At 41.2% G+C, this 115,343-nt stretch carries 65 protein-coding genes and 2 tRNA genes (2 of these 67 cut by a window edge); 34 read left to right on the top strand and 33 right to left on the bottom strand.

All coding sequences use genetic code 11. The features are described from left to right. The 5 genes from ACHFIY_RS01950 to ACHFIY_RS01930 form a co-directional block, all read right to left on the bottom strand. Positions 1–2,217: the beginning of a hybrid sensor histidine kinase/response regulator transcription factor gene (locus ACHFIY_RS01950; protein ID WP_410844361.1), read on the bottom strand. 2,223 nt of this gene lie to the left of the window's left edge; only the first 2,217 of its 4,440 coding nucleotides appear in the window; the start codon lies at positions 2,215–2,217; its stop codon lies off the left edge, out of view. Positions 2,218–3,433: 1,216 nt separating this feature from the next. Then, complete coding sequence (locus ACHFIY_RS01945) at positions 3,434–4,144, bottom strand: HesA/MoeB/ThiF family protein (protein WP_410844360.1); 711 nt, start codon at positions 4,142–4,144, stop codon at positions 3,434–3,436. Next, the gene (locus ACHFIY_RS01940; RefSeq protein WP_410844359.1) at positions 4,141–6,735 is read right to left on the bottom strand and encodes a DUF4132 domain-containing protein; all 2,595 of its coding nucleotides are present in this window, start codon (positions 6,733–6,735) and stop codon (positions 4,141–4,143) included. The genes ACHFIY_RS01945 and ACHFIY_RS01940 overlap by 4 nt, the downstream gene beginning before the upstream one ends. Before the next feature lie 12 nt (positions 6,736–6,747). After that, positions 6,748–7,146, bottom strand: coding sequence for a hypothetical protein (locus ACHFIY_RS01935; protein WP_410844358.1), 399 nt, complete (start codon positions 7,144–7,146; stop codon positions 6,748–6,750). A gap of 361 nt (positions 7,147–7,507) precedes the next feature. Continuing rightward, on the bottom strand, positions 7,508–8,293 hold the full coding sequence (locus ACHFIY_RS01930) for a Fic family protein (RefSeq protein WP_410844357.1): 786 nt from the start codon (positions 8,291–8,293) through the stop codon (positions 7,508–7,510). Between the two features lie 245 nt (positions 8,294–8,538). Here ACHFIY_RS01930 and ACHFIY_RS01925 point away from each other — a divergent pair, with 245 nt between their 5' ends. The 10 genes from ACHFIY_RS01925 (at position 8,539) to ACHFIY_RS01880 (ending at position 15,889) form a co-directional block, all read left to right on the top strand. After that, positions 8,539–9,645, top strand: coding sequence for a Nif3-like dinuclear metal center hexameric protein (locus ACHFIY_RS01925; protein ID WP_410844356.1), 1,107 nt, complete (start codon positions 8,539–8,541; stop codon positions 9,643–9,645). A gap of 115 nt (positions 9,646–9,760) precedes the next feature. Beyond that, positions 9,761–10,516: a zinc ribbon domain-containing protein gene (locus ACHFIY_RS01920; protein WP_410844355.1), complete on the top strand. Its 756-nt coding sequence runs from the start codon at positions 9,761–9,763 to the stop codon at positions 10,514–10,516. A 155-nt stretch (positions 10,517–10,671) separates the two neighbouring features. Beyond that, the gene (locus tag ACHFIY_RS01915; protein WP_410844354.1) at positions 10,672–12,165 is read left to right on the top strand and encodes a tetratricopeptide repeat protein; all 1,494 of its coding nucleotides are present in this window, start codon (positions 10,672–10,674) and stop codon (positions 12,163–12,165) included. Positions 12,166–12,280: 115 nt separating this feature from the next. Next, the gene (locus ACHFIY_RS01910; protein WP_410844353.1) at positions 12,281–12,859 is read left to right on the top strand and encodes a MarC family protein; all 579 of its coding nucleotides are present in this window, start codon (positions 12,281–12,283) and stop codon (positions 12,857–12,859) included. A gap of 23 nt (positions 12,860–12,882) precedes the next feature. Beyond that, positions 12,883–13,185: a DUF2752 domain-containing protein gene (locus ACHFIY_RS01905; protein ID WP_410844352.1), complete on the top strand. Its 303-nt coding sequence runs from the start codon at positions 12,883–12,885 to the stop codon at positions 13,183–13,185. Next, entirely contained in the window at positions 13,166–13,519 is a 354-nt protein-coding gene (locus ACHFIY_RS01900; protein WP_410844351.1) for a TM2 domain-containing protein, read from the top strand. Before ACHFIY_RS01905 ends, ACHFIY_RS01900 begins: the two co-directional genes overlap by 20 nt. A gap of 61 nt (positions 13,520–13,580) precedes the next feature. Next, entirely contained in the window at positions 13,581–13,733 is a 153-nt protein-coding gene (locus ACHFIY_RS01895; protein WP_410844350.1) for a hypothetical protein, read from the top strand. A gap of 116 nt (positions 13,734–13,849) precedes the next feature. After that, entirely contained in the window at positions 13,850–14,272 is a 423-nt protein-coding gene (locus ACHFIY_RS01890) for an OB-fold protein (RefSeq protein WP_410844349.1), read from the top strand. Between the two features lie 12 nt (positions 14,273–14,284). Next, positions 14,285–14,830, top strand: a complete 546-nt coding sequence (locus ACHFIY_RS01885) for a YceI family protein (RefSeq protein ID WP_410844348.1) — start codon at positions 14,285–14,287, stop codon at positions 14,828–14,830. A gap of 240 nt (positions 14,831–15,070) precedes the next feature. Next, the gene (locus ACHFIY_RS01880; RefSeq protein WP_410844347.1) at positions 15,071–15,889 is read left to right on the top strand and encodes an enoyl-ACP reductase FabI; all 819 of its coding nucleotides are present in this window, start codon (positions 15,071–15,073) and stop codon (positions 15,887–15,889) included. Positions 15,890–16,327: 438 nt separating this feature from the next. On the opposite strand, the gene ACHFIY_RS01875 is transcribed toward ACHFIY_RS01880, so the two are convergent. The 4 genes from ACHFIY_RS01875 to ACHFIY_RS01860 all read right to left on the bottom strand — a co-directional run bounded on the left by ACHFIY_RS01875 (position 16,328) and on the right by ACHFIY_RS01860 (position 19,492). Further along, entirely contained in the window at positions 16,328–17,206 is an 879-nt protein-coding gene (locus ACHFIY_RS01875; protein ID WP_410844346.1) for an outer membrane beta-barrel protein, read from the bottom strand. Positions 17,207–17,214: 8 nt separating this feature from the next. Beyond that, complete coding sequence (locus ACHFIY_RS01870) at positions 17,215–18,330, bottom strand: anti-sigma factor family protein (protein ID WP_410844345.1); 1,116 nt, start codon at positions 18,328–18,330, stop codon at positions 17,215–17,217. A gap of 109 nt (positions 18,331–18,439) precedes the next feature. Next, the gene (locus ACHFIY_RS01865; RefSeq protein WP_410844344.1) at positions 18,440–18,949 is read right to left on the bottom strand and encodes an RNA polymerase sigma factor; all 510 of its coding nucleotides are present in this window, start codon (positions 18,947–18,949) and stop codon (positions 18,440–18,442) included. A 195-nt stretch (positions 18,950–19,144) separates the two neighbouring features. Then, positions 19,145–19,492, bottom strand: a complete 348-nt coding sequence (locus ACHFIY_RS01860) for a phage holin family protein (protein WP_410844343.1) — start codon at positions 19,490–19,492, stop codon at positions 19,145–19,147. 73 nt (positions 19,493–19,565) lie between these two features. Between ACHFIY_RS01860 and ACHFIY_RS01855 the strand changes: the two genes are divergently transcribed. Next, a complete protein-coding gene (locus tag ACHFIY_RS01855; RefSeq protein WP_410844342.1) occupies positions 19,566–19,808 on the top strand; it encodes a hypothetical protein in 243 nt (80 codons plus the stop codon). Between the two features lie 494 nt (positions 19,809–20,302). On the opposite strand, the gene ACHFIY_RS01850 is transcribed toward ACHFIY_RS01855, so the two are convergent. From ACHFIY_RS01850 to ACHFIY_RS01830, 5 genes are all read right to left on the bottom strand, one after another. Then, a complete protein-coding gene (locus ACHFIY_RS01850; RefSeq protein WP_410844341.1) occupies positions 20,303–20,746 on the bottom strand; it encodes a DUF2721 domain-containing protein in 444 nt (147 codons plus the stop codon). A 44-nt stretch (positions 20,747–20,790) separates the two neighbouring features. Beyond that, entirely contained in the window at positions 20,791–22,173 is a 1,383-nt protein-coding gene (locus ACHFIY_RS01845) for a UDP-N-acetylmuramate--L-alanine ligase (protein ID WP_410844340.1), read from the bottom strand. A gap of 15 nt (positions 22,174–22,188) precedes the next feature. Then, positions 22,189–23,334: a PAS domain S-box protein gene (locus tag ACHFIY_RS01840; protein WP_410844339.1), complete on the bottom strand. Its 1,146-nt coding sequence runs from the start codon at positions 23,332–23,334 to the stop codon at positions 22,189–22,191. Between the two features lie 207 nt (positions 23,335–23,541). Then, positions 23,542–24,591 (bottom strand): flavin reductase family protein, encoded by a 1,050-nt coding sequence (locus tag ACHFIY_RS01835; RefSeq protein ID WP_410844338.1) that lies wholly within the window; start codon positions 24,589–24,591, stop codon positions 23,542–23,544. Positions 24,592–24,690: 99 nt separating this feature from the next. Then, entirely contained in the window at positions 24,691–25,464 is a 774-nt protein-coding gene (locus tag ACHFIY_RS01830; protein WP_410844337.1) for a lysophospholipid acyltransferase family protein, read from the bottom strand. A 284-nt stretch (positions 25,465–25,748) separates the two neighbouring features. Between ACHFIY_RS01830 and lpdA the strand changes: the two genes are divergently transcribed. The 4 genes from lpdA to ACHFIY_RS01810 all read left to right on the top strand — a co-directional run bounded on the left by lpdA (position 25,749) and on the right by ACHFIY_RS01810 (position 28,909). Continuing rightward, positions 25,749–27,158 carry a dihydrolipoyl dehydrogenase gene (gene lpdA / locus ACHFIY_RS01825; RefSeq protein ID WP_410844336.1) on the top strand — a complete coding sequence of 470 codons (1,410 nt, stop codon included), beginning with the start codon at positions 25,749–25,751 and terminating at the stop codon, positions 27,156–27,158. A 201-nt stretch (positions 27,159–27,359) separates the two neighbouring features. Next, complete coding sequence (locus ACHFIY_RS01820; protein ID WP_410844335.1) at positions 27,360–27,776, top strand: DUF3997 domain-containing protein; 417 nt, start codon at positions 27,360–27,362, stop codon at positions 27,774–27,776. 218 nt (positions 27,777–27,994) lie between these two features. Then, complete coding sequence (locus tag ACHFIY_RS01815; RefSeq protein WP_410844334.1) at positions 27,995–28,528, top strand: gamma carbonic anhydrase family protein; 534 nt, start codon at positions 27,995–27,997, stop codon at positions 28,526–28,528. 24 nt (positions 28,529–28,552) lie between these two features. Next, positions 28,553–28,909 (top strand): hypothetical protein, encoded by a 357-nt coding sequence (locus ACHFIY_RS01810; protein ID WP_410844333.1) that lies wholly within the window; start codon positions 28,553–28,555, stop codon positions 28,907–28,909. Positions 28,910–29,026: 117 nt separating this feature from the next. Here the strand turns inward: ACHFIY_RS01810 and ACHFIY_RS01805 are convergent, their stop codons facing one another. From ACHFIY_RS01805 to asnS, 10 genes are all read right to left on the bottom strand, one after another. Further along, a complete protein-coding gene (locus ACHFIY_RS01805; RefSeq protein ID WP_410844332.1) occupies positions 29,027–29,785 on the bottom strand; it encodes an SDR family NAD(P)-dependent oxidoreductase in 759 nt (252 codons plus the stop codon). Between the two features lie 630 nt (positions 29,786–30,415). Next, positions 30,416–33,181 (bottom strand): PKD domain-containing protein, encoded by a 2,766-nt coding sequence (locus ACHFIY_RS01800; RefSeq protein WP_410844331.1) that lies wholly within the window; start codon positions 33,179–33,181, stop codon positions 30,416–30,418. A gap of 492 nt (positions 33,182–33,673) precedes the next feature. Continuing rightward, positions 33,674–34,504, bottom strand: a complete 831-nt coding sequence (locus tag ACHFIY_RS01795) for an alpha/beta fold hydrolase (protein ID WP_410844330.1) — start codon at positions 34,502–34,504, stop codon at positions 33,674–33,676. Between the two features lie 348 nt (positions 34,505–34,852). Then, positions 34,853–36,448 carry an apolipoprotein N-acyltransferase gene (gene lnt, locus ACHFIY_RS01790; RefSeq protein ID WP_410844329.1) on the bottom strand — a complete coding sequence of 532 codons (1,596 nt, stop codon included), beginning with the start codon at positions 36,446–36,448 and terminating at the stop codon, positions 34,853–34,855. Positions 36,449–36,622: 174 nt separating this feature from the next. Further along, entirely contained in the window at positions 36,623–39,250 is a 2,628-nt protein-coding gene (gene cphA, locus ACHFIY_RS01785; protein ID WP_410844328.1) for a cyanophycin synthetase, read from the bottom strand. Positions 39,251–39,719: 469 nt separating this feature from the next. Beyond that, positions 39,720–40,262 carry a thioredoxin family protein gene (locus ACHFIY_RS01780; RefSeq protein WP_410844327.1) on the bottom strand — a complete coding sequence of 181 codons (543 nt, stop codon included), beginning with the start codon at positions 40,260–40,262 and terminating at the stop codon, positions 39,720–39,722. Continuing rightward, positions 40,259–41,059, bottom strand: a complete 801-nt coding sequence (locus tag ACHFIY_RS01775) for a MerR family transcriptional regulator (RefSeq protein WP_410844326.1) — start codon at positions 41,057–41,059, stop codon at positions 40,259–40,261. The genes ACHFIY_RS01780 and ACHFIY_RS01775 overlap by 4 nt, the downstream gene beginning before the upstream one ends. A 213-nt stretch (positions 41,060–41,272) precedes the next feature. Next, positions 41,273–42,784, bottom strand: coding sequence for a 1-hydroxycarotenoid 3,4-desaturase CrtD (crtD, locus tag ACHFIY_RS01770; protein ID WP_410844325.1), 1,512 nt, complete (start codon positions 42,782–42,784; stop codon positions 41,273–41,275). 62 nt (positions 42,785–42,846) lie between these two features. Then, positions 42,847–43,374, bottom strand: a complete 528-nt coding sequence (gene idi / locus ACHFIY_RS01765; protein WP_410844324.1) for an isopentenyl-diphosphate Delta-isomerase — start codon at positions 43,372–43,374, stop codon at positions 42,847–42,849. Positions 43,375–44,608: 1,234 nt separating this feature from the next. Continuing rightward, the gene (asnS, locus tag ACHFIY_RS01760) at positions 44,609–46,057 is read right to left on the bottom strand and encodes an asparagine--tRNA ligase (RefSeq protein ID WP_410844323.1); all 1,449 of its coding nucleotides are present in this window, start codon (positions 46,055–46,057) and stop codon (positions 44,609–44,611) included. Between the two features lie 571 nt (positions 46,058–46,628). Between asnS and ACHFIY_RS01755 the strand changes: the two genes are divergently transcribed. The 16 genes from ACHFIY_RS01755 (at position 46,629) to ACHFIY_RS01680 (ending at position 102,721) form a co-directional block, all read left to right on the top strand. Beyond that, on the top strand, positions 46,629–47,231 hold the full coding sequence (locus ACHFIY_RS01755; RefSeq protein WP_410844322.1) for an RNA polymerase sigma factor: 603 nt from the start codon (positions 46,629–46,631) through the stop codon (positions 47,229–47,231). Between the two features lie 141 nt (positions 47,232–47,372). Beyond that, positions 47,373–48,434: a FecR family protein gene (locus tag ACHFIY_RS01750; RefSeq protein WP_410844321.1), complete on the top strand. Its 1,062-nt coding sequence runs from the start codon at positions 47,373–47,375 to the stop codon at positions 48,432–48,434. A gap of 124 nt (positions 48,435–48,558) precedes the next feature. Further along, positions 48,559–52,047, top strand: a complete 3,489-nt coding sequence (locus tag ACHFIY_RS01745) for a SusC/RagA family TonB-linked outer membrane protein (RefSeq protein ID WP_410844320.1) — start codon at positions 48,559–48,561, stop codon at positions 52,045–52,047. 11 nt (positions 52,048–52,058) lie between these two features. Further along, entirely contained in the window at positions 52,059–53,615 is a 1,557-nt protein-coding gene (locus ACHFIY_RS01740; RefSeq protein WP_410844319.1) for a RagB/SusD family nutrient uptake outer membrane protein, read from the top strand. A 12-nt stretch (positions 53,616–53,627) separates the two neighbouring features. After that, entirely contained in the window at positions 53,628–54,509 is an 882-nt protein-coding gene (locus tag ACHFIY_RS01735; RefSeq protein ID WP_410844318.1) for a DUF5017 domain-containing protein, read from the top strand. Between the two features lie 66 nt (positions 54,510–54,575). After that, a complete protein-coding gene (locus ACHFIY_RS01730; RefSeq protein ID WP_410844317.1) occupies positions 54,576–55,799 on the top strand; it encodes a glycoside hydrolase family 88 protein in 1,224 nt (407 codons plus the stop codon). Between the two features lie 2 nt (positions 55,800–55,801). Further along, the gene (locus tag ACHFIY_RS01725) at positions 55,802–58,342 is read left to right on the top strand and encodes a glycoside hydrolase family 95 protein (protein ID WP_410844316.1); all 2,541 of its coding nucleotides are present in this window, start codon (positions 55,802–55,804) and stop codon (positions 58,340–58,342) included. A gap of 55 nt (positions 58,343–58,397) precedes the next feature. Further along, on the top strand, positions 58,398–59,762 hold the full coding sequence (locus tag ACHFIY_RS01720; protein ID WP_410844315.1) for an SGNH/GDSL hydrolase family protein: 1,365 nt from the start codon (positions 58,398–58,400) through the stop codon (positions 59,760–59,762). A gap of 14 nt (positions 59,763–59,776) precedes the next feature. Continuing rightward, the gene (locus ACHFIY_RS01715; RefSeq protein WP_410844314.1) at positions 59,777–60,811 is read left to right on the top strand and encodes a hypothetical protein; all 1,035 of its coding nucleotides are present in this window, start codon (positions 59,777–59,779) and stop codon (positions 60,809–60,811) included. A 984-nt stretch (positions 60,812–61,795) separates the two neighbouring features. Further along, positions 61,796–69,961, top strand: coding sequence for a fibronectin type III domain-containing protein (locus tag ACHFIY_RS01710; protein WP_410844313.1), 8,166 nt, complete (start codon positions 61,796–61,798; stop codon positions 69,959–69,961). A 425-nt stretch (positions 69,962–70,386) separates the two neighbouring features. Further along, entirely contained in the window at positions 70,387–80,403 is a 10,017-nt protein-coding gene (locus tag ACHFIY_RS01705) for a fibronectin type III domain-containing protein (RefSeq protein WP_410844312.1), read from the top strand. A gap of 95 nt (positions 80,404–80,498) precedes the next feature. Beyond that, positions 80,499–90,473 (top strand): heparinase II/III family protein, encoded by a 9,975-nt coding sequence (locus ACHFIY_RS01700; protein WP_410844311.1) that lies wholly within the window; start codon positions 80,499–80,501, stop codon positions 90,471–90,473. A gap of 1,362 nt (positions 90,474–91,835) precedes the next feature. Then, a complete protein-coding gene (locus tag ACHFIY_RS01695; RefSeq protein ID WP_410844310.1) occupies positions 91,836–93,557 on the top strand; it encodes a T9SS type A sorting domain-containing protein in 1,722 nt (573 codons plus the stop codon). 159 nt (positions 93,558–93,716) lie between these two features. Beyond that, the gene (locus tag ACHFIY_RS01690; protein ID WP_410844309.1) at positions 93,717–99,227 is read left to right on the top strand and encodes a heparinase II/III family protein; all 5,511 of its coding nucleotides are present in this window, start codon (positions 93,717–93,719) and stop codon (positions 99,225–99,227) included. 229 nt (positions 99,228–99,456) lie between these two features. Continuing rightward, the gene (locus ACHFIY_RS01685; RefSeq protein ID WP_410844308.1) at positions 99,457–100,383 is read left to right on the top strand and encodes a ThuA domain-containing protein; all 927 of its coding nucleotides are present in this window, start codon (positions 99,457–99,459) and stop codon (positions 100,381–100,383) included. 103 nt (positions 100,384–100,486) lie between these two features. Beyond that, complete coding sequence (locus tag ACHFIY_RS01680; protein WP_410844307.1) at positions 100,487–102,721, top strand: Ig-like domain-containing protein; 2,235 nt, start codon at positions 100,487–100,489, stop codon at positions 102,719–102,721. A gap of 224 nt (positions 102,722–102,945) precedes the next feature. Here the strand turns inward: ACHFIY_RS01680 and ACHFIY_RS01675 are convergent. From ACHFIY_RS01675 to ACHFIY_RS01655, 5 genes are all read right to left on the bottom strand, one after another. Beyond that, positions 102,946–103,035, bottom strand: a tRNA-Ser gene (locus tag ACHFIY_RS01675). Between the two features lie 44 nt (positions 103,036–103,079). After that, a complete protein-coding gene (tig, locus tag ACHFIY_RS01670) occupies positions 103,080–104,450 on the bottom strand; it encodes a trigger factor (RefSeq protein WP_410844306.1) in 1,371 nt (456 codons plus the stop codon). Between the two features lie 85 nt (positions 104,451–104,535). Further along, a tRNA-Leu gene (locus tag ACHFIY_RS01665) sits at positions 104,536–104,617 on the bottom strand. Between the two features lie 60 nt (positions 104,618–104,677). Further along, positions 104,678–106,174, bottom strand: a complete 1,497-nt coding sequence (locus ACHFIY_RS01660) for an oligosaccharide flippase family protein (RefSeq protein WP_410844305.1) — start codon at positions 106,172–106,174, stop codon at positions 104,678–104,680. 142 nt (positions 106,175–106,316) lie between these two features. Then, positions 106,317–107,384 (bottom strand): cytochrome-c peroxidase, encoded by a 1,068-nt coding sequence (locus ACHFIY_RS01655; protein WP_410844304.1) that lies wholly within the window; start codon positions 107,382–107,384, stop codon positions 106,317–106,319. 1,317 nt (positions 107,385–108,701) lie between these two features. Between ACHFIY_RS01655 and ACHFIY_RS01650 the strand changes: the two genes are divergently transcribed. Both ACHFIY_RS01650 and ACHFIY_RS01645 read left to right on the top strand, forming a co-directional pair. Next, positions 108,702–109,799 carry an MBL fold metallo-hydrolase gene (locus ACHFIY_RS01650; protein WP_410844303.1) on the top strand — a complete coding sequence of 366 codons (1,098 nt, stop codon included), beginning with the start codon at positions 108,702–108,704 and terminating at the stop codon, positions 109,797–109,799. 156 nt (positions 109,800–109,955) lie between these two features. Beyond that, entirely contained in the window at positions 109,956–110,369 is a 414-nt protein-coding gene (locus ACHFIY_RS01645) for a Fur family transcriptional regulator (RefSeq protein ID WP_410844302.1), read from the top strand. Positions 110,370–110,394: 25 nt separating this feature from the next. On the opposite strand, the gene ACHFIY_RS01640 is transcribed toward ACHFIY_RS01645, so the two are convergent. From ACHFIY_RS01640 to ACHFIY_RS01625, 4 genes are all read right to left on the bottom strand, one after another. Continuing rightward, positions 110,395–110,760 (bottom strand): helix-turn-helix domain-containing protein, encoded by a 366-nt coding sequence (locus ACHFIY_RS01640; protein WP_410844301.1) that lies wholly within the window; start codon positions 110,758–110,760, stop codon positions 110,395–110,397. A 20-nt stretch (positions 110,761–110,780) separates the two neighbouring features. After that, complete coding sequence (locus ACHFIY_RS01635) at positions 110,781–111,086, bottom strand: type II toxin-antitoxin system HigB family toxin (RefSeq protein ID WP_410844300.1); 306 nt, start codon at positions 111,084–111,086, stop codon at positions 110,781–110,783. Between the two features lie 200 nt (positions 111,087–111,286). Then, positions 111,287–111,703: a helix-turn-helix domain-containing protein gene (locus ACHFIY_RS01630; protein WP_410844299.1), complete on the bottom strand. Its 417-nt coding sequence runs from the start codon at positions 111,701–111,703 to the stop codon at positions 111,287–111,289. Then, entirely contained in the window at positions 111,703–112,002 is a 300-nt protein-coding gene (locus ACHFIY_RS01625) for a type II toxin-antitoxin system HigB family toxin (RefSeq protein ID WP_410844298.1), read from the bottom strand. Before ACHFIY_RS01625 ends, ACHFIY_RS01630 begins: the two co-directional genes overlap by 1 nt. Before the next feature lie 1,256 nt (positions 112,003–113,258). Here ACHFIY_RS01625 and ACHFIY_RS01620 point away from each other — a divergent pair. Next, positions 113,259–115,343: the 5' portion of an MGH1-like glycoside hydrolase domain-containing protein gene (locus ACHFIY_RS01620; RefSeq protein WP_410844297.1), read on the top strand. The gene runs 579 nt beyond the window's last position; the window shows 2,085 of its 2,664 coding nt (coding positions 1–2,085); it begins with the start codon at positions 113,259–113,261; its stop codon lies off the right edge, out of view.

Below are 115,343 nucleotides of genomic sequence, written 5' to 3'. Positions count from 1 at the left end.
CGTAGCAAGGTTAAAACGTGCAAGCCCATTTAAAGTAGCAATCCAAAGGAACCCTTTGCTATCCTCTATGCAGCTTAATAAATAATCGCTGGGCAAGCCATCTTTTACGGAATAGTTTATAAAACTAAGCGATTGCATAGGGTTGTTTATGACGGCCTTGTTCAAGCCACCAGAGGAAGTAAGCACCCACATGGTATTTTTGTGGTCTTTGTAAATAAATTGAATATCGTTGCCCCCTAGGCTTTCTTTTTTACCCGGTATTTTATTGTAACGCACAAAGGGCGAATTAAAAAAATTTGGCTGCATAGGGTCGAATAAAAGCAAGCCTTCGGTAGTGCCTATCCAAATACGGCCAACATTGTCACAAGCCAAGCGCCTTACCCTGCCACAGGCATTTACTGGGTATTTTTTAAATACATTCTCTCTGTTATAAAATTTAACCCCTGCCCCTTCCTCATCAATCAAATTTACCCCACCCCCATAAGTACCTACCCAAATCCTGCCTAGTTTATCTTCCAGCAAGGAATAAATCAAATTGCTACTGATAGCATAAGGGTTCTTGGCATCGGCCACAAAATGCGTAATTTGATAATTTGTTTTTTTTGCATCTAAAGGTGTAGCTTTAAAAAGGCCTGCCCCTTTTGTGCCAAACCAAATATTACCTTTTCTGTCTTCTAAAATAGCATATACACCCCCTACTGTGTACACCCCACCTATTGCATATACCCCTCCATCACCCACCTTTGGAAGCAGGTTCTCTAAAAGCGGCCACCGCTTGATGCTGCCATTCTCTAACAAATAAATTTCCTTCGACTTTACTGTAATCCATACCCGGCCTTCTTTATCGGAATAAAGCCCCCTCACTTCATTTTCTGCTTTGCGGGTAGCTTTTGCTGTTAGTTTTGCATGGTTAAAGTGGTTGGAAGGGAACACAATTTTTTCGAGCCCACCCTCGTCGCTCGCAAGCCACAATATGCCATCAGGGTCGAAATAATCTCCAACCACCATATTAGAAAACTTCTTTTCAGAAGAATCTTGCTCGTTGAAGAATGATTTGAATGTAGCATTTGCTACATCATAATACCCAAACCCGCAGCCTTTCATATTTACCCATACCATTCCTTTGGAATCTTCAAAAACATGGTATTTCTCGTCCTCTTGCAGGTAGTAAGAATAATTGTGCTGTATGAAATGTTTAACCGTTTTCTGTTGTGGATTAAATAAAACCACGCCTTCCTTTTTAGGTTCAACCCAAAGCATCCCACGATGATCTTCGTAAATAGACAGCAATTCTATACCTGGCAAAACCCCAATTGTAAAGAGTTTTGAGGTAGCATAAGTATAGGTTATCACTTCACCCGCAGCGGTAGAAAGGTATAAATCCTTATTGTTTGCAGAGCCTTTTAGTGCATTTATTTGTGAATTGCTAGCATTGTATGAGGCAATTTTTCCAGAAGCTTTATCAAGGCTTATCAATTTGCCATCCTTTGTGCCAAACCATATAATACCTGCACTTTCATTGATGCAAGTTACACCTGCATTTTGCAGCGTGTTTAAAATGCTTACTTTTTCATATTCGCCATTTTCACCTCGTTTAAAACAACTAAGCCCAAGGTTGGTAGCCAACCACAACCTAGCGTAGCTGTCCTGAAAAAAACATGTAATACTATCCGACGGCAGTTTCCGCTCACCTCTTTCCGCTTTTGAGAAACGCTTGCAAACCAAGCTATCTGATTGGAGGGCAGCAACCAAATAAAACCCTTGCTTTTTAGTGGTTATGGCCATTTCATTGTTTTGAAGCGGCATTATCTTTTCCACGCTGCCATCCCCACCATTTTCGGTTTGCATCCGCTTGGAAACAGAGAGGAAAACCCCTGTTTTCTTATCAAACCGATAAACTTGCTTGTCATATGCTTTTAACCAAAGAAACCCTAGCTTATCTTCCACAATGAAATCTATTCGGTTGCTTTTTAATTCAGATTGGTCGCCGGGATAAGATTTGAAAGTTGTAAAGTTTTGCCCATCAAACCTGTTAATGCCCGCCCAAGTACCCATCCACATAAACCCTTCATGGTCTTTAATGATGTACATGACCCTATTGTCTGAAAGGCCATTAGCTGTAGAAAAATGCTTGATATTGCATTGAGGCTGCGCAATTGTATGTACAGGCTGTACAAAAAAGAAGATAATAAAAGCAATCGTTAACCATTTGTGCATTGTGCCCAAGATAAATTTCTTATATAAAAATCGGGCGTGTATTTACCGCTTGGCACTTCCCGTTTCATTTATTGCATATAGCGCTTATCCTTCACAAAGCTAACCCTTAATTTAACATTTTATAAAATTTAAAATACCTTTTCCTAGTGGTTAATGGAACACTAACCACTAGGAAAATTGATGGTATGGAAACAGATGCACTTTCATGAAACTAGCATTATATCCTTTTTTATGAACCATGTTTTTAGGGTGCGGTGTGAAAGTAGGCTGCTTTTTTTGAGCCCGCCCTATTAGAAATAAAGTGGACAACTTTTTTCACCCTTTTTGGGGCATTGCCCCCTTTATTTGGCATGGCATTTTTACCCGGATTTTAATTTTTAGGCCTTCCTGGCATATAACTCATTGAAAATCAGTGTTTTTGTGTTTTTAAGTATGCGTATTTGGTGCGTATTTTATGCTTACTTTTTGCGTATTTTGTGCTTACTTTATGCATAAAAGGTGCATACTTTCTGCTTACTTTTTGCGTAAAAATAACATATTATAACTTTTTAATTTCGATGTTAAAAATAACCACACTTGGCTAAGCAACGGGGTTAGACCTGCACCCCCAACCCCGACCTCACCCCAGCCCTCTCCAAGGGGAGAGGGAGCAGGAAAAGGCGAGGGGGAGCTACCCCCCGACAAAAAACAAGTTGCTTTATAATAAATGCCTCGTTTGACCAATCTATTAGAAACTATTTAATGGTCAATTCCTACACTAGGGCAAGGCTGGTTTATTGTAAAATTAGGCGTAATGGACAAAATAGTTGATACTTTCCGAGTTCCAATGCCTTAAAAAAACTCATAAAACCCTTGCCTACATTGCATTTCACATGGAGTTTTAGTACTCAATATTTTACCTGAAAGGCTTTAATTGCCTATAACACAGTTATAGCTTCAATTACAGGGAATTTTACCAACTATTTTGTCCATTAACCCTAAAATTAGCATTGATGGAGCGATAATAAAAAAGCAAAATCCTATATGGGGGCATATTTCCCCCATGAGTAGCCCAAAATGCCCCCATGATGGGAGACAGGAGGGACAGCGAGACTTTGTAAAGCCTTTGATTTTTAGCCCTCCTGCAATTTGTAAATGACCTAAGCGAACCCTTACGTTAAAGACGTGCGGTAGCATCATTTTTTTGTAACGTGCGCTAGCTGAGGCAATTCTTAACTTAATGTTTAATCTTCCATTTACGCATCACTAGCGTTTGCAAGTCAATAGATAATACAAAGCCATTAAGCGTATTATTACTTCCTAATATTATTTTAATGGTTTCATTTACTTGTAAGCAGCCTACAATACCTGTAGTATACCCCATGATTCCAGCAATAGCACAATTATCTTGTTTAGCAAAAACGCTTTCATCCGCAAATACATGGCTGTATCTTAGACCGTTTTGGTAGTTAAATACGGCGACTTGCCCTTCTTGTTGTAATACAGCCGCATATACCCAAGGCTTCTGTAAATTGTACGTAACCTCATCTATTATATACCGAGTGGGAGTGTTATCAGTGCAGTCAATTATTATGTCAAATGGCTCAATCAAGGCTGCGGCATTTTCTTGGGTGAGCCGCGTATTAAAAGGTAAAATGTTCACAGTTGCATTTTGTGCATTTAATTTTTCTTTTGCTGCAAATACCTTTAATTGCCCTACTTGCACTTCCGAATATAAAACCTGTCGATGTAGATTCCCTATTCTTACAATATCGTCATCTACAATGCCAATTATGCCAATGCCCATAGCTGTAAGATAAGTAATTACCGGACAGCCCAAACCTCCTGCACCTACAACTAATATTTTCGCTTGCTGTATTGCCTGCTGTCCTTTGCTACCTACATTAGGCACTACTATTTGCGACAAATATCTAGCTGTATCAATCATTTCCGTTTTATCTGTGAAGTTATGGATGTGTCTGTAATTGCGTCATCTGCAGCTAATAATAATGCTTTACTAATAATGAGTGAAATGCCGTTATCCCCCTCAAATGGAAGAAAAACATTATTAGGTGTTGCGGTACCAGCAGATGAACGATCTGGAACAATGCACAAGTATTGATCATTGGGCTCCATTAATATATTGGTACTACCAATATGTATTTTATAAGTTCTTAATTTCCCTTTAACAACTAAAAATTTATCCTGTATACTACACACAGAAGCAATCTTTAGTCGAGGTACCAACCTCTCAAGGATAGTCTTTCTCGTTTTTGCGACTTCGGTTAGTTCGCCAAAAGAATATGATTGCCAATAATCCCTATATGCAGGCAAACCTCCATTGTCTCGCCATGCTGGGTCGTTACCTACACTTGCTACCCCTACAAAAAGATCTACGTCACGCATCACTTCACTCAGTACAAGTGGAGGCACATCAATAAGTGCAACCACTTCATTTGTGCTTGTATTTACAAACCTAACTTGGTCTGTAGATATATATAGCCATATACCTGTTTCATTAAAAGCATCGTCTGCATTTATTTCGTTTATCCAATATTCTGCACGTAAGCTAACTTCTGGCAGGATTAAACTGGCAGATTCATTACTCCTGCCATCGTCATAAGCGCCCATTAAGCTATACTTCCAACCTCTCAACTTGGCTAAGGAATTAAACTGATGTTGTTTTAAAATATGTGCCGCCATCCTATTGCTATAGGTGCGGGTATTGATTTCTGCATCAGTTAGTAAATATACTTCCCTAAACGCCTGTTTTATAGGCTGTATTATTTGTTGTTCTATCAAAAAGGTTCGCCATGCTTGTATATTAGCAATAGGTTCAAATACAGGATGCCATAATTTGACAATAGTACTATCATTGGGCGCAAACATTAATTCTCCTTGTGGATGAACCCATTTCTCATTTAAAAAAATAATAGCTTGCTTTTGCCCATCTTGTTCAAAAGACCAAATAAGCTTATTGGTTAAATAGCGCATTAGCCCATGATTAAAATATAAGGTTGTAAACTGTTGCCAAGTAAATGTCCTGTCTATTTTTAACATGCGATCTATGCGATCTCTCTGTGCGGAAACAGTAAGTTCTACCTGCTTAATAAGTTCTTTTACTTTTTTTAGTTTAGTGGCATGTTTTTCTTTTACAAAGCTTGGTACTGCTTTCTGCAAGCTACCATCGGGCTTATACCAACTAAATGTAGTTTTGTTAGAACCGGTTATGCGTAATGTGGCAGTATAACCATCAAAATCCCAACTTCGCTCCGCATTTGTTAGGCCGTAGTCATCTACTGCCAAATCTTCTATTTCGTGAATACTTACTCCTTGTTCTGCTGCTGCTTTGTTGAGGTATTTCTCTATCAGGGCTTGGGTTGTATTTTGTTTTATTCGTAATCTTAACCTTGATAGATGACCAACACCATCTAGCCCTTTTACATTGGCGAGCACATAAATACATGCATTCCCTATTGCAGCGGCTGCCGGTCCTTTTCCTGGTATTTTCCTAAAACATCGCTCTGCTAATTGAGCAATATGCAGTAAAGTAGTTTTATTGTGGAAAGGGGTGCACATCCATACAAAACCCTTGATCATATCAATATTAGGGGATGCTAAAAAATGGGAAGAATGATGGCGATATTCCCTGCCATTATATACATTTACATGTTCAGTAATTTCTTCTTTCAAGGCAGTAATAAAATGAAACCACTCATTCATTTGTAGCTTAAACGCTTCGTCACCCAAATCCTTTACTGCTTGTCGGGTTTCATTCAAAAATTTTGCAGATGGGCTACTGCCCGAGCCACGTTGACTATGCAACATTAATGTAAACCATAATTGTTGTTTGGCTTCAGGCATTTGTTTAATGTACTCATTTGCATAAGTAGCAAATGGGTCATCACCCATAAACCAAGTTGGTTTCACCGTGGTTTCATTGTTAGAAGCAATGAAAATAATATTGTCAATTTTTTCAATTACCTTAATGGTATCTTTTAGGTTGTAATTGTTGCCACTTTTCCTTACTACTTCTTTAAAATTGTTCAATATTTTAATAAGTATCGGTGATGCGGGTTCTTGCTTGCACTGCCTCTCAATCTGTGTGATTAAAAGTGTAACTGGCCAATGTAATACGTTTTTAGAGCTGTATAGGCTGTAATTATCAAATGCTTCTAATATTGTAGTAATGTCATCGTCATCCATCAATATTTTGGTTCGGAGCAAATGCTGCATATAAGCATTCCAAATATTATATATGACCCAATTTTTATCCTGAGAACTCCAACTAGTTCTATTGCTATTAAGCTTGTGACACTGCTTTACTGCTTCTAAAATAAACGCTACTTTTTGTTTATCGTTTAGTTTTAATAAACCTTCTGTAAATGCAGTAGATGTATGTGGTTTAATGTCCCAATAATTAATATTTTGGTCCTTATAATCACGATAAGCCTGCTCAATAATTTCTTCAGCCACTGTACTAGAAAAAATAGGTGGTATTGTTTGTGCTGCCTTCTTTAAAAAATCAAAAAAGCCCATAAAATAAAAAGGTTATCCTCCTACCAAAGGAGTTAGTTTAATAAAACTGATGTTGGTTTGTGGGTTAATTACCACCATTTGATCTAATGCTTCAGCCTGAATATTATCAACAAGTATAAAATAAGCATTTTTATAGAATGCTTCAAAAGCAATATAGCATTGTTTTTCAGTATCTACTTTGCGTTTATCCTTTAGTTTATACCCATTCAGGGTTGTTTCTGCATCACTAGGTTGAACAAGACCTTTGAAATAAAGAGGTAATTGCTGATTGTACAAATCAACTTCTGCTTTTACTCTTGCCGCTATAATATCTTTAATTGTAGTTAATTCACTTGCAAAAGAAACATCTATTTTATTTATGATGTTGCCTCCTACAGTTTCATCTTTTATAGTTAGTGTTATACCTGTCATAGGATAAAGATAATTATTAAATGCGAATATGCAAAAGTGCGTTTAGTAAAAAATCTAATTTGGCAAAGTTGTAAATAAAGAGTAAAAATATTGCTAAGAAACTTAAAAACATAAGCTATTTAAATAATGGGGAATGGCACATAATAACTGATTTTACAAAGTGGTTTTTTGTTTGCAAAGAGAAACATAGTTTAGGATAAACGATATGACTTTAATTATAATATATCCAATGTACTATTTACAATATCTTGGCCTTCCCCGCTACCCCACAAGCCCCAACAATTAATGTTCGCTGCCGCATCTACCGTATTCGCCCTTTTTTTTCAGTATGCGATGCCTCACAGACCAATAGGATAAATCGTTATTCAAAAATTAATGATTGTGGAAGCATTAGCAAAAAAGGTATTGCTTTTTCATAATCTAAATTTTCATACTCCAAGCCCAACAAGCGTATATTCCTGTAATAAGTTTGGTGGTTTGCATAATAGTTTTTTTCAGATTGGATAAGCCAAGCTTTTTCGCCCAATTTTTCTGCTAAAAACCATTTTTCTATCAATCGCGATGCCCTTCCATTTCCATCATCAAACGGATGGATTTTTACAAACACCAAATGCAATAAGGCTGCATAGTAAAAAACGGCTGCAACACTTAGCTTGGCCGAAAGGAGGTATGCTAAATCAGTATAAAATTTGTCCATTTCCTTAACAACGATAACGGGCGGTGCTGCCACATATTCAATCCTTCCATCGCTGGTAGTTACATACATATTACTTGTTCGTACTTTTCCTTGTTTAGTTTTGGGTAAAATATGAAGGGTTAAAATTTTGTGTACCTTTTCTATATTCTTTTTATTACAAGGATTTGCTTTTGCAAATTGATACGCATCGTATAAGTCATCTATTTTTCTAGTGTAGTCTGGCAAAAATTCTATTCCAAATCTTTTATGCTTTACATAGCTGTCTAATTCTATCGGCTCGCCTTCTATTTTTGATGAAAATACAGCCGATACCGAAGTGTAAAAACTGAACGTATCTATGCTTAGCTCGCTATCTTCCAATTGTTTGTATCTATTCAACAATTCTGCACCTACTGCTTCGCTATATGCTTGAAGCAGTACATCCGTTACTATTTCAAATTTTTTTTCCATCTGCCTGTACTTGGATTTATGAAATTAGGGGATTGTTGAAATGTTTACCCGGGATGGTGCTTGGCATTTTCAATTTATTAAGACTGCAACATACTCAAAAAAACTGGCCTTGTGTCCTTTACGCACCCTGCCTCTTTTTAGCTTTGTACTTTCGTGGCAAATTGCTTAAAATTGCACTGGGTTAGTACGCTTTATATAGTTCCGTTTTGGCAAAATCATATCAGTACTAAACCTTTTCATCAATCATGCAGCACCTACCCATTGCCTCCATTATACAAGCATTAGAAAATTTTGCCCCGCCTTCTTACCAGGAAAGCTACGACAATTGTGGCCTTATCACGGGCAGTGCTGGCTGGGCCTGCACAGGCGTATTGTGCACCTTGGATGCTACCGAGGCCGTGGTGCTGGAAGCGGTTGCCAATGGCTGCAACATGGTGGTGGCGCACCACCCTATTGTTTTTGGTGGGCTGAAAAAAATAAATGGCAAAAACTATGTGGAGCAAGCCATTATTACGGCCATAAAAAACGACATTGCCATTTATGCCATCCATACCAATGCCGACAATGTGCTGCTGGGCGTGAACAATGCCATTGCCAATGCGCTGGGATTGGTGAATACACAAATACTATCGCCAAAAACAAACCTGCTGGCCAAGCTTATTACATACATACCAATAGCCCATGTGGAACAAGTAAGGAAGGCGCTGTTTGATGCGGGCATTGGCATCATGGGCAATTATAGCGAAGTGAGTTTTTCAGCGGAAGGCACAGGCACTTACAAGGCCAACGAAGCTGCTAACCCATTTATAGGTGATAAAGGGCAGCGGCATGAGGAGCAGGAAAGAAAGCTGGAAATGATTTTTCCTGCTTACATGCAAAAACAAGTTGTTAAAGTTTTAATAGCTGCGCACCCTTATGAGGAAGTGGCTTACGATATTATACCCCTTGCCAATGAACACAAGCAGGTAGGCAGCGGCATGGTTGGCCATCTGCCAGAAGAAATGCCGGAACTTGATTTTCTTGCCCATATTAAAAAAGCATTTGGCCTGCAAGCCATACGGCACACGCCATTATTGGGCAAAAATGTTTCAAAAGTGGCTATTTGCGGAGGGGCTGGCAGTTTTTTAATTGGCAAGGCAATAGCCGTTGATGCAGACTTTTACATAACGGCCGATGTGAAATACCACGAGTTTTTTGATGCAGAAAACAAGCTGGTAATTGCCGATATTGGGCACTGGGAAAGCGAGCAATATACGGTAGATTTATTAATTGGCATTTTACAACCTAAATTTCCTACTTTTGCCGTCCTAAAATCTGGTGTGGTTACCAATCCTGTGCATTATTTTTTATAATGCTTTGTGGGTGTAGAAATTTTAAATTTTGAATTTTGAATTTTAAATTAGGTTAAACTAGTTACGCATTAGGTATTAAGGAGGTTAATAATAGACTAAAAAAGCATAAAATATAATGGCCGCAGTAAAAGATTATTCAGTTGAAGAAAAATTAGTAGGCTTAATTAAGCTTCAGAAAGTAGATACTAAACTAGACCAAATAAAAGTACTGAGGGGCGAATTGCCCATTGAAGTAAGCGATTTGGAAGATGAAATACAGGGTTTGCACGCGCGCCGTACCCGTATTGAAGAAGAAATAAACGGCATAACCGAGTTTATCGACAGCAAAAAAGAAGCGATAAAAGAAGGCGAATCCACCCTTTCTAAATACGAGAAGCAAAGCGAAAACGTAAAGAACAGCCGTGAGTTCGAGGCCCTGAACAAGGAAATAGAAATGATGCAGCTAGAAAACAAACTGGCAGAAAAGCACATTAAAGACGCTAACGAAGAACTAGGCGAAAAAGCCAAGGCATTAGAAGCATCAAAAAAACAGATTGCTACCAAGGAAGGCGTACTAGGCCATAAAAAAAGCGAGCTAGAAAAAATTATTGCCGAGACAGAAAAAGAAGAATTGGCATTGGTAAAACTATCTGAGGCTGCAAGGGCTGGCGTGGAAGACAGGCTGCTGTATAGCTACGACCGCATCCGCAAAAACTACCGCAATGGTTTGTCTGTTGTGCCTGTGGAAAGGGATGCCTGTGGCGGTTGCTACAATGCTATACCCCCACAACGCCAAAGCGAAATACGCCTGCACAAGAAAATTGTGGTTTGCGAAAACTGTGGCCGTATATTGATTGACGCCGATTTGAACGATAGCGTAGAAGTAAAATAAATTTTAAGCGTTAAGGTATTTGAAAAGTTGGCTAAGAATTTGCAAACCCAATAAACCTATCGCTTTTAATATTATTAATTCTTTGAAAAGAATAACCACATAGAATTTAATTAATAAAAGAGCTGCAATTTGTGGCTCTTTTTTATTTTCAAGGCATGATTAACAAAATAACCAGCACCTTTTGTTTTTTGCTTATCAGCTTGTTTGCTCATGCACAAGCCGAAAAAGTATATGAGTTTAACAGCACCTGCCAGCAGGCTTACCAAGAAATTATTAAGCTAAAAGTAGCTTCTGGCGTAGCCTTGATAGAAAAAGCCAAGCAGCAAAACCCTGACAACATTATCCCCTATTATTTAGATAGTTATGTTGACCTAATCTCACTTTTTTTTAGTGAGGATGCGGCCGACTATGCCATCAAGAAACCAAAAATTGAAGAACGCATAAAACTGCTGGAGCAAGGGCAGCAAAACTCCCCTTTTTATAGGTATTGCCTCAGCATGGCCTATCTTCAAAAAGCATTTATCGAAATTAAGTTTGTAGAAACCTGGCGGGCAAGTTGGGACGTGCGCAAAGCCTTCCTGTTGATAAAAGAAAACAAAAAGATATTCCCCACGTTTGCCCCAAACGATTTGATATATGGTGGGCTGCAAAGCGTTATTGCCACCATACCAAGCGGCTATTCTTTTTTTGCAAGTTTTGTGGGGCTTAGCGGGTCCATAGACGAAGGGATGAAATTGCTAAAAGGCTTTGCCAATAGCAGCGACCCTTATGCAAAGCTAATGAGCAGCGAAAGTGCTTTTATCTATTGCTATTTGTTGTACAATATAGAAAACAAAAAGCCGGAAGTATTTACATTTATACAAAACAAGAAACTAGACCTTGTTAATAATTATCTGCTGGCATACATGACCGCCAATTTGGCCATCACAGACAAGCAGCTAGCGATGGCAGAAAAAATAATCAACAACAGGAACAAGTCGCCGGAATATTACAACCTGCCTATCTGGGATTATGAAATGGGTTATATCAAACTCTACCACCTAGACGTGCAGGAAGCAGCTAAATACCTGGAAAGTTATTTGGCAAGTTTTAAAGGCAAGTTTTATATAAAAGATACTTACCTAAAACTAAGTTGGTGCTATTATTTGGCTGGCAACACAAGAGCCGCCGAAAACGCTAGGGCAAACATCCTAAAAAAAGGGGCAACTGATACCGATGCCGACAAACAGGCTTTGAAAGATGCCAAAAGCGGCATTTGGCCCAATATGCTTTTGTTGAAATCGAGGATGCTGTCAGACGGTGGCTATTATGCAGAAGCATTGGCAATACTGAACGGCAAAAGCATTAATAGCTTTGCAACGGATGAAGAGAAATTGGAGTATGTATATAGGCTAGGCAGGATTTATGACGACATGCACAAAAACGAGGAAGCCATACAATATTATAACACTGCCATAAGCATAGGCGTAAACAGGCGTGAATACTATGCAGCCAGAGCTGCACTGCAAATAGGCGAGATTTATGAACGCCAAGGAAAGAAAAAAGAAGCCCTAGCATTTTTCCAAAAATGCTTGGATATGAAAGACCATGAATATAAAAACTCGTTGGATCAAAAGGCAAAAACAGGCATTGAAAGATGCGGGGATTAAATGTTGTTTTAAATTTTGTGTTTTAAGTTTTAAATTAATAGCCATATCATCCAAAGGCTACATAAAATGCTTGGATAAACACAAAACCTAAAACACAAAACTTAAAACAATAACAATGACCAGTCCTTATAACGAAATACTTACCGTAACCTTCACCCTTTTTGCGGTGATAGATATTGTTGGCTCCATACCCACCTTAATTTCCATAAAGCAAAAATCAGGAGGCATCAAAGCGTGGCTAGCCACGCTGGTATCGGGGGCTTTGATGGTATTGTTTTTATTTTTTGGGGCTGGCTTCCTTAAAATACTTGGGCTAGACGTGAGGTTTTTTGCCGTTGGTGGTTCCATTGTTATTTTTTTGGTAGGGCTGGAAATGGTACTAGGGCACGAAATATTCAAGGCCGAAAAAAATGCCCAGGCCAGTAATATGGTACCCATTGCTTTCCCGTTAATAGCAGGGAGCGGAACGCTCACCACTATCATTAGCCTGAAAGCCAACTATGACGACTGGATTATAACCATGGGCATACTAATCAACCTTGTTGTCATTTACATAGGGCTGCTTTTGCTAGACCCCATCGAGCGTGCATTGGGCGAAGCCGGGTTACTGGCCGTCCGCAAGTTTTTTGGGGTGATACTACTGGCAATCGCCGTGAAAATATTCAGTACCAACTTGGGTGCTTTTGGAAAGTAGCCATTAAGTATTATTTTTATAACATGAAACAAGCCATTAAATGGTTCTCCCGTCATTTGGAGCTGCTGTTTTTTATATTGGCATTAGTGGTGCTTTATTTCATGAAAGTAGATGCCAATGCACCTTCCCTATGTTTTTTCAAATGGCTTGGGTTAAGCCATTGCCCGGGTTGCGGCATTGGCCACTCTATGCGCTATGCACTGCACGGGGAGTTTAAAAAATCTTTTTTGCATCATCCCTTTGGAATTTTGGCAATAATTATTATCTTGTATAGGATTATTCAATTACTTACCCAAAAAAAATTGTATGAGGCCAAAAATCATTAACCTTATCCCATCTATCGAGGCAGAGGAACTTGCTTATTTACACGCTGTTACCAAAGATTTAACTGACGACAAGCTACAAACCTTCTTAGCTGTTTATAATGGCAAGAGAAAGAAATCGGAGGTGATTTTAATAGGTTGCGTGCTTGGTTTTGTAGCTGCCGGGGGCATTCAACGCTTTATGGTAGGGCAAATAGGCATGGGCGTTTTGTACTTGTTTACGGGCGGCTTGTGCCTTATTGGCACCATAGTGGATTTGATAAACTACAAGCAAATAGCATTTGACTACAATGCTAAAATGGCTGTGGAGTCGATGGGCATGGTGAATGCTTTTTAGCATTAACTACGAAAAATTTTTGTAAACCTAAACTCCAATTATTATTACAAAAAATTTCTATATGCCAACAAAACAACAAAAAGAAGTAGTTGCAACCACTGCCTCTGTAAAAAAGAAAACAACATCAAAAAAACCAAGGCCAGAACCTGGCACAATTGAAGCGGTACAACGTTCGGAGGCAATAGCTAAAAGACATAACTATAGATGGGGATAAAAGCAACCTTCTTTAACTGTAATTCGTAATAATATGGGTGAGTTCGATAATGTTAATGCCCCATTTCCCACACTAATAGTTATTTTTGCACTCTAAACAAGAAAAGAATAAATAAAATGGACAAGAAGAAGATTGTTATTGGCGTATTGCTAGCTGGTGTTATAGGCTTAATTGGCGTATGGTATTTTATATTCTACAAGCCAACCCATTTTAAAAGGGACGTTGCCGACGAGCAGGCCATAGTAGTAACAGCAAAAGATATAGTAAAAGAATTTCAGGCAAACGAAGCCGCTGCTAATAAAAAATATTTGAACAAGGCCGTAGAAGTAACAGGTGAAGTAACGGAAGCAAAAAAAGACCAGGATGGCAAACCAACTGTAACTTTAAAAAGTGATGATAGCTTTTCCAATGTGTTTTGTACTTTAAAAGGCGATAAATTGCTAGAGGCAAAAGGTGGCACGACTATTTCTGTGAAAGGAATTGTTACAGGATTTTTAAGCGATGTGGTGATTATAGATGCCATTGTTACAAAACAATAAACCAGTTGTGGAATGATAAAAAAATTAATATTAATAGCCAGTTTTTTCCTTGCATTTACTATTGCCTTGCAGGCACAAAAACTATATTCGACTAAGTCGGCACAGGTAAAATTTGCTTCCAGCACAGCAGCCGAAGACATTGAAGCTACAAACAACCAGGCCGAAAGCAAACTGACAGACAAAGGTCAAATTATGTTCAGCCTGCTGATAAAAGGCTTTAAGTTTGAAAATGAATTGATGCAGGAGCATTTCAATGGTAAGGAATACATGCAGAGCGATGTGTACCCCAAAGCAGAATTTAAAGGCACAATTGTGAATATTGCCACAGTAAACTTTGCAAAAGACGGTGCCTACCCTGTGATGGTAGATGGCAACCTCACTATAAGGGGCGTTACCCAAAAAACAAAAGCCGCTGGCTTAGTGGTTATAGAAAAAGGAAAAGTGAATACCAAAAGTACTTTTAAAATAAAGCTAAATGACTATGGCATAAAAGGAAAAGATATTGGTTCTGTAATAGCTGCTGCCGTGGAAATAACGGTGGCTGCGAAATATGAGTAGGCAAAGGGGCAAAGAGGTAAGAGTAAGGAGTTATCAATTATGAGTTTTTTACCGTAGCGATTTTGGCTTCTCGTTTCTAACTTTTTGCCTCAGGCTAATAGCGTTTAAAAAAATTTGACATAAAATACAATATTGGAAATGCTTATGAAAATTTAAAAGCGATTAGCCTAAAATGCAACTGCACGCTTTATAGAATTAAGTATTATGTTTGATGCTTCAAATAATTATTAATCTTAGGCTATGCCATACAATTTACTAAAAGGGAAAAGGGGGATTATAACAGGCGCACTAGACGAAAACTCTATTGCTTGGAAAGTTGCTGAAAAAGCGTATGAGGAAGGTGCAACCTTTGTGTTGACCAATGCCCCAATTGCCATGCGGATGGGAGAAATAAACAAATTGGCTGAAAAAACAAACTCGAAAATCATCCCTGCCGATGCTACGAGCGTAGAAGACCTGACTAAGTTGTTCACTGAGTCGCAGGAAGTATTGGGTGGCAAGCTAGATTTTGTGCTGCATTCTATTGGAATGAGCGTGAATATCCGCAAAAAAATACCTTATACCGAGTCTAATTATGAGTTTTTTCAAAAAGGCATTGATGTGTCTGCATTGTCGTTCCACAAAATGCTGGCAGTAGCCAAGAAGTTAGATGCCATCAACGAATGGGGCAGCGTAGTAGCCCTTACTTATATGGCGGCACAGCGTACCTACCCTTTTTATACAGATATGGCAGATATTAAAGCCATGCTGGAGTCTATTGCCCGCAGCTTTGGCTACCATTATGGCTTGGATAAGAAGGTACGCATAAACACGGTATCCCAATCGCCTACAAAAACAACCGCTGGCACAGGTATCAAAGGCTTTGGCGACTTTTTTGATTATGCCAATGCCATTGCGCCCTTGGGCAATGCTACTGCAGAAGATTGTGCCAACTATTGCATTACCCTTTTCTCCGACCTTACCCGCATGGTTACCATGCAAAATCTGTTTCACGATGGTGGGTATTCTTCTACTGGCGTAAGCGGTATTGTTTTGGAAAAAATGGGCTTGGAAGGATAAGGGACATCCAATAAACCTATAAGGCTTCAAAAACCTTATAGGTAGGCTGTTCAGAATCAGCGGTTCTTCTTCGTTCAGTATTCAGCTACTTACGCAAAAGTAAATTTACTGCTTAGTAGTCTAACCGCACCAATCTTTGTGTCCTTTAAGTGAAACGTCTTACCTAAAAAGAAACTTTCTTTGTGCTTCTTTGCGAAAAACTTTGTGTTCTTTGTGGTTAAACCTTCGCTTAAAACTGTACGAAGTCTTTAAAGCCTATTCTGTGCAGCCTACCTTATAGGTTTTAATTACTGTATATATCCTAAAAAAATAAACGCCTCTTGGAAAAGAGGCGTTTCTAAAACAACATGAGAAAACCAAAAGAGTTATGAATGATGTATTATAAGTTATGAATTATGAGTATGTAGATTCTTTTATGTTCTTAATTCCTAATTAAACTTACCATTTACTAAACCTTACGCCTATCGCAAAAGGATATTGCTCCAAGCCAGTGCTTTCTTTGTGCAATGTATTTAGGCTGTAGCTGCCATACAAACGTACCGACCCTACACCAATTTCACCAATAGCTGCTAACCGGAAAGGGTTTAGCTGAAAAGGACCATTGAATTTTTGCTTGCCTCGCTCGTTGCTTATTTGCTTGTTGCGGCTGCCTATTAAATACCCTGCGCTAACGCCTGCACTAAAACTAAATGCTTTGTTGCTGCACGGCTTTGTATTTATATTCACCATCAATGGAATGGTAAGGTAGCTTGCATATAATTTATCTTTTGAAAAATTAACAGAATCGGTAAATATGGTTGGCACAGGCCCATTGCGGTAGCTAACATTGTTTGCAAACCGAAAGTTGTACATTTCTAAGCCCAGCCCATATTTCAGGTTAATTACTTTTTTGGCAACATCTAGCTTTTGCATAAAAAACCAAATGTTCACGTTGGACGATTTGCCACCATTCAATTCCAACGAATTGGAGCCAACAGGCCTCTTGCTATCAATATACCCTTTTGCTAAGGCTGCGGTATAGTTGGTCTTGTCTTGATAATTAGCAAAGCCAAGGTCAAATATCAACCAGTTGGTGCTTATCCTACTTGGCTTTTTGTTTTTATCGCCATTAGAAAAATTAATATTTACGGTAACATGCTTATTATCATGCTTCTCATTGTCATTAGAAGAGCCGCTACCCGGCTTATTCTTTTTTATAATAATAAAATTGCCCACTTTTATGGTATCTATATTCCCCTCTTTTTGTGTGGTATCCGTTTGCGAAAATCCCGATATAGCTATCAATAGCAGCACCACTGCCATATATATTCTTTTCATGCTAAATGTTATTTATGATTGCCTCCCAAAACCTTTGATGCTTTTCTTAGAAAGCCCCTTAGCTTGTCTTTGTCTATTTGTATATTGCCTACATTAATGTTCCTGTCGTCATCATCGGTATTCAATTCTTTATACACAGTGGCTTGCGATAAGCTATTGTTGATTATTGCTGGGTTATTTTTATTATTTCCATCATTGCCGCTGGCATACGAGGCATTTTGATTCGCTGCTGTCATCGTATTATTGCCAGCTTTCATCGGCGTCCTGTCCGACACAAAAGCATCTGTATCTTTTATGGGCAATTTGTCGTAAACAACAGGCGCAGTTTTGTTATGCTGATTTGAGGCAGATGAACGTGCATTATTATCAACATACTTCCGTTTCAACTTCACATCTTCCCAAAAATTTGCATTTTCTATACCCGTTTCTGTAACGTCATCAGCTAATGGCTGCTTGCGGGTAGTATTAACTGCGCTTACGCCATATCCGCCAATATCCTTTTTAATAATAATAGGTGCTGCTTCTGTATTTTCAGGTGAAAGTGTTGGCTTGCTGCCATTATCTACTTTTTCGGATGATACCACATGCAAAGGTGGAAGATTATTTTTGTTGTTGTTTGTCAAATCTGAAAATAAAACAAAGCCTAGCCCAACCAATACTGCTGCCACAGCTACACGCATCCACTGCATATAAACCACCTTTCTTTCTTTTTTATACAATTCCTTTTTATTGGGATGTGGGATTGCTATTGGTTCAAGCTTGGTTTGTTTCAGCAAGGCAAAGGAGTCCTGGGCGGCAGGGTGCTGCAATAAAAATTTTTCTACTTCCTTTTTGTCTTTTTCGTTTAATTCATTGTCAATATATAGCAAAAATTGTTCTTCACTATTTTGGCTATTGATATTGTTAGATGTATTAATGTTTTTAAAAAGAAGGCTTTTGTCAAAAGATAGCGCTTCTTCGTTAGGCATCAAAACAGCCCCTTGAAGCAATTCAAGTTCTTTGCGCAACGCTGGGTGATTTGCTATAAATGCCTCTACCATGGCTTTTTGGCTAGCAGGCAGCTCACCGTCTATATACAGCAGGAAATATTCCTCGTAATTATCACTATTGATGTTTATGTTCATTGTATTACCAAGATACTTTTAAACTAAACCGGTTAAAGTTTATATTCCTTATGTTTCCAATTACCATGCCTGTTCCTTTCTTCCACCCCTTTAGGGGCTGGGGTGTGGATTAAACCCCTACGCCACCTTCCATCAAAACATGATCGGGGCTTACCAAATAATTCCGCAGGGTCAACCTCGCCCTGTGCAGGTAAACCTTTACCTGTGTTTCGTTCAGCCCCATTATTTTGCTTATCTCTTCGTAGCTATACCCTTCATAGTCTTTCAGCATTACTAAGCTTCTTTGTGTTTCATTCAGCCTATTCAATGCTTCCATTAGCACTTTTTTTGTTTCCTTGCCCGACGATTGGTGCACCGCCCTTGATTCGTCTTCAAAATCTTCTTTTAAGCTTATACGCTTGTTCTTGCGGATATGGTCTATCATTTGGTTGTAGGCCACTGTAAACAAATAACTCTTGCATTTTTCATTTTCTACCTGCTCCCTGTTCCGCCACAGCTTTTCAAAGGCTGTTTGCACTACATCCCTTGCGTCCTCCTCATGCCGCAAGTTTTTCACGATGAACCTGTACACATTGTCTGCATACTCGTTCACACATTGGTTGTATTGTCTCTCGGTCATAAACAGGTAAAAAATGTTGCTTTATATGTATTGGTACGCAGGAAAGGAGTAAAAGTTACAGTAGTGGGGAAAAATATTTTATTCGTTAGCCGAGGTATAAACTATATAGCGTTCAAAACCCTATGTAGTTTAACATTACGAAAACCTGAGTTTAAGTTTTTTATTCTCCCCTTTGCATCCTTGCCATTTTGCCTACTACTCCGCATTATCCCTAATAGCACCTTCTATAAGCGAGGTAACAAAAGAAACAATCAAGCTGAAAAGCAATGCTGAAAACCAGCCACTTACTTTAAATCCGGGTACTATGTCTGAAGCCCATTTTACAATCAACACATTAATAACCAGTAGGAATAGCCCAAAGGTTAAAATGGTAATGGGGATGGTAAGCACTATCAATATAGGCTTGATAAAATTGTTGAGCAGACCTAGCACGGCAGCTACAAATACGGCGGTAAGCGTGCTGTCTATACTTATGCCGTCTAACAAATAAGACGCAATAAGTACGCCGATAGATGAAACCAAGGTTTTTAAAATAAATTTCATGATGGGAGGCGGTTTGTGTGCGGAAGATAAGGGATTTTGGTTTTGGTGGCTAAGGAATTGATAAATTTATTTTATGAAAGACGTAGTGGGTGCATTTCAGAATTTCGCTTTTATTGTTTTCAATTTGGCAGAAGTACGAAATATTTATTCCTGCAATAGTCAATCCCTTTTGTTTGCTGCTAAGCAAGCATCCTATATGGGGGAATTTTGGGATGCTAATGGGGGCATATTCCCCCCATATAGGATTTTTATTTTGGGCTATATGCCTATCTATGCGAATTTTACAGTAAACTTGGAGTTACTACTCACCACATAGGTAAGAAAAAAAGAAAAGAGACTAAACATAGTATTTTGCTTGCCTTTTTAGTTTTTATAGTCATATAATGAAATTTAAAATAGGTTAAAAACTATGTTTTTTTCTTTTACTCGCTTAAATCTGTGTGTACTATGTGTCTATGTGGTGAAAAAATACTTGAGTAGTAGCAACTAGTGGCATCTTGGCCTTGCCTCTTGCATCGGATGTTAATTGGCTTAGGAAAATGATAATTCACCATCAAAATCTTATCTGTTTCTTATCAATAAATTATCAGTTTCTTATCATAAAACTATCAATCCAGTATCAATAAACTATCATAAAATTCACTTAAATTATAATAAAAAATGAGGCTTTAAAAATATAAAAAACTGAATATCAATGAGTTAAAGGGGGAAAAGGGAAATAGCAAAAAAAATAAACCACCGAAAAACAAAAAATCAACCAGTTGAAATCGTCGTTTAATTCTTCGCATAAAGTCTATGTAGTGAAAACGATTACTCCCTATCGAATTTCTTTTTGATGTATTGTAATACAGACGGGTCTTCAAGGCCTTCCATGTCGCTAAGCTCTAGCTCTATGGCTTTGTTGCTAAGGTTTATTTCCATTAAAGACACGCAAAGCGATGCCGCAAAAGAAAGCATCCCACCAGCAAAAATCCAATTGGCAATCAGCATGTAACCAGCGTAAATCATGTACATGCAAAGTATACTGCACAAAAAAGCCAGCACGCCTAGCATCTGCATATTCCTGATTAACTTCAAGCGGTAGCGCAGGTTTTTTATCTGCCCATGGATAATGTGTTTATTATCGTGCTTTATATACAATTCATGCAACGACCTTACCCTGCTTGACAAGGCTAGGAAACGGTTGGTATAGGCCAGCATCACCAAGCTGATGGCTGGGAACAATAGTGCCGGTGTGTTGATACTAATATCCATGAGGGAAAGGTATTAAAAAAGGGTTATTTAAGATATTTACAAAATTATCCCAACCCCGCAAACACTCCCTTTGCAAAAATATCCAAGCTTGGGTCTCTTGCACCCATAAGCAGTAATACGCAATTGTCTGTAAAATGAGTTTCTAGGTCAGCTAGCAAATCATCCCTATTATCAACAAAAAAAGCTTGCTTGCCAAGTGCTCTTATGTCTTGTATCAAGTCGTTGGCACTGATGTCTTTCACGGCAGTGCCGCCAGCGTAGAATATCTCGCTCATCCAAATCTCGTCTTGCGGTCTTAGGGCTGCGGCAATGGCTTCTACAAAATCTGTCCGTAAAAAGCGGGTAGGGCCATACCCATGTGGCTGGAACCAGGCAATTACTTTTTCTGCCAATGGTTGAACGCCCAATATAGCAGCCGCTACCTTAGCTGGGTTGTGGGCATAATCGTCTATCACCCAAATGCCCCCCTTCTTGCCTAACACCTGATTGCGGCGATAAATTCCCTTGTATGCAGTAATGGCTTCGCTGCAAGTAGCTAGGCTTACCCCCAGTTGGTTGGCAACGCAAACTGCTGCCAGCACATTTTCCATATTGTGTTTGCCAATGGCGTGCAATGTAAATGGTACATCGTTAATAGTAAACTGTATTTCTAAACCCTGCTGCTGAAAATTATCTGCTATGTAGCCAGCCTCTATCGTTGCATCACTAGAAAAATCCTGTTTTTTATCTTGGGAAAAAGTGGCAGCCAATTCATGCGAAGCATTCACAATAAATACTTGGCTATTGGCTTTAAATGTTTGAAACAAGGGTAGCAATTCGCTTATTTCCTTATGGTCTTTGTCGATGTTTAGCAATATCCCAATTTCTGGGTGGTAGTTGATGATAGAGCCATCGCTTTCATCAGCTTCTATTACCAAAAAATCGCCTTTGCCCACTTGGGCATTGCCTATTTTGCCTTGCTCCTGCAAGCGTACCAACCCTGCACCGCTGATGATGCCTGGCTGCAAACCAGCATATTCTAAAATATCAAACAGCATGGCGGTGGTGGTGCTTTTGCCACTAGTGCCGCCAATGGCTATGCCTCTTTTTTCTTGCAGTATCAAGCTGAGCAGTTCGGCCCTTTTAATGATTGGGATGTTCAAACTCTTGGCTTTTTGTATCTCCGCATTGCTTTCCTCAATGGCAGTGGAAATAACAACGAGTTGGGTTTCTTTATCAATGCCGCTACTGTCTTGCACAAAACAGGCTATGCCTTCGGCTTCTAGTTTTTCCTGTGTTTCGTTTTTTTCTGAAAGGTGGAAATAGCGGTCGCTGCCAGTGATGATTTTATAGCTGCCTGCAAGGTATTGCGCAATGGCGCTCATGCCTGTGCCCGCAACGCCTATTAAATGTATTTTTTGTATTCCTTGTAATGAGGTGAGTGTCATAAAAATAAAAAAATTTTACAATGGCTTGTTTGCAAAAGTTTGATTGCTCAAATCGTTCTTGAGAAACACGATAGAGTCATTGGCATTTTTTAAGGCTGTCAAATCCCTGGTAATTTTTGTGAAGCCAATTACTTCGCCATCATAACCTTTTATTGCTGTTATTGTTACCCTTGCCCAAAAAGTAGACCCATCCTTGCGTACACGCCAGCCTTCATCCTGGGCATTCCCTGTTGTTTTAGCTTTCTCAATCAAAAAAGATGATTTTCCATTTTCCCTGTCTTCTCTGGTATAAAATATGCTAAAATTCTTGCCAATTATTTCTTTAGCTTTATACCCTTTCATCTTTTCCGAACCTTTGTTCCAATTTTCAATATAGCCGCTTTCGTCTAGCATTAAAATGGCGTAATCTTCAATTTCTTCAACTATCCTGCTGAAATGGATGGCTTTTAAGTCTTTCACCCCAATACTTTCCGACACGATAGATTTTATCGTGTTGTCAAAACTATTTGTAGCTTCTATGAACATTTTTACCCAGGCATCATCTACCTGAAACTGCTTATATTTAATTAAATTAACCAGCCCCATGATATTGGTTAAGGGCTGCCTGATTTGATGAGACTGGAGCTGGGCAATTTTACTCAATGATTCATTTTTTGCGTCAGTCTCGTCCAGTTGCTGGAGCAGTTTCTTTTCGCTCATCTCAAGTTCCATCAACGTTGTTACTTGGCGGGAAAGCACTGTTAACGATTTCTGTTGCAATGGTGTAAGGTTGCTTGGCTTTAAGTCGAAAAGGCATAAGGTACCCAGCCTTAGCCCATTAGAAAGAATGAGTGGGGCCCCGGCATAAAACCTTAAATGCGGGTTGGATTTTACTAAAGGGTTATTGGCAAACCTTGCATCTTTAGTAGCGTCTGGTACTATAGACAAATCATTCTGCTGTATCCCATATTGGCAAAAGGAGGTTTCCCTTGGCATCGCTTCTACATCTACTCCTGTCCTTACCTTTAGCCAGTTGATGCTTTCACCCAGCAGTGTAATTAAAGCAATAGGTTTTTCACATAATTCAGACGCTAAATCTACAATATCCTGGAATCCAGCATGTTTAGTAAAATCTATTTTTAAATATTCCTGAACAGCAAGCAGCCTTTCTTTTTCAAGCATGGTATTTATTCAATTATTATAATGTTAAGAAAGGAAAATGGAAAAATAACCAAGCATTACAGCAGGTAAAATTAAGCATTCAACACCAAGCTATAGTGAATTCACATTATAAATAAAAAAATAAATCTGTGCAAGGGATATCTGATGGTAAATGATAAGGGCAATTTTTAGTGTTGTTAATAATATTAATTTCAGGACCATTTTAATTTATAACTCATAACTCAATAAAGCGTTTCCCCCCACAGCATATCCTGTGCAGGTAAGTACCCTGCCTTGGGCTATCTCATTGTCCATTAATACTTCATTGTGCCACATCCATACTTTTCCACTAATGCAGGTAGCGGCGCAAGTGCCGCACTGCCCGCTCTCGCAGCTATAAGGCAAATTGATGCCCAGTATTTTTGCTGTTTGAAGGATAGTAGAGGGGTATTGTGTTTCAAAATTGTATTGTTTCCCAGCTAGTTGGATAGTAACCCTGTGCGCATCTGTATCTGGTGGAAGTGGTTTTGTTTTGGGCTTTACAATTTCAAAAACTTCTTTTTTTATGTTTTCATGCGGCACGCCCTGCCTTTGCAGCTCGATGGTAGCCATTTGCATAAACCTATATGGACCGCATAAATAAAATAAGATATGGGGCATTGAAATGCTTGCGTGCTGCCTTACCAATTGCTCCAACAATGCAATGCCAAGCCTTGCCCTGCTTAAATTCTTGGCATTGCTAAATAAAAATTCAATCTTTAACCTTCCATCAAATATTTTCCTTAATTCTATTAGTTCATGGTAAAAAATGGTCGTTTCTATGCTTGAATTGCTATAAATCAACACAATAGAAATATGCGGATATAGCTGCAATGCTGTTTTGATAAGGCTAAAAACAGGCACTATGCCACTGCCAGCCGCAATAAAAAAGAGTTGTTGAAAAGAAGCAATATGCGTTGGCAATACAAAAAAGCCTGATGCCCCGATAGATTGCAAAGTGTCCCCAACCTGCATTTTATCTACCATCATCCGCGAATAAGTGCCATTGTCAACACGCTTTATGGTAATAGTTATTGGTTCATCAATTACAGGGCTGGAAGCTATGGAATAGTTCCGCCTTTCTTCCTCACCAGCATTGTTATGGAAAACAAATGTGAGGAATTGGCCTGCATTGTAGCTTACAGGCACATCTGGTTTTAATACAAACGACTTTACCAAAGGTGCTTCTTCCCTAATCTGCGTAATTGTAAAATGTACCAGTTTGTTTACCGGAAGCATCCGTTTACTCGTTTATCAAAGTAAATTATTTTGTGTACTTTTCCTATTACATATCATAGTCGACTGACCACTGACCACTGACCACTGACCACTGACTTCTTACGACTGATTACATACGACTGATGTCTGATGATGCTTGCCTTTCAGCATGAATTTTTTGCTTTGCTCTATTGCATCCATTACTTGGTTCAGTATTTCATCTACGGGTTGGGAATAGTCAATAACCATTGGCTCTTTAAAGCGTACGCTGAGCAAGGATCCTTTTTTCTTGAATGACAAGCCTTTTTTGGTAAATGCCCGCCAAAAACCATTGATAACTACTGGCACTACTATTGGCTGGTTGTTCTTAATAATATAAGCGGTGCCTTTCCTGCCGGGTGCAAAAGGTTTTGTGGTGCCTTGCGGAAAAGTAATGACCCAGCTAGTTTCCAAGGCTTGCTTTATTTTGCGTGTGTCCGATGGGTCTAGCCCGCGCCTTACTTCCTGCCCTTCTGCTCGCCAAGTTCTTTTTACGGTTAATGCGCCTGCCAAAATAAACAAGCGGCTTATCCAGCTGCCTTTCATCGTTTCCTCTGCAGCTACAAAATACAAGTTAGTAATAGGGAACAGCAAATAATAAGGCAGCCCAAGCCTGTTTTCTTTCCGCCACTTTACTGCGCAAAATATATGTATAAACATAATCACGTCGGCAAAATAAGTTTGGTGGTTGCTTACAAACAATACATTTTTTTTAGGCAGGTTTTTGATATGTTCAGTACCAGAAATAGATATTTTATTGATAATGGCAAGGCCAGGATAGGTAACTACACCCACTACCGTGTAGATGACGGAACGAACCAGCTTTAAATGCTTTAGTTTTTCAACCAAACTCATATATGGTAAGTTTTCTGTGAAACAAATGACTGCAATATAGTTATATGTGGCTAAACAAAACCTTCAAAAAGGGGAAACACATCTAAATATAATTTCACTTACGATTTGGGCTTGGCTACTTTTCTGGCATTAAACTAATTAGAACGTACTTACGACTACATATTCAGAAACAACCTTTTGTTGTTTGGACTTTAGCAACTAATTTCGCAAACGCAAAAAGTTAGCTTGGGGGCATACATGGTGTAGCCACCATATTTTCAAAAAAAAATCAAACAGGTTATTTTATGGCATACGATGTAATTGTTTTAGGTAGCGGCCCGGGTGGCTATCCTGCTGCTATACGTGCTTCCCAATTGGGCTTCAAGGTAGCAATCATTGAAAAAGAAAGCCTAGGTGGTGTTTGCTTAAACTGGGGCTGTATCCCTACCAAAGCATTACTGAAAAGCGCGCAGGTATATGAGTACTTGAAGCATTCTGCCGATTATGGCATTACCTCAACTGGCGTTAGCCATGATTTTGGCGGCGTTATTAAGCGTAGCCGTGGCGTTGCCGACAAAATGAGCAAAGGCGTTCAATTCCTGATGCGCAAGAACAAGATTGACGTAATTATGGGTTACGGCAAAATAAAAGCAAAGGGGCAAATAGAAGTTACTGCTGCTGATGGGGCAAAACAAATAGTGGAAGGAAAATACATAGTAATAGCAACAGGTGGCCGTGGCCGCCAATTGCCAAACCTGCCTATTGATGGCCAAAAAGTAATTGGCTATAGGGAAGCCATGGTGTTGCCAGCACAACCCAAAAGCATGATTATTGTGGGCAGTGGCGCCATAGGGGTAGAATTTGCTTATTTCTACAACAGCATGGGTACTAAGGTAACCATCGTGGAGTTTTTGCCACGCATTGTTCCTGTTGAGGATGAGGACATTAGCAAAGAATTGGAAAAGAACTACAAGAAGCAAGGCATAGACATTATGACCAACGCCTCTGTTGAAAGCGTTGACACTTCTGGCGAAGGCGTTAAAGCCAAAGTAAAGCTACAAGATGGCAGCTATGTTACTTTAGAAGCAGACATAGTACTTAGTGCAGTAGGTGTAGTAGCCAACATAGAAAATATTGGCTTGGAAGAACTAGGCATCAAAACCGAGAAAGGCAAAATAGTTGTGGACAAATATTACCAAACCAGCGTTGCAGGCATATTAGCCATTGGGGATGCCACGCCAGGACAGGCATTGGCGCACGTTGCCAGCAAAGAGGGCATTAATGCTGCCGAATTTATTGGTTACAACGAAAAGAAATTAAACCATTTGCCCGAGCCTATGGACTACAACAATATCCCAGGTTGTACCTATTGTACGCCTGAAATTGCTAGTGTTGGCCTTACCGAAAAAGCCGCCAAAGATGCTGGCTTAGATATTAAAGTGGGTAAATTCCCGTTCATTGCTAGCGGTAAAGCAAGTGCATCTGGTAATACCGATGGTTTTGTAAAAGTAATTTACGATGCAAAATATGGCGAACTCCTAGGCGTTCACATGATTGGCACAAACGTTACCGAAATGATTGCCGAAGTAGTTACTGCCAGGAAACTGGAAACTACTGGCCACGAAATATTAAACGCCGTTCACCCTCACCCTACCATGAGCGAGGCATTTAAAGAAGCAACTGCTGTTGCCTATGGCGAAGCAACTGATATTTAGTCCTACGTCATCAGTGTGAGCGAAAAAATCATTTAATTATTAAAAAGCCTGTTGCAGAGATGCAATGGGCTTTTTAAGTTTTGTTACTGCTTTGAGGCTTTGTGACAAAATAAGTGGTGAGCAGTAACAAATATTGGTATTTCTCTAAACAATGGCTTAGTTTAGCAGAAACTTTATAATGTATATAAAAAAATAGCTTCTATGAACAAAACAGTACCATTTGTTTTGGGTTGCTTATGGCTGCTTGTTGTTTTTGCAGGTTGCAAAACTGAAAAAAGGTATAACCTAGGCAATTATTATTATTTAGAAATAGATAAGGAAAATCCTGCCAATACCAAATTGGTACATTCAAAAGAAGACGGCTTTGAAGATGTAATATTGGGCGAGATTATCGATTATAATTCTGACCCTTCATATATTATTATTCATAGAAAGGTAACAGAAAAAGCCAGGGCAATTTTTGAAGACAACCCTTTGTGGCAACAGCAATTGAAAGGCTCAGACCAGTATTGGATTATTGATAAAAAGGAAGGTGGTCTTACCGGGCCACTAGATATGGCAGCTTACCTTGCCAAAAGGAAAGAACTGCAAATATCAAATGGGGTAATGGTTAGGTAATAATGCAGCTTTGTTGCTCAATAAAAAACAACTACTCACCACATAGGCCCATAGAACCAAGCGATTTAAAAACAGGAAATATAATTATTTGCATTATTTCTATCTTTTCTTATTAAGCCTGAGCAGCTAAAAACAAAGCAAAAATACTATATTTTCTCTGCTTTTTCTTCCCTATGTGTTCTATGTGCCTATGTGGTGAGCAGAAAAATGTATAGTTTATGGCATATATATTAACCGTGCTAGGAAAAACGCCCCAATTTGGTAACAACTGTTTTGTAGCACCCAACGCAACTATTGTGGGCGATGTGCAAATGGGCGATGAGGGCAGCGTATGGTTTAATGCAGTAATCCGTGGGGATGTAAACAATATTACTATAGGCAATAAAGTAAATGTGCAGGATGGAGCCATTATACATTGCACTTATCAGAAAAACGCCACTATTATTGGCAACAATGTTTCTATTGGCCACAATGCCCTAGTACATGGATGCACCATAAAAGACAACGTTCTTATTGGGATGGGTGCTATAGTAATGGACAAGTGCATTGTAAACAGCAATGCCATTGTTGCCGCAGGCGCAGTGGTGCTGGAAGGCACGATAGTAGAAGCAGGAAGCATTTATGCAGGTGTGCCAGCAAAAAAGGTAAAAGATATATCGCAAGATAAAATACATGGCGAGATAGACAGGATAGCCAACAACTATGTAAAATATGCAAGTTGGTTCGAAGCTTACAACGAAGTGAAAAAGTAAATTATTGGCAGTAAAATATTGTGCATGAAAAATATTGTTTGTTTTATAATAATCGTGCTGACATTGTGTAGTTGTGGGCTATTTAGGCCTGGGGGTGCCCCTATGGGATGCCCTACTGGAGCCATAGGGGCAGAAAAGTTAAATACCTATATAAATCAGAAAGAAGCTTCTAAGGTTGCCACAAAAAAAACTGACCCCGTATCTGGAAAAACCACTACCAAAAAGAAGGGCATCAGGACTGGCGAGCTAAGCAGGCCTCCCAAGCCAACAAAAGAGGAAAAAGAGGCGGCTAGGAAGAAAAGAGAAGAACAAAAAGCAATAGAAAGGCAGTTAAAGCAAGATGCCAAGGATGCTAAAAGAAATTCAAAGATGCCTTATTAGGATATTACAATTCCTTGGTAAAGTTCTTACACTTTAGTTAGTTTAAAAGATAATGTTTTTACACCTTAGGTCGTAAAAAATTGTCAGCTATCCAAATTATAGCATTTTGTAAAATAATTACACCTGATAAAATACAGTTGCATTAGCTTGTGCAGTGCATGTAACCACCAATTCGTTAATGCACACATGCGGAGGCAACTCAGAACAATAAAAAGCAATACCTGCAATATCCTCGGCATGTAAAGGCGTGTAGCCATTATAAGTTTGCTTTGCTTTTTCCGCATCCCCTTTAAAGCGGACCATAGAAAATTCTGTATCCGCAGCACCGGGGTGAATGGCAGTTACTTTTATGTGAAAAGGCAGCAGGTCTATCCGCATGGTTTTGCTTAGCATATCTACAGCGGCTTTGGTAGCACAATACATATTCCCGTTTTTATAGGCTTCCTTGCCTGCAATAGAGCCAAGGTTGATGATATGCCCTTGCTTGCGGGCTGTCATCAATGGCACTACCGCCTTGCTTACATACATCAGCCCTTTCACATTGGTGTCAATCATTGTTTCCCAATCATCTAGGCTGGCATCTTGGAAGCTGTCCCTCCCCAAGGCTAGCCCAGCGTTATTGATCAATACATCAATGGCTTTCCATTCCTCGGGCAGACTTTCTATTGCTTCAAAAACAGCTTTCTTGTCTTGCACGTCAAACACAAGTTGCAGTATTGCTACGCCAAATCGCTGGTTTAGCTCGTTGGCCACTTCCAGTAATTTTTCTTTCCGCCTGCCGGTAATAATACAGTTGTAGTGGGCGGCAGCAAATTTTTGGGCAATGGCTTTCCCAAAGCCAGACGTTGCCCCCGTTATTAGAACAATTTTATTCATTTTTTACTTATTTGCCACGAAGGCACGAAAACACAAAGATGCACAAAGTTTTATAGGAAGTAGAAAAAGAAAGAAAATAAAGGCCTGGGCAATTTAACTAAAGGAAAAGGTAAAAGGAACAGGGCAAGAAGAAAATATTTGCATATTTTTAATAATATATTTTTTATCTTACTTTTTATTAAAATAGTTTCAGTTGTGGCATTTTTACGCTGTTTGTTTTTTCAAAAATCGTTACTAACCTAGCAAGTCATTGATTATCAACAACATCATTAAATTTTTTTGCGTGATTTTTGCGTATTTTATGCTCATTTTTTGATTATTTTATGCTTATTTTGTGCTTATTTTCTGCTTGATTTGTGCATATTTCACAGCCATAAATACAAGACCAAATTTTGAGACTACAACTATCTTAATATTAGTAAAAAAAGAACTACGATTGGGATGCTAAGACACTAGTTTGGTAATTAGTTTGTATCAAGTGCATTTCTAGCACAAAGATAAGATTTTTATAGATTGGGGGGTATCAGGATAAAGCTAAGGGTGCATAAAAGTTTTTCGCATTTTGTAGTTAAACCTCACCTCAACCCGTCTCCGAAGGCGAAGGGCAAAGCGAAAAAGTTTTATGTAACCTTATCGTATCAACACTACTGTCCCTTTCCTATAAAAAACTTTGTGGTGATAATCTTCCCCTACCGTTACATACACATAAGTGCCAGGTGGCTGCGGCTCGCCTTTAAAGTTGCCGTCCCAACCTTGGTTTAGTTGGTTGGTAGTGTATAGCAACTGCCCCCACCTATTGTAAATGCTAAAATAAACCAATTTTATCAACCCAACGGGTATTGGTATTTCCACATCGTTCCTGCCATCGCCATTGGGCGTGAAGGCAGATGGCACAAATATTTCTGGCCCGGTATTAAAAACTAGCACTTTTACGCTATCTGCTCCAAAACACCCTTTGTCCGTTGATACCCTTAGTATATAAGTAACGGAGTCTGTACTTGGAGGCAAAATAGCAATGGGGTTGTAAATGTTGGGGTTATCCATATACGTGGGCAGGCCGCTTAGTGTAACCCATGAATAATTGGTAGTTAGTGTGTCCACATTGCCTGTGGCAGCAAACTGCAAAGGCTGGTTTGCTACCACGGAGGTATCGCTGCCTGCATCTATCCTCACTTTTTGGTAAACAACTACTTTTATGGTGTCCCTAGAGGGCTTGGGGCAAGCTAATTTGGCTGTATCTATCACGGTTAATACATATCCAGTTGTGGAATCTGGAACGGCAACAGGGTTCAAAATCGTGCTATCTGAATGCAGGAGCTTTGTACCCGGCGACCATGAAAACACCGAGCCCACTATTGTGCCATGTAGTGGTACTGTTTTGCCAAAACACACGGCAGCGTCCACCCCAGCATTCACGCCGGGATAGGGGAATACCTGCACCTGCAAAGTGTCTTTTGCCTTGCAGCCATTACCCAAGCGGGCTACTACATAGTAGTAAGTAGGGTTGACTACTGGCTGTACCAATGGTTTCTGTACTGGGGCAATAATGTCGCCCGTGTTGCTGGTCCAAATAAAAGACAAGCCATTACTAACAGCATTCAGGTGGAATGTATCTGCCTTGCAGGCAATGGTATCTGGCCCAAGGTTTACCGTGATGGACTTTAATACATTTACCCTTACCGAGTCATTGCCAAAACAGCCTTGATCCGCCACATGCACATAGTACCATGCTGTATCAGTTGGATAAACATAAGGGTTTGCCGTACTGTCGTTTATAATAAATTGCTTGGGTGTCCAGGCAAATTTTTCCTTCCCGCTTGCGTTTACCTCATTTACGTGTAGCTGTATGGTATCGAGGTAGCAGATAAGCGTGTCTTTAAAAGGCAAATGCAGTGTAGGGTTTGCCTCCACGTCAATTACCTCGGTTTTGGTATCCACGCAGCCAGTGGTGTTAACCACGGAAAGCGTTACCGTTTTTTTGCCCGTGGTGGGGTATAGGTAACTGACATTTGGCTTGGAAGAGGTATCCGTGGTTACGGTTGGCTCGCCCAAATCCCATTGCCAGTTATCTACTTTCCCATATTTGGTATAGGAAGAATCTATAAAAAGGTAGGGATTGTTGATGCAACTGGCTTTTACAATAAAGTTGGCTTTGAACCCGGGATATATTTTTACAATTGCAGTTGTAGAATCTTTGCAGGTGCCGTTGGTTGAATTATTTACTGGCAATTCCACATTTAGCTTTACTGTAAAAGTACCAGTGTCTGAATATATATGCGTTGGTTTTGCCAAGGATGAAGTATCTATCGGGCTATTTACATCCCCAAAGAACCATTTGTATTTGTAGTTAGGGTTGTCGCCATTTAAGTTATGAAAAGGCACAGTAGAATCGCTGCAATTCGGATAAGTTGGGCTAAGCGCTGCTGCTGACAACAAGCAGCCCGTTACTTCCAATGTAAAATCTTTCCTGTGCGAGCTGATTGGCCGCCCTTTACGCCATTCGGTGATGCACACATTTACCACATAAGCACCTGTTGTTTCCGGCGCAATGCCAGATATAATCCCCGTGGTGTCGTTGATAAAAGCCAATGGCCCCAGTGGCTGGCTGCCTGAATAAGGCAAGTTATAAGTAACTGGCTGGTAAGGTGGGTTTGAGTAATCTATGGAATAGGCATTGTCTGTATTGCCCCTGTTGTAAGCCGAGCAAAATTGATAAGAAAGCGAATCGCCAAAATCACGGCTATCTGGATCAGTAGCACTAAAGTCTAGTTTGAATTTTGAGCCTGCACACACCAACGTAGTGTCTTTTACAGCAAACACAGGGCTGGAATTGGTTTGCTTGCCCAGAACATTGGTACCCGGTATTTCACAGGCATAAGTGGCACCCTCAGCAGCACTATTCTGGTTAGCAATAAATTGGGGCTGCACGTTCTCAATAAAGTTGGTCCGACAGCAGGTTTGGTAGCCTACTGTATATCCTTCTGGAATATCTGCAAGCAAAACATCAAATTCATATAAGCCAATTTCATAACAAACCTCTGGGGGGTTTTTAATACAAGGGTTGTAGGTATTAAGGTTAATCTGGATTTTAGAGCTTCTTTTTACATAAAACAAATCTGTACCCCTTAGGCCGCTGCTTACTATGTCTGAAGAGTCAGTGTTTTTATAGATGCCCATGTATAAGTCGTCGGGTAGCTCGGCAGGCGCTTGGCCGTTGTTTGACAAAGGGTGGCATTTCCTGAATAAGCGTAGCGTAATATGGTACTTGGAAGAATCGTTTGTGGCATTTTTGCCCATGAATGTATAAAAAACCTCACCACCAGCTATATGCCCGGCAATGGCCTGGCTGGCAATAGAATACAAACAAATGATGAGTAAAATGGCTTTATACTTCATGGTTGTACATCCAATTTTTAGGGTTGCTCACCACATAGATACATAGGCACATAGCCGATGAAGGAAAAAAGAGAAAACATAGGACGCTTATTATCACTTAGCTGCCTTAGTTTAATTAATAACCCTTGAAGTACTGCAAAAGATGCAACACAAGGTTATTGAATAATATACAAAAAGATATGCCAACCCTGCCGAATGATGCTTAAAGCTATGTTAATGGGTGCATAAAAAATTTCGCTGGTTATAATTAAACCTCACCCCAACCCCGACCTCACCCCCCAACCCCCTCTCCGAAGGCGAGGGGGAGCCATCCACCGACAAAATGCAAGAGATTTTATGATAGAATTCCCTTGCATCTATCTATCTATTTGCTTACACTAAAAAGACCTAAAAAAGATGTGCATATTCTCTAGCTCCAAAAGGAGAGGGAGCAATAACAATGGCGAGGGGCAGAGCGAAAAACCTTTATCGGGTTGTGAACCCGATAAAGGTTCATAATTTAATCTCCTCAACAAAATTGCCAATAGCCTTGTTTAATTCCTCTCTTGCCTCCCACATGCCCATGTGGGCAGCATTTTCCAGTATATGAAAATAAGTGGTATTGGCTATGTGCGATTGCTGCAACAAGTCGTCCAAAGGCACTACAATATCTTCTTGCCCTGCCACTATCAGCACAGGCACTTTGCTTTCTTTTAAAACGAGCACCCTATCTGGCCTATCCCGCATTGCACGGTAGTAGCATTGCAAAGCCTCTGTGTCAAAGCCTTTTGCCCTTTCTATTAATGCAAAAACCCGTTCAGGGTATTTTTGTTTAAACAAGGTTGTAAATAAATTGGGGGTGCTGGCTTTTAAAAACGCGTAACCGCCATGTTCTTCCATCATGGCTATGCCCTTGTCCCGTTTTTCTTTACGCTCGGCATTGTCTGCATAAGCAGTGGAGTGTATTAACCCAAAACCTTTTACCAGCGTTGGGTATTTCTCCGCAAAAGCAAGTGTAATATACCCGCCCATGCTATGCCCTAGCAATATACAAGTTTCAATTTTCAGATGCTGCAACAAGCCGTTTACTACATCTGCATAAAATTCAATTTTATTTAACAGGCCTTTATTTTCTTCCGTAAAATTTTCTTTCTTCAATATCGATGCCCCAGAGCCAGGCAAGTCTGGCACAATCACCATGGCTTTGCCTGCCAAGTAGGCTACTTGCTCATCCCATACAGTGCCATCTTCCCCAAAACCATGCAGCAACACTAAGGGTACACCCCTGCCAGTTACCCGGTAATGGATAGTGAAAGATAGATATTGAAAATTATTTGATTGCATGATTATCTAATTTTTTTCTTGCCACATATCTTGCCACAAAGACACGAAGACTCAAAGCAGCACAAAGGAAAGAAACAAGAAAAGAAGACCCTTTTAAGATTTGGCAACTTTTGGAAAGTTACCAAATCAAGTTGTCAAATCTAACAAAGCAATTGAGCAAACAAACTTTTATGAACCCTTCTTATTTCCTTAACATCTTCGTGCTTCTTCGTGTTTTTGTGGCTTCGTGGCTATATCTTCATTCGATGGGCTATACCCATCGCTAGTATATGACACCCCTTCGGGGCTTTGCACTTTTTTATCTCCCTTTAACCCTTCGTGCTTCTTTGTGTTTTTGTGCCTTCGTGGCTATATCTGCTTTTCTTTGCGGCTAACAATAAAACCTTTCACCAATACATAACCATGCCAAGCTATCAATAATGCCGCAATAAACCCCGCTATTTTATACAGCCAATCGCCATGTTGTACATAAAAGGTAAGCACGGTGGTGGTGGGTACAAAATATTTTATCACCGCCACTTTGTTCCAAGGCTGCGTAGCCATTATGTTACCATAATCATCTATCACTGCACTTATGCCTGTGTTGGCACTTCGGGCTACCCATCTCCTTGTTTCTATTGCCCGCAGACGGGCATATTGCAGGTGCTGCTTGTGGCCGGGCGTATTGCCCCACCACCCATCGTTGGTAATAATTGCTATTAAGTTTGCCCCTCGTTTTACATAGCTACCAACATACTCGCCATAAATACTTTCGTAGCAAATAACGGGTGCAGCATGGTATGGGTTGCCTTCCACAGCAAAAACCTTGCTGCTGTCGCTGCTGCCATAGCCACCTGTGGTGCCGCCAAATTTTTCAAATACAGGGGCTAAAAAATAAAGGAAAGTGGGCATGCTCTCCACCCCTGGTACCAGCTTGCTTTTATTGTACAACTGGAATGACTGGTTGGTATTTTTGAAAATGGCACTGTTGAACGCATCGTAATAACTGCCATCGTCTGCCTTGCGGGCGGTGGCAGTTGCCTTGTCTGTGCCGTAATTTTTAAAGGTTTCTATGCCGGACAATAAGGTGGCATTGGGGTGGCGTTGCAAAAAAGCAAACACGGGTTTATAGTTAGCGTTGCTGTCTATCTTGTCTTGCCAAGAAGGCACGCTCAGGGCGGTTTCTGGCCAAAGTATCAGTTTGGTAGCACTGTCTATATTGCTTTCGCTCAAAGCTATCATTTGCTGTATTTCATTTGCAGCATTGCCTGCTTCAAATTTTTGGTATGGGTTTATGTTCGGCTGCACCATCAATACATTGCCCGCTACTGGCTGGGTATTGTTTTTCTTGTTAGCCAAAATTAGGTATGATGTTACCAACGGGGCAACAACCAACAACAACAAAATCACAGCCATTGGCATTATTGCCCTTTTTAGATTTACCCAACTGCCCAAAGCCAGTTTAATAAAAATATTTACCAGCAATACCCATAAAGTGCCGCCAGCCACGCCAGTATATTCATACCATTGTACCCAGTTGGGGTTGGCTGCAAACACATTGCCAAGGGTAAGCCATGGCCAGCTTAGCTGCCAGTTGAGGTGTATGTATTCAAACAACATCAAAAAGCAAACAAGGGAAACATAACCCATGTTTCGCCCATATTTTTTCAGCATTAAATGAAAGCCCCACCAAGGGATGCACATCAGCAGGCTATTGGCCACGATGGCTGCCACGCTGCCTATATCGGTACTGTTCCATATCCACCAAGTGGTAGCAGCATTAAAAATTAATAAACCAACAAAAGTAAAAATGAAAAAAGACAGTCGCTTGGTAGTTTTGTCAGCCAAAATCAGTAATGGCACCAGTGCTATGAAAACAAGAAAACAGGATGGCCCTACTGGCCATGCCTCAAATAACAATACGCCAGCCAATATGCCCAAAGACAGGAACTGTTGCTTTTTCATGTTTCAAATGTAAACGATAGGTGGATTGGTTTTGTAATGCTGGGATAAGTGGGCATAAAACAATCTGCCACGAAGGCACAAAAGCACAAAGAAAAACGAAGGAAAATTATATGCTTTGCCTTTCCCTTAACCCTTTGTGCCTTTTTGTGCCTTCGTATCTTTGTGGCTATCTATTTAAAGCGTGCCTTGTTCCTCATTCTCTTTCAAATTCTTTATCTGGTCTAGTGCTTCTGAAATAACATCGCACATAATTGTAATTAGGCTGCCTTTTTTTGCATTGTTATACGCATATAAGATAGCTTCTTTTTCATTGTAGATAATCTTGAGGGGCAATTCATGGGGCTGTGTTTCTTTAATGCCTTCAATCAATAGGTTTACAATGTTCTCGGCGGTACGGCCACGCAAATGGTTGTCTTGCCTGATGATGATTTCGTCAAAATAGCGGCCACTGATGCGGCCTAGTTCGCGTATGTCGTCATCCCGCCTATCGCCCGTGCCACTAATGATGCCTACTTTTGGCGTGCCGTCAAGCTTGCTTATAAAATCGCATAGCAAAGCCAGCCCAGCAGGGTTGTGTGCAAAGTCGGCCAGGAATTTAAAATGCTTGAATTCAAAGAAGTTTAGCCTGCCCGGTGTTTGCGTAGGCGATGGCGTAAAGGTGCTTAAAGCCGTTTTAATATCTTCAATAGTAATATTCTTGAAAAGGTAGGTTGCCAGCACCGCAGGCAGGGTATTCATGATATTGTGCGTAGCTTTGCCGCCAAAAGTGATAGGGATTTCGTTTACTTTAATGACCCTTATTTTCCAAGTGCCTTTTAAGATACTTACATACCCATTTTCATATACTGCCGAGTAACCGCCTGTTTTACTATGTTTTTTAATGCGCGGATTATTTTCATCCATGCTGAAATAAGCCACATTGCAATCAAGCCCTTCGTGCATGTTGTAAACAAGGTCATCATCTGCATTTAAAATGGCGAAGCCATGCTTAAATGTAGTCTCGGCCACTATTGCCTTTACTTTAGCCATCTGCTCTACCGATTCTATGCCGCCTAGCCCCAAATGGTCGGCAGTTACATTGGTAATAATGCTTACATCGCAATTGTCAAAAGCCAACCCAGATTTTAAGATTCCACCCCTTGCGCATTCCAGCACGGCAAAGTCAACCGTTGGGTCTCTCAATACAAATTTTGTGCTTAATGGGCCGGTGCAGTCGCCCTTCATCATCAATTGGTTTTGTATGTAAACGCCATCGCTAGTAGTGTAGCCTACTTTGCGGCCAGCCGTTTTGCAAATATGGGCAGTAAGGCGAGTGGTGGTGGTTTTACCATTGGTGCCTGTAATGGCAATAATAGGTATGCGGCCATTTGTACCCTGCGGGAAAAGCATATTGATAACCGGTTCTGCCACATTGCGGGCAATCCCTTCGGAAGGTTCTATGTGCATCCTGAAACCGGGAGCAGCATTAACTTCCAGCACGGCGCCATCATTTTCATAAATAGAACTGCGGAGGTCTTTGGCCATGATATCTATGCCGCAAATATCAAGGCCAATAATACGGGCAATGCGTTCTGCCAGGAATATGTTTTCAGGGTGCACTTCATCCGTAACATCTGTAGAAGTGCCGCCAGTACTAAGGTTGGCAGTAGGCTTTAGCAAAACCAGCTCGCCAGCAGGGGGGATGGTAGCGAGGGTATAATTTTTCTCGTCCAGCATTTTTTGTGTAAACTGGTCGATGGTTATTTGTGTCAATACTTTTTCATGCCCATAGCCACGGCGAGGGTCTTTGTTGGTTTCGTCTATCAACCATTGTATGGTGTTGATGCCATCCCCAATTACAGAGGCTGGCGTGCGCAGGGCTGCACAAACAAACTTGTAATTGATAACCAAAACCCTGAAATCGAACCCGGTTATGAATTTTTCTATAATGGCACTCCTGCCATATTGCTGTGCGGCGGCTAAGGCTTTTACGGCTTGTTCCCAGGTGGTTATGTTGGTGGTATTGCCCTTGCCATGGTTGCCATCAATGGGTTTTATTACCAATGGATAGCCAAACCTGCTTATAGCAGCTTTCAAGGCTTCTTCTGTCCGCACTACTGTTCCTTGCGGAACGGGTATCTCGGCAGTACTCAGTAGGTTTTTGGTTTCCTCCTTGTCGCCTGCAATGTCCACGGCAATATCGCTGGTATTGCTAGTAATAGTAGCCCTGATGCGTTTTTGGTGCACGCCATATCCAAGCTGCACTAGGCTTTGTTTATTCAGCCTAATATATGGGATGCCTCTTTTTGCAGCTTCTTCCACAATGCTGCCCGTGCTTGGGCCCAGGCGAGTGTCTTCCCTTATTTCCCTCAGGGCTTGTATATCTGTTTCCAAGGCATAATCAGCACCATTAATCAATGCTTCGGCAATACGGAAAGCAGACTTGGCTGCAAATACGCCTGCATCTTCCTCCATATAATCAAACACCACATAATACTCCCCTTCGTTGCCCGTGCCACGGGTACGGCCAAAGCCACAATCCATCCCGGCAAGCGTTTGTATCTCCAAGGCTATATGCTCTATCACATGCCCCATCCATGTGCCTTCTGCCACGCGTTGAAAAAAACCTCCCTCTACACCCACGCTGCACCTGTGCGTGTACATTGTAGGGAAAAGCTTGGTGAGCCTTTCTAAAAAGCCATCTATCACATTGGTAGGGCGTTGTTCCATTTCTTCCAGATCCAATTTCATCTGGATTAGTTTTTTCCGCCTGATGCTCCAGTAATTAGGGCCCTTCAATACTTTTATTTCTGCTATTTTCATGTTTACTGTTGATTGAATTGGGGAAAGGCTTTTTTAGGCTATGGCTAAAAATAAGGATAAACCAGCAAACAGGCAAAAATTAGTTATTAATTAGTAATGGGGCTTCCGATGGGCTTAGCTGTGGAAACAAAAAATGTTTGTCGTCATAATCCTTTATAAAAACTATCAACACTCCAACTATTCTTCCTCGGCATACCCTTGATGGCGTGGAAAATTTCCATTAGCTGTTGGTGGCAATGGTATCGTTTTATGGTTTTAACCCGGATTTTGCAGATGAAATCTATTGCAAGCCCCAAATACTTCAAACACAAGCATTTGCTTGATTTTTTGGCCTTGCCATAGTACACTATGTTTTCGACCAAAAATTCGGCTCAAATACTTGTCTTTATTGCATTTGAGCCTTTCATAACGAAGTCAACTGCAAAATCCGGGTTTAATATTTTCTAGTTCATCATCAATCTATTTCAGTTTATTTTTCTAACCTTGCCACCATCATCCCCAATTCTTTTGTTATATCCCCCATAGTTCCATATTCCACCACGCGACCTGCTTCTTTGCCATCTTTCAATACAATGAAAGTGGGCACATTGTTAATATGGTAAGTTGTATGCAGGTTGTGGATGGTTTCTTTTTTCCTGTCAACCGCTATTAGTGTTATTTGGCTTTCGGGGTAGCCGCTGGCATCGAGTAATTGGTAAAACTTAGGCAGTAGGTTTTGGGTATCTTCACACCAAGTTCCGCCAAAAACAACCATGCTGAATTTTGCTTTTTGTAACCGGAATGTTTTTACCGCCGTGGCGTCTGGCAGCCCATACTGGCTGTTTTCTTTAAACCAGCCAAAGGCAGTATCATTTTGCAGCATGGCACGGTTTATAATGCCTACAAGCATTTTGTGGCCGTCTTTCTTTTCGTCTTTAGCTACTTTAAAGTCTATTTTCATTGCTTTTTTAGATGATAAACAGGCCGTAGCCAGCAAAAGGGAGGTAAAAAGTATTGTATTTATCCATTTCATGTGCCTAGGTTTGCTTTTAGCTCCAGCAAAAAGGAGCGGAATTTGGTTAATGACTGCGTTAATTCAAAATGAATGTCGGCGTGTTGCTTGTTTGCCTTCAAATAATCCTTGGCTCCTTCTATACTGAACTTCCTGTTTCGCAGCAAGTGGTGGATGAGTTGCAGGTTTTTAATGTCTTCATACCTAAACAGCCTATCGCCTTTTTTTGTTTTCCGGGGCTGCAAAATATCAAACTCATTTTCCCAGAAACGTATTTGCGAGGTGTTTACCCCAAACCATTCTGCCACTTCGCCAATGCCGTGGTACAGTTTTTTTTGGAGGGTTTCATCATCAGGGATATTAATCAAGTCGGATGATACTTCCAGTTCCTTGTAGCTCTTTCTGCCCCTTTTTACGATTACAACAGGTGTGGCCACAGCTATATCTTCTATTTTTTCTGCAATTTCTATTTCTGGGGCGGGGGTAGCTTTGGGTTTTATTTTCACCCTTATTTGCTGGTCGCTATAAACAACTTCGTCTACGGGGGCTTTGGCATCAACGGAGGGAAAAACTTCAGTGGCAATTGGTTTTTCTGCCTCTTTTGGCACAGGCCTGTTGTACAATGCTTCAATGGCAGATGCGGTAGGTTCAGTTGCTTTTTGCAATTCCTCTACCACCACAGCTTCTGTATCTTCCGCCGCAGAGGGCTTTATGCCCTTTGTAGCAGCCGCAAAATCCGCCTTAGCCATCTCTGCCTTTTCCTTTTCTGTATAGATGGTTACAGCGTTGCCAAATAAATCTAATTGTTCAATAGCCATGGTGTAAAAATAGCAAACCTATTTGTGCAAAGGAAATACTAGCGGACAAGTATTTTTAATTGTGAAGTACTTGTGATTAAAAGGCTTGTATTTCTTGCCACGAAGACACGAAGACTCCAAGCAGCACCAAGAAAAAAAGAGAAGAAAGATTATAGCTTAGTAACGTTAGTAATACTTTATATTAACGAGGCAAAATAATTTAAAACTTAAAATTCAAAATAATTCACTGACTATTTCACTCATTATTTTGGCACTTTGCAGGCATAAGGGTATGCCGCCGCCGGGGTGTACGCTGCCACCTACAAAATACAAGCCCTTTATTTGGTTTGAAAAATTGGGATGCCGGAAAAAAGCAGCCATTTTACCGTTGGAACTGGTACCGTATAGCGAACCCATATAGCTTGCTGTTTTGGTTTCAATATCAATAGGGCTTAATGTTTCTTCCACTTCTATCAATGATTCAATATCGGTTTTCAGTAGCCTGTTTAGCTTGTTGATGATGGCTTTTCTGTATGATTGTTGGTAAGCTGACCAGTCTTGCCCAATATTTGCCGGGGCATTTACCATTACAAACCAGTTTTCCTTCCCGGATGGGGCTTGCAGGCCTGGCTCGCACTTGCTGGTGATGTTGATGTAAACGGTAGGGTCTTCGTGCAAGGTTTTGGTAGTAAACAATGCCTCAAATTCTGCTTTGTAGTCTGTGGCAAAAAAGATATTGTGCAGTTCCAACTGTGGGAATGTTGTATTGACGCCCCAGTAAAATATAAATGCACTGCTGCTCCTTTCCTGCTTTAAAAGCTGGGTGGCTTTTTTATCATCTTTTAGCAGGTGCTTAAAGGTGAAATAAACGTCCATGTTGCTCACTACTAAATCGGCATTATGTTGCGCTCCATTTACAACCACACCCTTTACCATACTATCGTCATTAGTTATACTTTCCACAGGTGTATTAAAATGGAATTGCACCCCTTTTTTCACCGCCAGTTTATGCAAAGCATTTGTAATAGAAATCATTCCCCCTTTTGGGTAGAATGTTCCAATGTTATGATCCAAGTGCGGTATTAGGCTCAACATGCCCGGTGCTTTGTAGGGGTTGCTGCCATTGTAGGTGGCGTATCGGTTGAACAATTGCACGGTTTGTGGCTTGGTAAATGCGGCTTCGTTTACTTGGTCCAATGTCTTGAATAAAAAAGCAGCTTTTACTGCCCTAACTGCCTTGCCTATCGGGGCTTTTAAAAGGGTAGAAAACTTATGCAGCGAATAGTTTAAGAATATGCTGCCAATATCGTTATAGGTTTTTGCAGCTTGTAGCAGGTAGGCTTTTAGCTTAGTGCCATCTTCCCCCAGCTTTTGTTCTAATTCTTTAGCAAAAGCATCTGTATTGGTGTAGGCATTTATAACCGTGCCATCTTCATAAAAATATTTACAGGCAATGGGCTGTGGTTGGTAGCTAAAAAAATCTTCAATTGGTTCTTTTGCCAATGCAAATAGTTCCTCAATATTTTCTGGCTGGGTAAACAAGCTGGGCCCTGCATCAAAGTGGTAGCCATCTTTTTCAAAATTAGATAGCTTGCCACCCGGGTAACTGTTTTTTTCAAACACCACTACCTCAAAGCCCATTACTGCTAGCCTTATGGCACTTGCCAGCCCAGCAATGCCCGCACCGATGATGATGGCTTTTTTTTGTTTTGAGTTTTGAGTTTTAGGTTTTAAGTTATTAAGCACTAGAAAAGTTTTATTGAGCGGTGTGCAGATTTTAAGAAATATTTTCTTGATGCCCCCTTTGCCTATTGGCTTTTTGCCTGTTCCTCCATCCACTCCTTTAATTTGGGGTAGGCAATTAAAAACCATTCTGTATAAAATTCCGGGGTTGCTTCAATGGATGCATCTAGCCTTTCTATGGAGCGGTAGGCGTGGTTTTCTACCTCTTCAAAATTAGGGGCGATGATGCCATCGTAATAACCAATGAATACATGGTCAAATTCATTTTCGGTAAGCCCGTTTTGAAACTGGGCAGTATAGCTAAAGTCGAATGCTTTTTTCAAAGGGGTGGCAAAGCCCATTTCTTCCCTTAGCCTTCTGTTGGCGGCTGCCAAGGTTTCCTCGCCCGGCATTGGGTGGCTGCAGCAGGTGTTGGTCCACAAACCACCGCTATGGTATTTCTTTAAAGCACGTTGCTGTAGCAGCATCTCGCCTTTGTTATTGAAAATAAAAACACTGAACGCACGGTGCAGCAGCCCTTTTTCATGGGCTTCCATTTTTTCCATTTCCCCAATTGCTATGTCATTTTCATCTACCAAAATCACTTTTTCCATGCGTTGTATCAATTAATCTGGCTTAGGCAATTTATATACCCTTTTCTATTATTGGTAAAATTACTTGAACCAAACTGCCTGTAATTTATAAAATGTTAAAAGAAATGGAATATTTATTAGCATAACAGCAATACAAACGAATGGTTGAGCATAGAAAATAATAGGCCAATTCTTTTTTGAGGTGCTGGTGAGTGCCAACCTAGTATTTAATGTAACCTTGATGGAGCAGAGCTAAAACTTTTAGTACCCATTTTCAGGGGCATTGCCCGCTTGGTTTTGCTGGCTTTTGACACCCTGAATTTAATTTTTAGGCATTCCTGCATCATAACTCATCGAAATACAGGGATTTTATGTTTTGAAAGGTGAGTGTTTTGTGCGTGAAAAGTGAGTGATTTTTCGTGTTTTTTTGAGTACGCTAGAGTTCATAAAAATGGGTTATTTTTTGTTTTTAGGTGGTTTATTTTTTTGCTATCTCCCCTTTTTTGCCTGTAATTCATTGATATTCAGCTTTTTATGTTTTTTTAGCTTCATTTTTTATTATAATTTATGTGAATTTTGTGATAATTTATTGATAATGGAATGATAGTTTTATGCTAATAGAATAATAATTTATTGATAAGAAACGGATAAGATTTTGATAGTGGATTATCATTTTACTAAGCCAACTAACATCATGTGCGGGGGCAAGGCCAAGATGCCAAGTTCTTCTTTTAACCCAGATTTTGCAGTTGAAATCTATTACAAACCCCAACTACTTCAAAGACCACGGCAAACGCATCAAAATTTATTCTATGCCTAATTGCCTTTTTATCCTAAAATACCTCTTTTCAGCCCTTTTGCCTCATAGCCGGCGGGCTTCGTGTAGGCACTTGTTTTGATTGAATTTGAACCTTTCATATCGAAGTCAACTGCAAAATATGGGTTGAACCAACGAAAACAAGGGGGCATATATTACAAAGTTGGGATTAATTTGGGAGCTGTGCAAAAGGACAATCCTATATGGGGGAAATATGCCCCCATGAGCAACCAAAAATGCCCCCATAGTGGGGGAAAATTGAATTACAATAGCAGTTGTAAACCCACAAGCAACTCAAAAAAAGAAGTAGCAAATGATATTTGATAAATGGTGCATTTGGGTTAATGTATTTCTAAGAAATAGAAAATATTGGCTTTAGCACAAAAAAAACCCGCCTGCTTTCGCAAAACGGGATTAGTAATATAAAAAAACAGTATTTTAAAACTCGCAATTCTTCGGTGTCCTTGCAAAGGCTATCACGTCTCGGATATTGCCCATGCCGGTTACAAACTGCACCATACGCTCAAAGCCAAGGCCAAAGCCAGCATGCGGCACGCTGCCAAAGCGGCGGGTATCTAGGTACCAGCTCATTTCTTCCAAGGGTATGTGCATTTCGCCCATGCGCTTTTCTAGTTTGTCCAAACGTTCTTCCCGTTGGCTACCGCCTACTATTTCGCCAATGCCAGGGGCAAGAATGTCCATGGCGGCCACTGTTTGGAGGCCTTCCTCACAGTTGTCGTTCAGGCGCATGTAGAATGCCTTGATAGCTGCCGGGTAGCCTGTTACAATCACTGGTCTTTTAAAATGCTTTTCTACAAGGTAGCGCTCGTGTTCGCTCTGCATGTCTATGCCCCAGCCCACTTCGTATTTGAATTTCTTCTTTTTGTAAGCGGGGCTGTCTAGCAATATCTTTATAGCTTCGGTATAAGTGATGCGTTCAAATTTATTGTCCACCACCATTTTCAGCTTTTCTATCAAGCCAAACTCTGCCCTTTCATTCACGGGCTTTTGCTTTTCTTCTTCAGCTAGGCGTTGATCTAGGAATTCAAGGTCTTCCAAGTTATGCTCCATGGCATAGCGGATAAGGTATTGGATAAATTCCTCTGCCAAATCCATATTGTCTTCAATATCGTGGAAAGCCATTTCGGGTTCAATCATCCAAAACTCCGCTAGGTGGCGTGTAGTGTTGGAGTTTTCTGCCCTGAAAGTGGGGCCGAACGTATATATCTCGCTAAAAGCCATTGCCCCCAACTCACCCTCTAACTGACCGCTTACGGTAAGGTTGGTGCTTTTGCCAAAGAAATCTTCCGAATAATCTATTTCACCTGCTTCTGTTTTAGGTGGATTGTCCATGGGCAGTGTAGTAACCCTGAACATTTCGCCCGCACCCTCAGCATCGCTGGATGTGATGATGGGCGTATGCAAATACACAAAACCCTTTTGGTTAAAAAATTGGTGTACAGCAAATGCTAAAGCGTGCCGCAAACGGAAAACCGAACCAAATGTATTAGTCCGGAAACGTAGGTGTGCCTTTTCCCTTAAAAACTCTAGGCTATGCTTTTTGGGTTGTAAGGGGTATTTTTCTGCATCGCAGTCGCCCAATATTTCCAGTGTGGTGGCTTTTACTTCTACTTTTTGCCCCTTGCCCACGCTGGCCACAACTGTACCCGTTGCTTTTATGGAAGCCCCTGTTGTAAGGCGTTTAAGGGTTGCATCGTCAAGAAAGCCTAATTCAACCACTACTTGTAGATTATTGTTAGTGCTGCCATCGTTTAAAGCTATAAACTGGTTGTTGCGGAAAGTGCGTACCCAACCCATTACTGTAACTTGCTGCCCTGTTTCATCGCTGGCGAGCAGTTCTTTTATTTTTACCCTTTTGTTAAACATTACTTACTTTTTTAGCCACTTTTTGCACATAGCTGAGCTTTTAGTGGGTTGCAAATATAGGCATGTTCTTTTACTAGAATGCCATTCGGTGTGAGGGGATAAAAGACACAAGAGACATAAAAGCAATGTTCTTTCTGCCTACGTCAGTCGTACTTAAAATTAAAATGCCTTGCAAGTTCAATTACTCGCAAGGCATTTTAAAAGTATATTGGCGGAGCGTAAGAGATTAGAACCTTTTTTGTTTTAGAGAATTGCCAAAGCCATATCTCTGTATACACTTTTGAAGCCATCATATTGATAGCTATAAACATAAAAAAGCATTGCAACTGATTGCATTGCAAGACATTTTAAGTTTATAAAGCGGATAGTAAGAGATTGACATCTAATACTCAAGTTGTAATAGCTAACCATTTCACTTCTAGACAAATGCAATTGTAAAAATGTCTTTTTAAGAATGATTTTAATAAAAGTGTTATTTTTACACTTATTTAATATCAAAACCATATTTTTACAATCCCAAAGAAGTTAATTGCGTTTATTTAATGAATGTATAATTAAAGTACAATAATTTGTGAGTGATTTTCTACATTTTGAAGAAGAAAAGAGAATTTTAAGATTGCTTCACGAAGGCAGCGAGTATGCTTTCCAAATTATATTTGATAAGTATAAGAACAGGATTTATAAGTTGTCTTTAAAATATCTCGTTTCACCAATATTAGCTCAAGAAGCAGTTCAGGATGTTTTTTTGAAACTGTGGTTTGCAAAAGATGAAATGAACGATTGGCAGCATCTTGAAAAATGGCTAGCATTGGTTTCTAAAAATCATTGCATAGATCAGCTTCGTAAAATATCAAGGGAATGGCAAACTGTAAGCCTTAGCGAAAACACCCTTACAGAGTTTTCCGAAAATAATTCCTTGAATAAGGTGATAGATAAGCAATACGAAGATTTGTTGACTTTTATCATAAACAAACTCCCTTTAAAGCAAAAAGAAGTCTATTCCTTAGTACGTGAATCAAAATTAACCTATTTGCAAGTTGGCGAGCGGTTAGGTATATCTCCCCTGACAGTAAAAACACACATGTCAAGGGCTTTACAGTCAATAAAAGGCGAATTGCTAAAGCAAGGATTGCTTTTTTCAGTACTTTTCATTTTAAAAGATTGGCACTTATAAATTCAAAAAAAATATTCCTTTTTTGTACTCCTTGTAGTTATTCCTAGCGTTTAGTAAAAATAGACAATATTAAATCTGCTCGCAATAATGATTGATAACAATAAATTTTATTCCCTATTACAAAAATATCTCTCCAGGGAATTGAAGAACGAGGAACACAACGAGTTCTTCGAGATGTTGTCGTCGGGCAATTATGACCAAATAGTTGCCAATAATTATGAAAAAGATTTTTTTTCATTTCAAGAATTGCCTGATGAGGGCTTTATTTTGTCTCCTCTTGTTGCACATGAAATACTTGGTGAGATAAGGCAATCGAAAAAAGCGGTAGTAAAAAATATTCATCAAAAAAGCAAGCGAATATCAATGTTTAGGTGGATAGCTGCCGCCAGTGTCTTTATTATTGCCTCAGGAGCATATTATTTTTATGAAGCTAGCAATGCTTCGCTTGAGGCTAAGTTTGCTTCGCTAATCCCAAAGCAAGACTATGTTTATGAAAACAAAGAAAACCAAGATAAGGTAATAGCACTAGAAGATGGCTCCTTGGTTACCCTAAAAAGTAATTCCAAGTTGTTTTATCCGTCATCCTTTAAAACAGACAAGCGGGAAGTTTATTTAGAAGGGGCTGCTTTTTTTGAAATAGCTAAGGATTCAAGAAAGCCATTTTATGTTTATTACAAGCAATTAGTTACCAAAGTATTGGGAACAAGTTTTTACATGGGAGCCAACGACTCGGCACGGCAGTTATTTGTGAAAGTACGTACAGGCCGCGTGGAGGTTTCTGAAAATGACAGATTGATAAAAAGTAATGAAAACAGGACAGCCCCTGTAGTTGTTTCCCCAAACCAGCAGGCTAGGTATCAGCAATCAAATAGGCATTTAGATGCAGAGATAGTAGACAATCCAATGCCACTCATCAAGCTAAAAGAAGGGCTAGTGATACACCCAATAGACAAAAAAGATGTAAACCCTGCTTTTGTTTATGACCAAGCTAGCCTTAGCAAAGTTTTTAAAGATATACAAGATGCTTATGGTGTAGAAATAATATTATCTAATCCAGATATTAATAATTGCACTTATACAGGATATTTAGGAGACCAAGATTTATTTACTAAATTTTCGATTATTTGTTTAAGTACAAAATCAAACTATGAAATAATTGGTACTAAAATATTAATTAATGGAAAAGGGTGCAAGGTTCCTTAATTGCTAATTTTAATACAATTAAAAATTTTGTTCACGATAACTGGTACTTACATAAAAGTAAATAGCCAAATGTAAAGCTTGGAGCTTTTTGTAAAATTGAAGATTGCTAGAAAATAAGTCATATATGAAAAAAAAGCAGCGAAAGTTTGCTATGCCATTGTTTGCAATGAAAACGACTTTCTTACAAATAAGCCTATTTATTTTTTTTTGTAGTGTTTTGTATGCCTACGATGGAAATGGACAATCGATAGTAGACAAAAAATTGACTTTAAAGGTTAATAATGCACCTTTGAAAAGGGTTATTAAATTGATTGAAAGCCAATTATTCATCAAATTTGGATTTAGTGGCAATGCTATTAATGCTTCGCAGAAGCTAACATTTGCTGTAAAAGACAAACTATTAAAAGATTTTTTGGATATTGAATTTGTATCTCTTCATATTGGGTACAAAGTAGTTAACAACCAGCTTATCCTTTACCCCATTGAAGACGAAAAAAAAAAATTGGCGGTCTCGGTATCAGTCGATAGTGTCAAAAGTCAACCATTAAAAAAAATAACAGGGCAAGTACTTAATGAAAAAGGTGAACCCTTAGAACTAGCTAGCGTAAAACTAAAGGGTAGCAATAAAACGGTAACAACTAAAAAAGATGGCACTTTTGCGATTGAAGTTGCGCCTTCTGAAAACCCGGTTTTAATTTTTTCATTCGTTGGGTATGCTTCTGCCGAGGTTGCCATTGGGCAGCGGTCTTATATTGCAGTTTCATTGAAACTTTTAGAAAAAAATTTGGATGACGTAATTGTTGTTGGGTATGGGCAAGTAAAAAGGCGTGATGTTACTGGTTCAGTTTCCAAGGTTAATATGTCTGATTTGCAGAAAGCTCCAGTAAAGTCTTTTGACGAAGCATTGGCAGGGCGTATTGCAGGCGTGCAGGTTGCATCCCAAGATGGACAACCCGGCTCGCCAATAAGCATCATTATTAGGGGTAATAACTCTATTACGCAGGACAATTCACCATTGTATGTTATAGATGGATTTCCGGTAGAAGATCCAAATAACAACCTCATAAACCCTGCCGAAATAGAATCTATTGAAGTTTTGAAAGACGCATCCTCTACTGCAATTTATGGTGCAAGGGGTGCAAATGGCGTTATTATTATTACTACAAAGAAAGGAAAAGAGGGAGCGCCTATAATAAATTATACCACCACTTATGGTAGCCAGCGGATCCTCAAAAAAATGCAGATGATGAGTCCTTACGAATTTGTGAAGCTACAAACACAAATTGATACAATAGCCAACCCCCTACGGTATTTTCAAAACGGGCTTACTTTAGAGTCATATAAAAATGTAGCTGGGTTAAAAATGCAAGACTTAGTTTTTAGGCCAGCTTCAATGATCAACAATACAGTATCTATTGCAGGCGGCACACTAAAAACCAAATACTTTTTATCTGGCTCTGTTTTAAGCCAAGATGGGATTGTAATCAATAGTTCATACAAGCGTTACCAAAGTAGGTTCTCCTTAGATCAAACTATTAATGACAAATTGAAAATAGGAATCAATACAAACATCAGCTCGGTAAAATATATTGGCACAACGCCATCCCAAACAGACTTTAATGGCTCTTTAAACTTAATGTATGGCGTATTAGGATACAGACCGGTAACTGGTTCTATAAGCAATTATTTGGTTGACAACCTTTTTGATACGGCCATAGTGCTTTTAAACGACTACAGGTATAACCCATCTATAGAGTTAAGAAACGAAATGAGAAATAATATGGATAATAATATTATTTCCAACTTATACCTTGACTATGCCATATTGCCAACGCTTAAGTTACGAATAACCGCCGGTATTAATTATGATATTCAACGTGCCGATGCTTTCAATAATTCAAATACGGTATATGGCAATACACAAAGCCCGGTTGGTTCCAGTGGACCTAATGGTTCCATTAATTATGCAGAAAGTTTTCAATGGTTGAATGAAAACACACTTACTTACAACAAAAAAATAAGCGAAAATCAAACCATTAATGTATTGGCAGGCATTACATTCCAGAAACACACCAATGCTGCTTATGGGTTTTCTGCCATACACGTTCCAGATGATGCACTAGGAGTTAGTGGTTTAAACCAGGGTACACCCACTTTTGTAGCATCCTACAATTCGCTTTGGACATTAAATTCCTTCCTCTCAAGGGTTAATTATGCCTATAAATCAAGGTATTTGCTTACTGCATCTTTACGGGATGATGGCTCTTCTAAATTTGGTGCTTCTAACAAATGGGGTTTGTTCCCTTCAGGTGCTGTTGCTTGGAGGTTTACCAGCGAGCCTTTTATGCCAAAGAATGATTGGCTGAACGAAGGAAAGCTACGGTTTAGTTATGGGATAACTGGTAATAACAGGGTAGGCGATTTTGCCCCATTGTCTCAAGAAAACTTAGGCATCGCCGCAGGTTATCCATTCAATAACCTGCTTACAAACGGTGTGAACAATGGTGCATATCCCTCTGTTTTGGGGAATCCGAACCTAAAATGGGAGTCAACACGGCAGGCTGATTTAGGTATTGATTTAACTGGGTTTAAACAAAAGGTAAACCTGACTATAGATTATTATTCTAAAACTACCTATAACCTATTGCTTAATGCAAACCTGCCTTTTACTGAAGGATATGGCAATGTTTTTGAGAATATAGGAAAGGTAAGAAACAGTGGATTGGAGATAACCATATCCACAACCAATATCTCTACGCCAACCTTTACATGGAATAGCTCTTTTAATATTTCTTTCAATAGAAGCAAGGTTTTGCAATTGACACAAAATCAAGAGAGCCTTTCTTCTTTTGTTAGCTGGGATGGAAACTATAATGGTTTATCTCCTTATATAGCAAAAACCAATCTTCCAATATCCCAGCTTTATGGATATGTATGGGATGGCGTTTATCAAAAGAGTGATTTTACGATTACCCCCTCTGGAAAATACATTTTAAAAGACAACGTTACCGACAATGGTAATGCAAGAAACCAAATACAACCGGGAGATATTAAATACAAAGACTTGTCTGGCGATAGAACCATTAATGCCAATGACCTAGCTGTAATTGGCAGGGGCGAACCTATCCATGTTGGTGGGTTTACTAATAATTTTACCTATAAAGGTTTTGATTTAAATATTTTCTTTCAATGGTCTTACGGCAATGATATCATCAATGCCAATAGGCTAAAATTTGATGGCAGCAATATTATTAACCTTAATCAGTTTACTACCTACCAAAATAGGTGGACACCTCAAAACACCAACACCAATATTTTTAGGGTAGGCGGGCAGGGTCCTTATGCCTATTCTAGCAGGATAGTTGAAGATGGTTCCTATATAAGGCTGAAAACAGTTTCCATTGGGTATAACTTGCCTGTTAATGTAATAAAAAAGGCTAAGCTAAAAACGGCTAGAATATTTTTATCTGCTCAAAATGTTTTTACTATTTCAAAATATTCTGGGTTTGACCCAGAGGTTTCCGTAAGAAACTCTGCATTGACACCAGGATTTGATTACTCTTCTTATCCAAGGGCAAGGACAATCTCGGCTGGTGCGAGTATTTCATTTTAAAAATATTAGACATGCGAAACAGTAAGTACACATTAATTATATTATCAATCAGCCTAGTTTTTTTATTGGGCTCCTGCACTAAATTTTTAGAAACAACGCCTTCTTCCTTTGTTACACCGCAAAGTTATTATAACACATCTGCAGAATTAAACGCTGCCCTTACGGGAGTTTACAACGTTTTGTCCAATAATGCCACCTATCAAAATGGGTTGTTTGCCACGCATCCATACGGTAATGACGAGGGATATTTTTCGCGTAACTTTCAGGTAACAGGCGTTCAAGTTTATAACTATACAGCTTCTAATGCTGATATTACAGCCCTTTGGGATATATTATACCAGGGAATAGAGCGTGCCAATGTGCTTTTGGCAAATATCAACAAGCCCCCAATGGATTCAGCTTCAAGAAATGAAATTAAGGGCGAAGCATTGTTTCTAAGGGCTTATTTCTATTTTCTACTAGTATCAAAGTGGGGTGATGTCCCTTTGAAGCTAACGCCAACTACTTCTTTGGATTCTATTGCCATTGCCCGTGCACCCTCGGTAATTGTTTACAACCAGATAATTGCCGATATGAAAACGGCGGACTCGCTTGTGTACCCCATCACCGCTGTTTCCACGCCTGGCAGGGTAAATAAATCTTGCGTGGAAGGTATCTTGGCTAGGGTTTGTTTAACAATGGCGGGTTATCCTGTAAGGGATGTGTCTAAGTATACTGATGCGCAATATTGGGCAAGCAAAGTGGTGCAATCTGGGTATCATGGCCTCAATGTAAGCTATAGCCAGGTTTTTATCAATCAAATCCAAAAAATATACGACACCAAAGAATCTCTTTGGGAAGCGGAGATGTATTATAACCCTGCTACTGCCAATGTAAACAATTCAGGCGGTAGTTTAGGCGTTACTGTCGGCATAATATGTAGTAACCAAAATATTGGCTATTCTTATGGACAGATTTATGCTACAGGCTTGATGTATAAAATGTATGATGACACCAATGATGTGCGAAGGGATTGGAACATTGCCAACTTTGTTTATTCTGGAACCAACAAGCTTTATTTTACTCCAAAAGCTATTTATAGCAGGTGTGTGGGTAAATGGCGCAGGGAGTATGAATTAATTGTCCCAAAGACTAAAAATGTTAATGCCACCAATTTTCCATTGCTGCGTTATGCTGATGTTTTATTAATGCTGGCCGAGGCCGAGAATGAGCTAAATGGGCCAACGGTGCTTGCACATCAATACCTAAACACGGTAAGGAGCCGTGCCAAAGCCTATGCTTTTACTGGTTCTAAAACAATTACCGATAAAGATGCTTTTAGGCAAATAATACAAAATGAACGTGCTCGAGAACTTTGTTTTGAGGGGTTGAGGAAAGCCGATTTAATCCGCTGGGGAATTTTGTACACCACCATGAAAGCAGTAGCAAATGATTTTTCTGTAAACGGAGGTTCTAATAATTGGGGCGCTATTGCCGGGAATAATTTTGCACAACGATACCTGCTTTACCCCATCCCACAATACGAAATTTCTCTTAACAAGCTTTTGGTGCAAAATCCAGGGTTTTAAAATAAAATAATCATGAAATTTTTATATTTTTCAATCGTCTTGCTTCTGTTTTGTGTTGCATGCAATAAAAAAATTGATGTAAAAGCAGTAGATTTTGATGTATCAACAGATTCTGCTGCTTATCAGGCTGGTGATACAGTTTATTTTCATTTTTCGGGCAACCCGGGCATTATCTCCTTTTTTTCTGGCGAACCGGGCAGTAAATATACAAACAGAAATAGGGATTCGGCTTCGGGTAATATCTCCGCCAACTTTTATACTTCCCGTCTTTATGGCAATTCTACCAAGGCATTATCTTTTTTAGTATCTAATGATTTTAATGGCATTTACGATTCCACTAATTTGTCCAATGCCACATGGACAGACATTTCTTACCGTGCCATATTTGGCACTACTTCTACCAATACTTTTTCTGGCAATGTTAGCCTTAACGATTTTGTGAACCCTAGCCAACCCCTTTTTCTTGCGTTTAGGTATATAGGATTGGTTGGCCCAACAATTGTGCAAAGCAGGTGGAATGTAGCTAGCTTTAAGGTAACCAATACATTGCCAGATAGCACATCCTACAATATTGCCGATATATTAAGTGCTTCTTGGACAGCCGTGAGCATTACCTCGGATCCCTTAGATCAAAAATGGAATATTGGCTCATCCAGTTTAGTTATCTTGTCTAGCACGGTTGCTAATGAACAGTGGGTGGTAACGGCTCCTTTGCAGTGTAATTCAGTTATTCCGGATAATGGGGTAACAATCAAGGGGATAGATAGCAAAGTATCTACATTTCCCTATGTATTCTCTAAACCAGGCACTTATAATATCGCTTTTGTGGGTATCAATGCAAATGTTTACGGGCAAAATTCTGTTGTAAAACAATTGACCCTTACCATTTATTGATAGGGGCATTTCAAAGCATCGCTTTTTATCCATCCATAGCGTGTCCTAAATTACATTATGGTTTTTATGAATAAATGGATACTTATTTCGTTGTTGTTATTTTCTTGGATACCTAGCCGGAAGAATGATCTGGTACAGGACAATGCAAAATTTGCAGATAAGCAAATGAGGGCCATGCTGCAACAACTTGATGGCAGCATAGACAGTTTTCCTCATGCCATTTATCCTGATGGCAAATTGAAATTGGTAGATATTTACGGATGGACAAGTGGTTTCTTTCCAGGTAGCCTTTGGTTGGCTTATCAGTTGAATAATAAGGATACATTCTTACTTAACCATGCAATAGAGTGGACTAACAAACTAGAGCCAGTTAAAAATTTAACCTCAAATCATGATATTGGGTTTATGATGTATTGCAGCTATGGCAATGCCTATCGCATTACTAAAAAAGAGGCCTATAAAGACATATTGATACAATCTGCCAACTCATTGTGTACAAGGTTCAATCCAAAAGTGGGTTGTATAAAATCATGGGATGATGCCTACACGATAGGGGAAAAGGTTTATTACCAATATCCCGTTATCATGGATAATATGATGAATTTGGAGCTGCTTTGTTTTGCCTCAAATGTTACCCACAATCCTAAATACAGGGAAATAGCCATTAGCCATGCAGATAAGACGCTCGAAAACAATATACGGGGCGATTACAGTTCTTTTCATGTGGTAAATTATGACAGCATCACTGGCAAGCCACTATTTAAAGTTACCCATCAGGGATATGCCAACAATTCTACTTGGGCAAGGGGGCAGGCATGGGGTATTTATGGTTTCACGATGATGTACCGGGAAACAAGGCAGGAACGCTATTTGAATGCTGCCTGCAAAATGGCAGATTATTTCCTAGATAATAAAAACCTGCCAACAGACAAGATACCCTATTGGGATTTTAATATTGGCCAGCTGGGGTATAACCCACCCATACAGTACGACACTTTAAAACGGAGCCTTTTCCAGCGGGATGTTTCTTCGGCTGCCATTGTTTGCTCGGCACTTTTTGAGTTGTATGGGTTTACTAAACATCAGCAGTATTACAAAGATGCAGTTGCCATTCTTCAAGCACTTTCTTCTCCAGCGTATCGGAATAACGAAAGCAAAAATGGGTTCTTATTAAAACATAGCGTAGGCAATTTCCCCGGTGGGTATGATATTGATGTGCCTATCTGCTATGCCGATTATTATTTCTTGGAAGCATTGCAGCGGTATCAGCAATACAATAAAAAAGGTTAGCCATGAAAAAGAAAGTATTATTAAGCACGATGGTTGCATTGACATCGTTTACAAGTTCTTTTGGGCAACAAAATAAACTGTGGTACAAGCAGCCTGCCAACGTTTGGACAGAGGCTTTGCCAATTGGCAATGGCCGTTTGGGTGCGATGGTATTTGGAAAAACCGATAAAGAGATTATCCATCTCAATGAGATGACTTTATGGTCGGGCGGGCCTGCCAAAGAAAACCCTAACCCAAAAGCGAAAGCGGTTTTGCCACTTGTAAGAAAAGCATTGTTTGCCAACGATTTTGTGGAGGCCACTAGGCTAATGCACCAAATGCAGGGACCTTACACAGAGTCTTATGCCCCTTTGGGCGACTTGGTTATAGATTATGGATTCAAGGAAAAACCTACTGATTATCACAGAAGTTTGAGTTTAGATAATGCCATTGCCACTACTAATTTTACCATCAAGGGTATAAAGTATTCGCAGGAAGTCTTTGTTTCTGCGCCTGCCCAAGTAATAGTTTTGAGAATAAAGGCAGACAAGGTTGGTGCAATCAATGGTACAATATCCCTTCAATCGCTGTTGAAAAACGAAGGGGTTAAAAGTCTTGCACCAAATGAGATTGAGCTACACGGAAGGGCGCCATCTCATGCTATGCCTAGCTATGACGACCCCTCTATCACCGACCCAAAAGAAGATACCATCCGTTATGACAACGATAATTGCAGGGGGATGCGTTTCGATTGCAGGGTAAAGGCACATAATACAGATGGACAGGTTAAGGCAACTAATGCTGGACTAAAAATAAATAACGCTTCAGAAGTGGTGGTTTTTATTTCTGCTGCAACAAGTTTCAACGGGTTTGATAAATGCCCCGACAAGGAAGGCAAGGATGAAAAGGCTTTGTGCAATGGTTATTTGGTAAAGGCTTACAATCAATCCTACCAAAACCTAAAGGATAGTCATCTGAAAGACTTTCAATATTATTTTAACCGGGTAAGATTGTCGTTAGGCAATGAATCAAAGGATAAACTGCCTACCGATGAACGTTTGAAATTATATGCAAAAGGAGAACCAGATGCAGCTTTAGAGGCTTTGTATTACAAATTTGGGCGTTACCTGCTCATTTCCTGCTCACGCCCGGGTAGCCCACCTGCCAATTTACAGGGGATTTGGAACCCCATATTGCGCCCACCTTGGAGCAGCAACTTCACGGCTAACATCAATGTGGAAATGAATTATTGGGCTGCCGAGGCAGCCAACCTTTCAGAAATGCACTTGCCTTTAATCAATTTGATAAAGGACGTTGCCATTACTGGGCAAAAAACGGCTGCCAATTACTACGGGGCAAACGGGTGGTGCTCGCACCATAACATAGATATTTGGGCAAGCTCAAACCCTGTTGGCAGCTATGGATTGGGCGACCCTAAATGGGCTAACTTCCCTTTGTCGGGGGCTTGGCTGTGCCAGCATGTTTGGAACCATTACCGCTTTACAGGCGATAAGCAATATTTACAAAATACGGCTTATCCATTAATGAAAGGGGCGGTTGATTTTTGTAACAGTTGGCTGGTTACCGACCCCAATACTGGCTACTTGGTTACAGCCCCTGCCACATCTGCCGAGAACGATTTTTATACCGATCAGCATCAAAAAGCACAAGTATCCATTGCTACAACCATGGATATGTCGCTTATATATGACTTGTTTACCAATACCATCCAAGCATTGGATATATTGGGCATAAATGCTGATTTCAAAGACAGCTTAATTTTAAAACGCAGTAAGTTATACCCTATGCAAGTGGGTAAGAAGGGCAACCTGCAAGAATGGTTCAAGGATTGGGAAGACGTAGACCCCCACCACAGGCATACATCGCATTTGGTTGGCTTGCACCCAGGAAGGCAGTTGTCACCGCTTTACACCCCCAGTTTTGCAAAAGCTGCCTCAGTAACCCTCAATACCCGAGGCGATGAAGGAACAGGCTGGAGCAAGGCCTGGAAAATAAATTTTTGGGCGAGGCTCTACGACGGCAACAGGGCACACAAGCTTCTGCAGGAATTGCTGCATTTTACAGAACAAGCAGATACAAAATACGATGCGGGTGGCGGCACTTATGCCAACCTTTTCTGTGCGCACCCCCCTTTTCAGATCGATGGCAATTTCGGTGCCCTTTCTGGCATCACGGAGATGTTGTTGCAAAGCCATTTAACTGACATTCATTTGCTTCCCGCCTTGCCCTCTGAATGGAAAGAGGGTTCAATAAGTGGTTTGAAGGCTTCGGGTGGGTTTGAAGTTTCTATAAAATGGAAAGATGGGCAGTTGACTGAAGCCAAGATTATTTCTAATTTGGGCGGTAATTGCAGGCTCCGCACCACCCTTCCTATTGAAGTGCAAGGGGCTAAGTACAAGATAGTGGATGCCAATATGGCCAACCCAAACCCTTTTTATGAAAAAGTGGATAGCAATCAAAAAGAAGTGATAGGCGAAAACAAATATGTATTGACTGATTTTGAAACAGAGAAAGGGAAAACATATATAATAAAGGCAAAGTAGCGAGTATAAAAAAACCACCACTCACCATAGTAGTAATAAAACAATGAATAAAGCAATGAAAGCATTTTTGGCAGGTATACTGGTAGCCTTTTCAATTGTTACAACACTGGCACAGTCACCTATTTTTAAAGCTGGTGACAGGGTTTGTTTTGTAGGAAATAGCATCACCAACAATGGTGATTTTTACCATAATATCCTGACTTATTATGTAACCAGATTCCCCGACCAGCCTGTTACTTTTTTCAATTGCGGCATTTCGGGGGATGTGTGCAGCGGCGTGCTGAAAAGAATGGATGACGATATATTGATCCACAAACCCACCTATGCAGTTATCAAGTTGGGAATGAATGATGTGAATCGTGGGTTATATACCATCTATCCTACTACCAATGCAGATACGCTTGCCAAGCGGGAGGAGGCTATTGCTATCTATAAAATTAGGCTGGATAGCATTGTAAATATCTTTTTGAAAAAAGGGATAAAGGTTATTTTGCAAAAGCCTACCATCTACGACCAGACTGCTGCCATAAAACGGGAAAATAACTTTGGCGTAAACGATGCCTTGAAAAGTTGTGCAGATTACATCCAATCTTTGGCTGATAAATACAACCTTCCAGTGGTTGACTATTGGTCTATACTGAACAATATCAACAACGAGTTGCAAAAGAAAAATGATACCGCTACTATTATTGGGCCAGACAGGGTGCATCCTGGCCCAGCAGGGCATTTAATCATGGCCTACCAATTCTTAAAAACTACAAATGCCCCCCAGTATGTTTCAGAAATTGTTATTGATAAGGATGCAAAGACGAGCAATATGGAAAGCAAGAACTGCACCATTACTAAGTATATAATTGAAAAGAATGGGGTGAATTTAAAGATTAAAGAAAATGCCTTGCCATTCCCTGCTTCTGAGCGGCAAAAGCAAGGGCTGGAGTTGGTGCCATTTATCAATGATTTGGCAGTAGAGAAATTGGTGATAAAAAATGCAGCAAAACGCAACCAGTTGCTTATAGACAATGCCTTGATTGGTGTTTTTTCGGCAGATGAACTGGCAAGTGGCATTAACCTATCGCTTTATACCACCACGCCCCAATACCTGCAAGCACAAAAAGTGAGGGAGGCTTTGGACAAGATGTGGAAGGCAGTTGCTGATTTGCGAACCATTGAATTTGTTGAGTTTAAAGTGGTAAATGATTATAAAGGCAATAAAGATATAGCAGCGCTAAAAGAATATTTTGATGTATTGATGAAGACGAAATTTGCAACCAACACTTATTACAAACCGCAACTCGAAAAATATCTTGTTGTGAAACCTAACCAAGCCAAATTGTGGCAGGACTTTGATAATTACCGTGAAGACGCGTATAAAGCTGCGCAGCCTATTGAGCACAGTTTTGCAATAGAAGCAATTAATTAAGCAATTATATCATAATGAATTTCATCAAAACATATATTTCCGCTAGAAATAAAAAAGCAAATACGGTTGTTGTAGTTTTCCTGCTAGGATTAATTCTAAATACAGCATTTGCCCAAAAAGTTAAATATCAAGATGGTTTCCCATATATAAACATTGGTAATGGAAAACTGAAAGCCACAATCCTGCTTCCCGATACTGCCAACGGTTATTACCGTGCAGTACGTTTCGATTGGTCGGGCTTTATGGCACAGGTTACCTATAAAAAGCACACGTTTTTTCAGGAATGGAAGGGGTATATTGGTAAAACAGATACGTTTGGCATCCACGACCCTTACAACACTGGCACAGGTACGGGCATTTCGGAAGAATTTAGGAAACCACTGAATTACCAAGAAGCAAAAGCAGGGGAACCCTTTGTAAAAGTGGGGGTAGGCACCTTATTGAAAGACAAGGACACGGCTTATTATTTCGCCAAAAGATATACGATAATCAATCATGGCAAGTGGGAAACAACTTACGGCAAAGATTGGGTGCTGTTTACGCATACCCTATCTACCGATGATGGTTATGGGTATATTTATACAAAAAAGATTACGCTTTTGCCAAATAGCACCGTTATAAAAGTGTTCCACAGCCTAAAAAACACGGGCATAAAACCAATTGAAACAACTACCTATTCGCACAATTTCTTTAGGTTCGACGATAATCCTTCCAGCGATAATTATGTGTTAACTTACCCCAGCCCTATAAACCCTAAGAATACATTTAGTGCCAAAGCCCATTTTGGTGCTACTACTTTTCAGTTGGCTGATGAGCTGGTTGGCGCTGCGCCAGTAGAAGGTGCTTATAATACAAACGGGGTAAATGAATTTGAATTAGCGAATACAAAAACCAAAACCGCAGTTCATGTAAAAGGCGATAAGCCTGTGATAGCCCCGTATTTGTATATATGGCGGAATGCCTTTTGCCCCGAACACATGATAGCCGTTTTAGTGTCTGTAGGTGAGGCAACCAGTTGGGAAACAGTATATAGTTTCAAGGCCAACTAGCGGTTATTGCTTGTTTTTTACATCCCTACAAACCCTTCAACCTCACCCCAGCCCTCTTCAAAAAGAGAGGGAAAAGGAAAGAGGGGAAAGCAAAGATTTGTAATGGATTTTTTCCGGAATTTTTTTTTCGAGTCTCTCTTTTTGTTTGTAACTCATTGTTATACAGCTATTTATTTGTTTTTCCTCCTTATTTTTTATGATAATAAAAGTGAATTTTATGATACTTAATTGATAACAGAATGATAGTTTTATGATAGGAAAATGATAGTTTATTGATAAGAAACTGATAAGATTTTGATAGTGAATTATCATTTTCTTAAGACAACTAACATCCGATGCGGGAGGCAATGCCAAGATGCCCCTAGTTCTCCCTTTAATGCAAAATTGGCACGGATAAGTATATAGACCAAAATAAAAATCCTATATGGGGGAAATATTCCCCCATGAGTATCCGAAATTTCCCCCATATAGGATGTTTGCTGAACTGCAAACACAAAGGGGGCATAAGGCTTTAGCCATGAATAAGACATCGATTACATTGGGGAAAATTATTTTGAAACCATTACTAATACGGTTTTATCATTTAATTAGTGGAACTGCACCGTTCATTACCTTCTCTAAGTGAAACGTTTTACCTTAAAGGAGATAACTCTTTGCGTAAAATCTTTGCATCCCTGCGGTTAAATGGCTTTTTTGAAATGAACGAGATTAGGGGGAGTTATTTTGATAATCTTACAAATCTTAAAATATTACCATCAAATTAAAAAATATTTTTAGCTTATGTACTCTTAGTGCTTAATGCAATCGTTTTCATATAAGATGCCCATTTAAGCTTGGGTACGATAACGATTGTTGCATGTTGTGAATGCCCACAAAAAAGGAAAAACAGAATGCCATTGTTTTTCTAAATTGAAAATTTATGTCTTAATTATACAATAAAAACAACCAAGCCTACTTTTTAAACGATTGTAAAACGCGTGATATATGAAAAAATGCATACTCTCAAGTTTGTTTGTGCTGCTATCTACTCTTTTTGTCAATGGGCAGACTTTCTATTATCAATCTGGTAATATTGATGTCTTGGGTAGTTGGAACAGTGCTGCAAATGGTTCTGGTTCTACACCTGCAAGTTTTGCCACAGCAGGTCAAACCTTTAATATTCAAGGGGTTAAAAATGCAACGATGACTGCAAGTACTACATTGACCCTTGGTACAGGTTCAACAATTGTAGTTGGGGATGGCACAAGCATTGCCACGCTTGATATACCAACAGGAAGCTCAATAGCAGTTGGTACAGTAAGTGTAGCCACATTATCAACATTGAAAGTGGAAAGTGGAGTTAACCCCCCTTTTATACCAGCTACTTTTAATGCTACAAGTTCTACTATGAGTACTTTGACTTTTGATGGTGGCGCTCAACAATACCTGCCATCGGGTACTTACAATGGCTTCGTTTCTATTACAGGTGCCAATACAGTAGTTACTATGCTTGGTGCAGTAACGGCTGGCAATGGAGGAAGTTCTCCAACAGGTGCTGGTATTACTGTGGCTTCTGGTGCAAAATTGATTACAAACAACAATAACCTTACAGTCAAAAAAGGTACTTCGGTAGTAGCGTCAGGTGGTACTATTGATTTGGGTAATACTTTTACCTTTAGCCCGTATACTGGTTATAACCCAAGTTTTGCATCTGGCTCCACCATAATTTCTAGTAGCACAACAGGAATTGATGGTAACGTAAGTTTACCCTCCACTAATGTAAGTACAATCGGCTGGTTTGCAGCATCGGGCATTAACTATCAGTTTACCGCTTCGAACACCAATAGTAAATTATTGTGTTCGATAGTAGCTAACACAGGTTCTGCTGCAGCTGGTAGTGGTTTTACTCTCCAAGTTAATTCTATCAACAATGCTTTGATAGGTCAAACTATTTGGAACGGAAATGGTTCTGTAGGGACAATAACAGCAGTAAATCCAAGTACTACTACACTTACATCATCAGCAAGTCTTGCAGCAATAGCTTCAGGCAAAAATATAAATTTGCGAAACCCGCCTGCCGTTGGTACAACTTCAACTTCGGCGCAGTCAAATACGGGTGCTCAAACATTCACTGTAACTTCTGCAACAGGCATTGTTGCTGGGCAATGTATTTATGACAATGCAGGCACTTTTTATGGTACTGTTACTTCCATTGCTTCCAATACCATTACTGCTGCATTGGCAGTAGCCATACCCAATAATACTTATTTTAATTTCCGTCACCCAATAGCTGCCACTTTTGCCGCTAGCACAACTACTACGAGTAATTACACCCAAGGTTCTAGTACAAATTTTACAGTTACTTCCCCAACAAGTATTGCAGCTGGGCAATCCATCGTTTATAATGGATTGGTTGTGGGTACTATAACAAGCATTTCTAGTTCTACGGTTACAGCTACTTTAAGTACAACTATATCGTCCGGTTCGATAGTTGCTTTTTACACTACATCGTCAGCTTTGTCGGTTGGTAGTGTTACTATAGGTACAGCCAACACCTTGAACACCCCGCTTACATTAACAGGTGCTTTAACCCTTTCTGGTAAATTAAATAGCAATGGCAATAACATTACAGCAGGCAGTATAAGTGGCGGCAGCAGCAGCAATTATATTTATGGGGTAGGGTTGGTAACCATCAATAGTGTACCAACAGGTGCCACCACATTCCCTATTGGCCTTACATCTACAAATTATAACCCAATTACCCTTACAGGAACCACTAATACACCCAATATAACTGTTGGGCTGCAAAATACATTTACCCATACACCCATTAGCACGAGTAATATTGTAAACATGCAATGGTCTATATTGTCTACTACTACGAGCAATTCAACAATTACTTTCCAGTATAATTCAAGCGATATAACAGGAACATTGGCTTCCCCTGTTTTAGGGACATACAATGCTTCCTACTCTGAATCTGCTTTAGGTTCTATTGCAGGGGCAAATCCATATACAATAACCCAATCAGCCGCTGCTGCTTTAGGCACTGGCACTGCTTATTTGTACGGTATTGGCAACCCATATTCTTTCATTTCTGGTTCTGCCCCTGGTGCGCCAACCATTACCAATGCTGTTTCAGGCACAGGCCAAGCAACTATAAGTTTTACTGCCCCTGCGGCGAATGGTTCTGCAATTACCGGGTACACCATCACATCTTCACCATCGGTTAGTTTAACGCAAAGTAGTACTACTACTAGCCCTATCACGGTAACAGGCCTTACCAACGGTATTTCCTATACATTCACCATCACTGCCACCAATAGCAATGGGACTGGTGCAGGAAGCACCACTTCTGCTTTAACGCCTGGTTCTTTCAAGTACAATAGTGGCAATGTAGATGATGTAAATAGCTGGGTAAGCACAGATGGCAGTGGTGGCATACCTGCTAACTTTACTGCAAACAGCCAATCATTTACCATAACAGGTGCTACTAGCGTAAACAGTTGGAGTGGGCCCAATGCTGTATGGACAATATCTGGCACAAGCTCGGCAGTAACCGTTGGTGATGGCATAAATGCGGCTACTTTGTATATACCTGCTGGCAATTCCATAGCCGGAAAGGTAAATGTGCAAGCAGGTTCTACTCTTCAAGTGGAAAGTAATACCAATCCGCCATTTACTGCTGGTACTTTTACTTCTACAAGTACTGCCGGTGCCGCTTGCATATATGATGGTGCCAGTACGCAATATTTACCAGCAGCCACTTATACTGGCGGGGTTAAAGTAAGTGGAACGAACAATACAGTTATACTAAATGGCAATATTACCGTTGGGGCTGGTGTAAGCGGATCACCATCGTCGGCCTCTTTGAATATATTAACAGGCAATACCCTGAACCTCAATGGGAATAGTGTAACTATTTCAAGGACTTCAACCCTGCCAAGTGGTGCTACCATCAATTTTGGTACAGGATCTATAAAACTAACTGGATATGGAATTACATTTGCTTCAGGTTGCAACGTTATCACAAGCAACACGAGCGGATTGGATGCTTCTTTAGATTATAGCTCATCCACTGCTGCCATTGCTAGCTGGTTTGCCTCTGGCGTAAATTATACTTTTAATGCAACAACCACCACCCCTTTCAGCACGTTGGCAAATGCCACGCAAACGGTAGGGGCTACTAGTAGTGGTGCTACTTCGATAGTAGTTAATGTTGCCACTAATATTGCGGCGGGGCAGTCAATTTATGCAGGGAATGGAACAACTGCCATTGGAACGGTTGTTTCTGTAAGTGGCACAACCATTACCACAAGTGCCTTGACGGTGGCCTTGGCTAATAGTGCCTATGTTAACTTTAGGAACAATGCATCTTCTGCCACAGTAGCTAGCGTTATAACTGGCACGGTTAGCTTGGGTGCTGCCATCACGGCAAATGCCAACCTTACAGCTACAAGTATAGCATTGTCTAATTACAACTTTACACTGGGCAGTTTCAATGCCACCACCAACACTATCACAAATAGTTCTGGTTTCGTGGTTGCCAACAGCACAGGGGCTTTAACCGTCAAAAGCGTTCCTGCTGCTGCAACTACTTTCCCTGTTGGCAGCACGGCATCAAGCTACAACCCTATTACATTCACTGGCACAACTGGCTCGCCCAATATATCAGTTGGCGTAAAAAATACATTTACCAATGCACCAGCAAGCACTAGCAACATTGTTAATTTGCAATGGTCTGTTTTGTCTAGTGCCGCAAGTAATTCAACCCTTAGTTTCCAATACAATGGCAGTAATGTTACAGGCACATTGTCTTCACCCATACTAGGCACTTATAACGGTGCATACGCAGAATCTGCTTTAGGTGCTATTAGTGGTTCAAATCCATATACTGTAACCCAGTCTGCTGCTGCTGCACTAGGTACTGGCTCGGCATTTTATTATGGTATTGGCAATCCAAATTCATTTGTTTCTGCTGCTGCCCCCGATGCGCCAACTATTGGTACTGCCGTAGTGAACGGTACAGGTTCTGCCATTGTTTCTTTTACAGCCCCTGCTAACAATAATGGTTCTACCATTACAAGTTATACAGCCACCTCCTCGCCTGGAAATATAACAGGTACTATAAGTCAAGCAGGCAGTGGCTCAATTACTGTTAATGGCCTTACAAATGGCATAGCTTATACATTCAAGGTTAGTGCCACCAATGGTTCTGGCACCAGCCCAGCAAGTGGTTCTTCAAATGCAGTTACGCCAGGTATTTTCACATACAGTTCTGGCAATGTGGACGTGTTGGCAAGCTGGTTAGATGCGGCGAATGTAAACCCATCAAATTTTACTGCCGCAGGGCAAATATTTAATATAACAGGTGCGGTTACTGTAAATAGCTGGACAAGCAATGCTACTTGGACAGTTACGGGCACAGGATCCAAGGTTGTTGTAGGGACTGGTTCATCTGCAACCATTTTGCAAATACCTGCTGGAAATTCAATAGCTGGAACAGTAGACGTGCAAACGGCTGCAACCCTGAAAGTAGAAAGCAATGCCCTCGCACCGTTTACGGCAGGCACATTCTCGGCAAATAGCTCATCAAAAGCTACAGTGATATACGATGGCACTGGCAAGCAATATTTGCCTATTGGTACTTATTCAGGCGGTTTAACCATCAGTGGCGCAAACGATACGGTGGTACTAAAAGGTGCTGTATGGTTTGGTGCTGGCACCAATTCGCCAGCATCTGCATATTTAAACATGGCTAGCGGTACCGTTTTAGACCTGAATGGGTTTAATGCAGTTAGCCAAAAAAGCGCAACCATACCCAGCGGGGCAACGATAAACTTTGGGGCTACTGGCACTATTCAGCCATATAATGGTTACCCTTTAATTTTCGCAAGCGGCTCAAATGTAATCACCAGTAATGCAAATGGTTTGGATGCGTCTTTAAATTATTCCAATATCACAGGCACTTTAAACAGTTTTGCAAGTGGTGTAAACTACACCTTTAATACTGCCACTTCCAAGCCATTCAGCACATTGGTAAATGCTACCCAAGTATCGGGGGCAACAAGTATTGGTGCTACCTCAATAGTAGTGGCCACTGCTACTAATATTGCCGCAGGGCAATCTATCTATGCAGCCAATGGAACAACTGCAATTGGCACGGTGGTTTCTGTAAGTGGTACTACCATTACCACTAGTGCCTTGGCAGCTGCCTTGGCTAATAATGCATACATCAATTTCAGGAACCCTTCTGCTACTGTTACACCTGGCAGCATAACATTGGGTGCAAGTGTTACCGCCAATGCATCTGTAAGTTCTGCAGGTACACTTACGTTTAATGCAGGGAAACTGACTTTAGGAAGTAATAATTTAACAATTGGTAGTATAAGTGGTGCCAGTGCCACCTCTTATATCGATGCAAGTGGTACAGGCAAGCTTACGCTTGGGTTAGCTGCAAATGGCACAACTATATATCCTGTAGGGACTGCTACTAGTTATGCGCCTATCACTGTTGCCAATCAATCTGGCACTGCATCTAACTTATCTGTAAGTATCAATGCTACTTTAGCCAATATGCCAGGCGATGCAACACAAGTTGCAAATTTACAATGGTCTGTTTTAGGGTCAGCCGCAGTAAATGCAAACATCACTTATCAGTTTAACAGTGCCGATTTACCTTCTGGTTTCTTACTTAATAGTAGCTGCGAAGTGGGGGATTATAAAACAAACTATGTTGCAACGCAATGTGCTGGCACAGGCATCCCTGCATCTTTAGGTGGCAATGCTTACACTGTTTCAGCAAATGGGTTCAGCATCCCTACTAGTGGCAGCAATTACTACGTGATAGGCAACACAGGCAACGTGGTAGTAACTGCCACCACCTGGACAGGTACTGTAAGCACAGCTTGGGCTACTGCCTCCAACTGGACGAACGGCGTGCCTACATCGAATGTAGATGTGGTGATAGCCTCTGCAACCAAATCGCCGATACTGGCAGCCAGCCAGGGCGTAAAAAACCTAACGGTCAACAGCGGTGCAAGCTTGTCCATCAACAGTGGCGTTACCTTATCGCCAACTTTGAACTTCACGAACAACGGCACCATCAGTGGCACAGGTACTTTAGTGCTTGGCAGCACATCTGTACAAGCATATACTGGTACTGGCACAGTAGCCAATTTCACGCTGAACAACAGCAACGGGCTTTCCATCACCAGCGGCAACACGCTGAACATCACGGGGGTTTTGACCTTGCAGAAAGGCGTATTGACCACAGGCGGCAATGTGGTGTTCAAATCGAACAGTATTGCCAGCAGTGGTACATTGGCTCCTGTAGGCACAGGCGGCAACAGTGGCAGCATCAGCGGCACGGTAACCGTGGAACGGTACATACCTAGCGGTTATCGTTCCTATCGAGACATAGCCCCTGGCGTTTACAACACATCCAACACCTTGTACAACACCTACCAAGAAAGCGGTAGCTACAGCAAGAGTGGTTATGGCATGTTCATCACGGGTGGCACAGGTGTTGCAGGTACAACCAGCACCCCCAATAGCATAGATGCGAACCACTTTGACGTGAGTGCCAATGGTGTGAAAACGGCCTATACCTACATAAATGGCAATTGGGCAACTGTTGCAAACACCAATGTGTTAGTGACGCCTTTCACGGGCTACAGGCTATTGATAAGGGGTGACAGGAGCTTCAACCTTTACGGTACTGGCATACCCAACACCCCACTGGGCTTGCTGATGTACAACGCCACTAGGCTGGAAGCAAGCGGTACGCTGGTTACGGGCAATGTTACCTATGACCCAACAGGCGTAACCAACGCAGTTACGGGCAGCACCTATGCCAACAGCACTTATGGCCTGAACAATCTTACAGATACCAGCTATAGCCTAGTTGCTAACCCTTATGTTTGCCCTGTGGACTGGAGCTTATTAACAAAAGGCAACCTTTCCAGCTACTACTATTATCTGGATCCAACCATTGGCACAACTGGTGCTTATGTTGCTTGCAATGCAGCAATAAAGCCTTATATACAAGCAGGGCAGGCGTTCTTTATCCAGAACCTGAAAGGTGCTGGTACAAACCCAACGCTAACCTTTACCGAAAGTGCGAAGGCTCCAAGCTCAACCCACACGGCAGTGTTTGGCAGCATCAGCAAAATTGCTATTAGCTTGTTGAGGGAAGTAGGAGCAGGCACAGGCAGCTACCATAAAATGGACGAGGCCAATGTAGTGTTCGATAAATCGTACAGCAATGGCATAGACAACGAGGATGCCCCTAAATTGGCGAACAGCAACGACAACCTGTCGCTTAGCGAAGGCAACAGCCGTGGCTTGAGCATAGACAGCAGGCAGCCAGCCACCAAGGATAACAACATAACCATCCAGTTGGCACAAGTAGCCAAGGCCAACTACCAATTGCAAGTGGATGCTTCAAGCTACAGCAGCAATGGCCTTACACCGTATGTATATGATGCCTATACAAAAACCTATACTGCATTAAACAACAGCTTGAACACCATCAGCTTTGCGGCAGACAACACGGTTGAAGCCACATACGTAAACAGGCTCAGTATCGTGTTCAAGCCAACAGTATTGGCAGTGAACAGCATCACGACTACTGCAACATTGAATAACAGCAAGAGTGCAGCAACAGTAAGCTGGAGCACAGTAGGGGAGGACAAGGTAGTAGGCTACACGGTAGAGAAATCAACCGATGGCACAGTATATAATAGCATCATCACAGCAGCTGCGAATAACATAGCAACAGCCAGTTATAGCTATGTTGACAACAATGTAAGTGGTACGACTTACTACCGCATCAAAGCCACAAGCACAGATGGTAGTATTGCTTACAGCAATGTAGCTAGTGTAACCAAGGGTGAAGCAAGTATCAGGTATAGCTTATATCCTAATCCTGTTATTAATAGCAAGTTGAACTTGAAGCTGGAAAATGTGAATGCAGGCAAATACACAGTAAGCATCTACAATAGCATAGGTCAGAAAGTACATGAGGAAGTGGTAAGCCATGCAGGCGGAACAGCAACCCATGCCATCCATATTACGAATACGTTGGCTGCGGGAAGTTATAGTGTAATTTTAAAACAAGAGGGGAGCAAGCAATTTGTTTATCAAACAAGTTTATCAGTTCAACCCTAAATAATAGATGGAGAAACCAACTAGGATGCTACCTACAAGTGGGTAGGTGGTATCCTAGTTTTATGTAAAATGAGTAGAATGATAAAAAACATTAGTCCCTTTTTTCTAAAAGGGCTTAATCTTTCATGTATTGGTTGTGACTTATCCTTTATCCTATTGATTTTCCAATATCGCTAGATTGTTTGAGCAGATGATGCGCATAATATTTTATGTATAATTTCCTTTTAATTAGCAGTATTTAATTTTTTAGTTGCTAGTTGCTATATCTGCTAATTTTTTCAAGATTGTTTTTTACGTAGTGAAGTGCTCTTCATAATTCATCCTAGATATATAACCATCCTAACTATTTTAAAAATGTTTTCGATTGCTATAAAATAATAATAAAACACCAACTGTGAAAGCGTATGAAAAAGTTAGCCCTACTTATGTTGCTTGGAATTTTTACTACAATTATAGTAAATGCACAAACGAACTACTACTATCAGTCGGGTAACCTAGATGCTGTTGGCAGTTGGACATTAAACTCAAATGGCACTGGTAGTAATCCTACAAGTTTTACAGCTGCTAACCAAGTGTTTAATATTACTAAAACAACAATCGTAAATACTTATAGTAGCAGTTCGGCAACATGGACTGTGTCAGGTTCAGGTTCTTATATATTGGTTGGTAGTGGCGCAACCGCTACTATACTTGGTATCCCCGCTGGCAATGCTATTACTGGAGCAGTAAGTGTACAAACTTTAGCAACCTTAAAAGTAGAGAGCAACGCTAGTACCCCCTTTACAGCAGGTACTTTTTATGCCACTATCTCGCAAGGCAGTAGCCTTGTGTATGACGGCAGCGGCACGCAATACCTGCCAGCAGGGAGTTATAGTGGTGGGCTAACTATAAATGGCACAAGTAACACAGTTGTTTTGAATGGCAATATTGCAATTGGTGCCGGTAGTAGCGGGTCTCCATCCAGTGCCACGCTCAATATGTCGTCTGGCACTACCTTAAACCTTAATTCTTTTAATGCAACTATTAAAAGAACTTCCACTATTCCAAATGGTGCAACCTTAAACTTTGGGGCTACGGGGACTATACAACCATATAGCGGATATTATGTTGGCTTTGCAACTGGCGCAAACGTTGTTACCAGCAACGCCAATGGCCTGGATGCATCAATGAATTACAGCAATGTATCCACGACGGCAAATAGTTTTAGCGCAGGCGTAAATTATACCTTCGGCGGTGCAACTTCCGCGCCATTCAGCACACTGGTTTGCGGAACGGCCACAACTTCTTCATCAGGAACGGGGAGCACCTCTTTCACGGTTTCAAATGCGAGCTCAATTGCGGCGGGGCAATTAATTTATGTTGGGGCTGGGCAAACAAGCTATGGCAATGTTACCTCGGTTTCAGGCACAACAGTGTATGCAAACATGGCTACCGCTGTGGCCTCTGGAGCTAATGTAAATTTCCGGAATAGTAGCCAGTCAGTTTCCGCTGGCAATGTTACGATCAATGCAAGTGTAACAACTAACGCAAATGTGGGTATCTCAGGCAACCTTGCAATTGCAAGCGGCAACAATTTGAATGACAATGGCAACACGCTAACCGTTTCTGGCAATATCTCGGGCAGCGGTACGCATAGCGGCACTGGCAAGATTAGCATGGCAGGCACATCGTCCACTATATCCATAGGAACAGTGGGCAACCTAGAGGTTGCCGTAGGTACAGGGAACACCGTGTCCTTGGCTAATTCGCAAACCATCAATGGCACACTTACGCTTACCTCGGGATTTTTGCTTTTGGGGAATAATAACCTTACCCTGTCTTGTTCTGCTTTAAACAGCGGCGTTACAAACAGTATCAGTTGGAGCAGTAGCAGTAGCTATATAGTTGCCAATGGTAGCGGCAGCGTAAAAATTCAAAGTGTCAACAGTAGCAGCCCAGCAAAAAATACTAGCCCCACCCTTTTCCCCATCGGCATATCCACGTCAAGTTACAACCCCTTGGTTTTTACTGGCACAACCAATGCCCCTGATATTACAGTTGGCGTGGCCGCATTATTTACCAATGCGCCCCTCTTGCCCAATAATGTTGTAAATGCCCAATGGTCTATTTTGTCTAGCGCAGCAAGTGGTGCAACTATTGCCTATCAATACAATACCTCGAACCAAGGGAGTAGTTATTTAAGCACGGGTGCCATTTTGGGTACTTATTCCAGCAGCTATACCGAGTCGCCCTTGGGTACGGTGAGCGGCAGTAACCCGTTTGCTGTATCTACCCCAACATCTATATCCTTGCCTACGTCAACTAGGCTTTATGGCATTGGCACGCCAAACTCATTTTTCAATATCGCTCCAAATGCCCCCACTAGCGTTACGGATACTGCAGGCAATGCCCAAGCCCGGGTTTTTTTTACAGCCCCTTCCGGCAATGGCGGCTCAGCCATTACGGGATACACGGTTACATCCAACCCAGGAGGTTTAACCGCAACAGGTGCTTCCAGCCCAATCACAGTAACAGGCTTAACCAATGGGACTGCTTATACGTTCACGGTTACCGCCACCAACGCAGCTGGCACAGGGGCGGCAAGTGCTGCATCTGCTGCGGTAACGCCTGCCACGGTACCAAGTGCGCCCGCAATTACCAATGCAGTTTCAAGCACAGGGCAGGCTACTATTAGTTTCACGCCCCCTGCTGCAAATGGTTCACCTATTACCGGATATACCATCACCTCATCACCATCTGCTTCCTTAACACAAAGCAGTACCACTTCAAGCCCTATTACGGTAACAGGTCTTGCCAACGGCACGGCTTATACATTCACCATTACTGCTACCAATGGTATTGGCACAGGTCTTGGAAATACAACTTCACTATTAACACCGGGTGCTTTCAATTATAGTAGTGGTAATGTAGATGGGGCTGGTAGCTGGGTAAGTTCAGATGGCAGCGGGGGTAATCCTATCAACTTTATTGCAGATGGACAAACCTTTATTATTATGGGTACAGCAAGCGTAAACAGTTGGAGTAGCCCGAGTGCTGTGTGGACTGTTTCAGGCATCAATTCGGCTGTAACTGTTGGCGACAGCACTAATAGTGTCACGCTATATATTCCTTCTGGCAATTCAATTGCTGGCAAAGTAAATGTTCAAGCGGGTTCAGTTCTTCAAGTAGAAAGTAATACCAATCCACCATTCATTGCTGGCACTTTTACGTCTACAAGTTCTGTGGGGGCAAGTTTAGTATATGACGGCAGTGGCACGCAATACCTGCCAGCAGGGAGTTATAGTGGTGGGCTAACTATAAATGGCACAAGTAACACAGTTGTTTTGAATGGAAATATTGCAATTGGTGCCGGTAGTGGCGGGTCGCCATCCAGCGCCACGCTAAATATGTCATCTGGCACTACCTTAAGTCTGAATGCATTTAATGCTACTATCAAAAGAACTTCCACTATTCCAAGTGGTGCAACCTTAAACTTTGGGGCTACGGGGACTATACAACCATATAGCGGATATTATGTTGGCTTTGCAAGTGGCGCAAACGTGGTTAGCAGCAATGCCAATGGCCTGGATGCATCCATGAATTATAGCAACGTATCCACCACGTCAAATAGTTTTAGCGCAGGCGTAAATTATACCTTCGGTGGCGCAACCGCTGCGCCATTCAGCACACTGGTTTGTGGAACGGCCACAACGTCTTCATCAGGAACGGGCAGCACCTCTTTCACAGTTTCAAATGCAAACTCAATTGCGTCGGGGCAATTAATTTATGTTGGGGCTGGGCAAACAAGCTATGGCAATGTTACCTCCGTTTCAGGCACAACAGTGTATGCAAACATGGCTACCGCTGTGGCCTCTGGTGCTAATGTAAATTTCCGGAATAGTAGCCAGTCAGTTTCCGCTGGTAACGTTGCTATCAATGCAAATGTAACAGCCAACGCAAATGCGAGCATAACTGGCAACCTTGCAATTGCAAGCGGCAACAATTTGAATGACAATGGCAACACGCTAACCGTGTCTGGCAATATCTCGGGCAGCGGTACGCAGAGCGGCACTGGCAAGATTAGCATGGCAGGCACATCACCCACTATATCCATAGGAACGGTGGGCAACTTGGAGGTTGCGGCAGGCACAGGGAACACTGTGTCCTTGGCTAATTCGCTAACCATCAATGGCACACTTACGCTTACCTCGGGATTTTTGCTTTTGGGCAATAATAACCTTACTCTGTCTGGTTCTGCTTTAAACAGCGGCGATACAAACAGTATCAGTTTGAACAATGGCAGTAGCTATATAGTTGCCAATGGTAGCGGCAGCGTAAAAATGCAAAGCGTAAATAGTAGCAGCCCAGCAAAAAATACTAGCCCCACCCTTTTCCCCATCGGCATGTCCACGTCAAGTTACAACCCCTTGGTTTTTACTGGCACAACAAATGCCCCTGATATTACAGTTGGCGTGGCCGCATTATTTACCAATGCGCCCCTCTTGCCCAATAATGTTGTAAATGCCCAATGGTCTATTTTGTCTAGCGCAGCAAGTGGTGCAACTATTGCCTATCAATACAATACCTCGAACCAAGGGAGTAGTTATTTAAGCACGGGTGCCATTTTGGGTACTTATTCCAGCAGCTATACCGAGTCGCCCTTGGGTACGGTGAGCGGCAGTAACCCGTTTACTGTTTCTACCTCCTCTTCTATATCCTTGCCTACATCAACAAGGCTTTACGGCATTGGCACGCCAAATTCATTTTTCAATACCGTTCCCAATGCCCCAACAGCAGTGTCAGCATCCCCAGGCAATGCACAAGCGGTGGTTTCTTTTACAGCCCCTGGCAGCAATGGCGGCTCTGTCATTACGGGATACACGGTTACATCCAACCCAGGAGGTTTAACCGCAACAGGTGCTTTCAGCCCAATCACAGTAACAGGCTTAATCAATGGCACTGCTTACACATTTACGGTTAAAGCCACCAATGCAGCTGGCACTGGGACGGCAAGTGCTGCATCTGCTCCGGTAACGCCAATCACGGTTGCCAATGCCCCAACAGCAGTGTCAGCAACGCCAAGCAATGCACAGGCGAGAGTTTCATTCACGGCACCTTCCAGTAATGGCGGCTCTACCATTACAAACTATACGGTTACATCCAGCCCAGGCGGTTTAACCGCGACAGGTGCCTCCAGCCCAATTACAGTAACAGGCTTGACCAATGGCACTGGATATACGTTCACTGTTACCGCCACCAATGCCGCAGGCACAGGGGCGGCAAGTGCTGCATCTGCTGCCGTAACGCCTATTACCGTTGCCACTGCGCCTACAAGCGTGTCAGCTACAGCTGGCAATGCCCAAGCGGTGGTTTCTTTTACAGCTCCTGCCAGCAATGGCGGCTCTGGCATCACTGGGTACACGGTTATTTCAAGCCCAGGCGGGTTAACCGCAGCAGATGCCTCCAGCCCAATTACAGTAACAGGCTTGGCCAATGGCACTGCGTACACCTTTACTGTAACCGCAACAAATGCCGCAGGCACTGGAGCGGCAAGTGCTGCATCTGCTGCTGTAACACCAATTACCGTTCCCAATGCCCCAACTGGAGTATCAGCTACTGCTGGCAATGCCCAAGTGGTTGTTTCTTTTACAGCTCCTGGCAGTAATGGCGGCTCTGCCATTACTGGGTACACAGTTACTTCCAGCCCCAGCGGCATTGTTGGCACAGGCTCGTCCAGCCCAATAACAGTGAGTGGGTTGGCAAATGGTACGGCATACACCTTTACTGTTAAAGCCACCAATGCAGCTGGCACAGGAGCGGCAAGTACGGCATCTGCTGCCGTAACGCCAATTACTGTTGCCACTGCCCCTACTGGCGTGTCAGCTACTGCTGGCAATGCCCAAGCAGTGGTTTCTTTTACAGCCCCTAGCAGCAATGGCGGCTCTGCCATTACTGGCTACACAGTTACCTCCAGCCCCGGCGGCATCATTGGCACTGGCTCGTCCAGCCCCGTTACAGTTAGTGGGTTGGCAAATGGCACGGCGTACACCTTTACGGTTACAGCCACCAATGGCGCAGGCATAGGTGCTACAAGTACAGCATCTGCCGCTGTAACACCTATTACAGTTCCCAATGCCCCAACAAGCGTGTCAGCTGCTGCTAATAATTGTTTTGCTGTGGTATCGTTCACTGCTCCCTCAAGCAATGGCGGCTCTGCCATAACAGGATATACGGTTACATCAAGCCCAAGCGGCATCATTTCCACAGGTTCGTCCAGCCCAGTTACAGTGAGTGGCTTGGCCAACGGCACGGCATATACCTTCTCCGTTACGGCCACCAATGCAGCTGGCATAGGGGCGGCAAGTACTGCATCAGCTGCTATAACGCCTCAAGGAACAGTTGCCTCTGCAGGTTTTATTTCAGATACTGCACTATTTAGTGCCCTTAACCTCAATTATCCCGGCATGGATAGCGTAAGGATTGCAGTGCAAGCTGGCAACTATACACTAGCAAAAACGCAGTATCGCCTTTTTAGGATAAACCATGCACCAAAATGGTTGCCTTTAGGCTCTCCTAGCGGCAATGGCACAGTAGATTCTAGTGCCTACAAGATAAGCCAAAACTGGATAGGGCCAGACCAAGTTGGCAATTGCCCACCTAATTATAATTTTGGAGTACCCGTTACAAATATTGGGGCGCATTGGTACCAAAATCCTTATTTGCCTACAGATCCTGGTTATAGCAATTTGTGGACACCTTCAATGGAAAGATTTACATTCTGGCGTTCACTAAGCGGAGGCTATTGGACAACTTTGAATGAGTCGTATGCCAAAGCTTGGGTTAACCAAATGTGCAACTGGGTGAAAACAATCCCTGTAGATTTAACTACATCTGTGGAAAATGGCAGGGATTCAGCTATTAACGGTGCTGTTATACAAAGCCTGCAAATGGGGATGCGCATGGAAGATACTTGGACAGACGCTTATTTTCATTTTATACAATCGCCCTCTTTTGTAGATACAGCGGTTGCTACTTATGCTAAGGGTGTCCTTGGCCATGGTTGGCGGATGAATTGGGGGGCATCAGCATTCTACAATAGCAATGAGGCTCCTAGTAACCATGAAATAATTGAAGCATCAGGATTGGCGGTTGTAGCTATTGTTTTTCCTGAATTCAATGATGCGACCACATGGAAACAAACTGCTTTTAATTTATTGAAAAGGTCAATGGACAGCACGGTATATGATGACGGTGCCGAAAACGAATTGTCTCCTGGCTATCATAACTGGTCTATGAACTATTTTACACAAGTGGCACAGATAGCCAAGCTAAACAATGTTTCTATTCCTGATTCTGCTTATTTCTACAACAAATTGAAAAAGATGTATTGGTATAATCTTTATTTGATGCAGCCGAATGGATACTTGCCGCCTACAAACGATAATTCTGATTCCGTAGCAGCCGAAGCACCACCCACAACTATGTGGAATGATCCTGAATTTCAGTTCTTGGCTAGCGGTGGAACACAAGGCAAAGCACCAGATACACTTAGTTATAGATTTCCATGGGCGGGTTTCAATGTAATGAGGAGTAGTTGGAACAGCCAGGCAAACTATATGTTTTTCAAAAATGGGCCTATCGGTTCTTGGTGGCATGGGCATGAGGATGATCTTTCTTTGTTCCTAAATTGCTTTGGTTACCCGCTGCTCGCAGAAGCAGAAGGTTGGAATTATGATAATTCCCTTCAGTTATATTATACAAAAATAACACCGGCGCACAATACCATAGCGGTGGATGGGAAGTATCAACACCGCCTTGATGATAGTACAGTGGCATTGAAGGAATTTCCTCAGAAAATATCCACGGCACCGTCCAATCAGCCTTGGCTTACCAATGGGGTTGCAGATTATACAAGTGGTACTTATAACGATGGTTATCAAGCTGAGACATTTAAAGGTTCGGTCAATCCAAAAAATTTCACTGGCAGCAAAGATTATTCTGTTTCCCATACAAGGCATTTGGTTTTTTTAAAGCCATATTATTATGTTGTAACAGACTTTTTGGAGGGTACAGGTTCACACAAATACGAAAATTACTTTCAACTCAATGCTGATACGGCAATTATTGTCAACGCTTCTAATAAGGCAGTTGCTTCTTATAGTTCACATACCACTGCCCATTTGTTGGTCTCGCCAATAGACACCTTAGGATTGTCGGACACAATAGTAAAAGGTAGTTCATCTCCTTCCGCTTTGCAAGGCTGGATTGCCCAAACAGAAGCAGTCCCAATGACGAAAATACCTTCCTTGATATATAAAAAAACACAAACAGCATCTACTTCAGGGGCTTCTTTTGCTACACTATTGTATCCTTACAACAACACGAGTACCCCTCCATCCGTTACTACGTCGTTGTTAACAGGCATTGGCACAGGTATTTGGGGATGCAAAGGCACTACTCCGTACGAGAACTTTATAGTAGTTATCAGGAGGTACGATAGCTTGAATAGTACAATGACCATAACAACCCCATTTAAGTTTACTGCAAATGCACATACAGCAATAGGGCGGCAAATGACTAACGCAAGAGATACAACAGTAACATTTGATAGCCTTAACAGTTTTAGTGGGGGTATTGCTACATTTACTTGTACAAAGGCAAACTATATAGTTAATCAATCGGCGGCTAGCCAGGTAAACGTATACAACGACAATAATGCCAGCATGTCTATTATTATTACAAAACCTGTTTCTCAAAGTTTCACTATCCCATCCCATCAATGGATAAAAATAACTTCATCAGGCATTACTGATAGTATCCCCAATCCAACGGATAGCATCACCAATCCTGTAAGCACCGTTATGGTAATGGGGGATACCATGTTGATTGGAAATAAATACACAGATTTAATTGGCCATGTATCCAATGTGCAACTATTTGATAATTTAGAGGCACAAGGCGTAGATAGCACTGACCCATTCGCTATTGCATTTTCGCCAACAACAACAGGTTTACATACGTTAAATGCTGTATTAACCGATTCGCTTGGCAATACAGTTACTTCCCCCCCAGTAAATGTTTCAGTAAACAATTTCGAGGCAGAATTTTACACAAAAGATTCAACGGGAACCATTGATGTTAATTTAAATTACAGCAACGATACCTTGGTAAAAATGATGGCCCATGGTTGGCTTGAATATAGCGTGGATGTGAACCATACAGGCAAATACAGCCTTTATGCAAACCTGCTAAACAACGACTCTGTAAATAGTTTTTCTATTTCCATTGATGGCCTTCCAGCAGCCAATAGTGGCACTACGCTAGGTAATATCACTATCCCGGTTTCAGCCAATTATCAAACCATAAAGAATGATAGTTTTGACATCACTGCTGGCAGGCATACGCTTAGGGTAACCTTTAACAATAATATAGCCGGGGTCGATTATTTCCGCCTTAACTATTATTACCCAGTTGCTGCATTCTTGCAGGCAGCAGCATTTAGCGATACTGGCTCCTTTGCAATAGGCATAAACCAGAATGGGTATTTATACCCTATACAGCTAGACGAGGCGTATGGTGGTGGGGTAATATTTTCTAATTTAGACAGTAATTGGATAGAGTACAAGGTAAATATACCTACGGCCACCACCTATTCCTTGCAATTGCGCATGGCAAATAAATACAGCAGTACTGGAAAGCGCATAGAAATTTATGCGAACGGGGCATTTATCCAGAAAAACACTTTCCCTACATATACATGGAACGGTACTAACCAAACACTCAATGATTTGGATACGACCATCGCTTTTACAAGTGCTGGGCCACAAACACTACGGTTTAAAACATACGGGACAAGCACCGCATTTGGCAGCGTGAATATTACGCCTACAGGCATTAAAAATGCAATTAAGATACCAGTGAGGGACACTACGATTTATGCTGGCACATCCCTGCTCATCAAGGATTCGGCTACTACCACCAGTGGCACTATTACAAAAGTGGAATTTTATAATGGCGATTTGCTGCTGGCAACAGTAACAACTGGCAGCGGTGGGATATTTAGTTATAACTGGACCAACATTCCTTATGGCACTTTCCGTATTACAACCAAGGCATATACGAGCAATGGTTATTTTTATTATTCAAGGCCGTTAAATATTTTCTCGCTTTATACCCTTTATTCTATCATTCCATTTTTCAACCCTAAAGATAAGAAGATACAATGGGGGGCGTTTAATTGGCTGGCCAGTACAGTAACAAATGAAGACCGTAGAAGCCCTTTTAAAGCCAATGCAATACTCGAAAAAAAGGAAGCAATAGAGCAAAAGTATGCGCCTTTTGCAAGTGGATATAATGCAAAAGATTTGATAAGTACAGCATGGGCTACCTATTTTAAAATTGCATACTCTGTAGCAGGCACAGCCGCTAAATGGGGGGAGATTGCCGCTACTGAGGAAGAATAATGATACCAAATAACCCAGTTTTTGCAGTTCAGCCTTTAGTTGCAAGGCTCACTGCAAAAACTGGGTTATGTCATTGTATTTAAAGCATGTTTAATATGAAATTTCAATTTATACTCTTTCTAGTTCTAGCTTTCACGGTTACTATTGCGCTTGGGCAAACAAATTATTACTATCAATCGGGCAATGTTGATGCCGTTTCTAGTTGGGCCCTCAATAGCAATGGCACAGGTGGCAGCCCAGCAAATTTTACGGCTGCCAACCAGGTTTTCAATATCGCAGGAACAAAGGTGGTTACTAGCTGGAACAGCGCCACCGCTACATGGACAATTGGGTCGGGTTCTAAGGTTGTAGTTGGAGACGGAACAAATGTTGCATCTCTTTCTATCCCTTCGGGAAATTCTATTTCGGGAACAGTGGACGTGCAGGTGTATGCTAAACTATATGTGGAAAGTATCAGTAATGCTCCTTTTATTGCTGGGGCATTCAGTTCTTCTGCCGCCACTACTACATCTAATAGTAGCCTTATTTATGATGGTGCCACGAATCAATACTTGCCAGCGGGCAACTACCAAGGTGCTTTATCTATTTCGGGAACGGGCACCACGGTCACGCTGAATGGTTCAATAACAGTGGGAAATGGTGGCAACAGTTCCTCAAACTCCACCATTACAATGGCATCGGGCACCACGTTGATCACCAATGGATACGGGGTAGCCATTAAAAAGGGCTTTACAGTACCCAGCGGCGCAACGGTAGATTTCGGAAGCAATGCGTCTATCCAGCCATATAGTGGCTATGCTTTTGCTGTTAATGCAGGTGCTACGGTTATCTCCAGCAGCACAAGCGGGCTTGATGGCAATATTAATTTGTTTAATACCACAACTGCTGGATGGTTTAATGCCGCCAGCATAAACTATATTTTCAATGGGGCAAGCACTACCAAAATGTTTTGTTCTATTGTAGCTGCCACAACAGCGTCTTCTGCTGTTACCACAAGTACATCCATTCCTGTAACTTCTGCATCCAATATTCAAATAGGGCAATCAATATACAATGCTTCTACCTTGATAGGAACGGTTTCAAATATTTCTGGAAACACAATTACCTCGTCTTTGTCCACTAGCTTAGCAAGTGGCGCAGAACTGAACTTTCGCAATCCACCTGCTTTTGGCACATACAGCACAAGTGGTGCTTCTACAGGAACTGGGGTAACTTTTACCGTGGCCTCAGCTAGTGGAATTGTAGTAGGACAATCTATTTATGTAAATAGCGGGGCAAGCAGTGCAGGGACTGTTACAGGATTGTCAGGAAATACCATAACTGCCATATTATCTTCCTCCATTGCCACTAGCGCATACCTAAATTTCCGCCATAGCGCCACTGCTTTAAATGTTACCACCCTATCAATAGGGGCAAACAATACCTTGAACACACCCGTAACAATTTCTGGCGATTTAACACTAGGAGCAAATGCCACGCTGGCAGACAATGGAAATGTTATTTCCCTTTCGGGGAATATTGCTGGTACAGGTAATCATGCTGGTGTTGGTGAAATTCTGATGACTGGTGCCGGAAAAAATATAGCAGGGGTTGGTTTGGGCAATCTTGAAGTGGCAGTAGGTAGTGGAAACGCTGTTACACTAACTGGTCCTGCTTCTATCAATGGCACACTAACCCTTACCGCTGGTTACCTGAATGCAGGGAACAATAACCTTAATTTATCTGGCTCTGCGCTTAACGCTAATGCAACCAGTTGTATTGCGGGTGCTGGCAGCAACAATTATATAGTGTTGGGTTCAGGATTGTTAAAGATACAAGGCGTCAATTCAAGTGCAACTAAAAACCCTAGCCCTGTAATATTCCCTATTGGTAATGCTACTACTTCCTATACCCCAATAACTTTTACAGGTACTACCAATGCACCCGATATTACTGTTGGCCTTTCCACTTCTTTTACCAATGCTTTGAACAATAGTTCCAATGTGGTAAACCGGCAATGGTCTATATTATCTAGTATAGCCAATGCTACTTCACTCACCTATCAATATTACGGCAGTAATATTACTGGTACTTTATCAACGCCAATTTTAGGTGTATATACTGGTAGTTACAGTGAGAATATTTTAAACTCCCCGATAGGAAGTAACCCTTATACGATTGCTACTACCGCAGCAATCAACTTGCCTGCTGCTACTGCTTATACAGGCATAGGTAATGCTTATACTTTTGCGCTTGCCCCACCAACTATTGGCACAGCCACATCTACTGCAAGCGGGCAAGCAACCATTGCTTTTACACCCTCATCACTCAATTCAATTTCGGGTACTTATACCTATTCAGTAGTCTCTACACCGTCTGCCACCATTACCCAAAGCGGCAATACCACGTCCCCAATAACGGTGTCTGGATTAACGAATGGCACTAGCTATACTTTCCAGGTGATTGCAAACAATGGCACTTCAAATAGCGTGGCAAGTGCGGCGTCCAATGCAGTAACACCACAATCAAACATCCCCACAACGCCCACAAATATTTCGGCTTCGATGACAACAGCGGGTGGAACAAGTGCCACAGTAGCTTTCACCCCATCAAGCTATATGGGCAGCGGGGCTAGCTCTATCAATTATACAGTAACCGCTTCTCCTGGCAATATTACTGCCACAGGCACTATAAGCCCTATTGTTGTTAATGGCCTATCAAAGGGGGTACTTTATACCTTCACGGTTAAGGCTACCAATAATTTAAGTTATACAAGTGCTACAAGTACTACATCAAACAGTGTTTGGCTCACTGGTTATACCCCATATACTGGCTTGGTAGTAACCGATTCTATCTTATTCGCTGCCATGAACCTCAATTATCCGGGGTTGGATAGTGTAAGGTACTACGTTGCTAAAAGCAAATATGATAGTGCCAAATATTATTACCATCAATATAGGTTGAGTAGTAATGCCCCCCAATGGTTCCCGCTAGGTACGCCTTCTGGCAATGGTACTGATACCAGAGCAGGAGCCGATAGTATAAGTCTTTACAACATAATAGGCCCTGATAATGGGTCTGGCTTTCAGCCCCCTAATCATCGCTTTGGTGCCGCTGTAACCAATATTCAATGGTTTCCAGGTCAAAATGGCCTAATAGCCCCAACTGATGTGAACAATGCTAACTATTGGGGTTCTATGGAAAGATTTTATTTTTGGCGTGCGCTCTACGGTAGTTACATGACTACTAAAAATGAAAATTATACCAAAGCATGGGTTAACCAAATGTGCAATTGGGTTGCTTCTTTTCCTGTGGACATAACCACTAGCGATGACGCTAATGGAAACATTGGTGGCACAAACCCATCTATTTATTATCCTTTCCAGTTGACAAACGCTAAAGGGGCTATCACTGGTAATTCATCTTATTATTATCCTGCCGTTTTACAAAACTTGCAAGAGGGGTGTAGGATGGAAGACACTTGGATGAATGGGTTTTATACTTTTTTAAAGTCACCCAGCTTTGTCGACTCTGCCGTTGCCACTTTTGCAAAAGGCATATTATGGCATGGATGGCGGTTAAATTGGGGATCTAACGCATTTATCAATACTAAAGTTGCACCTTCTAATCATCAAATTTTGGGGGCTGCTGGCTTGGCTGTTGCTGCCATGCTTTTTCCCGAATTTAATGATGCGCCTACTTGGCAGCAAACTGCTTTTAATTTATTGGCGGAGTCGATGGATAGCGCCATTTACCCAGATGGGGCTGAAACAGAATTGGCACCTGGCTATCATAATTGGACTAGGGATTTTTTTATGACGGTATCCCAGATAGCAACCATTAATCACGTTGCATTACCCAGTGCATACCTAGCCACCCTGAAAAAAATGTATTGGTACGATGTTTATTTAATGCAACCTTCAGGGCTACTGCCCCCTACAAATGATAATTCCGATTCTACAACTGCCGCTGTAAGTGCAGCCTACACACAGTGGGGCGACCCTGAGTTTTTGTTTGCCTCAAGTGGTGGAACACAGGGCAAGGCGCCCGATGCGGTGAGTTACCGCTTTCCTTACGCAGGTTTCAATGTTATGCGGAGTGGATGGGACAAAAATGCCAACTATCTATTTTTTAAAAATGGGCCAATAGGTGCTTGGTATCATGGGCATGAGGGCGATTTGGATCTGTACCTCTCTTGCTTTGGTAGCCCATTATTGATAGAAGGAGGAGCTTATACTTACGACCATTCGCAATGGCAAGTTTATGATTATTCAACAGAGGCACACAATACAATTACTGTTGATGGCAAAGACCAACATAGGGAAGATGATAGTACAGTGGCTTTGCACCAGTATCCTCAAAAAGTGGTTACTTCCCCTTCTTCATTACCATGGATTTCTAACTTTGTAGCCGATTACACCTGCGGAACATACAATGATGGGTACCAGGCGCACGCATTTGGCGGTGGAGGTACTAACAATTTATGGACTGGTACAAAAGATTATAGTATTAACCATAACAGGCATGTTTTCTTCCTAAAACCTTATTATTATGTGGTAACAGACTTTTTGGAAGGTTCAGGTACACATACCTTTAATAATTACTTCAACCTCAATGCGCCTGCTGCTTATCTTAATAGTACCACAAATGCAGCTACTACGTTAAATACATTGACACCTGCACAATTATTGGTAAAGCCAATAGAAACCAATGGCTTATCAGCAAAGCAGGTAATGGGGCAAACCTCCCCTTTTTATGTAGGGTGGATAGCACATTCCCACACGCCCATCCCTACAGTTATTTATACCAAGAAGCAGGCAGCACCAGCTACCTTTTCTACTTTTTTGTATCCGTATAATACCTCCTCAACGCCAAGTGTAAATACTACGGTGCTAACCAATCTGGCAAATGGTGTTTGGGGTAGCACGGGTACAACACAATACGAGAATTTTGCAATAGCAATGCGCCGTTACGATACTTTGAAGTATGATACAATTACTTTAACCGCGCCTTTTTCATTTAGTGCTTATGCAAGGGTGAGCATAGTGCGTAAACAAATAGGCGGTTCTAAAACAATACTTGCAACATTCGATAGCCTTACCAAGTATTACGATGATACAACAAACTTTACGCCTACGCAGGGCAACTATATTCTTTTGGTAGATTCTTTAAAAAATCATTTTTTATACAGTGATAACAATATAGCCGAAACAATTACATTTTCAAAACCTGTTTCTACACCACAGAAACTTGCCTCGCACCAGTGGTTTAAAATAAGTTCTGTGGGTATTACTGATGTATCAAGCCCAATAGTTGCCGTAACCCCAGTTACTAATACAGTTTTGATACCAGGCGACACAGTTACGGTAACCGCAAATATTGCCAACACGCAAATACCTATCACTGCTGTTTCTTTTTATGATGGGCCTATTCAATTGGTAATAGATTCTATAGCACCCTACACTTTCGCATGGGCAGGTACTACCACTACAGGATTTCATAATCTCACCGCCAAAGTGACCAACCTTGCAGGCCAAACAGTTACATCACCCATCTCTACAGTGTCTGTTGGCACTTTCGAGGCGGAGAATTTCAGTAGCAACACCAGTGGGACAATAGCTGTTGACTCTACAAGAAGCAATAATGCCGTTGTTAAAAACATAGCGGCAAATGGTTCGTTAAGCTATAACCTTACTACTGCACGTTCTGGTAAGTTCTCGCTAAGTTTTACATTATTGAACAATCTGGCAATTAATAGTATCAGTGTAACCGTGGATGGAGGTGCTATAACCAATGGGGGCGTAGCTGTGGGTAGTTTGTCAGTGCCTACATCTAGTGCTTATCAAACAATAACTATCCCAGCTTTTGACATTGCCTCAACTGGTAATCATATCCTCAACATTAGTTTTGGCAACAGTATTGCCGCTATTGACTATATGCAAATTTATTGGCTTAATTACTACCCCATCCCCGGATTGATACAGGCACAGAATTATACTTACACAGGTAACCTTTCTACTAATTCATCTAATTCGACGGTTGCTTTATCTCAAAATCCAGAATCTACAGGTGGGGGAACTTATATTGGCAAGGTGGATAGCAACTGGGTTTCTTATACCGTTAATGTTGCTGCGGCGGGTACTTATCAGCTACAATTCAGTATGACTAACCCATACAGTTCTGGTACACAGCATGTAGATATAGCCTCTAATGGCACCCTTATACAATCTAATCTTATTCCGGCCTATACTTACACGTCAGGTAGCCCTGCATATTTTTATCCTAAGGATACGCTCATAAGCTTTGCCAATGCAGGGCAACAAACATTAAAGCTTAGTTTTTATGTTGCTGGGGGAAAGAATTTTGCATGGATAAATTTTGCCCCAATAGGATTAACTACCTCTATCACATCCCCTGCCACTAATGCTACCTTTTCCTCCGGCAGTAATATTACCATCAATTCCACGGCAGCCGCCACTAGCAGTAGTGTTTCAAAGGTAGAGTTTTATAATGGGGATATTTTGTTGGGTACAGACAATGTTTATCCTTATAATTTCACTTGGGCAAATGTTCCTTCTGGCACATTCAGGATTACTACAAGGGCTTATGATGCTTATGGCAACAGCTATATTTCCAACCCTATAACCATCACTGTAACCAATAAGCCGCCAACGGTAAGTATTACTTCCCCATTTAATTTACCAACCACCATCATGCCTTACACCGATTATTTTATTACTGCCAATGCCAATGACAGTGATGGAACAATAGCCAAGGTTGATTACTTCAACAATGGTACTTTAATAGGTGAGGATACTGCTTATCCTTATTCATTAGATTTTCAGGGAATACCCAGTGGTGTATATACTATTACTGCCGTTGCTACTGATAATTTGGGTGTAACCACCACGAGTAGTCCGATACTTTTAACTACAGGAATCATTCAACCACAAAATTATATTACTCCATTAGTTGGAGCTGTAACTACTGCCTGTTCTTATTCAAATAGCGGGAAGATAGTAAAGCTGACGGATACCGTAAACAACGCATTGCAATACCAGATAGATGTAAATGATAATGGCAGGTACGCTTTGGGCGTCTATATCACCAACGCTCGCTTAGGTCGGTCGGTTCAATGGCTGGTAGATGGTGCTCCCGCCGCTGTGGATAGTTTGCCCCTTGCAAGCTATGCCTTGCCTATACATAAATTATCCGATACGCTGCCTGTATGGTTACCCCCTTTCGATTTAAGTGCAGGCACACATACCATTACCCTGAAGTTTACGGGCAATGTTGATACCCTGAATTATATTTCTCTGATGGATTTAAATTATCAAGAGATTCCCGGAACCATGAGTGCAAACAGCTATTCATGCTATGGTTCAGATACCATACCAACCGCTGCCTTGAACACGGCTTATGCCTACACGGATAAGAATGGCGTAAGTGGGGTTGCGGTTACCAATCTAAATAAAAACTGGGTGGCTTATGCCGTAAATGTGGATTCTGCTGGAACTTATCAACTATCTATGCGGTTATCTAATAGGTACAGCAACAGTGGCTGGACAGGGCCAACCATTACTTATGGCGCAGCACCAGTAACCACCATGCGTGTAGATGTGTTGGTTGATACCACCTACCAGCTTTCGCTTCCTTTTCCTTCTTATACTTGGAATTCGGGTAGTACCGTCATTGGTTTTGGCACGGCCTCTACACCCACTTTCAATTTTGCCACTCCAGGCAAGCATATCTTAAAGATTTATTTCTATGGGAATGTGGTCAGTTTCGACTCTTTAACCTTCACCCTAGTCAAATCTTTGCCGCCTACATTAACAGTTTGGAACGGGGCTTATGATACGCTTTGGAACAATACCAATAACTGGAACAATGGATTGCCCAGTGCCAGTACCAGTGCAATCATTCCCAGTATTGCTGCCCTGCCAACGGTAAATGATACGGAAGCGGTGCACAACCTGGTTGTTTACAACAAAGCCGCTGTAAATAACATGGGCAACCTGAATATTTGGGATAGCTTGAGCAACAATGGGCTTATTTATGGCAGCGGTTTGGTGTCATTAATAGGTACTTCGGCACAATTAATCCTTGGCAATGGCACCATAAGCAACCTTATGCTAAACAACTCGCATGGCGCATCCATTGCACCGGGAAGCAATAGCTTGGCTATTACGGGAACGCTCAATTTGCTTTCGGGCACACTCAATACAAACGGTAACCTAACATTGAGGAGCAGCAGCTTGGCCACAGCAAGCATAACGCCAATTATGTCGGGTACTGGCATTGCGGGCAATATTACAGTACAGCGGTATATCCCAGCAAAGGCTACTAGGAAATACGCTTTGCTAAGCAGCCCCGTGAGCCAGCTAATAAGCAACGCTTGGCAGCAACAGGTATATATAACGGGCAGCGGGGCCGGCGGCCAGGTTTGTGGCAGTGCCAATAGCAATGGCTTTGACGTTACCCAAACCAACAAGCCTTCTTTTTACACCTACAATGCCCCATTGCTAAACAATACCCGCTGGGTAAGCATCCCCAATACCAATGCTACCAGCCTCACCCCCGGGGTAGGGTACTTGGTAATGATTAGAGGCAGCAGGGGCAACGGGGGCGGGTGCAACAACCAGTTAAACACCTACACCCCCGCTGCACCCGATTCGGTGGTATTGTCTGCAACGGGTGCATACAACACGTCGCCTACTGCCAATGTTTATGGCACCACAAGCACAGGAAGCACATCAAGTGCCTACACTTTGCTGGGCAACCCCTTTCCTGCCGCTTTAAGCGCAACGGCTTTTCTAAATGCCAATAGCAGCCTTATTACCAACAACATATGGATGTTGGCTATTAATGGCAATAACACCAACGGGTATGGCAGCTGGAACAAGGCCACCAAAATAAGCACAGGCTATTGGCCAAATGATTATGTTGCAGACAATGCCACCGACTTGATAATCCCCTCTGGCTCGGCATTTTTTGTGGAGCGGACGGCTGCGGCAGATGCCGCTGTGTCATTCAGCGAGCAACAAAAAATAAGCTTGCCCAAGAATGGGGTATCCATCTTTGGCGTTGGTGGCAGTAATGCTTGGAATGATAAGGTAAGGGTTACCTTGGCCAATACAGACAGTACTTTTATAGACGATGCCGTGGCGCTGTTTGGGGATGATGCCCAAATTTCTGATACCGCATACACTATTTTCGATACTTATTCCTTGAACATGGGCAATCCCCAGTTTATTGCATTGGTAAAGGGGGGGCTGCCACTAGCTGTAAGCACGATGAAAACCCCTTTGCTGCCCGATTCAATACAGCTACATGTGCATAGCTCCTCAACAGGCAACCTGCAGATAAGGTTTAGCCAGTACGAACTCTTCAACGGCAATATATCCATCAATCTATGGGATAAATTCTTAAACAAAGTGTTAGACATAAGGGCTAACCCAAGCTATGGTTTTGCTGTTACCGCCGATACCAACTCGCAGGGTGCCAATAGGTTTGTATTGGTAGTCAACAAGTCAAATACATTGGCAATAGATGCAATAAGCTTAGCAGCCATCAAGGCAAATGGGGCTGTTGGGCTAGCGTGGCAAACTTCCTTTCCAGGCTTGGATACCTTTATAATTGAAGCATCAACTGATGGGCAACTGTTTAGTGCAATAGGCACTGTAAAAGGTATCGATTCAGTTTCCAGGTACACGTTCAGCATTAATAAAAGCCTTGTTGAAAACAGCTATTACAGGATAAAAGCTATTGGCAAAACAAGCAAAGTATGGTATAGCAATACTGTTTTTATACAAGGGAATCCAGCAAAGGCATCTATTGTTGTTTATCCAAACCCGCTATCAGGCAATGCGTTTAGTCTTTATTTAAAAGGGTTTGCAGCAGGCAGGTACGAGGTTGTTTTGTATGATATGATTGGAAAAAAAATAGAGCAATTGCCGCTTATCCATAACGGGGTGAAACAGGATTATAATTTAATGCTGCAAAATAAATTGGCAGCAGGGATGTACAAGCTTGTTGTAAAGAATGCTGATTCGGGAGAAGCAAAAGCACAATTATCGGTTGAGGAGCATTAAAATAACGCAATTGTAAATGAAGTATATACTCCAAAAGAGTGGGTCACTCTAACTCCTGACAAAATGAGGAGGGTTGAATTTGCGGGCAGTGGCACGAGTGAGCAACTCTCCAAGAGTGGCTCACTCTAAATGTAGGCAACCTCCGCCTAAACTTTATGTCCCTTGAAACCTACCGTGTACACACATCTTTTTAAACATTTTTAAAAAGAGGGATTTAGGTATAAAGTAGAGGTTTTGCCTAAACTTTGCGTCCTTTAAGCGAAGCGTTTTACCTTTTGTTTGCATCGCTTTTGCGCCTTCTCTGCGTTAAATGGCTTTGCAAACCTCTGCGGTTAAGCTCTTCTCTTTAGTTAAACTAGAGATGTGTGTACAGGGTAGCCCCAGGGTAAACGCATCAAAATTCTTTTTGCTCGAATCTTCGAGTTTGACACCAGTCCTGGCATAAGCCACCTTATTTTATACGGTTTTGGCATAGCCAAAATTGAAAAAAATGCGCAGCATATTTTTTTCAAAGGATAAAATAGAGTGGCGTTGCCAGGACGAAGCTCGCCGGCTACGAGGCAAAAGGACTGAAAAGAGGTATTTTTGAATAAAATAGACAATTAGGGGCAGATTAAATTTTGATGCGTTTGCCCCGAGGGTAGCTCTTGAAGCGTAGCTTTTTTATTGATAATTTACTAAATGCCATTGTTAATAATATGCTACCACCATGGGGGCATTTTTGGTTGCTCATGGGGGCATATTTCCCCCATATAGGATTGTCCTTTTGCATATATCCCAAATCAACCCCAACTTTGTAGTATAGGGCTCCTTGTTTTCATTAGCACAATTCCTGCGGTTACCCTAGCCTTGGTTTGTTGTCCCGTGGGGCTCATTTTTAACAGACAAAAAAACGCAATGATGAATTGCATCCACACTCAAAAAAACACGAAAAAAGTACTCACTTTTCTGCGAAAAATAAGCATAAAATAAGCACAAAATAGGCACAAAATAGGCATAAAATAGGCATAAAATAAGCACAAAATACGCATGAAATAAGCACTCCTTAAAAACATAAAACACTGTATTTCAATGAGTTATGGTATATAAAACCCTCGAAACTAAATTTAGGCTGCCAAAAGCCAGCCAAAACAAGCGGCCGCCCCTTCAAAATGGGCTATAAGTTTTTGATTTGCACCTATCTATTTTGTATGAAATAATCGGTTGCGGTACACCAGCACCCCAAAAAAAAGAATTTGCCGAGGCTTATGGCTGAGCCTAGTTTTAATTTTTTTTCAACCAATGTAGTAGTTGGCATTAAAAAGAACGTTAGTTACTCATAGGCTTGCTTAAATTTTTTATCACCTAAATAAGAATAGCCGTATGAAATATGTTCTACTAAATTTCCTGTGTTTTGTTTTGTTTGTAAGTGTATTACATGCACAAGTGCCTTTCACAAAGGGCAATATTGTAGTATCCCGGGTATTAAATAAATATTCTAGTGCCTTCCCGGTGGTTTTAGATGAATATACCCCTGCTGGGCAATTAGTTCAAACCATTAACCTTCCCCGGTTTTCTACTAGCGGAATACCAGTAACCATTACAGGTACAGCAGCTACCGAGGGGCTTTTGAATAGGTCGGCAGATGGCCGTTACCTTACGTTGGTAGGCTATGCGGCAGATTCGGGAACTGCCAGTCCCACCAAAAACACAGCAGTTCCCCGTTCCATTGCCCGTATTGGTATAGACGGGGGCGTTGATGTTTCTACTACTTTCCCAGCTACTGCGCCCTTTAATGTTTCGCCACGATGCGTTGCTACCTCCGATGGCAGTGGTTTCTGGGCTGTGGGGGCATGGGGTGGCATTGGGTATGTGCCTTTTGGTAGCCAAAATGCGTTGCCCGCTATTGTTAATTATAAGGCACCGGTTTGTAACAGCGTAAACATATTCAGTGGGCAATTATACTTTTCTTCTTATTCGGTAAATTATATTGTTTTGGCTAGCGTAAACGGTACAGTGGTAACAGATACTGGCAAAACTAGTGTTACTAAGCCATTGTTGCCAACTACTGCACCTCCAGCAGGAAACACTGTTTCTAATATCAGTAATTTGTCCAACCTAAGCAGCAATGCACAGGGCGATACCATTACTGCAACGCTGCCTACACCTGAGCAGTTTTATTTATTCGACTTAAATGACACCATTCCAGGGTATGACGTGATGTATGTGGCAAATACGGCTTCTAGCCATCTTACTGGCAATGGATTGATTAAATTTTGTAAGCAAAGCAATGGCAAATGGGTTCAAACCAATGGATATGATTCAAGTGCAAGTTTATATCAAGGTGTTATTGGCACTGCAACTGGCCATACAATCAATTTGTTTGTAACAAGGGGTACTGTAAATGTAAAAGGCAGTTCGCAGGTTGTGCGGTTTACCGATACCACAGGCTGGGTAAACGACACCGTGCCAAGTTTTAGCAATCCATTTACCGCTGATTCTTTAGTAATAGCTACAGCCGGTACCAACCAGTCTTTCAGGGGGGTAGCTTTTGCGCCAGAAGCAGGTAGTTTGCCAGTTAAGCTTGTTTCTTTTGAGGGTATTGCGGCAAAAGGAACAAATACATTAACTTGGCAAACGGCAAATGAAGTAGACATAATATCGTACACGATAGAAAAGAGCAATGATGGGCAAGGTTTTGCGCCATTAGCTACTATTGATGCCTTAAACCATTCAAAAGCCCAGTATAGCTTTGTAGATGCAAACCCAGGAACCATCAATTATTACAGGCTTTTTACAAAAGAAAAAAATGGCATAGGCAATTACAGCAATGTAATTTCCCTAAAAAACAGCAATGAAAATAGTTTCTCCTTAAAATTATTCCCTACCCCTGCTAGGAGTATTGTAAGCTTGGCTTACACCCAGTTGCAGTCAAATGCAACATTGCGCATTGTTTCCCCTGTTGGCATTGTTGTTTATCAATCTGTTTTAAATAAGGGTACAATTGTTCATACAATTGACATAAGCAATATTAAAGCAGGTAGTTATATTTTACAATTGAGTTCTGGGGATAGGGTGGTAACAGAAAAAATAGTTAAGTTATAAGTAGTGCTTTGTAATATGGTATTTAAGCGTAAGTACTTAGCCAGTATTAACTTAATTTAGTATTCATACTTAAATATGATCCTATGCAGAGCAGTATAAAATGGTGTATTCACTTCCCTAAAGTTTTAAACTTTCGGGAAGTTTAAATGTGTTTGCTATATGAAAAAAATGATAAGGGTAGTACAAAAAAGCTTCATGCTATTGTTGTTGATGGCAATAATTATCGGCAAAAGCAATGAAGTTAAGGCACAGGCCACGCCAGCAAACGGGCCAATATCCGATGCAACACTATTTACGGCATTGAATGTAAACTACCCAGGCATGGGTGCTGTAAAGTCTGCTGTTAATGCAGGCAATTATGCTTTGGCTAAGCAGGCTTATTTGGCTTATAGAAGAACCTACCCTACTAAATGGATTTCACTTGGTGCAAACCTTCCTGCCGATACAAGCACTGCCGTTGATTCTAATGCCGCAAGGATTGCTCGCAACTGGCTGGGGGGCAACCAACAAGGGTTCATTCCGCCTAACTACGATTTTGGCCCAAAAGTTATCAATATCAATTGGGCGTATAGCCCCCTCCCAAAGTCAGACCCCAACTACGACCCCAACTTTAGTGCAGGTATGTCACGGTTTCAATTCTGGCGTTCATTGAGTAATGGTTATTATAAAACTAGAAATGAGGCATATGCACGTGCTTGGGTAAATCAAATGTGCGATTGGGTAAGTAAAAACCCTACCGATCTAACCACTAATATTGAATATTCTGTTACACAAAATAGCATTGCCTTAGGAGTGAGGCTGCAAGATACCTGGAACGATGCCTATTATCATTTCCTGCCTTCCATTTCTTTTGTGGACACCGCACACACTACTTATGCAAAAGGTATGCTTGCACAATGTTGGCGTGCAAACTGGGGCGTAAATAATTTTTATAATAGTGGTGTGGCACCAAGCAATCACGAAATATTGGAAGCTTGTGGATTAGCAGTGGCGTCTATGGTTTTTCCTGAATTTAGAGATGCTCCAACATGGAAAGCGGATGCTTTTAAGCTCTTGATGCGTTCTTTTGATGAAACGGTTTATCCAGATGGGGCAGAAAATGAGTTAACACCAGGCTATGCAAACTGGTGCAGGGATTTTTATATAAAGGTACTACAAATCTCCAGGCTAAATAATGACGCCCTGCCTGCTGGGTATGAAGACAAGCTGAAGAAAATGTATTGGTTCGATTTGTATGTGCAGCAACCAACGGGGCTAGTGCCACCAACAAATGATAATTCTGACAATGCTGGTGCTGGGTTAGATGCCGCTTCAACTACATGGGGCGACCCTGAGTTCCTATACTTTACCAGTGGCAGGACTAAGGGCAAAGCACCGGATACGCTTAGTTACCGTTTTCCTTGGGCTGGCTTTAACCTGATGCGTAGTGGATGGGAATTGAATGATAACTATTTATTCTTTAAAAATGGCCCCATTGGTTCATGGTGGCATGGGCATGAGGATGGCTTGTCCCTGTACCTCACTTGTTTCGGAAGCCCATTGTTGGTAGAAGCAGGTAGCTATATGTACAATACCTCTCAAATGAGGGCTTATGTGCAGGCTACTTCTGCGCACAATACCATTACAGTTGATGGCAAAGACCAGCACAGGGAAAATGATGACATTTTTGAAAACAAGGTTGTTTCCAAGCCCTCATCGCAGCCTTGGCTAACCAATCAGGTTGCTGATTACACTAGCGGCATTTACAACGACGGTTACCAACCCACTACCTATATCTCTGGCGTTGGCAGGAAATATACAGGAAGCAAAGATTTTTCAGTTACCCATAAAAGACATATTGTGTTCTTAAAACCCTACTATTATGTGGTAACAGATTTCTTGGAAGGCACTGGCACACATAAATATGATTGTTATTTCCAATTGAATGCGCCTGCCGCTAATATCGACAACAACACCAAAGCCGTAAAGACAATAAATGCTGGTGCAAACGCCCCACAACTACTCGTTTATCCTATTGAAACCAATGGCTTGGCAGTTAAAACAGCTACTGGGCAGAAAACCCCTGCCTATTTGGGTTGGATAGCCAGTACAAACACAGCAATACCCACAGTAGATTATAGCAAAACACAAGCTGCACCTGCTACTTTTGCCAATGTGCTTTATCCATACAATACAAATAACCAACCCTCGGTGAATACCACCCCAATTAACAATGCTGGCACTGGGATATGGGCTTGTAAAGGAACAACTCCTTATGAAAATTTTGCAATAACCATCCGTAGGTACGATAGCCTAAATGGACTAACTACCCTAACTACCCCTTTGGCCTTTACTGCAAATGTTGCCGTAAGTATTGTGCGCCAGCAAACAGGTTCTCAAGCTATAATGGCTACTTTTGATAGTCTTTCTGCATATGCCGACGCTGCAACAACTTTTACTTGTGATAATGGCAATTACATTGTTTACATCAATGCAGCCAATCAGTTTTACCTTTATAATGATGGAAATACAAGCAAAATAATTACTGTATCCAATCCTGTCTCAGAATCATTTACCATCGCAGCACACCAATGGATCCAAATTAGTGCTGCTGGCATTGCTTCCATTGCCTACCCAACGATAACCATCCTAACCCCTGCAAACAAGGTAGTGATGCTTCAAGGGGATACTACATTGATAACAACCAACATAGCAGATGGGGGCATCTCGGTTTCCAAAGTTGATTTCTATGATCTTCCAACAAAGATTGGTGGTGATACTGCTTCGCCCTATCAATATGTTTATACCGCAAGTACCATTGGCACCCATGCCATTACTGCAAAGCTCACCAACCAATTTGGCACAGTAGTTACTGCGCCATCCACAAAAGTTTCAGTAAACCTATTTGAAGCAGAAGATTTTACAAGTAACAATTCGGGAAATGTTGTTGTAGATTCTGCAAGAAGCGGGTTGGCTAAGGTAGCGGGCATCAATGCTGGTGGATGGTTGGAGTATAACCTCAATTTGAATAACGGCGGAAAGTACACTTTGGACATTAATTTATTGAATAGCATAGCTGGCAATACGTTTTCGGTTTCCATTGATGGTGTCGCCATTGCCAATGACGGCTCGCTGTTGGGGGCTGTCAATATCCCTGTTTCGGGTAGCTATCAAACCATTGCTATACCAAGTTTTGATATTGCAAGCGGTAGCCATAAGCTAAGGGTTACATTTAATAGTGGAATTGACGGGGTAGATTTCAATCAAATTACCTTTATAAACTACTATGCAATCCCAGGCTTGATACAAGCAGAAAACTATTTGAAGTCTGGCTCAAACAGTGCCATTTCGGGTCATTCCTTAATCAACCAAGCAGCCATACCTGAATCTGGTGGGGGTGGCGTAGCCATTGGCAACCTGGATAGTAACTGGGTACAATATGCCGTGGACGTAGCCAAGGCAGGCACCTATTCATTGCAGATGAATATTTCAGATAGGTATAGCAATAGTTACCCTGGTGGTAGCAAACGAATAGATGTGATGTTGGGAAATACCCTGTTGAAGTCGGTTACCATGCCTTCAAACACTTATTATTCTACCTCTTTAATTGGGTTTGCAACAGTAAATACTACAATAACTTTTCCTACTGTCGGCAAACAGGTCATTACGCTCAACCTTTATGGTGGTAGTACAAGTTTAGATTGGATGAATTTTGCACCAACAGGCATGGCCGCAACGATTACTTCACCTGCTAATAATTCAACGTACAATTCATTATCAAATGTTAACATCAGTGCAACTGCTACTGCAACAGGTGGTGGCATTAGCAAAGTAGAATTTTATAATGGAGAACAATTGCTTGCCACCGATAATGCTGGGCCCTATTCTTATAACTGGGCAAATATCCCTGCTGGCATATTCCGTGTTACAGCTAAGGCTTATGATGCCTTAGGCAATGGTTTTTATGCCGCCCCTATCACAATAGTTGGCAAAAATACAACGCCTAAGGTAAGCATCGCATCACCACAGCAATACACAACTTTTTTAAACGGCAGTTACTTTGACATTGCCGCAAATGCTACCGACACGGATGGTTCTGTTGCAAGTGTACAGTTTAATAATGGGGCTTCAAACATTGGCATAGCAACCGATTCACCCTATATATACCAATGGTACGGCTCGGCAACAGGCACTTACAATGTTGCTGCAATAGCAACGGATAATCTTGGTGCAACAACCACTAGCAAGCCAATTACCATAAGCGTAGGGCTATTTGAAGCAGAAAACTGGATCGCACAGCAAGGAACAGATACCATCAGCTTTGCAAGTGCCAGCAACGGCAAAGAGGTTTATAAAATTGATACTGCCAATAACTACTTGGATTATTTGGTGAATGTTGACAATAGCGGACAATTTCTGCTGGGCTTATATCTCACCAATGCAAACGATGGAAAATTCCTTAGTGTAGCTGTTGATGGTGTGCCAGTAAGTTTGGATGGAATAACGGCACAAAATATTTCATTGCCTATCTCCCAAGGTACCAATCCTGTATGGACTCCGCCTTTCGACATTCCTGCCGGTACCCATACCATAAGGATCAAATTTATTGGTGGGGTAGATGCTTTCGATTATATGAAAATACAAGCTATTAATTACCAAGAAGTACCTGGCATGATTAAGGCAGAGGATTGGACAATTAATGGCACCGATGTGCTGGTAGCACCAACATTAAAAGTGGCAGCCTATACCAATTTCAACAATATTACGGGTACTTCCGTAAGCGGGTTAGATCAAAACTGGGTTGAATATGCAGTAACAGTCGATACCCCTGGCATTTACAAAATAGACCTTACCTTGGCAAATAAGTACAGCACTACTTGGACAGGGCCTACAATATTGCCATATTCCGCTCCTGCCGTAGTTTACAAACGGGTTGATTTATTGCTTGATGGCAAATACCAGCAGTCCGTCCGGTTCCCAAGTTCAACGTATGACTCTACAAAAACAAAAATCGGCTTCAACGTTGTTTCTACTGATAGCTTCTATTTTCCAACACCCGGCAGGCATATATTGAAATTATATTTTTATGGCAATACCATCAATTACGATAGTATGAATCTTTCACTGTTGGTGTCCACATTGCCTGTGAAACTGGATAACTATACAGCCAAAAGCACTGATGGCAAGACGGTAAGGGTAGAATGGTCAACAACCCATGGCATCAACAGCGACTATTTTGTTGTCCAGCGGAGTTACGATGGAAGGGGCTTTGCACCAATTGGAAAAATATTGTCCCTTAGCAATGGTAATTTTGAAATGCATTATGACTTTATTGACAACAACCCCGTTCTAGGCAATAATTATTATCGGTTGGTTGAAGTGGGCAAAGACGGCAAGATGACTTATTACGATGTGAAATTGGTAGTAATCAAGGGAGATAATACCCCATTGGCTTTCAGCTTGTTCCCCAATCCGCTCCATCAATCACAATTAAGTATCCTATTGCCAATCTTGATAAACGGAAATGCCGATATTCAACTAGTCAATAACCAAGGTCAAATTGTTTATCACAAAACCATGAAGGTAAATGGGCAAGGGTTCTCATTAGTATTACCCCAAAGCCTCTCAACAGGTATTTATACTGTTAAAATAAACCGGTTTGCACCACAAAAATTATTCATTTCAAAATAACAGTAAGTAATACTTTTAAAATAACTTTCCCCATTTCCGAATAAGCTTTTTCATTTTATCAGCCTATTTGTACTGTTCTTTGTGTCCTTTAAGTGAAACGTTTTACCTTAAAAGGGATTCTCTTTGTGCTTCTTTGCGAAAATCTTTGTGTTCTTTGCGGTTAAATATTTTTTTAGAAATTAACCTTAATAGGGAAAGTTATTTCGGAAACGTTACTAATGCAGATAGTATGAAATATGGTTTTGCTTTTTTGTTGTTCAACCTAATATTATTTTCTGCTTGGGCATCGCACAAGCGAAAACCAATAAAAGTTTTAATTGTAGACGGATACAGTAACCACAATTGGCGGCAAACTACTACAGTTGTAAAGACAATACTGGAGGAGTCGAAACTATTTGAGGTTTCGGTAAGTACCGCGCCAGATAATGCGGGTGACTCGGTGCAATGGCAGCATTGGAACCCATCATTCAATGCGTATGATGTAGTTATCCAAAATACAAATAATGGGCAAAACAAGCAGCTTAGATGGCCAAGAAGGGTAGAGGAGGCATTACAGGATTATGTGCGTAATGGCGGTGGCTTGTACGTGCTGCACGCTGCCAATAACGCTTATACGGGGTGGTTGGCTTATGATACGATGATGGGGCTTGGCTGGCGTACGAAAGAAAATGGGTATGCAGTAAGAATTGATAGCAATGGTTCCATAATCAAATTGCCACCTAGTGCAGGGGGAAACACCACTCACGGCAAGCGCTTTACTGCAACTATCCATGTTTTGCAAAAAAGCCATCCTATCTGCAAGGGGTTTCCCGATAGTTGGCAAACGCCTTCCATGGAATTGTACAATGATGTTCGTGGACCATTTATCAACACTACCATTTTGTCCTACGCCACAGACTCTGTCAATAAACAAAATTACCCCGTTGAATGGGTAGTTAGTTATGGTAAAGGCAGGGTGTACAGCAGTAGCATGGGGCATTTGTGGAAGGATGAAGTATATCCGATTGCTTATAGGTGCATCGGTTTCCAAACAACATTGATAAGGGCAGCAGAGTGGCTTGCAACTGGAAAAGCGACCTATCCACTACCTAGGAATTTTCCCACCTCAATAAATGTAAGTGTTCGGGACGAATCTGATTTTCCGAAGAATAAGTAACTTGGCAGTAAAACACTAATTTCAGCATCATGTACTACTTCTGCTTTTTTTTTTCGTTCTAAAAGAAAGCATTTTATGTTCAAGGTGCTTGCAAGAAGGAAATATGAAAAATTTTATAGCGATTGCTTTTGTTTTGTTTGCTATTTCTACAAAGGCACAGGATGTTGCTACCAACCATACCCCCTACCCAAAAGACTATTACTTTGAATACTACGACCAAGGCTATTTTGTAGATACCGATAGGGATAAGCCCGTAAATGGCAAGGTTACAGGCGTGGATGAGGATCGCGATCATCTTTCCTATGCTTTAAAGGACAAGCCAATAAATGGCAATGTTTCTTTGAATGTGGACGGTTATTTTACATATACACCCAATATTGGTTTTATAGGCTTGGACTCTTTTTATGTAGCTGTAATAGATACCCGCGGAGCAATCAGCACAGCCATTGTACGTGCTTCTGTGGGTTATTCAGCCGCAGATTTTATGGAAATGTTCCAGCATAAATACAATGGGCAAATACCATCGCACCCTAGGCTTGTTTATACCGATAACGATTTTAGTCGCCTGCTTGTACAAAAAAACAGCGATGAATTTTTAAGCAAAACAATTAATAATATCATTGCTGCTGCAAATAAGCTGCTCAAAATAAATGCCGATAAGCCGCTTGATCCAAAGGTTTTATTGAGGGATGTGATACAGGATGAGAGTACAAACCTATCCCTTGCCTATAAGTTAACCGGTGATGCCCAGTATTTGAAACGCTTTGTTGAGATGGTAAATGTGGTATGCGACAGCGTTAAAACCCCATCTTGGGGTGTTGCTGCTGGCGGGGGCGAAATAAGCTTTGGGCAAATTTTAAATAGCTTTATATTGGCGTACGATTTTTTATATAATGATTTGCCTGTTGAAACAAGGACTAAGATAGAAATGGCCGTTATACGGAATTGTTATGCGCCTGCATACCAGCAAATGATAGAATCTAAAGGCATCTATGGGTCGTTCAATAATTATAATGGCATAGGGAGTTCTGGTTTTGCCTTCTCTGCAATGGCATTGTGCGATGCAGGTTTTGGAGGTAACAAGGATGCACAATTGATGGCTCAACAGGTGTTGGCAAAATGTGTGCGTACTATGCAGCGTGCAATGGTTTCGTTCATGCCCGATGGTGCATATTATGAAGGTCTAGGCTACGGGATGTGGCTGGTACGCAACCTTATTATGCCCATAATTGGGTTGCGCAATGTTTTTAATCTTTCCCTGCCTGACGAGCTAACATACGGTGCTTATTACAAAAGCCCTGATTGGTTCTTGGCAGCCCAAGGCGGGGCTGGGGAGTTTGGCAATGGCGAAGATGGCACCAGACGTGCGTATGCACCAACAGCCAAAATGAAAGGGTATGACGTGAGCTTGTTGCTGGCAAAGCTGGCCAATAAGCCCGAATATGCGTGGTTGTATTATAAACTGAATGAGAAAAAGGGGGGAGATTGGCAAACACTATTGTACTACGATAAAAATATCCATTTAAAAGCGGCAAATGAAAAGCCAGCCATAAAAGATGTTTGCTTCAAGAATTACGGGATGGCAATCCTGCATTCAGATTATGGAAATGAAAAGGAGAGTGCCATTAGTTTGTATAATGGAAGCAATATAGAATGGCACTTGGCATTGGAAGAAGGAACTGTGCAATTGAATGCTTTGGGCACGCAGTGGTTCGCGCATATAGGTGGCGACAATTATAGTATCCCCCACTATGGGCAGAAATCGAATGTGTACCGAAAAAGAGCCGAGGGAAGGAATACCTTGGTAATTAACCCTTTCAACGGACCCGACCAAGAATGGAGCAGGGGCAGGATAAACAGTTTTGGCAGCAACGATACCGCAGCTTTTGCCATTGCCAACATTACTAAGGCCTATGCCAAGAATGCAGTATCTGTAATTAGGGGCGTTATGCTATTCAATAACAAAAAAGAATTTTTGATTCAAGATGAGATAAAAACAAAGGGACGTGCGGAAATATATAGTTTCTTTCATACAGCACAAAGCGTGAAGTTAGATAAGGATAAACATTCAGCCATACTAACAGATAATAATGGCAACCGCTTGTATGTCGAATTACTATCGCCCCTAAACGCAGAACTATCAGTAATGGATGCAGTGTTGCTGCCAACTTCCCCCCATGTGGCAGGGCAAACACCTAATGATGGGTTCCGGAAACTAACCGTTCACTTAAACAATGTGGATAGTGCAAATATCACTTTGTGGGCAATGCCGCTTTTGCCAAACGAGAAATTGCCCACAAATAAGCCTTCCCTAGTTAGTTTGTCTGACTGGAGATAAAAGAGAAAAAAAATGGAAGGAAAAGAGTGTGTGATTCTAAGCGTTTTAACCTTGTTTATATTTAATTAAATTTCGCTTATAATGTATTCTTGAAACGTTAAGCAGGGTTTCTTGTATAAAATTGGCTTTTTATTTTTAAAAGCAATTGATTTGTCCCCTGCTATGCCCCCTAAAAACAAAACCACCTTGTAATTGCTTGAATTACAAAGTGGTGCAAAATCGGATGGCGGAGAGTAAGAGATTCGAACTCTTGATACAGTTTCCCGTATACACACTTTCCAGGCGTGCTCCTTCAACCACTCGGACAACTCTCCTTTTTTGCGGGCTGCAAATATAAGGCAGCAACGCAAACTAACTATTAATAATGATGGTGATGCAACTTAGAAACAAATGATTCCACATAGGTAATTTCTTCTGTGGCACTTACCTTGGTTTCTAAAGCGTCAAACAATTTATCTGCGGCAATGCGGTGGTAGCTATCTTCTACAAATTTCTTGTCTTTCAGCATCCTTTCGGCGTATTCCTCTATCCATTGCGTGTCGGCACCCATTGCTTGCACTTGGCCACCTAGGTATTGAAGCAACTGTGCTTTAGCAGCAGCCTTAATATCTTCTGGCAACACTTGTACCTTTTCTTCGCTTTGCAATTGCGTGCTAATCAAAGACCATTTCAATTGGCTGGCAAAAGTGGGGTAGGCTGCGGCAGCTTCTTCTTTCGTTTTTTGTTTTTCGTCCGATACTTCCAGCAAACGGGTTAGGAAAGCCTCGGGCAAATCAACCTGTACATTATCTATCAAATAATGATAAATCTGGTCGTGGATTTGCTTGCGGCTTTGCTCGGCAAAATAGGCTTGTATATCTTCTTTTACAGTTTCCCTAAACCCTTCTTCCGTTGTTATTTCCTTGCCGGGATAAGGTGCGTTGAAAAAAGCCTCGTCAAAAGCTGCATTTTCTACAAAGCTCACTTTGGTAATGGTCAACAAAAAAATCTTGGCAGTGCTAGCTTCATCAGCCTTGTCCAAACCAAGGTCGTCTAGCACGGCTTCTCTTTCTTTGTCTTCAAATGCCGTAGCTAAAGGGACGGTTACAATTTCGTTTACCGCTTTGCCTATCAACGTTTCCCTGAATGCAGGTGCAAAATGCTTTATTTTCAGGCTGGTTGCTTTTTCTATGCCACCTTCTATTTTTTCGCCGCTTTCGGTAGCTTCATCTAGGATTACGTTTAGTACTTCTTCTTCCGATGAAACAGCTTCAGGGTTTGTTACTGTGCCAAACTGGGCACGCAAGCGTTCTACTTCTTGTTTAACCATTTCGTCTGTAACCGTTACTACATAACGTGTTACTGGGATGTTTGCCGTATTGATGTCGATTTCTGGCTTCAAGCCAATCTCGAACCCAAATTCAAAATCGCCGTAGTGATTAACATCTAGTTGGTCTAGGTTGTTGTACAAAGGCAACGGCTGGGAAAAAACATTTAGTTTTTGTGTGCCAATAAAGCTATTTACCTGTACTTCAACCGCTTTTATAATTTCATCCGTCAACAATTTTTCGCCATACATTTTGCGCAGCAAACCAGCTGGCACCATGCCTTTCCTAAAACCTGGTATATTGGCGGTTTTTGCTTGTTTGTTCAAGCCATCTTCAAATGCTTTCTTGTAATCGCTTGGTATAACTTTAACTATCAGTTTGTCGTGCAGCAATCCGATATTCTCCCTAGTAACTATAGCCATAATGATAAATCCCTTTTAGCGGGCCGATTGTTTTAGAATTAAAAAAAAGCCCCCCATTTAGAAACAGGGGGCTTTTGTAAAAAAGTGCGGATGATAGGGGTCGAACCTACATGCCTCGCGGCGCTAGATCCTAAGTCTAGTGCGTCTGCCAATTTCGCCACATCCGCAATTCGGGCTGCAAATGTATGGAATAGAATGGAATAATGGGAAGGATAATAATTTTTTTTTTATTTTACCCATTTGCCTACAACGGGTAGTTTTTTAAACTCCTTGCGTTCTACCAAAAAAATAAACCAGCCATAGGCGTAAGTAAGCAATGCGGCCACCAAAAGCCCAAACCATGTATTGCCCCATAAAAACATGGCCCCTTTGTGTATGAAAAAAAGTGCCACCACTATTACTATATATGCCACTAGTTTTTTCCATGCGTAGGGTATGTAATACGCTTTTTGCCCCCACACAAAACTCATAATCATCATAGATCCGTAGCAGCAAAAAGTAGCCCATGCACAAGCCATATAGCTGAAATGTGGGATAAATAAAAAGTTGATAATGATGGTGATGGCGGTACCTACCAAAGTAATGTATGCGCCAGCCCTTGTTTTATTGCTTACCTTGTACCATATGCTTAGGTTATAATAAATACCCAGGAACATATTGGCCAACAGAAGGATAGGCACCACATCTAGCCCCACCCAATGCTTGCTGGCAATAAAATGTTTCCATATAGGTATGTATAAACTAACCACTAGAAACATCATAGAAATGACGATTACAAAAAATTTCATTACGCGGGCATATACTTTTTGGGGGTTGTCGCCTTCGGCTTGTTTGAAAAAGAAGGGTTCTGCCCCCATCCTGAATGCTTGAATAAACAAGGTGATGAGTATAGAAAGTTTATAACAGGCATTGTAAATGCCCCGTTGTTCATCAAAGTCATAGGTTATAGGCAGCCACCAGCCCAGCATCAACCTGTCAAATGTTTCGTTAATCATGCCCCCTAGGCCTGCCACCAGCATGGGCAGGGCATACAGCATCATTTCCTTCCACAAGGCAACATCGAATGCCCATTTCTCTGGCAGCATCCATTTGCTTAAAAAAAGCAAGGTAAATGCCGATTGCATAATATTGGCAATAAGGATATATTTTATAGGGCTGTCGGCCGGGTTGTAAACAAGGTTTAGCAGCGAATTTGGGTGAGCAGCAATAAACGTATTGCAATAGCTTAGGAAGAAGATAGTTGCCAGGATATTGATAACAATGCCTGCAATTTTGATGAACGCAAACAGCAATGGCCTTCCTTCGTTGCGCAAGCGTGCAAAAGGGATGGTTGACAAAGCGTCCAAAGCCATGATAATGATGCTAAGCTGGATTAATTGCGGAAATTCTTTTAACGAGGCAATACTAGCCAAAGCCGTTTGGCTATACCATGTGAGCGCAAACAACAAAACGGTACTGCACAGCATGGAAATGGTAATGGTGCTATTGATGCTTGCCACTCGTTCCTTCTTTTGTATGAAACGGAAATAGGCGGTTTCCATGCCATAAGTAAACAGGATATTGAAAAGGGGTATCATGGAGTAGATGGCCCCCATTTTGCCATAATCCTGCTTGGTTAAAACAGCAGTCAAATAAGGCGTAAGCAAATAGTTGATGAACCTTGCAGCGATGCTGCTAAGCCCATAATAAACCGTTTGCGACGCTAATTTTTTGATATTGCTCACTACTGAAAAAGTAAATTAAGCTGCTAAAGTAGCAAATGTGGGGTAGAGTTAGGCAAGGAGGCAAAGGGACAAGGAGGCAAAGAGGATTAAACCACTCTTTTTTAACTCCTTGCCCCCTTGCCTATTGCCTCCTTGCCTCCTCCTAATGTATATGCTGGAACAACGGTTTTTCATTCTCCATCGCTGGCTCGGCAAAGCGTTTGTCTCGTATAAAACTGGTATCGCTAAGGGTATATAAAAATGCTGTGAGCTGCCCTATTTCATAATTAGAGAGTGGTATGCTTTTCCGCAAAAGGCTATCGGTCGTTGGGCCTTGGCTTATTTTGCCCTTATAGTGCTGGAATACGTTCATCAGCCCAAAAAAACGGCCATCATGCCCATAAGGGGCGGTATAAACCACATTGCGCAGGCTGGGGACCCTGAATTTTAGCGAGTCTTCTTTTTTGCCTGTTACTTTCATGCGGCCAAAGTCTTTAAGGTATATATCCAATGGCAGGCCTATATTGCGATAAGTATAATCGGTAAACATCGGCTCGGCGTGGCAGCTTACACATTTAGTTTTAAAAATATCATAGCCCAATTGTTCAGGCAAAATAAACTTGTCTTCCCCCCGCATTACTTTGTCGTACTTGCTATTGCTGCTTACCAGCATCAGCATAAACTGTGTCAATGCTTTGGTAATCCGTTCTTTGTCAATCTTGGCATTGCCGAATGCTTTTGTAAACAATTTTTTATAGGCGGTGTCTTTTTTTAGTTTCCTTACAATGCTGTCTATGTTCTCGGCCATTTCGTTTGGCGCTGTAATGGGTACTATGGGCTGCTGGGCTAGGTGGGCAATGCTGCCATCGGCCATAAATTCTTTTTGCCAAGCTAGGTTAAACAATGCCGTGGCGTTGCGGGTAGTTTGCGTGTTATTGTAGCCATGGCTAAAACTATGATCGTAAGTGGCAAAAGCAGCAAACTGCTGGTGGCAGCTTCCACAGGCAAAATTGCCGTCCTTGCTCAGGCGGCCATCGTAAAAAAGTTTCTTGCCCAGTTCAAAGCCTTCTTGCGTAACAGGGTTTTTCTTAAAATCATTTATAGGCTGCGGCCACCCTTTAGGCACAATGAATGTAATAGGTGTGCCAATGATGGCTGCATCTTTTCGCACCCAGGAAATAACTGCCAGCATGAGCATGAACAGCGATAATATGGTGAGGGGGAGGCGCATGGAAGTGGGGGAGTTGTACGTTATAAGTTGTTCGTTTTATATGTTCGGGAGCATAAAAGTGAAAAACTTGTATACACTAGTAAATATTAACAAAAATAATCCTAAACAACAAAAGAATAGGTTTAAATTGCAAATTCAATAATGCTATAGGTATGGAGATATGAAATAAAGAAGGGTGCATTTCAAATCTTCGCTTTTATTCCTCTTTTTTATTTATCAGCAACATACATAATTGGATAGTAATAGCCGCATTTAAATCTCAACCTCTCCCCAGTTATCTCCGAAAGGAGATGGAGCAAGAACAAAAGAGGGAATAATAAGAACTAAGCGAATATTTGAAATGGATTTTTTTCATCTTTTTCCGTGATTTATTTTTTTAGAATCTATCTTTTTGCCTATAACTCATTGATATTCAGTTATTTATGTTTTTTTAGCCTCGTTTTTTATGATAATTTTTATGAATTTTATGATAGTTTATTGATAGTAAAATGATAGTTTATTGATAATGGAATAATAATTTATTGATAAGAAACTGATAAGATTTTGATGGTGGATTATCATTTTCCCTAGTGATATACCAGCTGGTGAAGGAGCTAAAGCTAATGTGGCTAGTTGCTGTTTTAATGTAAAGTTGGCATGGATATGTATAAAGCCCAAAATAAAAATCCTATATGGGGGAAATATGCCCCCATGGGCGTCCAAAATTTCCCACTATATGGGGGCATATTTCCCCCATATAGGATTGCGCTTTTCAATATCCCGTAAATTATTCCCAATTTTACAGTAAATGGCGCTCTTTGTTACGGTCAGGCCCCCAAACGAACAAGTTTTGCTAGCATACGTCCTTAGCCTTGTGGCACTATTTTTAACATCAAAATAAAAAAGTTATAATATGTACATTTGTCACTCAAAAAAACACAAAAAACACTCACAAATCACTCACTTTCCACTCACAAAACACGCACAAATCACTCATTTTTCACTCATAAAACACTCACCAAACACTCACTTATAAAAACCATAAAATGCTGCATTTCAATGAGTTATGTTCACGGAAGGCCTAAAATTTAAAATCAGGGGCAAAATGCCCTGCCAAACAAAGGGTGGCAATGCCTCCAAAAAGGGTAAAAAAGAGGTATCCGCACAGTAGCTCTTCTAAGGGGGTAAAGTAGGTACAGCTATTTTAGGATAAACAATTAGCGAAGTTTTGAAATGTACCCATAAAGAAGAAAAGGAAAGAAACAGCTTTTCTTTGTGTCTCTTCGTGTTTTAGGGCTTTCGTGGCTACTTTGCCAAATTTTAATAATAAAACGAAATATGATAATAATTTTAGTGTTAGTTGCTATGTTTGGCCTAGCCATTTGGGCTTACACCAGCAAGGATATATTTGGCAAAACACCATCCGGCGCTTATTTGGAATACATCAAGCAATCACCGCATTACAATGGCAAGAAGTTCCTCAACCTAAGCCATACGCCCGACATCACGGAAGGGGTGAGCTATTTTCAAGTGCTGCGCAGTTTTTTGTTGGAAAAAAGCAAGCGGCTGAAACCTGCCAGCACCCTGCCATCACAAAAAACAGACTTGTTCAAACTAAACCCAGAAGAAAATATATTGGTATGGTTTGGGCATTCTTCCTATTTCATGCAGGTAGATGGCCGCAAGATATTGGTGGACCCTGTGTTTAGTGGCAATGCCTCTCCCATACCAGGTTCTATGAAAAGCTTTCCTGGCAGCGATGTTTACACACCCGCAGATATACCTGAAATAGATTACCTGTTTATTTCACACGATCATTGGGACCATCTCGATTATAGCACCGTAATACAATTGGAGCATAAAGTAAAAACGGTAATCACTGGGCTTGGCACTAGCTTACATTTAAAACAATGGGGCTACCCTGCCGAGAAGATTATTGAAAAAGACTGGTACCAAGAAATTTTTTTGGAGCCGGGTTTTGTGGTAAATACTTTGCCCGCCCGCCATTTCTCCGGCAGGGGGCTAACCAAAAGGCAGCAAAGCCTGTGGATGTCTTTTGCCCTTAAAACCCCCACCATGAATATTTTTATTGGTGGCGACTCTGGCTACGATACCCATTTTGCAAGCATTGGCCAGCAGTTTGGGCCATTTGATTTGGCAATTTTGGAGTGTGGGCAGTATAACAAAAACTGGCGTTACATACACTCCATGCCTGAAGAAGTAGCACAAGCAGCAAAAGAACTAAAAGCAAAAAGGTTACTACCTGTGCATTGGGCAAAATTCCCGCTGGCACAGCACGATTGGGACGAGCCTATTATAAAAATTTCCGCATTCGGAAAGGCCCAAAACATACCCGTGATAACACCCATGATTGGGGAAGCCGTATTTTTGCAGGACGATACCCAATCATTTTCAAAATGGTGGGAAGATATTTAGCCACAAAGACACGAAAACACGAAGAAGCACTAAGAAAAAATTGAAGAAGTATAGGCATTATGGATAAAATATTTTCTTTTAGTTCTTTTATTTCTTTGTGCCACTTTGAGCCTTCGAGCCTTAGTGGCAACTACACTTACAACTTACAACTCCACAATGGAAGCAACAGCGGAAATATTAAAAAAATACGGGCTAAGCATTACCGATAGCCGCAAGCAGATACTCGAACTGTTCCATGCCAGCAAGGGCGCATTGGCTCATGCTGACATTGAAAAAAAATCGGCAGCCAATTTTGACAGGGTAACTATTTACCGTACCCTGCAAACCTTTGTTGACAAAGGCATTATCCATACCATACCCACGGCAGACAATAGTGTGTTGTATGCCCTGTGCAAAGACCACTGCGAGGCAGGCCACCACCACGACAACCATGTGCATTTTATTTGCGACCATTGCGACACCACTTATTGCCTAGACCATGTAACCATACCCACCGTGCAACTGCCTAAAGGGTTTATCCAAAAACAAGCCGACGTGGTAGTGGGTGGGGTGTGTAAAAATTGTAGTTGAAATATAGTTGCTACTCACCTCTTCTTTACACCATTTCTAAAATAAAATTCCCATCAATACCCAATTTTTCGTGTATTGCCTTTAAAAAACGAATGTCTGGCTTCCTTTTGCCGTTTAATATCTGCGATAGCTTGGGCGTGCCAATGCCAAACATGGCAGCTAGTTGTTTTTGTGTAATGTCCATTTCTGCTGCTTTTTGCTGCACCACGGCATTTATGGATACTGGCATGGGCATTAGTTTCAAAACATAGTCTTCGTAGTGTTCCACTGCCTTGGCCATTGTCTCTAGCTCTTTTGCCTCGGTATCTGTAATGTTAGCATCCCCTTTGTCCATCAGAGCGTAAACCTTTATCAATGCCTCCTTATACTCCATGTTGTTTGCTATCTTCATTGTTGCCGTTTTACTTTAATTCAATATTTTTTTGCACCAATTGTTTTGTTAACCTTATCATATTCCGAATGAGTGCCAAACCACAAAATATAAATTGTCCTTACCCTGAAACTAATCATCACGATTAACCTATACTCATTCCCCTTTATGTTAAAACAATACCTATCCCTGCCTACGCTGTCAACACTGTTAAAAGTGTCCTTTATGTCGGCAAAATTGCCCCAACTACATTTTTGTGCTATTGCATACCAATTGTTCAGCGGTTCAGCTGCCAAATTGTACGCCTTCCCATAATCAGCAATTGTAGTTTTCGAAATTATTACCATTGGTACAAAATTATTGTTTATTTCAAATAATGAAATTAATTTTAAACATATAACTGCCCGTAAGTTCCGTAAATTGCTGCTAGTCAACTGCTGTATAATAAACTGCATTGGCCCATAAGGCTAAAAATGGCAGCTTTTTGTTTAATCATCTAGTTTATCCCCTTTGCTTTCCCCCCTTTTTGTTTTATTCATCTGCCCCACTAAGCAAATTCTAAGATTGTCTTAGGGTCGATATTAAAGGTTTTGTATAGCCTCTTTGCCAATTTCATAGATACATTCCTTTTACCGCTTAGTATTTGGCTGAATGTGTTTTCTTTCACGTCTAAAAGGCTAGCGGCCTGACGTTGGTTGAGTGCCTTTTTTTTCATTTGCTTTTCTATGGAAACGATAAGCGGATTTTTGAATTTAATGTGCTTGAACTCCATGTAAATACTTTCGTAGTCTGCACACATCGCCCCTATACGCCCAATTTCGCGGGTATATTCGTTGTCGCTGCCTTGCTCACGCAAATACCCATTTTGGGTGGCATAATCTATCACTTCGTTCATGTATCCCATTGCAGCCTTGTAGTTCTGTAAGTCTGTAATTTCTGTAAGGGCTTCAAATTTCTTTGTCATTAATTTAATATTTTTTTGTCTTTCATTTTATCATATTGTGCATGTGTCCCACAAAATTTTACGTTCATAATGCCATTAATGAACACAACCAAAACCACTAACCTGTATCTATTCCCTTTGATATTAAAAACATGCCTTTCATTGCCCACATAGTCCGCCGAAGGGAAAACCTCTTTTAGTTCGCTGTGGTTTTTAAACTCGCTGTTTTCAATAATTTCAACCCATTTGTTTACTGCATTAGCAGTATTGGTATGCTTATCTGCAAAGGTGTCAAGTACCTCTTTATTCGTTATCCTCATTTTGCATATTGGTTACAAAGCTATAAAATACTTCCCAAATTGTGAAAATGCTAAGTATAGGGTTTTATTTCTTGGCTGTTCGTTTTTTTGAATGGGTTAAACATTTTGAAGTATAAATTCCCATCTATCCCCAGCTTTTGATTGGGTGTATAAAACTTTTTCGCTTTGTCCTGATACCCCTCAATCTATAAAAAACTTATCTTTGTGTTAGAAATGCACTTGATACAAACTATTTACAAAACTGGTGTCTTGGCATCCTAATCGTAGCTCTTTTTTTACTAATATTAAAATAGTTGTAGTCTCAAAATTTGGTCTTGTATGTATGGCTGTAAAATATGCACAAATCAGGCACAAAATATGCATAAAATAAGCAAAAAATAAGCATAAAATAAGCATAAAATACGCACAAAAATTTGATATTATTGTTGATAATCAATGGCTTACAAGAGCAGTAACGATTTTTGAAAAAAAGAAACAGCGTAAAAATCTCACAAGAATGGCAAAACTGAAACTATTTTAATAAAAAGCAAGATAAAAAACATATTATCAAAAATATGCAAATATTGTCTTCTTGCCCTGTTCCTTTTACCTTTTCCTTAGGGTAACTTGTCCCCGTCTTTCGGGAGGGGTGAGGGTGGGCTAGGTTGATTTTTTAATAAAAAAAGCGAAAAACGGTTATGTACCCAGGGTAAACGCATCAAAATTCATTTTGCTCGAATCTTCGAGTTTGACACCAGTCCTGGCATAAGCCACCTTATTTTATCCGGTCAGCCGCAGGCTGATTGAAAAAAATGCGCAGCATATTTTTTTCAAAGGATAAATTAGAGTGGCGGTGCCAGGACGAAGCCCGCCGGCTATGAGGCAAAAGGACTGAAAAGAGGCATTTTTGAATAAAATAGGCAATTAGGCGCAGATTAAATTTTGATGCGTTTGCCCTGGTTATGCTCCCTTTTGGTGTACCGCTTTTAAGAACCCTGCTTATATTTGTATCCATAATCTTTTACAAACAACGGCATAACATTGATTTTGCTTATCTTAAAAAACTAGGCTAAGCCTTTCCGAGACCGTTATCATAATTTTTTTTTTGAATGGTTTACTCCGAATTGCCAGTAACTGATGCCAATTCGTTATTTTTAAACGCTGCATAATATACATACAAAGTATTTTTATGTATCTGGCGCCTTAATTTATCTTTAATTTGTTGCTTTCTATCCTGTTGTTTTTATAGAAAAAGACTGGATTTCTAAATAATATGTATGACTGCTGAACATCAACGCCTTTCTGTAAACGCCCGCAGGCAGATACCACTAGAGCAATGGGGCCCTTATTTAAGCGAGCGCCAATGGGGTACTGTGCGTGAGGATTATGGGCCACACGGCGATGCGTGGAATTATTTCCCGCACGACCATGCGCCTAGCCGGGTTTACCGCTGGGGCGAGGATGGGCTGGCTGGCATTACCGATTATTTCCAGAATTTGTGTTTTGCCGTTGCTTTGTGGAATGGCAAAGACCCTATTTTAAAAGAACGCCTTTTTGGCTTGGGCAATAGTGAGGGCAACCACGGTGAAGATGTAAAGGAACTTTATTATTATTTAGACAATGTGCCTACCCATTACTATATGGAGTACCTGTACAAATACCCCCAGCATGCTTTCCCTTACGAGCAACTAGTAAGGGAAAACAGGAACAGGGGCAAACTACAGCCAGAATATGAAATACTAGACACGGGTGTTTTTGACAACAACGAGTATTTTGATGTAAAAGTTACTTATGCCAAGCAAGGCCCGCAGGATATTTATATTAAAATAGACATTACCAACAAATACAACAAACCTGCCCCTATCACAGTATTGCCAACGCTTTGGTTTTACAACCGATGGAAAAATGGCAGCGACGAAAAAAAGGGCTTGATTACATATAATAGTAAAACAAGCGTAACCGCCGAGCAGGAAAGATTGGGTCGCTATTATTTTTATTTCCAAAAGGCAGACGACATGCTGTTCACGGACAATGAAACCAATAAGCAAAAAATAATGGGCATACCCAATGAAACGCCTTTTGTAAAAGATGCGTTCCATACGGCTGTAATTAACGGCTTGCATACCGAAGCTTTACGCAAGCGGAAAGAAGGCTCTAAATTTTCGCCCGTATATAATATGACTATTGCTGGCGGTGCTACTAAGACAGTTTATTGCAGGTTGTGCAGCAAGCCGCACGACAATCCGTTTGGTGGTCACTTTGAAAATGTGTTCAAGGAACGCAAGCAGCAGGCAGACGATTTTTATGCCGCATTGCTGCACCCATCCACGCCGCCAGATTTATTGAATATACAGCGGCAGGCTTTTGCTGGCTTGTTATGGAGCAAGCAATATTACCATTACGATGTGGAACGTTGGCTAAGCACCAGCGATGGTATCACGCCAGTAAATGATGGCAAGAAGCATGGCCGCAATTCTGACTGGAAGCACCTAAAAAACCAGGATATTATCCTGATGCCCGATAAATGGGAATACCCTTGGTATGCCGCATGGGACTTAGCTTTCCACTGTATCCCCATGGCCATGATAGATGTGTCGTTTGCCAAGCACCAGCTTATCCTTATCATGCGGGAATGGTACATGAAGCCCGATGGGCAATTGCCTGCATACGAGTGGAATTTTGGCGATGTAAATCCACCCGTGCACGCATGGGCAGCCCTGCAGGTATATAAAATAGAAAAAGAAGCCACTGGCAAGGGAGACCTTGTGTTCTTGAAACGTATTTTCCAGAAACTGATTATCAATTTTACTTGGTGGATAAACCGTAAGGACGAAACGGGCAATAACCTGTTCCAGGGAGGTTTCCTTGGGCTGGATAATATTGGCGTATTTGATAGGAGTTACGGCATAGCGGCGCACATGCACCTGCAACAAGCCGATGGCACGAGCTGGATGGGCAAATATGCCCTGAACATGATGGATATAGCCCTGGAGCTTGCAGTAAACGATATTTCTTTTGAAGACACTGCCACTAAGTTTTTCGAGCATTTTGTGCTGATAGCCGAAGCCATCAACGAGCACCTGCTGTGGAACAGCGAAGACAAGTTTTTTTACGATACAGTAAGCATTAAAGGCGGTGAAACCATCCCATTGAAAATACAGAGTATTGTAGGGTTGATTCCATTACTGGCTGTTTCGGTGATAGAAAGGAGTACACTAAGCAAATTGGCCGACTTTAAACGCCGTATTACTTGGTTTGAAAGCTACCGGAAGAAAAACAAACGGTTTTGGCCAAATGAGGAGCGCAGCGATAGCGATAAAATTTTATTATCACTTGTGCCTAGGGATAAACTGGTGGCTTTG

It is taken from the genome of Parasediminibacterium schistidii, assembly GCF_046546515.1.
Taxonomy (GTDB): Bacteria; Bacteroidota; Bacteroidia; order Chitinophagales; family Chitinophagaceae; genus Parasediminibacterium.
This window is presented reverse-complemented; position numbering and strand designations above follow the sequence as displayed.

Coding starts and splice junctions, on each gene's coding strand:
- ACHFIY_RS01945 (WP_410844360.1), bottom strand. CDS start 4,144: ATGATTGATACAGCTAGATATTTGTCGCAAATAGTAGTGCCTAATGTA.
- ACHFIY_RS01940 (WP_410844359.1), bottom strand. CDS start 6,735: ATGGGCTTTTTTGATTTTTTAAAGAAGGCAGCACAAACAATACCACCT.
- ACHFIY_RS01935 (WP_410844358.1), bottom strand. CDS start 7,146: ATGACAGGTATAACACTAACTATAAAAGATGAAACTGTAGGAGGCAAC.
- ACHFIY_RS01930 (WP_410844357.1), bottom strand. CDS start 8,293: ATGGAAAAAAAATTTGAAATAGTAACGGATGTACTGCTTCAAGCATAT.
- ACHFIY_RS01925 (WP_410844356.1), top strand. CDS start 8,539: ATGCAGCACCTACCCATTGCCTCCATTATACAAGCATTAGAAAATTTT.
- ACHFIY_RS01920 (WP_410844355.1), top strand. CDS start 9,761: ATGGCCGCAGTAAAAGATTATTCAGTTGAAGAAAAATTAGTAGGCTTA.
- ACHFIY_RS01915 (WP_410844354.1), top strand. CDS start 10,672: ATGATTAACAAAATAACCAGCACCTTTTGTTTTTTGCTTATCAGCTTG.
- ACHFIY_RS01910 (WP_410844353.1), top strand. CDS start 12,281: ATGACCAGTCCTTATAACGAAATACTTACCGTAACCTTCACCCTTTTT.
- ACHFIY_RS01905 (WP_410844352.1), top strand. CDS start 12,883: ATGAAACAAGCCATTAAATGGTTCTCCCGTCATTTGGAGCTGCTGTTT.
- ACHFIY_RS01900 (WP_410844351.1), top strand. CDS start 13,166: ATGAGGCCAAAAATCATTAACCTTATCCCATCTATCGAGGCAGAGGAA.
- ACHFIY_RS01895 (WP_410844350.1), top strand. CDS start 13,581: ATGCCAACAAAACAACAAAAAGAAGTAGTTGCAACCACTGCCTCTGTA.
- ACHFIY_RS01890 (WP_410844349.1), top strand. CDS start 13,850: ATGGACAAGAAGAAGATTGTTATTGGCGTATTGCTAGCTGGTGTTATA.
- ACHFIY_RS01885 (WP_410844348.1), top strand. CDS start 14,285: ATGATAAAAAAATTAATATTAATAGCCAGTTTTTTCCTTGCATTTACT.
- ACHFIY_RS01880 (WP_410844347.1), top strand. CDS start 15,071: ATGCCATACAATTTACTAAAAGGGAAAAGGGGGATTATAACAGGCGCA.
- ACHFIY_RS01875 (WP_410844346.1), bottom strand. CDS start 17,206: ATGAAAAGAATATATATGGCAGTGGTGCTGCTATTGATAGCTATATCG.
- ACHFIY_RS01870 (WP_410844345.1), bottom strand. CDS start 18,330: ATGAACATAAACATCAATAGTGATAATTACGAGGAATATTTCCTGCTG.
- ACHFIY_RS01865 (WP_410844344.1), bottom strand. CDS start 18,949: ATGACCGAGAGACAATACAACCAATGTGTGAACGAGTATGCAGACAAT.
- ACHFIY_RS01860 (WP_410844343.1), bottom strand. CDS start 19,492: ATGAAATTTATTTTAAAAACCTTGGTTTCATCTATCGGCGTACTTATT.
- ACHFIY_RS01855 (WP_410844342.1), top strand. CDS start 19,566: ATGAAAGACGTAGTGGGTGCATTTCAGAATTTCGCTTTTATTGTTTTC.
- ACHFIY_RS01850 (WP_410844341.1), bottom strand. CDS start 20,746: ATGGATATTAGTATCAACACACCGGCACTATTGTTCCCAGCCATCAGC.
- ACHFIY_RS01845 (WP_410844340.1), bottom strand. CDS start 22,173: ATGACACTCACCTCATTACAAGGAATACAAAAAATACATTTAATAGGC.
- ACHFIY_RS01840 (WP_410844339.1), bottom strand. CDS start 23,334: ATGCTTGAAAAAGAAAGGCTGCTTGCTGTTCAGGAATATTTAAAAATA.
- ACHFIY_RS01835 (WP_410844338.1), bottom strand. CDS start 24,591: ATGCTTCCGGTAAACAAACTGGTACATTTTACAATTACGCAGATTAGG.
- ACHFIY_RS01830 (WP_410844337.1), bottom strand. CDS start 25,464: ATGAGTTTGGTTGAAAAACTAAAGCATTTAAAGCTGGTTCGTTCCGTC.
- lpdA (WP_410844336.1), top strand. CDS start 25,749: ATGGCATACGATGTAATTGTTTTAGGTAGCGGCCCGGGTGGCTATCCT.
- ACHFIY_RS01820 (WP_410844335.1), top strand. CDS start 27,360: ATGAACAAAACAGTACCATTTGTTTTGGGTTGCTTATGGCTGCTTGTT.
- ACHFIY_RS01815 (WP_410844334.1), top strand. CDS start 27,995: ATGGCATATATATTAACCGTGCTAGGAAAAACGCCCCAATTTGGTAAC.
- ACHFIY_RS01810 (WP_410844333.1), top strand. CDS start 28,553: ATGAAAAATATTGTTTGTTTTATAATAATCGTGCTGACATTGTGTAGT.
- ACHFIY_RS01805 (WP_410844332.1), bottom strand. CDS start 29,785: ATGAATAAAATTGTTCTAATAACGGGGGCAACGTCTGGCTTTGGGAAA.
- ACHFIY_RS01800 (WP_410844331.1), bottom strand. CDS start 33,181: ATGAAGTATAAAGCCATTTTACTCATCATTTGTTTGTATTCTATTGCC.
- ACHFIY_RS01795 (WP_410844330.1), bottom strand. CDS start 34,504: ATGCAATCAAATAATTTTCAATATCTATCTTTCACTATCCATTACCGG.
- lnt (WP_410844329.1), bottom strand. CDS start 36,448: ATGAAAAAGCAACAGTTCCTGTCTTTGGGCATATTGGCTGGCGTATTG.
- cphA (WP_410844328.1), bottom strand. CDS start 39,250: ATGAAAATAGCAGAAATAAAAGTATTGAAGGGCCCTAATTACTGGAGC.
- ACHFIY_RS01780 (WP_410844327.1), bottom strand. CDS start 40,262: ATGAAATGGATAAATACAATACTTTTTACCTCCCTTTTGCTGGCTACG.
- ACHFIY_RS01775 (WP_410844326.1), bottom strand. CDS start 41,059: ATGGCTATTGAACAATTAGATTTATTTGGCAACGCTGTAACCATCTAT.
- idi (WP_410844324.1), bottom strand. CDS start 43,374: ATGGAAAAAGTGATTTTGGTAGATGAAAATGACATAGCAATTGGGGAA.
- asnS (WP_410844323.1), bottom strand. CDS start 46,057: ATGTTTAACAAAAGGGTAAAAATAAAAGAACTGCTCGCCAGCGATGAA.
- ACHFIY_RS01745 (WP_410844320.1), top strand. CDS start 48,559: ATGAAAAAAAAGCAGCGAAAGTTTGCTATGCCATTGTTTGCAATGAAA.
- ACHFIY_RS01740 (WP_410844319.1), top strand. CDS start 52,059: ATGCGAAACAGTAAGTACACATTAATTATATTATCAATCAGCCTAGTT.
- ACHFIY_RS01735 (WP_410844318.1), top strand. CDS start 53,628: ATGAAATTTTTATATTTTTCAATCGTCTTGCTTCTGTTTTGTGTTGCA.
- ACHFIY_RS01730 (WP_410844317.1), top strand. CDS start 54,576: ATGAATAAATGGATACTTATTTCGTTGTTGTTATTTTCTTGGATACCT.
- ACHFIY_RS01725 (WP_410844316.1), top strand. CDS start 55,802: ATGAAAAAGAAAGTATTATTAAGCACGATGGTTGCATTGACATCGTTT.
- ACHFIY_RS01720 (WP_410844315.1), top strand. CDS start 58,398: ATGAAAGCATTTTTGGCAGGTATACTGGTAGCCTTTTCAATTGTTACA.
- ACHFIY_RS01715 (WP_410844314.1), top strand. CDS start 59,777: ATGAATTTCATCAAAACATATATTTCCGCTAGAAATAAAAAAGCAAAT.
- ACHFIY_RS01710 (WP_410844313.1), top strand. CDS start 61,796: ATGAAAAAATGCATACTCTCAAGTTTGTTTGTGCTGCTATCTACTCTT.
- ACHFIY_RS01705 (WP_410844312.1), top strand. CDS start 70,387: ATGTTGCTTGGAATTTTTACTACAATTATAGTAAATGCACAAACGAAC.
- ACHFIY_RS01700 (WP_410844311.1), top strand. CDS start 80,499: ATGAAATTTCAATTTATACTCTTTCTAGTTCTAGCTTTCACGGTTACT.
- ACHFIY_RS01695 (WP_410844310.1), top strand. CDS start 91,836: ATGAAATATGTTCTACTAAATTTCCTGTGTTTTGTTTTGTTTGTAAGT.
- ACHFIY_RS01690 (WP_410844309.1), top strand. CDS start 93,717: ATGAAAAAAATGATAAGGGTAGTACAAAAAAGCTTCATGCTATTGTTG.
- ACHFIY_RS01685 (WP_410844308.1), top strand. CDS start 99,457: ATGAAATATGGTTTTGCTTTTTTGTTGTTCAACCTAATATTATTTTCT.
- ACHFIY_RS01680 (WP_410844307.1), top strand. CDS start 100,487: ATGAAAAATTTTATAGCGATTGCTTTTGTTTTGTTTGCTATTTCTACA.
- tig (WP_410844306.1), bottom strand. CDS start 104,450: ATGGCTATAGTTACTAGGGAGAATATCGGATTGCTGCACGACAAACTG.
- ACHFIY_RS01655 (WP_410844304.1), bottom strand. CDS start 107,384: ATGCGCCTCCCCCTCACCATATTATCGCTGTTCATGCTCATGCTGGCA.
- ACHFIY_RS01650 (WP_410844303.1), top strand. CDS start 108,702: ATGATAATAATTTTAGTGTTAGTTGCTATGTTTGGCCTAGCCATTTGG.
- ACHFIY_RS01645 (WP_410844302.1), top strand. CDS start 109,956: ATGGAAGCAACAGCGGAAATATTAAAAAAATACGGGCTAAGCATTACC.
- ACHFIY_RS01640 (WP_410844301.1), bottom strand. CDS start 110,760: ATGAAGATAGCAAACAACATGGAGTATAAGGAGGCATTGATAAAGGTT.
- ACHFIY_RS01635 (WP_410844300.1), bottom strand. CDS start 111,086: ATGGTAATAATTTCGAAAACTACAATTGCTGATTATGGGAAGGCGTAC.
- ACHFIY_RS01630 (WP_410844299.1), bottom strand. CDS start 111,703: ATGACAAAGAAATTTGAAGCCCTTACAGAAATTACAGACTTACAGAAC.
- ACHFIY_RS01625 (WP_410844298.1), bottom strand. CDS start 112,002: ATGAGGATAACGAATAAAGAGGTACTTGACACCTTTGCAGATAAGCAT.